Source organism: Streptomyces sp. NBC_00122, from assembly GCF_045160845.1.
Classification (GTDB): domain Bacteria; phylum Actinomycetota; class Actinomycetes; order Streptomycetales; family Streptomycetaceae; genus Streptomyces.
On record NZ_CP108191.1, the window covers coordinates 4243874 to 4356616 of the forward strand.

Below are 112743 nucleotides of genomic sequence, written 5' to 3' on the forward strand. Positions count from 1 at the left end.
CACCAAGGTCACCGTCACCGCGGGCAAGGCGGAGGGCGACGGCCACGCCATCGTCGGCATCCGGGCCGGGACCGACCACACCTTCCCGTTCACGATCGACATCAAGCTCGCCGACGTCGGCGGCCCCAGCGCGGGGCTGATGTTCTCCCTCGGCATCGTCGACAAGCTCACACCGGAGGACCTGACCGGCGGCAAGTTCGTCGCGGGCACCGGCACCATCGACGACGCGGGCAAGGTCGGGCCCATCGGCGGCATCCAGATGAAGACCATCGGCGCCCGCCAGGCCGGCGCCGAGTACTTCCTGACCCCGGCCGAGAACTGCGCCGCCGCGGCCGCCCACGTGCCCGACGGGCTGACCCTGGTGAAGGTCTCCACCATCGGCGACGCCACACAGGCGCTGCAGAAGATCAGCAAGGGGGACACGGCCGGGCTGCCGCAGTGCGGCGCCAAGCCCTGACCGGCCCCCGGGCCCCGACCACGCGTGCTACGAGAAGGTCGCGGCCAGCGCCTCGGCCAGCCCCGGCACCAGGTTCCCGCCGGTGAGGACCTCGGTCGAGGAATCCTTCTCGCGCAGCCGTACGGCCGACTCGCGCGAGCCGTCGCGCAGCACGGCCACCGTCAGCCGGACCTCCTGCCGCTCCGGGTGACCGGCGACCCACTTCGCCAGCTGCTTGTCGCTCAGCCCCTCCGGTACGGAGGCCTCCGCAGACGGCGGCAGCATCAGCCGCTCCACCGTCAGCGCGCAGCCGACGACGGCCGTCGGCCACGCGATGGTGCCCAGGAACTTGTCGAGCGGGGTCCCGGCCGGGACCTCGTCCTGCTCGATCGGGGTGAGGGAGGACTTGCCGGCGTCGTCCTGGTCGAGGCCCAGCTGGGAGGCCAGGCGCGGCTCCTGCTTCTTGAGCCGGGCGGTGTCGACGAGCGCGAACAGCCGGGCGGGCTTGTCCCAGCCGAGGCCGGCCGCGTACTCGTCGATTTCGAGGCAGGCGCGGGTCAGGGGGCTCGCCGCCATGGGCGTGCCGGGGGAGGGGGAAACGTTGGACATGGACAACATCCTGCCTCCTTTCCACCGGATACCGGGAACTGACCAAGGCCACGGAAAGTTGCATGAGTAGGGCTCTAGGATCGGGTGCCCGTTCATTACCAGACTCAGCGACTTTCGAGGTGCGCACCTTGGCTTTCCAGATGCCGGACCGCGGCGGAGGCCCTTCGGGGCCACGGATGAGAGTCGGCCGCCCCTCCCGGCGAGCCCGGACTCTTCTCATGACCTTGGGCGTGCTGGCCGTCCTGGCCATGCTCTTCATCATGTTCGCGGGCTTCTGGACGGACTGGCTCTGGTTCCGCTCGGTGAAGTACTCCACGGTCTTCACCACCACCCTGTGGACCAAGATCGGCCTCTTCGCCGTCTTCAGCCTGCTGATGGCGGGTGCCGTCGGGTTCAACATCTGGCTGGCGCACCGGCTGCGTCCGCCGCTCAGTGCGATGTCGATGGAGCAGCAGAGCCTCGACCGCTACCGGATGAGCATCGCCCCGTACAAGAAGTGGCTGCTCCTGGGCATCGCCGTGATCGTCGGCCTCATCGCGGGCGCGTCGGCGGCGGGCCAGTGGAAGACCTGGCTGATGTACGTCAACGGGGTGCCCTTCGGGCAGAAGGACCCCGAGTTCCACCTCGACGTATCGTTCTACACCTTCGACCTGCCCTGGTACCGCTTCCTGCTCGGCTTCGGCTTCGCCGCGGTCGTGCTGTCGGTGATCGCCGCAGCCGTCGTCCACTACCTGTACGGCGGACTGCGCGTGACGAGCCCGGGCGCCCGGGCCACCGCCGCGGCGACCGGCCACCTGTCGGTGCTGCTCGGCCTCTTCGTCACGCTGAAGGCGGTCGCGTACTGGCTCGACCGGTACGGCCTCGCCGTGAAGTCCAGTGACTTCAAGGCCGCCGACAACTGGACCGGCCTGCGCTACGTCGACGCGAACGCGTACCTCCCGGCGAAGACGATCCTCGTCGCCATCGCCGCGATCTGCGCCGTGCTGTTCTTCGCGACGCTGTGGCGCCGCACCTGGCAGCTGCCGGTCATCGGCTTCGGCCTGATGGTGCTCTCGGCGATCCTGATCGGCGGCCTGTATCCGGCGATCGTGCAGAAGTTCCAGGTCCAGCCGAACGAGCAGGCCAAGGAATCCCCGTACGTCGAGAAGAACATCAAGGCGACGCGCGACGCCTACGGGATCGCGGCCTCCGAGGTCAAGGACTACCCGGGCGTTCCGCAGACGCAGGACCGGACCAAGCTGCGCAAGGCGGCCGACACGACCGCCAGCGTCCGCCTCCTCGACCCGAACATCGTCTCGCCGGCCTTCCAGCAGCTCCAGCAGGTCAAGGGCTACTACGCCTTCCCGTCCACGCTCGCCGTGGACCGGTACAGCGGCCAGGACACGGTCATCGGGCTGCGCGAGCTGAACATCGGCGGCATCCCGAAGAACAACTGGATCAACGACCACTTCAAGTACACGCACGGCTACGGAGTGGTCGCGGCCAAGGGCACCACGGTCGGTGACCAGGGCGCGCCCGACTTCACCCAGTCCGACCTGCCCTCCAAGGGGATGTTCGGCACGGACTTCGAGCAGCGCGTCTACTACGGCGAGCAGACGAAGCAGTACTCGATCGTCGGCGGACCGCAGAAGGAGCTCGACTACTCGGACGACCTCAAGGGCGAGAAGGAGACCAGCTACAAGGGCGACTCCGGCGTCAACCTCGACAACCCGATAAACCGGGCGGCGTACGCGCTCACCTTCAGCGAGCCGCAGATCCTGTACTCAGGGGCCATCGGCGACGGCTCGCGGATCCTGTACCACCGCACGCCCAAGGAGCGCGTCGAGGCCGTCGCACCGTGGCTGACCATCGACGGCGCCCCGTACCCGGCGGTCGTGGACGGCCGGATCAAGTGGATCGTCGACGCCTACACAACGACCAACGGCTACCCGTACGCCTCCCGCACCACGCTGGGCCAGAGCACCGCGGACTCGCTGACCAACAGCCAGCGCGCGGTGGTGGCCCAGGAGAACCAGGTCAACTACATCCGCAACTCGGTGAAGGCCACGGTCGACGCGTACGACGGCACGGTCAGCCTGTACCAGTGGGACACCCAGGACCCGGTCCTGAAGACCTGGATGAAGGCGTTCCCGGGCACGGTGAAGCCCAAGAGCGAGATCTCCAAGCCGCTCATGGACCACCTGCGCTACCCGCAGGACCTGTTCAAGGTCCAGCGCGAGCTGCTGACCCGCTACCACGTCACCGACCCGCAGACCTTCCTCAGCGGCAGTGAGGCCTGGGCCGTCCCGGACGACCCGACGACCAAGGCCGGTACGGCGGTCCCGCCGTACTACCTGTCGATGAAGCTGCCGGGCCAGACGGAGAAGGAGCAGGTCTTCTCGCTCACGACGACGTTCACGCCGAACGAGCGGGACAACCTGAGCGCCTTCATGGCGGTCAACGCCGATCCGGGCACCCCGGACTACGGCAAGATCAGCGTCCTGAAGCTGCCGACGAGCAAGCCGGTCGACGGCCCCAAGCAGGTCCAGAGCAAGTTCCAGTCCGAACCGAAGATCGCCGAGTCGATCCGCCTGCTGCGCGGTGGCGACTCGGAAGTCGAGTACGGAAACCTGCTCACGGTCCCGCTCGACGGCGGCATGCTCTACGTGGAGCCGGTGTACGTGCGCAGTTCGGGCCTGAAGTACCCGCTGCTGCGCAAGGTGCTCGTGACCTACGGCGGCCAGACCGCCTTCGAGGACACCCTGGAGAAGGCGTTGAACGTGGTGTTCGGGGCCGAGGCTCCGACCACGCCCGTGCCGCCGGCCCAGCCGCCGGGCGAGGGCACCACGACGCCTCCGGCCGCCACGGACCCGACGGTGAAGGCGGCGCTCGCCGACGCGTCGAGGGCCATCGAGGACGCCGAGAAGGCCCGGCAGGCCGGCGACTGGGCGGCCTTCGGCAAGGCGCAGGACGAGATCAAGGCGGCGCTGAAGCGGGCGATCGACGCGGAGGCGAAGGTGACCCCGCCCACGGCTCCACCGGGCGGCTAGCCATATATCGGTAATGGCTCTGTCCCGCGTCGTGATACTGTGGTTTCACCGACGCGGGGTGGAGCAGCTCGGTAGCTCGCTGGGCTCATAACCCAGAGGTCGCAGGTTCAAATCCTGTCCCCGCTACTGAAGATGAAGGCCCGGATCCATGGGATCCGGGCCTTTGTCGTGCCCGGGGCGGACACGCGGTAGCCAACAAGGGTGAGTTGGGGCGGGAGCGTGTTTGACTTGACTCTCTATGGGCATGTCGACAAAACGCTGTAGTGACCTCACTGGCTGCGACATACCAGGTGTACGCGGGTAGCAGGTGATGCGACGATGGGATTTATGGGGGACAGGTCAACTCTGCTGGAGACAGGGCGGTTTGTGAGGGCGGAGGCCGAGCCGGGTACGGGAGCCGGTGAGTCGGCTCCCGTTGTCAACGCGCAGACCGCGCTGACCGATGCGGATTTCGCGGAGGAAGTGTTCGCCGAGACCGACGCGGCGAGCGACGCCGAGCTGGAAGCCCGGCACCGGGTGGCCGCCGACAAGGGCGACCCGGGTGCCATGAGCGTGCTCGGTGCGCTGCTGCTGCGCCGCGGCGACCTCGACGGCGCCGAGCCGTACCTGCGCGGCGCCACCGGGGAAGGGGACCGCGCCGCCGCGAACAACCTGGGTGTCCTGCTGCACCAGCGGGGCTACCCCGAGGACGCGGCCGGCTGGTGGCGGGTCGCCGCCGTGGCCGGATCCGCGCCGGCCGCGCACGCCCTGGGCCGCCACTTCCGCGAGCGCGGGGACGAGCCCGCCGCCGAGTACTGGCTTCGCCAGGCGGCGGAATCCGGCCACGCCCTGGGCGCGTACGGGCTGGCCGACCTGCTGGAGCACCGGGGCGACAAGGGCGTCGAGCGGTGGTTCCGCGCCGCCGCGGAACAGGGGCACCGCGAAGCCGCGTACCGGCTGGCGCGGCACCTGAGGAAGGGCGACCCCGCCGAGGCCGAGCAGTGGTACCGGCAGGCCGCCGCGCGTGGACACCGGCGTGCCGCGCTGCACCTGGGCGCGCTGCTGGAGGCACGCGGCGAGCTCAAGGAGGCCGGGCGCTGGTACCTGACCTCCGCCAAGCAGGGCGAGGCCAGGGCGGCCTGCGCGCTCGGATTCCTGCTGCGCGACGCGGGGGACGAGGAAAGCGCGTCCACCTGGTGGCACCGGGCGGCCCAGGACGGCGACGGCAACGCCGCGAACGCCCTGGGCGCGCTGCACGCGGCGCGGGGTGAGACCCAGACCGCGGAGCGCTGGTACCGGACCGCCATGGACGCGGGCGATCAAAACGGGGCGTACAACCTTGCTCTGCTGTGCGTCGCACAGGACCGGACCGCGCAGGCCGAGCAGTGGTACCGGCGTGCCGCGTACGCCGGACACCGCGAGGCGGCCAACGCGCTCGCCATCCTGCTGCTGCAGGGCGGGGACGCGGAGGGCGCCGAGCCGTGGTTCTCCAAGGCCGCCGAGGCGGGCAGCGTCGACGCCGCCTTCAACCTCGGGATCCTGTTCGCCAGCCGCGACGAGGATCGTACGGCGCTGAAGTGGTACGAGCGGGCCGCGTCGGCGGGACACACCGACGCCGCGCTCCAGGTCGGCATCGCGCTGGTCCGGGACGGGGAGGAGCGAGCCGCCGAGCGGCACCTGCGGTGCGCGGCGGGCGGCGGCAGCGCGGAGGCGGCCTTCCGGCTGGCCTCGCTGCTGGAGTCGCTGGCTCCGCCGCCGGAGCCCGTGGCGCTGGGCGAGTCGGCGGGCGGCGCCCCGCGGACCGAGAGCGAGGAGTGGTACGAGCGCGCCGCCGAGCTGGGGCACCGCCGGGCCCAGGTGCGGGTCGGCATGCTGGCCGCCGCCCGGGGTGACCTGGCGGTCGCCGCGCGCTGGTACCGGGAGGCGGCCGAGGCAGGCTCCCGGAACGGGGCGTTCAACCTGGGGTTGCTGCTGGCCCGCGAGGGGAGCGAGCCGGAGGCCGCCCTGTGGTGGACCCGCGCCGCGGTGGCGGGCCACGGCCGCGCCGCGCTGCGGCTGGGGCTGCTGGCGGCGCGGCACGGCGACCTGGCGGAGGGGCAGAAGTGGTGCGTTCGAGCCATGGAGCTGGGGCCGGAGGAGGTTTCGCAGCGCGCGGCGCGGCTGCGCGAGGCCCTGGCCGAGGAGCTCTCGGCCTGACCGCTGGTGGCCGGCCAGGAACTGTCCTCAACGGATTTGCATCTGCTGTGCAGCCTCACGTAGAGTCGTGTTTACCGACGCGGGGTGGAGCAGCTCGGTAGCTCGCTGGGCTCATAACCCAGAGGTCGCAGGTTCAAATCCTGTCCCCGCTACTGAAGGCTGAAGGCCCGGATCCTCTGGATCCGGGCCTTCAGTCGTTTCGGGTGATCGAGATGGGCAGTCGAGAAGAAAAAGGGGCCGGGAGCATTCAGCTCCCGGCCCCTTTGCGATGGTCCGCTGCGGTGCCCGGCTACGCGCCGGCGCAGTTCGGGCACACCCCGCGGTACGTCACCTCGACCGCCGACACGACGAAGCCGAAGCGCTCCGTGTCCGGCAGGTCGGCCAGCGGGTTGCCCGCCGGGTGGACGTCGCGGATCGCGCCGCATTGGGCGCAGACCAGGTGCTGGTGCGGCCGGTGGGCGTTCGGGTCGTACCGCTTGGCGCGGCGGTCCGTGGAGACTTCCAGGACTTCACCCAGGGACACGAGCTCACCCAGCGTGTTGTAGACCGTCGCCCGGGAGATCTCCGGCAGCTTGGCCACGGCGCGCGCGTGTACTTCGTCGGCCGTCAGGTGAACGTGGTCACCGTCGAGCACCTCGGCCACGACGCGCCGCTGTGCGGTCATGCGCCATCCGCGTCCGCGAAGTCGTTCCAGCAGGTCACTCATAGGCACCAGCCTAACAGCGAGGGGACTGGGTGTAACTCCCGAACCAGTGCGGACTTGGATGCTTACTTGACTTAGACAAAGTCCATTGTAGGGTCGAGTGCGGCACAGGCCGAGGACAGGACATGCAGGAATGACGCAGGAGGCGCACGTGACGCAGGGACCGCTCACCACGGAGGCCGGGGCTCCGGTCGCCGACAACCAGAACAGCGAGACCGCCGGCGTCGGCGGCCCCGTCCTGGTCCAGGACCAGCTGCTGCTGGAAAAGCTGGCGCACTTCAACCGCGAGCGCATCCCGGAGCGCGTGGTGCACGCCCGCGGCGCCGGTGCGTACGGAACCTTCACGGTGACCCGTGACGTCTCGCAGTGGACCCGCGCCGCGTTCCTGTCCGAGGTCGGCAAGGAGACCGAGACCTTCCTGCGGTTCTCCACCGTGGCGGGCAACCTCGGCAGCGCCGACGCCGTGCGCGACCCCCGCGGCTGGGCGCTGAAGTTCTACACCGAAGAGGGCAACTACGACCTCGTCGGCAACAACACCCCGGTGTTCTTCATCAAGGACGCCATCAAGTTCCCCGACTTCATCCACACCCAGAAGCGCGACCCGTACACGGGCTCGCAGGAGGCGGACAACGTCTGGGACTTCTGGGGTCTGTCGCCCGAGTCGACCCACCAGGTGACCTGGCTGTTCGGTGACCGCGGCATACCGGCGTCCTACCGCCACATGAACGGCTACGGCTCGCACACGTTCCAGTGGAACAACGAGGCCGGTGAGGTCTTCTGGGTCAAGTACCACTTCAAGACCGACCAGGGCATCGAGAACCTCACCCAGGCCGAGGCCAACAAGCTCGCCGGTGAGGACCCCGACTCGCACCAGCGCGACCTGCGCGAGGCCATCGAGCGCGGTGACTTCCCGACCTGGACCGTGCAGGTCCAGATCATGCCGGCGGCCGAGGCGGCCGGGTACCGCTTCAACCCGTTCGACCTCACCAAGGTGTGGCCGCACGAGGACTACCCGCCGATCGAGATCGGCAAGCTGGAGCTCAACCGCAACCCGGAGAACGTCTTCGCCGAGGTCGAGCAGAGCATCTTCAGCCCGGCTCATTTCGTACCCGGCATCGGTCCGTCCCCGGACAAGATGCTCCAGGGTCGTCTCTTCGGCTACGGCGACGCGCACCGCTACCGCGTCGGCATCAACGCCGACCACCTGCCGGTGAACCGTCCGCACGCCACCGAGGCGCGCACCAACTCCCGTGACGGCTACCTGTACGACGGCCGCCACAAGGGCGCGAAGAACTACGAGCCGAACTCCTTCGGCGGCCCGCACCAGACGGACCGCCCGCTGTGGCAGCCCATCGACGTGACCGGCGGCACGGGCAACCACGCCGCCGCCGTGCACAGCGAGGACAACGACTTCGTCCAGGCGGGCAACCTCTACCGCCTGTACTCCGAGGACGAGAAGTCCCGTCTGATCGAGAACCTGGCCGGCTTCATCGCCAAGGTCTCCCGTGACGACATCGCCGAGCGCGCGATCAACAACTTCCGCCAGGCGGACGGCGACTTCGGCAAGCGGCTGGAAGCCGCGGTCCAGGCCCTCCGCGGCTGATCCGGATCGCTTGCCGTAGCAGGACGGCGGGCCGGAACCCCACGGGGTTCCGGCCCGCCGTCGTTCTATGCGGGAACCGTCCGCCGCGCCGGGACCCAGCAGCGGATGACGTCGCGTACGGAGACGATGCCCACCGGGCCGCCGTTCTCCAGCACGATCAGATGCCGGAAACCGCCGTGGGCCATCGCCTCGGCGGCTTCCTGCACAGTGGCGTCGGGGGTGCAGAACACGACGTTGTTGGTGGTGTGCGCGCCCACGCACTCGCGGTCGGGATCGTGGCCCGCGCCGATGGAGTTGAGGATGTCGCGCTCGGTCAGGATGCCGATTCCGCTGTGCTCGGGGTCGAGTACGACGGCCGCGCCGACGCGCCGGCCGGACATCAGGCAGGCTGCCTGACGCAGGGTGTGTGCGGGTCCGAGGGTGAGGATCACGGTGCTCATTGCGTCACGGACGAGCATGAAGAGAGCCACCTCCTGGTGAGTCCCGCCGCTTGGGTGGGGTGCGGCAGGCAATCCAAGAGAATGGATTCACAAGCGCACAAGCGGGCGGATTCTCAGATTCCCACGGACACGCAGGGTCAACAAGAGGGCACGCTCAGGCGCGTGGGCGCAAGAGCTCCAGCATCTCCTCGTGGAGGAGCCCGTTCGAGGCCGCCGCGTTCCCGCCGTGCACCCCGTCCGCCCCGTCCAGGCTCGTGAAACGGCCGCCCGCCTCCTGGACCACGACCGCGATCGCGGCCATGTCCCACAGGTTCAGCTCCGGCTCGGCGCACAGGTCCAGCGAGCCCTCCGCGACCATCATGTACGGCCAGAAGTCGCCGTAGCCGCGGGTACGCCAGCACGCGCGGGTCAGGTCCAGGAATCCGGGGAGGCGGCCCTGCTCCTCCCAGCCGCTCAGCGAGGAGTACGCGAACGAGGCGTCGGCCAGCGTGCCCACCTTCGACACGCCGATCGCGCTGGTCGCGCCGAGCGCGCCGCCCGCGAAGGCGCCCCCGCCCTGCGCGGCCCACCAGCGCCGGCCCAGCGCCGGCGCCGACACCACGCCGACCACCGGGCGGAAGACCCCGTCGGCGCCCTCGGCCATCAGGGAGATCAGGGTCGCCCAGACGGGCACCCCGCGCACGTAGTTCTTCGTGCCGTCGATCGGGTCCACGACCCAGCGGCGCGGGCCGCTGCCCTTGAGGCCGTACTCCTCGCCCAGGATCGCGTCGCCCGGCCGCGCGGCCGCGACGCCCGCGCGGATGATCTCCTCGGCGGCCTTGTCCGCCTCACTCACCGGGGTCATGTCCGGCTTCGTCTCGACCTTCAGGTCGAGGGCACGGAACCGCTCCATCGTGGCGACGTCCGCCGCGTCGGCGAGTTCGAGGGCAAGGCGCAGGTCATCGTCATACTCGGACATGGCCGAACAGTATCGCGGGCGGTGGCGCGGCCGGGACGCGCCCTTGACAGGATCTGTCGCCCCGTCAACTCTGGCCGTGAAGCCAAACGGGGGAGGCGCATGTGCCGGCAGCCCGGGAAACCCTGCTGGAGGCGGCGGGAGCGGCGCTCGCGGCGCGCCCCTGGCCGGCCGTGCGGATGGTGGACGTGGCGGCGGCCGCCGGGGTGTCCCGGCAGACCCTCTACAACGAGTTCGGCGGCAAGAACGGCCTCGGCCGCGCCCTGGTCCGGCGCGAGTGCGCGCGGTACCTCGAGGGCGTGGAGCGGGCCCTGACCGTCCCGGGCCGGACCGTCGAGCGGCTGGCCGCGGTCGCGGAGTGGACCGTACGGGCGGCCCGCGCCTACCCCCTCGTACGGGCCCTGCTGACGGGGTTCTGGGACCCGGACCTGCCCGCCGCGGGCCGGGCGCCCGGGCCCGGTGAGCTCGCCCGGACCGTGCGCGACCGGGCGGCAGCCGTGCTGATGCCCGCGGCGGACGCCGAGCGGTGCGAGCTCGCCGTACGGCTCGCCCTCTCCTACGTGGTCGCGCCGGGGGAGGAGCCGGGAGCGGGTGAGCTGCTCCGGCTGCTCAGTGCGCAGAACCGGAGAGCTGGAGCCCGATGACCCCGAGGATCACCAGCGTGATCGAGACGAGCTTGAGGGTGGAGACCAGGTCGCCGAGGAAGACCATGCCGTAGATCGCCGTCCCCGCGGCGCCGATGCCCGTCCACACCGCGTACGCCGGGCCCACGTCCAGTTTCTTCAGCGCCAGCGTCAGCAGACCGAAGCTGCCGAGGGCGAAGCACGCGAAGGCGATGGTCGGCCACAGCCGCGTGAAGCCGTGGGACAGCTTGAGACAGACAGCGAAGCCGGTCTCCAGGATTCCCGCGACCACGACGAGCAGCCACGCCATGTCGAATGCCTCCCCGCGTCACGTGCCCTCGCGCCACTCGGTGCGATTATGCATTTATCCAGACACGATCTTCGGCAAACCCCGGCGCCCCGCCGGACCCTTCTGCCCCGCCGCCCCCGCCGGACGGTCAGTCGCCCTCGCGGCGCTCCCGCGTCTCCAGCAGCCGCCGCAGCGAATACAGCCGCGCAGGGTCCGCGTGACCGTCCTCCACCCACTGGTCGAGCGCGCAGTCCTGCTCGTCGTGGCTGCACGCGCGGGGGCACTCCTCGGTGCCGGGCACCAAGTCCGGGAACGCCAGGATCACCCGGGACGGATCCACGTGGTGCAGGCCGAAGGAGCGCACGCCGGGGGTGTCGATGACCCAGCCCTCCATCCCGGGCAGCGGCAGCGCCAGTGCCGAGGTGGTGGTGTGGCGGCCGCGCCCGGTGACCGCGTTGACCACGCCGGTCGCCCGCTTGCGGTCCGGCGCCACCAGCGAGTTGACCAGGGTGGTCTTGCCCACGCCCGAGTGCCCCACGAACGCGGTGATCCGGCCCTCCAGGCGCTCGCGCACCTTGTCGGCCGCGTCGCCCGTCGCGAGGTCCTCGCGGTTGGTCACCACGTAGTTGACGCCGAGCGTCGAGTAGATCTCCAGGATCTTGTCGGCGGACGTCAGATCGGACTTGGTCAGCACCAGGAGCGGCTCCAGGCCGGCGTCGTACGCCGCCACCAGGCAGCGGTCGATCATCCGGGGCCGCGGCTCCGGGTCGGCCAGGGCCGTGACGATGGCCAGTTGGTCGGCGTTTGCGACGACCACGCGTTCGTACGGGTCGTCGTCGTCGGCCGTGCGCCGCAGGACGGACTTGCGCTCCTCGATCCGGACGATCCGGGCGAGGGTGTCCTTCTTGCCGGACAGGTCACCGACGATCCAGACCCGGTCGCCGACCACCGCCGCCTTGCGGCCCAGTTCCCTGGACTTCATCGCGTGGACCGTGCGGTCCCCGACCAGGCAGGTCAGCCGACCGCGGTCGACGGTGAGGACGAAGCCCTCGGAGGCGTCCTCGTGCTTGGGCCGGATGTTGGTCCGGGGCCGGTTGCCCTTGGGGTTGGGCCGCTGGCGGATGTCGTCCTCGTCGGTGTGCTTGCCGTACCTGCGCATGACGGGCCCTACGCTCCCGCACCCGCCGCGCGGGCGCCGGAGTCCCCGGCGTCTCCCGCGAGCATGTCCGTCCACATCTGCGGGAAGTCCGGCAGGGTCTTCGCGGTCGTCGCCACGTTCTCGATCAGTACCCCCTCCACCGCCAGGCCGATCACCGCGCCCGCGGTGGCCATCCGGTGGTCGTCGTACGTGTGGAAGGTGCCGCCGTGCAGCGGGCGCGGCCGGATGTGCAGGCCGTCCGCGGTCTCCGTGACGTCGCCGCCGAGCGCGTTGATCTCCTTGGTCAGCGCGGCCAGCCGGTCCGTCTCGTGCAGCCGCAGGTGCGCGACCCCGCGCAGGACGGACTCCGAGTCGGCCAGGGCCGCCACCGCGGCGATGCCCGGGGTGAGCTCGCCGACCTCGCCCAGGTCCACGTCGATGCCGTGGATCTTGCCGGTGCCGGTGAACACCAGGCCCGCGTCGGTCAGTTCGCAGGAGCCGCCCATCTCCGTGAAGATCCGGCGCAGCGCGTCACCGGGCTGCGTGGTGCGGCGCGGCCAGTCCGGGATGGTCACCGTGCCGCCGGTGATCAGGGCCGCGGCCATGAAGGGCTGCGCGTTGGACAGGTCCGGCTCCACGACCATGTCGCGGCCCAGCAGCGCGCCGGGGGCCACCCGCCACACGTTCTTCTCGCCGCCCGCCTCGGGGGTGTCGACCTGGGCGCCCGCCGCGCGCAGCATCTCCACGGTCATCCGGATGTGCGGCATCGACGGCAGGGTCGTGCCCACGTGCCGGACCTCGACGCCCTGGTTGAAGCGCGGGGCGGAGAGCAGCAGCGCGGAGACGAACTGCGAGGAGTTGCTGGCGTCGATCTCGACCGTGCCGCCCTCCAGTGCCCCGCCGCCCTGGACGGTCATGGGCAGCGCGCCCCGGCCGTCGTCGTCGATGCGGGCGCCCAGCGCGCGCAGGGCGCTGATGACCTGGCCGAGCGGGCGCTCGTAGGAGCGCGGGTCGCCGTCGAAGCGGATGTCGCCGTCGGCGAGGGTGGCGACGGGGGGAAGGAAGCGCATGACCGTGCCCGCGTTGCCGACGTCCACGGTCGTCGGGCCGTGCAGGGCCGCCGGGATGATCCGCCAGGCCTCTCCGCCGACCGTGCCGCTGGAGGATCCGGCGGAGCTGGAGGAGACGGTCTCCTCGATGCCGACGCCCATCGCGCGCAGGGCGTCCGACATCAGCTGGGAGTCGCGCGAGCGCAGCGGGCGGCGCACCCAGCCCGGCTCGGCGGCGAGCGCGGCGAGCACGAGGGCCCGGTTGGTGACCGACTTGGACCCCGGCACGGTGACGGTGGCGTGGACGGCCGCGTCGGCGGTCGGGGCGGGCCAGAGGGCGGGGACAGCGGGGGTCTCGGTCATGGCCACCACTTTAGTGGCTTCCTCCGGCACCAGATCTTGATCGCTGCGCCGTCTCAGAGGCCGAGAAGCCAACGGCCGCCGCCCACCAGCGAGCACAGGGCGACAACATGGAAGAGGAGCAGCCACACCACCGGGTGCACGTGTGTGAGCCGTCCGAGCTGGTCGGCGTCGGAATCCGGCGCCCCGCCGTGCCGCCGCTTGGCGCCGAGCTCGAAGACCGGCCGGACGCCGCCGAGCAGCAGGAACCACACCACCGCGTACGCGAAGACGGCCTGCACGTCGGCCGGGGCCTGCCAGGACACCAGCACGAAGGCGCCGCCGGTCAGTACGACCGTCAGGACCCCGTACGCGTTCCGGATCATCACCAGCATCGCCAGCAGCAGGGCGGTGGCCACCCACAGCAGCAGCGTGATCCGGTGCGCGGACAGCAGTGCCGCCCCGCCGAGCCCCAGCAGCGAGGGGGCGGTGTACCCGGCGGCGGCGGTCAGGATCATCCCGAGGCCGGTCGGGCTGCCCACGCTGAGCGTGACCCCGCTGGTGTCGGAGTGCAGCCGTATCCCTTCGAGCCGGCGCCTGGTCAGCAGCGCCATCAGGCCGTGCCCGCCCTCGTGCGCGATGGTCACGGCGTTGCGCGAGACCCGCCACAGCGGGCGGGGGCCGACGGCGGCCAGCGCGGCCAGGCCCGTCACGATCACCAGCCACAGATCGGGCGGGGTCTGTATGCCCGTGAGCCGGTCCCACAGGCCGGCCGTCGTGGTGCTGTCCATGAGGTGGCGGACTCCTTGCGGTAGTGGTCGGGGGGGACCTCCCAGCGTTAGCTGGGGGAGAGACATGGCAGTGTGGCAGGCATGTGCGGAAGGTATGCAGCGAGCCGTGGGCCCGAGGACCTGGTGGAGGTCTTCGGCATCGAGAAGTGGGAGCCGGAGGAGACACTGGCACCCGACTGGAACGTGGCGCCGACGAAAGAGGTCCGCGTCGTCCTCGACCGTCCCGTGAAAGACGCTCCGACCCAGCGTCCGGTTCGCCAGCTGCGCGTCCTGAAGTGGGGGCTCGTTCCCTCCTGGGCCAAGAATCCCGACGGCGCCGCCCGGATGATCAATGCCCGCTCCGAGACCCTCGCCGAGAAGCCGTCCTTCCGCCGGCCCTTCGCCCAGCGCCGCTGCATCATCCCCGCCGACGGCTACTACGAGTGGGTCACCGCCCACGACGAGCGGCAGCTGGAGGTGGAGGGGAAGAAGAAGCGGGCCCGCAAGCAGCCCTACTTCGTGCTCCCCGCCGACGGCTCCGTCTTCGCCATGGCCGGGATCTACGAGTTCTGGCGCGACCGGACGCTGCCCGACGAGCACCCGCTCGCGTGGCGGGTCACCTGCTCGGTGATCACCACCGAGGCCGAGACCGGGCCGCTGGGCGTGGCTCCCGCCGAGGGGCCGCGCTCCCTGTCAGACATCCACCCGCGGATGCCGCTCATGCTGACCCCCGACCGCTGGGACGCCTGGCTGGACCCCGCGAACACCGACACCGAGGGCTCGCTGCGGCGCCTGCTGGAGCCGCCGCCGGGCGGCCTGATGCGGGCCTATCCGGTAGCGACCGCGGTGAGCAACGTCCGGAACAACGGTCCGGAGCTCCTGGAGGAGCTCGCCGCGCCGGAAGAGGCCACCCTCTTCTAGAAGGCTGATGAAAATGTTGGGTTCTGGCCCCGCCGCGGGAGCGGCGGGGCAGACTCGTTTTCGTGGTTCAAGGGGAGTGGGTCGGGGAGACGGTCGGGCCGGATGTGTGGGCTACGTGCCGGGAGTTAATCCCGGTCGGGAGCGTGTTCGCGTTCCTGGCCGAGCACCGTGGGCAGCTATTTCCCGCGGTGATGTTCGAGGACATGTATCCGTCGGCGAACGGCCGTCCGTCAATGCCTCCGCAGGTTCTGGCCGCGGCGATCACTTTGCAGGCCCTGCATGGGATGTCGGACTTCGAGACGGTCCAGGAATTACGCTGTGACCTGCGGTGGAAGGCCGCGTGTGGGCTCGGCTTGCACGATATGGCGTTCGATCCTTCGCTGCTGGCCTACTTCCGCCGCCGCCTGGCCCGCTCGGCCCGCCCGAACCGGGTCTTCGAGGCGGTGCGCGAGGTCGTGAAGGCCACCGGCGTGCTGAAGGGAAAGCACCGGCGGGCACTGGACTCCACCGTCCTCGACGATGCGGTGGCCACCCAGGACACCGTCACCCAGCTGATTTCCGCCGTGCGGGCAGTGATCCGTGAGGTCCCCGGCGCCGGACCTGTCGCGGCCGTGCAGTGCACCGCCCACGACTACGGCGACCCGGGCAAACCGAGGATCGCCTGGAACGACCAGCAGGCCAGGGCGGATCTGGTGGACGCCCTCGTTGGTGACGCGCTGCGGCTGCTGGGCCACCTGCCCGAACAAGAACTCGGCGAGAAGGCCGCGAACGCGGCCGGCCTGCTGGCCCTGGTCGCAGGCCAGGACGTCGAACCGGCCCAGGAGTCCGACGGCCGTGACGGACGCTGGCGCATCACCCGGGGGACCGCACCCGACCGCGTGGTGTCCACGATTGATCCCGAGGCCCGGCACATCCACAAGAACCGAACCCGCCATCAGGAGGGCTTCCGTGCGCATGCCGTGTTCGAGCCCGAGGCGGGACTGTTCACCGAGGTCGCTCTCACCGCCGGCAGCGGAGCCGACAACCACGAGGCCGCCGTCGCCCCAGACCTCCTCGCCGACGAGGACCAGGAACTGACCGTCCTCGGCGACACGGCCTACGGCACCGGCGACCTCCGCCAGAGCCTCGAAGCCGACGGCCACACCCTGGTGATCAAGCCGCCGCCACTGCGGCAGGCAGTCCCCGGCGGATTCAGCACGGACGATTTCCAGGCCGATACCCAGGCCGGGACCGTCACCTGCCCGGCCGGCCACACCAAGCCCCTCGGCCGCCCCCTCGCAGGAGGCAACCGCCAGGCCCAGTTCAAGAAGCTCTGCCTCGATTGCCCTTTGCGCGACCGCTGCACCAGGTCCAAGACCGGACGCGTCTTCAGTGTCCATCCCCAGTACGACCTCCTCAAAGCCGCCCGGGACCAGGCCGCCACCAGCCAGGAATGGCAGGACGAATACCGCCGCTGGCGACCACCCGTCGAACGCGCCATCGCCTGGCTCGTCGCCAGAGGCAACCGCCGCGTCCCCTACCGCGGCGTCCTCAAGAACAACACCTGGCTCCACAATCGGGCAGCCGCCCTAAACCTCCGCCGCCTCATCAACCTCGGACTCACCCACACCGGCACCACCTGGGCCCTCACCCCCGCCACCACATAGACCCAGGGGCCACCCGGCCTACGGCCGGACAGCCCCACAACAAGATCTTCATCAGCCTTCTAGACCCTGTCGTCAACCCGTCCGCGTGCAGGATGGATCCATGACCGGATCCATGACCACGCGTACCGAGAGCGTCGACACCCCGGCGGGCGAGGCCCGCATCACCTGGCACACCGCCCGCAAGGCCCGGCTCGTCCTCGCACTGGGGCACGGCGCCGGCGGCGGGGTCGAGGCCCGCGACCTCCAGGCGCTGGCCGCCGCCCTGCCCGCCCGGGGGATCACCGTGGCCTTGGTCGAACAGCCCTGGCGGGTCGCCGGGAAGAAGGTCGCCGCCGCTCCCAAGGTGCTCGACGAGGGATGGCGCGCTCTGTGGCCGGCACTGGCCGGGCCCGGCCTGCCCGTGGTCGCGGGCGGCCGCAGCGCCGGGGCCCGGGTGGCCTGCCGGACCGCGGCGGCACTGGGCGCGGCCGGGGTGCTGGCGCTGGCGTTCCCGCTGCACCCGCCGGGCCGGCCGGAGAAGTCCCGGGCCGAGGAGCTGCTCGGCGCCGGGCTGCCCACCCTGGTGGTCCAGGGCGGCCGGGATTCCTTCGGGCGTCCGCAGGAGTTCCCGGAGTCGGCCGCGGGGGTCCCGTACACGCTGGTGGAGGTCGCGTACGCGGACCACGGCTTCGCCGTGCCGAAGAAGGCGGAGACCACCCAGGAGGAGGCCCTCGTCGTGATCACGGAGGCGGTGGCCGAGTGGCTCGCGGCCCTGGAGGCCTGACCGCGACCTGACATATTCCGGGGTGATCCGGATCACTGTGGCCCTCCGTCGGCCGCACGGAGCCGTACGGAGGCCGAAAACCGGGCCACGTGCGGGGAATTTGCCGCCCGCGCCTTCTGTTGTCCCGGATGTCGGTACGCACGGGATTTCGTCGGAGGAGAGGGAGCGCATGACCCAGGTCATCAGCCAGAACCGTCCGCAGGCCGCTGACCTGGACTGGACGGTGCTTCCTGCGCCGAAGCGCGGCTCGCTTCGGGCGGCGGAGGCCCGGGAAGGTCGACTATTCTCCGATTCGAGCGGGTCCGCTTTCGGAGCCGCCACGCAGTCGGAGGAGGTGGGTCCTGTCGCTGGGACCGACGAAGGCCACGCGGAGGAGACGACCCTGGAGCGCAACGCGCGCTTCGAGCGGGACGCCCTCGGCTACCTCGACCAGATGTACTCGGCCGCGCTGCGCATGACGCGCAACCCGGCCGACGCCGAGGACCTGGTCCAGGAGACGTACGCCAAGGCATACGCGTCCTTCCACCAGTTCCGCGAAGGCACCAACCTGAAGGCGTGGCTCTACCGCATTCTGACCAACACGTTCATCAACTCCTACCGCAAGAAGCAGCGCGAGCCCCAGCGCAGCGCCGCGGAGGAGATCGAGGACTGGCAGCTGGCACGCGCCGAGTCGCACATGTCGACGGGCCTGCGTTCCGCCGAGTCGCAGGCGCTCGACCACTTGCCCGATTCGGACGTGAAGGAAGCGCTCCAGGCCATTCCCGAGGAGTTCCGCATCGCGGTCTACCTTGCCGACGTAGAGGGCTTTGCGTACAAGGAGATCGCCGACATCATGGGTACACCCATCGGTACGGTCATGTCGCGACTGCACCGTGGCCGCCGTCAACTCCGTGGAATGCTGGAGGACTATGCCCGTGAGCGCGGGATGGTCCCCGCGGGCGCGGGAGAGTCGAACGACAGGAAAGGCTCGGGCTCATGAGTTGCGGAGAGCCGCACGAGACGGAGTGCTCTGAGGTCCTGGACCACCTTTACGAGTTCCTCGACCATGAGATGCCCGACAGTGACTGCACGAAGTTCGAGACACACTTCGGCGAGTGCAACCCCTGTCTGGAGAAGTACGGCCTTGAACAGGCCGTGAAGAAGCTGGTCAAGCGCTGCTGCGGATCGGACGACGTGCCGACCGACCTGCGGTCGAAGGTGATGGGCCGGATCGAGCTGATCCGGTCGGGGCAAGCCGTGCCGGACCACGACGTCACTGCCGACGTCCCCTCCGACATCGGGGCCGGCGTCACCTCCGACGTCACGGCGGATGCCACCGCGGACAATCCGGCCGCCGGCTGACGCGACGGTCGAGGGCGTGAACAACCGCCCCCGGAGAGGTACTTCGTTCACCCGAAGGTGCTAATCCAGGGGCGTCCGTATGGCGCAATACGAAAATGTGGCCCCCTTCGCCCGGGGCCCCACTTATTCTCCCCATTCGGTACCGGTCCGATTCGGTACCCGGCTTGAACGGCCCAGGGGAGGAGAACGCCATGCGGGTACTTCCTCCGGGAGCGCGCGGATACATCCTGTGCGCCGTCCTCGCGGCAGCCGCGTGCGTCGCCCCGGCCCTCGCCGGTTCCGATGCGCCCCGGGAGTCCGTGGCGCTGCTCGCCGTGCTCTACCTCGGCTGCGAGCTCGTGAAGAGCCGGCCGCTGCCGGGCGGCCGGGTTCCCGAGGGCATCGGCTCCTTCTTCCCCGTGGTGCTGGCCGCCGTCTTCCTGCTGCCGCCCGCCGCCGCCGCGCTCGTGGCGCTGCCCGGCGCCCTCGCGGGGACCGTGGTCCAACGGCCCGCCTGGGTGCGCCGGGTGTGGCACGGCGCGCAGCAGTCGATAGCCGCCTGGGCCGCCGGGCAGACGTACCAACTGCTGCGCGGCCCGGCGGCGCTGGGCTCCTCCGGGGGCTCCGGGCCGCCCGGTGCCGCGGACCCGCCCGTCTGGGTGGCCGACTTCCCGTACGTGATGCTCCCCGCGGCGGCCGCGGCCGTCGTCTTCTGCCTGGTGCTCACCGCCCTCGACGGAGGCGTCCTGGCCACCGCGGAACGCCGGCCCGCCGCCACCGCCTGGCGCGGACTGCTCACCCGGTCGCTCGCCCCGCACTGCGTGCACGGCCTGGCCGGGCTGATGATGGCCGTCATGTGGCGCAGCCCGTACGGTGTCCCGGCCGCGCTGCTCGTCCTCCTGCCGATGTACATCTCCTGCTGGGTCTTCGCCCAGTACCACCGCGAACGCGCCGCCCACCAGGCCACCATCCGCGCGCTCGTCCAGGCCGTCGACATCAAGGACCGCTACACGCGCGGCCACAGCGAACGGGTCGGCCAGGCCTCCGCGATGATCGCCCGCGAGCTGGGCATGGCCGAGGACCGCCTGGAGGTCGTCCGCATCGCCGGGATCCTGCACGACGTCGGCAAGCTCGGCGTCCCGACGCGGCTGCTGCGCAAGGACGGGCCGCTCACCCCGGAAGAGCGCCGCGTCATCGAACTGCACCCCGAGTACGGGCACGAGATGGTGCGCGGGATCGGCTTCCTCGGGGAGGCCCGGTCCGCGATCCTGCACCACCACGAGCGGGTCGACGGCTCCGGCTACCCGTACGGGCTGACCGGCGACCAGATCCCGGTACTGGCCCGGGTGGTGGCCGTGGCCGACGCCTTCGACGCGATGACCTCCACCCGCTCCTACAGCCGGGCCCGGCCCGTGGAGGCCGCCCTGGCGGAACTGGCGCGGTGCGCGGGGGCGCAGTTCGACCCGGCGATGGTGGGGGCCCTGACCGGGGCCGTCGGACGGCACGGCTGGCATCCGGTGGTCACCTCCGACGACGACCTCCAGGTGATCGGCGGCGGCTCGCCCACCGGGGGCGGGCCCGGGGCGCCGACCCTGCCCGCCCTGCCCGGCCAGGGCGCCGGCCCGGCCGTGGCCACCCCCGTGTCCCCCGCGCCACCGGGGGCCGGCACGTGAGGCCGGCCGCCGTCTGGACCGTGCGGGGCGCGGCCGCAGCGCTCACCGCCGTCGGGCTCGGGCACACCCTGTGGAACGGGCTCGCCGAACCCGGCACCGCCCTGGCCTTCGGGATCCTGATCACCATCGGCGAGCTCGCCCGCCGGGAGCGCCGCGAACCCACCGACCGCCGGCCCGCGCCGCTCGGCTCCGCCGGAGCCCTCGCCTACGCCCTGCTCGGCCAGCTCGCCGGGCGGCCCACCCACCACGGGGTGCTGCAGATCGTCGCGGTCGTCGTAGCGGCCGCCCTCGCCGGGGCCGTCCCGCACGTCGCCCGGGGCCGCGGCCCCGCCGTGGACCACGTCGCCCGCCGGGTCCTCACCGTCGCCTTCGCCGCCGTCTGTTTCCAGCCTCTCTACAACTCGGGCCGCCTGGAGGAGCGGGTGGGCCAGGGCCCGTACCTCGTCCTCTTCCTGCTCCTCCTCCTCGGCCTCACCGCCCTGTGCGACGCGGTGCTCGCCGCCGCCCTCGCCGCGGCCCGGACCGGCTGGCCGTACGGGCCCCTGCTCCGCGACGAGCTGCGCGCCCAGCTCGGCATCGGCTCGGCGATCTGCGCCACGGGCGTCGTGATGGCCCTCGGCGTGGCCGGCGCGGGGCTGTGGGCCCTGCCCGTGTTCAGCGTGCCGTTGCTGCTGACCCAGATGTCCTTCCACCGGATCACCGCGATCCGCACCACCTACCGCCAGACCATCACCTCCCTGGCCCGGGCCACGGAGATCGCCGGCTACACCCCGCCCGGCCACTCCCGCCGGGTCGCCTCCCTGAGCTGCGCCGTCGGCCGGGAGCTGGGGCTGTCGGAGCGGGAGCTCACAGTGCTGGAGTACGCCGCGCTGATGCACGACATCGGGCAGCTCTCCCTCGTCGACCCGGTCCCGGACGGGGCGACCGCGCAGCTGCCCGCCGCCGAAGCCCGGCGGATCGCCGAGCTGGGCGGGGAGGTGGCCCGCCAGACCGGGGTGCCGGCCGAGGTCGCCGTGGTGGTGGAGCGGCAGGCGGATCCCTACCGGGAGCAGCCCGTCGCCGCCCGCATCGTGCGGGCGGTGAACGCGTACGACGACCTGGCCGGCGGGAACCGTCACCCGGGCGGCTCACTGGCCGCTCTGGAGCAGCTCCGCCTGGGCACCGGGCACGAGTACCAGCCGGAGGTCGTGGAGGGCTTGGCGAGGGTTCTGGCCAGGGGTGGACGTGACAGAGTTGTTCCTGTCCAACCTGGGTAACCCATGGGTAATGAGCGGCCGTCCGAGTGGGCATGGTTGGATGCCTGTAAGAGGGACCGTGAGAGTGTCCGCAAGGTTGCACTGTAGGACCGGCAGGCGGGAATCGTGAGGATCTTCGGGAAGGTACGGCATCGGCCCTCCGCCTCGTGGCGGCAGGCCACCGACCGCGCGTTCACGCTGATCGGCGACGGGCGGTACGAGGACGCGGGGGCGCTCCTGACCAGAGCCGCGGACCTGGAGCCCTGGCTGTCCGAGTCCTGGTTCAACCTGGCTCTGCTGCACAAGTTCCGGCACGACTGGGAGCAGGCGCGGTCCGCCGGGCTGCGCGCCGTGGCCCTGCTGGACCGGGAGACCGGCGCCCCGGACTGGTGGAACGTGGGGATCGCCGCGACCGCCCTGCAGGACTGGCCGCTGGCCAGGCGGGCCTGGCAGGCGTACGGGCTCAAGGTGCCCGGCGACCCGCACGGCGCCGGAGCGGGCAACGGGAAGCACGGCGGTGAGCCGGTCGGCATGGAGCTCGGCAGCGCAGCCGTTCGGCTGTCGCCCGAGGGCGAGGCCGAGGTGGTCTGGGGCCGCCGGCTGGACCCGGCCCGCATCGAGGTCCTGTCGATCCCGCTGCCCTCCTCGGGGCGCCGCTGGGGCGAGGTGGTGCTCCACGACGGGGTCCCGCACGGCGAGCGGGTCACCGCGGCCGGACCCTCCTACCCGGTCTTCGACGAGATCGAGCTGTGGGCGCCGTCGCCGGTGCCGACCTGGGTGGTGCTGCTGGAGGCGGCCGGCGAGACGGACCGCGACGCGCTGGAGCAGCTGGCCGCGGACGCGGGCTTCGCCGCCGAGGACTGGTCCTCGTCGGTGCGGCTGCTGTGCCGGACCTGTTCGGAGAGCGAGATGCCGAGCGACGAGGGGGACGGGGAGCACCTGGACCCGCACGACCACAGCGAGCCGGGGCACCCCGGACCGCTGGGTCACCGCACGGCCGGTTCCGGATCTCTGTGGGTGCCCGAGCGGGAGTGCGGCATCGCGGCTCCGGCCGGCCTGGTGCGCGGACTGCTCGACGGCTGGGTCGCCGACAGCCCGGACAGCCGGGAGTGGCGGGATCTCGAAGAAGTCTGCTGAGCCGGGCCGTAGGCTGTACGGGCACATCGGTGACTTACGGAAGGCGTACGGCGGATATGGCGCAGCAGGAGAACGAGGTTGTCGAGGCCGAGGCGGCCGGTACCGAGGTGAACGACGGGTACGTCGTGGACACCGAGGACTGTGCGGAGCGCGAGCTCGCCCACCGCGAGCGCGGCACCGCCCGCCCGATCACGGTGGTCGGCAACCCGGTCCTGCACCGCGAGTGCAAGGACGTCACCGAGTTCGGCGACGAGCTGGCGCAGCTGATCGACGACATGTTCGCCAGCCAGAAGGCCGCAGAGGGTGTGGGCCTGGCCGCGAACCAGATCGGCGTGGACGCCAAGGTCTTCGTGTACGACTGCCCGGACGACGACGGCGTGCGGCACACCGGTGTCGTGGTCAACCCGAAGCTCGTGGAGCTGCCGGCCGGCGCGCGGGTGCTGGACGACTCCAACGAGGGCTGCCTGTCGGTCCCGACGGCGTACGCCTCGCTGGCCCGCCCGGACTACGCCGAGGTCGAGGGCCACGACGCGCAGGGCAACCCGATCAAGGTGCGCGGCACCGGCTACTTCGCGCGCTGCCTGCAGCACGAGACCGACCACCTGTACGGGTACCTGTACATCGACCGGCTCTCGAAGCGGGACCGCAAGGACGCCCTGCGGCAGATGGAAGAGGGCACCCCGCGTTACGAGACCGTCCCGAACGACTGATCTCCCGCGGCGTACGCACGCGCACCTGCGGCAGGACCCCGATCCGGAACCGGATCGGGGTCCTGCCGCAGGTGCGCACGGCTCTGGACTAGCGCGGGGCAGAACCCCAGCCGCTGTCGCCGGGAACGGGGTTCGACGCGGCGTCGGCCGGAGCCGCGCCCCAGCCGCTGTCGACTGGTGCGAAACCCCAGCCGCTGTCCGCGGAAGCGGTCGCGGCCGCGCCGCCGACGAGCAGAACGGCGAACGCGGCGGCGGCGAGGATACGGGCGGTACGGGTCATAGCAGGCCCCCCTGGGCAGTGGTGAGCGGCGCGAGGCCGGACGCTGTACGGGTGCGGCCAGGTCAGGCCTCATCACGGTACGATACCGCTTGACTACGCAGGGACTTGGTTTGGGCCAAAGGTTCCCTGTTTCTCGGCCAGAGCGTACCGGTCAGGCCGCGGCCTGCGGCCCCCGGAAGGTGCGCCTGAAGGCGTTCGGCGTGGTGCCGAGCGTCCGCAGGAAGTGGTGGCGCAGGGCGGCCGCGTTGCCGAAGCCGCACCGGCCCGCGATCGCGTCGACGGTCTCGTCGGTGGACTCCAGCAACTCCTGGGCCAGCAGGACCCGCTGGCGGAGCACCCACTGGTACGGGGTGGTGCCGGTCTCCTGGAGGAAGCGGCGGGCGAAGGTGCGCGGCGACATGTGCGCGCGCTCCGCGAGCTGCTCGACGGTGATCTCGCCGTCCAGGTGGCGGGCCATCCACCCGATCACCTCGCCCAACGTGTCGCAGGCCGTGCGGGGGAGCGGGCGCCGGATGAACTGCGCCTGCCCGCCGTCCCGGTGCGGCGGTACGACCATCCGCCGCGCGATGGTGTTGGCCACCTCGGCGCCCTGCTCCTGCCGTACCACGTGCAGGCAGGCGTCGATGCCCGAGGCGGTGCCCGCCGAGGTGATCACCTGGCCCTCGTCCACGTACAGCACGTCGGGGTCGACCAGGGCTCGCGGGTAGCGGCGCGTCAGGGTCGGGGCGTGCATCCAGTGGGTGGTGCAGCGGCGGCCGTCGAGCAGGCCGGCCGCGCCCAGCATGAAGGCCCCGTTGCACACGCTCAGCACCCGTGCCCCCCGGTCCACGGCCCGGCGCAGGGCCGCCAGCAGCGGCTCGGGGTACTCGCGGGTCGCGGCCCGGCGGTCGGCCGGCACGCAGATCAGGTCCGCGCTCTCCAGTCGCTCCAGGCCGTACGGGACGACGATCTCGAAATGCCCGTCGCCGGTCGGGGAGCGCCGCTCCTGCGCCGCACATACGGCGAAGTCGTAGACCGGCAGTCCCATGTCGCTGCGGTCGATTCCGAAGACCTCGCAGAAGATCCCCAGCTCGAACGGGGCGACACCGTCGACGAGAGCCACGGCCACATTGGTCAGCATGGCCCCAGTGTGGCAGTAATTCGTTCTTTGATGACAGTCCTGCCACTCGTCGATCATGGCCGAACAGGCGGACAGTGGAGGTATGAGCACTTTCGTGAACTACCTCGCCGTTCTGGTCATCGCCGCCGTCCTGCTCGGGCCCAGCCTGTACGGGGCGCGCGGCGACCGGCGGATCGACCGGCAGCTGCGGGCCGCCGCGACCCGGCTGGTGTGGCTGCCCCGCCAGCGAGCGGGCGGTCTGCCGCCCACCCCGCGCCGGCGCGGCATCCGGTTCGTCACCTGGCGTCGGGGACGCATGGCCCACTGAGCCCCGGCCCCCGAACGCGAGGAGCCGGAACGCGGTCGTCCTTCGCGTTCCGGCTCCGTGCGCACATGCGCGGACGGGCTAGAAGTCCTCGTCCAGGTCGACCGTGCCCTCGACCGCGACCTGGTAGGCCGACGGACGGCGCTCGAAGAAGTTCGTCAGCTCCTGGACGCCCTGCAGCTCCATGAAGGAGAACGGGTTCTGCGAGCCGTACACCGGCGGGAAGCCGAGGCGGACCAGTCGCTGGTCCGCGACGCACTCCAGGTACTCGCGCATCGACTCGGTGTTCATGCCCGGCAGGCCGTCGCCGCACAGGTCGCGGCCGAACTGCAGCTCCGCCTCCACGGCCTCCTTCAGCATGTCGGTGACCTGCTGCTGGAGCGCGTCGTCGAAGAGCTCCGGCTCCTCCTTGCGGACCGTGTCCACGACCTCGAACGCGAAGTTCATGTGCATGGTCTCGTCGCGGAACACCCAGTTGGTGCCGGTGGCCAGGCCGTGCAGCAGACCGCGCGAGCGGAACCAGTAGACGTACGCGAAGGCGCCGTAGAAGAACAGGCCCTCGATGCACGCGGCGAAGCAGATCAGGTTCAGCAGGAAGCGGCGCCGGTCGGAAGCCGTCTCCAGCCGGTCGATCTTCTCGACCGAGTCCATCCACTTGAAGCAGAACTGCGCCTTCTCACGGATCGACGGGATCTCCTCGACCGCGTCGAAGGCGGCCGAGCGGTCGTCCGGGTCGGGCAGGTAGGTGTCGAGCAGCGTCAGGTAGAACTGGACGTGCACGGCCTCCTCGAACAGCTGGCGCGACAGGTACAGGCGCGCCTCCGGGGAGTTGATGTGCTTGTAGAGCGTCAGCACCAGGTTGTTGGAGACGATCGAGTCGCCCGTCGCGAAGAACGCGACCAGCCGGCCGATCATGTGCTGCTCGGAGGGCGTCAGCTTCGCCAGGTCGGCGACGTCCGAGTGGAGGTCGACCTCCTCGACGGTCCAGGTGTTCTTGATCGCGTCCCGGTAGCGCTCGTAGAAGTCCGGGTAGCGCATGGGGCGGAGCGTGAGCTCGAAGCCCGGGTCCAGGAGGTTCTTGTTGTCGGTGGAGCTCATTACTGGCAGGCCTCGCAGGACTCGGGGTTCTCAAGGGAGCAGGCCAGGGCATCGGCGTCGACGGCCTGCGGGAGCGGGGTGGCGGCGGCCGGGACGGCGGAGCCGGACGCGGCGCGGGCGATCTTCGTCGCCGGGCGGGAGCGCAGGTAGTACGTGGTCTTCAGCCCCTGCTTCCAGGCGTACGCGTACATCGAGCTGAGCTTGCCGATGGTGGGCGTCTCCAGGAACAGGTTCAGCGACTGCGACTGGTCGAGGAACGGCGTACGGGCCGCCGCCATGTCGATCAGACCGCGCTGCGGGATCTCCCACGCCGTGCGGTACAGCTCGCGCACCTCGGCCGGGATCCAGCCGAAGCCCTGCACCGAGCCGCTGGACTCGCGCAGCGCCTCGCGGGTCTGGGCGTCCCACACGCCGAGCTGCTTCAGCTCGTCCACCAGGTACGCGTTGACCTGGAGGAACTCGCCGCTCAGCGTCTCGCGCTTGAAGAGGTTGGAGACCTGCGGCTCGATGCACTCGTACACACCCGCGATCGAGGCGATCGTCGCCGTCGGGGCGATGGCCAGGAGCAGCGAGTTGCGCATGCCGCTCTCGGCGACACGGGCGCGCAGCGCGTCCCAGCGCTCCGGCCAGTTCAGCTCGACGTCGTAGTGGTCCGGGTGCAGGACGCCGCGGGCGGTGCGGGTCTTGTCCCAGGCGGGCAGCGGGCCGCTGCGCTCGGCGAGGTCGCAGGAGGCCTCGTACGCGGCCAGCATGATCCGCTCGGAGAGCTTGGTGGACAGGGCCTTCGCCTCGGGGGAGTCGAAGGGCATCCGCAGCTTGAAGAAGACGTCCTGGAGGCCCATCGCACCCAGACCGACCGGGCGCCAGCGGGCGTTGGAGCGGCCGGCCTGCTCGGTCGGGTAGAAGTTGATGTCCACCACGCGGTCGAGGAAGGTCACGGCGGTGCGGACGGTCTCGTCCAGCCGCTCCCAGTCGATGTCGGGACCGTTCGCCGTGTCGATGACGAACGCGCCCATGTTGACCGAGCCGAGGTTGCAGACGGCCGTCTCGCCGTCGTTGGTGACCTCGATGATCTCGGTGCACAGGTTCGAGGAGTGGACGACCGAGCCCGGCTCGGCGGTCTGGTTCGCCGTGCGGTTGGAGGCGTCCTTGAAGGTCATCCAGCCCTGGCCGGTCTGCGCGAGGGTGCGCATCATCCGGCCGTACAGGTCGCGGGCGGGCATGGTCTTGCGGGCCAGGCCCGACTCCTCGGCCTTGCGGTAGGCGGCGTCGAACTCGTCGCCCCACAGGTCCACCAGCTCGGGTACGTCGGCCGGGGAGAACAGCGACCAGTCGGCGTCGGCGTTCACGCGGCGCATGAACTCGTCCGGCACCCAGTGGGCGAGGTTCAGGTTGTGCGTACGGCGCTGGTCCTCACCGGTGTTGTCGCGGAGCTCCAGGAACTCCTCGATGTCCGCGTGCCAGGTCTCCAGGTAGACGGCGGCGGCGCCCTTGCGCCGGCCGCCCTGGTTCACGGCGGCGACGGAGGCGTCGAGGGTCTTCAGGAACGGCACGATGCCGTTGGAGTGGCCGTTGGTGCCGCGGATCAGCGAACCGCGGGCGCGGATGCGGGAGTACGACAGACCGATGCCGCCGGCGTGCTTGGAGAGGCGGGCGACCTGGTGGTAGCGGTCGTAGATCGAGTCGAGCTCGTCCAGCGGGGAGTCCAGCAGGTAGCAGGAGGACATCTGCGGGTGCCGGGTGCCGGAGTTGAAGAGCGTGGGGGAGGAGGGCAGGTAGTCGAGGCGGCTCATCAGCCGGTACAGCGAGGCCACTTCCTCGACGGCGCGCATGCTCTCGTCCTCCGCGAGGCCGCAGGCCACGCGCAGCATGAAGAACTGCGGGGTCTCCACGACCTGGCGGGTGATCGGGTGGCGCAGCAGGTAGCGGCTGTGCAGGGTGCGCAGGCCGAAGAAGCCGAAGCGGTCGTCGGCGCCCTCGATGAGGGCGTGCTCCACCAGCGCGTCCAGGCGGCTCGCGTGGATGCGTACGAAATCGGCCGTGCGGTCGGCGATGAGCCCCTCGCGGTGCCCGACCGCGACCGACTCGGAGAAGGAGGTGGCTCCCTGGCCGGCGGCCTCGTCACGGACGGCGAGCGTCAGCAGCCGTGCGGCGAGGCGGGAGTAGGCCGGGTCCTCGGAGATGAGCCCCGCGGCGGCCTCGGTGGCCAGGGCGCGCAGTTCGGCGTCGTCGGCGGCGGAGCTGCGGCCGCGCAGCGCGGCGGCGGCGACCCGGCCGGGGTCGGTGTCGGGGAGGTCCGCCGTCAGTTCGGTGAGGGTACGCAGCAGCGTGGCCCCCGGGCCCTCGGTGTTGTCGCCAGAAGTGGACTCGGCGCGCGGTGCGGAAGGCGCGATGGTCACGGCGGGAGCTCTCCCTCGCTCGGCCCGGACATCGGCGGGGCGGGGCGCGAGCGGGCGCATGCGGGCGTGGCGGAACGCGTAGACCGCATGGCGTCCACCGGCCCAACCGCGAGGCCCGGACGTATCGGCACCCGGTTCGGTCGAGCCGGGCGCGCTGTCGGCAGGTCCTCGGACTTGGCTATGCACCGATCGGTGCACTTCATACCGTTGCGGGACAGTTCCGGATTCGCACCGGATTCCCCTGCGGCGACAGCAGGCATGAGCATACATGTGGGGGCGGCCGGATGCGGCAGCCCCTACATGTTGTGTCGGCGTGGCTACAGCTTCAACCGATAAGTGTGCAACTTCAGGTCGTCGATGGGTGACCAGTCCCGCTCGGGAGTGCGTACGAAGCCCAGTCGCGCGTAGATCCGGTGGGCGCCGGCCATGGAGTGCTGGGTGGAGAGCACCAGCGCCGTCACGCCCTCGATGGCCCGGGCCCGTTCGACGCACGCCCGCACCAGGGCCTCGCCGGCACCCTGGCCGCGAGCGTCGTGGGCCACGGCGAGCATCCGGAACTCGGCCTCGTCCGGGCCGGCGATGTCGGCGAGCGGGCTGCCGGGCGGGGCGAAGGTCACTCCGCCCAGGACCCGTCCGTCCCGTTCGGCGACGAGGACCTCGGCCTCGGCGGCCCGGCCGGCCACGTCGCGCAGCACGTGCAGGTACTCGTCGTCCTCGCCGAAGTCCAGGTGTCCGTCGGCGAGGTAGGCCCGGGCGGTGATCTCGCCCAGTTCCGCGTGGTCGGCGGGCCGCACCGGCCTGATCGTGATGTCCATGCAATCGAGTCTGCCGGAGGCATGGCGAAGAGACCCACCCTTTTACGGCGGGGCCCTTCGGCTGCCCCTCAGCAGCAGCGGAAGCCCTCGCGGGGGTCCGCCTCGCGCGCGTCCGTGCGGGCCCGCTCGAACTGCCGGCGGGTCAGGACCCGCGCGTCCGGGTCGTGGGAGCGGGCGTGGGCCACGTACCGGTCGTACGCCGCCTCCCCCGAGAACTCCCGTACGTAGAACCGGGCCCGCGCCAGCACGCCGCGCAGGCTCGTACGGCCGCTCGTGGAGCCGCTCATGAGGACAGGGGCTCCTTGGCCCGGCCGCCGCCCGAGTCCAGGCCGGCCAGGGCCAGCTCCGCCCTCTCCTCGGCGGTCGGGATCAGCCCGGCCGGAGCGATGATCTTCGACTCGGTCCACGGGACCTCGGCGAGCTTCACGGACTCCGGGCTGCTGACGGCCTTGAAGCAGGTCCGGGCCGCGTCCGCCAGCACGATGATGATGAGGATCGCGAACAGGGCCGACAGGGCGCCGTCCACCGTGGCGTTGGTGACCACGGTGTGCATGTCGTCCATGTTCTTGGCGGGCGGCAGGACCTTGCCCGCGTCGATCCCGGCCTGGTACTTGTCGCGCTGCGCGAAGAAGCCGACCTTCACGTCGTCGGAGAAGATCTTCTGGTAGCTCGCGGTGAGCGTGACCGCCACGTCCCACGCCAGCGGAACACCCGTCACCCAGGCCCACTTCAGCCGGCCGGACTTGACCAGCAGGGTGGTGCAGACGGCCAGGGCGACCGCCGCGAGCAGCTGGTTCGCGATCCCGAACAGCGGGAAGAGCTGGTTGATGCCGCCCAGCGGGTCCTTGATGCCGACCCAGAGGAAGTAGCCCCAGCCGAGGACGACGATGGCGCTCGCCAGCCAGACGCCCGGCTTCCAGCTGACGTCCTTGAAGGGCTTGTGCACGTTGCCGAGGGTGTCCTGGAGCATGAACCGGCCGACGCGGGTGCCCGCGTCGAGCGTGGTCAGGATGAACAGCGCCTCGAACATGATGGCGAAGTGGTACCAGAAGGCCTTCATCCCGGCGCCGCCGAGGACGGCCGAGAAGATCTCCGACATTCCGAGTGCGAAGGTCGGCGCGCCGCCCGTACGGGAGAGCAGGGTGGCCTCCTCCACGTCCTTCGCGGCCTGGGCGAGTGCGTCCGGGGAGATGGCGAAGCCGAAGTTGGTCACCGCCGTCGAGGCGGTCTCGACCGTGGTGCCGATGACTCCGGCGGGGGAGTTCACGGCGAAGAACAGACCGGGCTCGATGATGCAGGCCGCGATGATCGCCATGACCGCGACGAACGACTCGGTGAGCATCGCGCCGTAGCCGATGACCCGGACCTGGGTCTCCTTCTGGATCATCTTCGGCGTGGTGCCCGAGGCGACCAGCGAGTGGAAGCCGGACAGGGCCCCGCACGCGATGGTGATGAAGACGAAGGGGAACATCGAGCCGGCGAAGACGGGGCCGTCGCCGCGGGCCGCGAAGTCGGTGACCGCGGGCATCTTCAGGGTCGGCATCGCGATCACCACGCCCACGGCGAGCAGCGCGATCGTGCCGATCTTCATGAAGGTGGACAGGTAGTCGCGGGGCGCGAGGAGCATCCACACCGGCAGCACCGACGCGACGAAGCCGTACACCACCATCCAGATGACCAGCGTCTCCTTCTCCAGCGTGAAGGTGGAGGCGAAGGAGGACTCGGCGACCCAGCCGCCCGCGACGATGGCGAGCAGCAGCAGCGCGACGCCGATGACGGAGATCTCGGTGACCCGGCCCGGGCGCAGCACGCGCAGGTAGAAGCCCATGAAGAGGGCGATGGGGATGGTCATGCCGATGGAGAAGACGCCCCACGGGGAGTGCGCCAGCGCGTTGACGATGACGAGTGCGAGCACCGCCAGCAGGATGATCATGATGGCGAACACGGCGACGAGGGCGGCGGCACCGCCCACGGGGCCGATCTCGTCCCGGGCCATCTGGCCGAGCGAGCGCCCGTCGCGCCGGGTGGAGAAGAACAGCGTGACCATGTCCTGGACGGCGCCCGCGAAGATGACGCCCGCGACGATCCAGATGGTGCCCGGCAGATAGCCCATCTGGGCGGCGAGCACGGGGCCGACGAGCGGGCCGGCGCCGGCGACGGCCGCGAAGTGGTGGCCGAAGAGCACCCGCCGGTCGGTGGGGTGGAAGTCGACACCGTTGTCGAGGCGTTCGGCGGGGGTGGCCCGCGTCTTGTCCACCTTCAGCACGCGGTGCGCGATGAACCGGGAGTAGAAGCGGTAGCCGATCGCGTACGAGCCCAGGGCGGCGGCGAGCAGCCAGGCGGCCGAGATCTCCTCGCCGCGCGAGAGCGCGAGCACGGCCCAGCCGAGGGCGCCGATGAGGCCGACGAGTACCCACACGGCGATGGACTTCGGTGAAGGCGAGCCCGGAGCGCCGCCCGGACTCGCCGCGGCCCGTTCTGTACCAGTAGCTTGCGGTTCCGCCATGGCTCTCGTCCCCTCGTCGATCACTGCCCAAGCGCAGGGAATCTACGGGGGATTGCCCGGAGAACGTAAGACCCCGTCCGTATTCCGGTATGTGGGACCGAGTGCTAGACGGCGGGTCGCTTGAGCCTGGCCACGAACTTGTAGCGGTCGCCCCGGTACACCGACCGCACCCATTCGACCGGCTCGCCGTCCGCGTCCAGGGAGTGACGGGAGAGCATCAGCATCGGCAGTCCGACGTCGGTGCCGAGCAGGCCCGCCTCGCGCGGGGTGGCCAGCGAGGTCTCGATCGTCTCCTCGGCCTCCGCGAGGTGGACGTCGTACACCTCGGCGAGAGCGGTGTAGAGGGAGGTGTACTTGGCGAGCGAGCGGCGCAGGGCGGGGAACCGCTTGGCCGACAGGTGGGTGGTCTCGATGGCCATCGGCTCACCGCTGGCCAGCCGCAGGCGCTCGATGCGCAGGACTCGTCCGCCGGTGTTGATCTTGAGCAGTCCGGCGAGGGTGTCGTCGGCGGTCACGTAGCCGATGTCGAGGAGCTGGGAGGTCGGTTCCAGTCCCTGGGCGCGCATGTCCTCCGTGTACGAGGTCAGTTGGAGGGCCTGCGAGACCTTGGGCTTGGCGACGAAGGTCCCCTTGCCCTGGATCCGTTCCAGCCGTCCCTCGACGACGAGCTCCTGGAGGGCCTGGCGGACGGTGGTCCGCGAGGTGTCGAACTCGGCCGCGAGCGTGCGCTCCGGCGGCACCGGCGTGCCGGGTGGCAGCGTTTCGGTCATGTCGAGCAAGTGCCGCTTGAGTCGGTAGTACTTGGGTACGCGCGCCGTGCGGGTGGCCGCCCCGCCTTCCGGCTCCGTGGTCGCCCCTTCGGTGGCCATCGCCGCCCGCCTTCCCGACTCCAGTTTCGCTGCCGTCACCGGCTCCTCCGATATGTGCGGTCACATCGTGACACGTGTGGGGGGACAGGCCTTCTCTCTCCCCAGGTGTCGGTCCGATAACGGACCGAGCACCCGCTCATTAGACCCTTGACACCCCTAAAGGTCTAGGCCAAGCTCCAGCTACTGGTCTACACCAATATGGATCAGATCCCGGCCCCACGGGCAGTACTTGGTACGTATGTCACCGCGGCGGGCGAGGGAAGTTGCAGGCAGCATCCCTGAGGAGGGTGGCGTGAAGCGCAAGCTCATCGCGGCGGTCAGTGTCGCGGGCATGATGGCCGGAGTCGCGGCGTGCGGCAACGGCGGCGACGACAAGGGCACGACCGACGCGGGTGGCGCCAAGGAGATCACCGTCTGGGTGATGGACGGCTCCGCGCCGAAGGCCTGGATCGACGAGGTCAACAAGGAGTTCTCGGCCAAGCACCCCGGTGTCACGGTAAAGGTCGAAGAGCAGCAGTGGAAGGGCATCCAGGAGAAGGTCACCACGGCCCTCTCCGAGAACACCCCGCCGGACGTCCTCGAACTCGGCAACACCCAGACCGCCGGCTACGCGGTCACCGGCGGCCTCGCCGACCTGACCAAGGACAAGGCCAAGCTCGGCGCCGACGCCTGGCAGAAGAGCATGCTCGCCTCGGCCGAGTACGAGGGCAAGCTCTACTCCGCTCCGTGGTACGCGGCCAACCGCGTCGTCGTGTACGACAAGAAGGCCTTCGCGAAGGCGGGCGTCACCCCGCCGACCACCCGTGACGAGTGGGTCGCCGGCCTCGAGAAGCTGAAGGCCGCGGACCCGTCCACGCAGCCGATCTACCTCCCCGGACAGAGCTGGTACGTCCTCGCGGGCTTCATCTGGGACGAGGGCGGCGACCTCGCCGTCAAGGACGGCGGCAAGTGGAAGGGCGGTCTCGGCACCCCCCAGGCCGCCTCCGCGATGGAGTTCTACAAGAAGCTCCAGGCATACTCCACCGCCCCCAAGGACAAGGACGAGGCCACCCCGCAGCAGTCCACCGACATCGTTCCCAAAGGCGGCGTCGCCTCCTGGATCGGTCTCGGCTGGGAGGCAGGCGGCGCGGAGAAGGCCCTGAAGGACGCGGGCAAGGAGGCCGACTTCGGCTACTTCCCGATCCCGGGCAAGACCGCCGACAAGACCGGCACCGTCTTCCTCGGCGGCTCGAACCTCGCCGTCGCCGAGCGCTCCAAGAACAAGGAGCTCGCCAAGGAGTGGCTGGCCCTCGCCGCAGGCAAGGACCAGATGGCGAAGTACGCCGCCGAGACCAAGGGCGCGCTGCTCCCCAACCAGGCCGGCGCGAACTTCGCCCCCGCCGCGGGCTCCTTCGCCGAGGCCATGGGCAAGGCCGGCGTCAACGGCAAGATCACCCCGGTCACCCCGGGCTGGGCGAACGTCGAGACCGAGCCGAACCCCGTCAAGGAGTTCATGACCAAGGTCCTGAAGGGTGAGGACGCCGCCAAGGCGGGCGCGGACGCGGACAAGGAAATCGCGAGCCGCATCAACAAGTAGTCCCGCCCCGCAGTACCGGCACGACCCGCACTACCCAGCAGTGTGAACGCACCGGGGGGTGCGGCAGGCGCCCAGCCGCCTGCCGTGCCCCCGGTCGCGCATTTGACTCCACAGTCAACCGCGAGGAAGCCAGACATGACCGTGCACTCCCAGGGAGCGATGACCAGCGCTCCACAGGACGCACCACTGAAGTCCGCCGGGCGGCCCGAGGGGCCCGCCACCACGACCGGCCCCGGTCATACGTCTCCTCGCGGGGGCAGAAAGCCGCTCCCCTCGGGGTGGCTGCCCTACCTGCTGGTCGGGCCCGCCGTGCTCGCCCTCGCGACGCTCCTGCTGTACCCGCTGATCAAGAACGTGATCCTGTCCGTCCAGGACATCAACAAGATCGAGTTCATCCAGCGGAAGTACCCCTTCGCGGGACCGGACAACTACACCGAACTCCTCGGTGACGCGAACTTCTGGACCGTCGTCGTACGCAGCTTCGCCTTCACCCTGGCCAACGTCGTGCTGATCATGACGCTCGGCAGCCTCATCGGCATCCTGCTGAACAAGCTCGGCACGAAGATGCGCCTGGTCCTGTCGATGGCGCTGGTGATGGCCTGGGCCATGCCGATCGTCGCCTCGGTACAGGTCTTCAAGTGGCTGTTCGACGAGCAGTTCGGCGTCATGAACTGGGTCATGCGCACCGCCGGCTTCGCCGGCTACGAACAGCACAACTGGATGGAGACGGGCCTCTCCACCCTCGTGATCGTCACGATCCTGGTCGTCTGGGGATCCATCCCTTTCGTCGCCCTCAACATGTACGCCGGCCTCACCACGGTCGGCGCCGAGCTGTACGAGGCCGCCCGGATGGACGGGGCCAACGGCTGGCAGACCTTCTGGAAGATCGTCTTCCCGAACCTCAAGCCCTTCTTCCTCGTCACCACGTTCCTTGAGGTGATCTGGGTCTTCAAGGCCTTCACCCAGGTCTACGCGATGAACAAGGGCGGCCCCGACCGCGCCTCCGAGATCCTGCCGGTCTTCGCCTACGTCGAGGGCCAGAGCCAGGCCCACTACGGCCTCGCCGCCGCGATCTCCGTCCTGACGATCCTGATCCTCGTGATCGTCATGTCCTTCTACTTCCGCCTGATCCTGAAGCAGGAGGAGGAGCAGTGAGCACGACCACCGCCCCGAAGGCCGCCGCCCCCGAACCCGAGCAGAAGCTCCGCACGCGCCGGCCGGTCCGCCCCGGAGCCGTCGCCAAGAACCTCGGCGCGCTCCTGCTGGCCCTCGTCTTCGTCTTCCCCGTGTACTGGATGTTCTCCTCGGCGCTCAAGCCGTCCAGCGAGATCCTCACCAAGGACCCGGTCTTCGTCTTCACCCCGACGCTGGACAACTTCACCAAGGCCACCGGGGTCGCCAACTTCTGGACGTACGTCACCAACAGCGTCCTGGTCACCGTCGGAGCCGTCCTGCTGGCCCTGCTCGTCGCCCTCGCCGCGAGCTTCGCCATCGCCCGCATGAAGTTCAAGGGCCGCAAGGGCCTCGTCCTCGCCGTGATGATGGCCCAGATGGCCCCCTGGGAGGTCATGGTCATCGCGATGTACATGATCGCCCGCGACGCCGAGGTCCTGAACAGCCTCCCGCTGCTCACCGCGATCTACTTCGTGATGGTCCTCCCCTTCACCATCTGGACCCTCCGCGGCTTCATCGCCGCCGTCCCGGTGACGCTGGAGGAAGCCGCCCAGATCGACGGCTGCACCCGCGGCCAGGCCTTCCGCAAGGTGATCTTCCCCCTGCTGGCCCCCGGCCTGATGTCCACCTCGCTGTTCGGCTTCATCACCGCCTGGAACGAGTTCGCGATGGTCCTGATCCTGAACAAGGACAAGACCGCGCAGACCCTGCCGCTGTGGCTGACCGAGTTCCAGAGCGCGTTCGGCAACGACTGGGGCGCCACCATGGCCGCTTCCTCGCTGTTCGCGGTCCCGGTCCTGCTGATCTTCATCTTCCTCCAGCGCAAGGCCGTCGGCGGCATGACCGCCGGGGCCGTGAAGGGATAACGGCCCCATGACTGTCCTTGCGCACCGCCCCACCGCGTCCGATGCGAACGACGCCGTGACCAGGGACGCTCTCGCGGTCCTCCAGCCCGGCTTCGAAGGCACCACCGCCCCCGCCTGGCTGCTGCGCCAGGTCGGCGAAGGCCTCACCGCCGTCGGCCTGTTCGGCCGCAACATCACCTCGCCCGAGCAGCTCGCCGCGCTGACCGCGCAGCTGCGTACCGAGCGTGACGACGTCCTGGTCGCCATCGACGAGGAGGGCGGCGACGTCACCCGCCTGGAGGTCCGGGGCGGCTCGTCCTTCCCCGGCAACCTGGCCCTCGGCGCCGTCGACGACACCGCCCTGACCCGCGACGTCGCCCTCGAACTGGGCCGGCGCCTCGCCGAGTGCGGGGTCAACCTCAACTGGGCCCCGTCCGCGGACGTCAACTCCAACCCGGACAACCCGGTGATCGGCGTACGGTCCTTCGGCGCCGACACCGACCTGACGGCCCGGCACACGGCCGCGTACGTGGAAGGCCTCCAGGCCGCCGGCGTCGCCGCGTGCACCAAGCACTTCCCGGGCCACGGCGACACCAACGTCGACTCGCACCACGCGCTGCCGCGCATCGACGTGGACCTGGACACCCTCCAGGCCCGCGAGCTCGTCCCCTTCAGGGCGGCCATCGAGGCCGGCACCAAGGCCGTGATGAGCGCGCACATCCTGGTGCCCGCCCTCGACCCGACCCGACCGGCCACCCTCAGCCCGCAGATCCTGACCGGGCTGCTGCGCAAGGAACTCGGCTACGAGGGCCTGATCGTCACCGACGGCATGGAGATGAACGCCATCGCCGGGACGTACGGGATCGAGCGCGGCTCGGTCCTGGCCATCGCGGCCGGCGCCGACGCGATCTGCGTCGGCGGCGGACTCGCCGACGAGGCGACCGTGCTCCGGCTGCGTGACGCGCTGGTCGCGGCCGTCCGCGAGGGCGCGCTCCCCGAGGAGCGGCTCGCCGAGGCGGCCGCCCGGGTCCGCGCGCTGGCCGCGTGGACCCGCCGGGCCGTGCCGGATGCGCGGCCGGAGGAGGGGAGCCGCGCATCCGGCATCGGCCTGACGGCCGCCCGCCGGGCACTGATGATCACCGGCCCGGTCACCCCGCTGTCCGCCCCGTACGTAGCCACGCTCGCGCCCGTCGCGAACATCGCGGTGGGGGACGAGACCCCGTGGGGGGTGGCCGCGGAACTGGGCTCGCTGCTCCCGGGCACGGAGGCGGGCGTCTACCCGGAGGGCGCCTCGGCCGGGGACATCCTGGCGGCGGCGGGGGACCGTACCGTCGTCGCGGTGGTCCGTGACGCGCACCGGCACCCGTGGATGACGCGGGCCCTGGACGCGCTGGTCGCGGCGCGTCCGGACACGGTGGTGGTCGAGATGGGCCTCCCGCGGGCGCAGCCGCGCGGTGCCCTGCACATCGCGACGCACGGCGCCTCGCGCGTCTGCGGCCGCGCCGCCGCCGAGGTCATCGCGGGGGCGTGAACCCGCACTGAGCCGGAGCCGGGCACCCGTCACAGGGGTGGTGCCCGGCTTCGTCGCGTACCGCGCCCGGCACCGGAACGTACGGAGGGCCGGACCGCCCCTCAGGGGGAGTCCGGCCCTCCGGCGGCGGCGGGTACGGCTACAGGCCCTGCCAGGCGGGCTTTTCCGCGTACGTGTGCCGGAAGTAGTCGGCCAGCTTCAGCTTCGACGCGGCGGCCTCGTCCGCGACGACGGTCGCGTGCGGGTGCAGCTGCAGCGCGGAGGCCGGGACCAGCGCCGACAGCGGACCCTCCACGGTCTGCGCGACGGCCTCGGCCTTGCCCTCGCCCGTGGCCAGCAGGACCAGGTGGCGGGCGTCGAGGATGGTGCCGATGCCCTGGGTGATGACGTGGTGCGGCACCTGGTCGATGTCGTTGTCGAAGAAGCGCGCGTTGTCCACGCGGGTCTGCTCCGTCAGTGTCTTGATCCGGGTGCGGGAGGCCAGCGAGGAGCAGGGCTCGTTGAAGCCGATGTGGCCGTCCGTGCCGATGCCCAGCAGCTGGAGGTCGACGCCGCCCGCCGCGGCCAGGGCCTGGTCGTAGGCCGCGCACGCGGCGACGATGTCCGCCGCCGAGCCGTCGGGGCCCATGAAGGAGGCCTCGGACAGGCCGAGCGGCTCGACCACCTCGCGCAGTACGACGGCGCGGTAGGACTCCGGGTGCCCGGCCGGCAGGCCCACGTACTCGTCGAGTTGGCATATCCGTGCCTTGGAGGCGTCGACCCGCCCCGCCCTGACCTTGGCGGCGAGGGCTTCGTAGACGGGCAGCGGGGTAGAGCCGGTCGCCACGCCGAGCAGGGCATCGGGCTTGCGGCGGACCAGGGCGGCCATGGCCTCCGCGATGAGCTCGCCGCCAGCCTTGGCGTCCGGGACGATGACAACTTCCACGCGGGGCCTGCCGATCTGGAGTGGTGGTGGTATAGACCAATCTAGCAGAGGTGGCCGCCTGTGGCGGGGGTCCCGCCCACATCCATCGTGGTCCGGATCCCGGCGCCCGGCCTCCCGGGTACCGGGATCCGCCGCCGGCGCCGGCTAAGCGTCGCTTAGATCACGCTTAGACCAGCGAGAGCTGGAGGCCGCCCGTGGCGTCCAGGTGCTGGCCCGTCACCCAGCGGGAGTCCGGCGAGGCCAGGAAGGCCACCACGTCCGCGACCTCCTCCGCCGTGCCGACCCGGTGGAACACCGAGCGCGAGGCCAGGTGGGCCCGGGTCCCGGGGTCCGCGAGCAGCTCCGCGTTCAGGTCGGTCGCGGTGATGCCGGGCGCCACCGAGTTCACCGTGATCCCGCGCGGGGCCAGCTCGGCGGCCAGCGACCGGGTCAGCGCGTTCGCCGCGCCCTTCGCCATGACCGTGGCCAGGATCGCGGGCAGGGCGATGTCCGGGGTGCCGGTCACGTTCACGATCCTGCCCCCGTCCCGCAGCCGGGCCAGTCCGTGCTGGATCACGAAGAACGGCGCCTTGGCGTTGAGCGCGTGGGCCCGGTCGTACGTCTCCTCGTCCGTGTCCGAGATTCCGGCGAAGGTCGCGGCGCCCGCGTTGTTCACCAGGATGTCCACGCCGTCGGTGTGCATCGGGTGGGCCTCGTACGCCGCCCACAGGGCCCGGGCGTCGCCCGGGACCCCGAGCTCGGCCCCGATGGCGAAGGCCCGTCCCCCGGCCGCCCCGATCGTGGCCACGGTCTCCTTCGCCGCGGCCTCGCTCCGCCCGTAGTGCACGGCGACCAGCGCCCCGTCGCGCGCCAGCCGCTCCGCCACGGCCCGGCCGATACCCCGGCTGCCGCCCGTGACCAGCGCCGTCTTCCCCTTGAGCACGCCCATGACGCGCCCCCCTTCAGCATTTGCTAGTGGTCGCTACAGAAAGGAACGTATCAGATTCCATAGCGCCCGCTATAGAATCCGGGCATGGTGACCGGACAGCGTGGCAGACCCCGCTCCTTCGACCGCGACGCCGCCCTGGACAAGGCCATGCTCGCCTTCTGGGAGCGCGGCTACGAGGCGACCTCCATCGCCGACCTGACCGCCTCGCTGGGCATCGGCGCGCCCAGCCTGTACGCGGCCTTCGGGGACAAGCGCAAGCTCTTCGACGAGGTCGTCATGGTGTACGGGGGCCGCTACGCGGACTTCGCGGGCGTGGCGCTGGCCGAGGAGCCCACCGCCCGGGCGGCCGTCGGCCGCATCCTGCGCGAGGCTGCCGAGATCTACACCGACCCGGCCCACCCGCCGGGCTGCCTGGTGATCAGCGCGGCGGTCAACACCGCCTCGGACGAGGTGGCCGAGGCCCTGCGCGAGCGACGCAACGCCAGCCTGGAGCTTTTCGAGAGCCGGATCCGGGCCGACATGGCGACCGGCGTGCTGCCCGCCGACACGGACGCGCGGGCGCTGGCCCGGTACGCCGGTGCCGTGCTTCAGGGGATGTCCCAGCAGTCGCGCGACGGGGCGAGCCGGGAGGAGCTGGAGGCGGTCGCGGAGCGGGCCCTGTTGGCCTGGCCCGCGTAGACCGGGGACCGCGCCGGACCGGAGCCGCGTGGCCCCGTCCCCCGAATAGGCCTGGGAAATGAAAAAGGCCCCGGAAATTCCTCTGGGCCACGGTGCCTGACGGGACCCTCAGCCCGCCCGGCACCGTAGCCCGGAGTACTTACGGCCGGCGGGTGTGCGGTTCCCGCGGCCGGTGGGAGGTGCCGGCGCAGTCAGGGCAGAGTGCGCGGCTTACCTCGATCCGTCCTCCTGTGCGGGGAGGGCGGAAGCTTCAGGCAATTGTGGACTAGACCATTCTCTTCTGTCCATCCAATGGCGGGCCCTGGAATCCCGTCACTTCATCCAACAGTACGCGGCCTTCGGGCCTTCTGGATACTCCTGAGTATTCCCGTGGGGAAAGTCATGCCGCGTACCCGGGGTACGCTCGCCACGTGCCCTCCATGAACGACCTCGTACGCCAGCACACCGCTCTCAGTGAAACCGAACTGGAGTGGCTCCACCTGCTGGTCTCGGAGTGGCAGCTGCTCTCCGACCTCTCCTTCGCGGACCTCGTGCTGTGGGTGCCCACCCTCGACGGCACCCGGTACGTCTCGGTCGCTCAGATGCGCCCGAACACCGGTCCCACGTCGTACCAGGACGACATGGTCGGCCACCTGGTTCCGCGAGGCCGCCGCCCGCTGCTCGACGCCGCGCTCGACGAGGGCCGGATCGTGCGCGAGGGCGACCCGGAGTGGCGCGAGGAGGTGCCGGTGCGCGTCGAGTCGATCCCCGTGCGCCGCGAGGGCCGGGTCCTGGGCGTGATCGCCCGGAACACCAACCTGCTCACTGTGCGTACACCGAGCCGGCTGGAGCTCACCTACCTCCAGTCCGCCTCCGACCTCGCTCAGATGATCGCGGCGGGCTCCTTCCCGTACCCCGGCCAGCAGGTCGACATGGACGCCTCCCCGCGCGTCGGGGACGGCCTCATCCGGCTCGACGCCGAGGGCGTGGTCACCTACGCGTCCCCGAACGCGCTCTCCGCCTACCACCGGCTCGGCCTCGCCTCCGACCTCGTCGGCCAGCACCTGGGCAACACCACCGCCGAACTCGCCCCCTCCCGCGGCCCGGTGGACGAGGCCCTGGTCAAACTCGCCAGCGGCTGGGCCCCCCGGGAGACCGAGGTCGAGGGCAACAGCGGGGTCATCCAGCTGCGCGCCATCCCGCTCAAGCCGAAGGGGATCCGGATCGGCTCCCTGGTGCTCTGCCGTGACGTCACCGAGCTGCGCCGTCGCGAACGCGAACTGATCACCAAGGACGCCACCATCCGGGAGATCCACCACCGGGTGAAAAACAACCTCCAGACCGTGGCCGCGCTGCTCAGGCTCCAGGCCAGGCGGATGGATTCGGAGACCGGCCGCGAGGCGCTCAACGAGGCCGTGCGCCGCGTCGGTTCGATCGCGATCGTGCACGAGACGCTGTCTCAGAACCTTGACGAGCGGGTCGAGTTCGACGAGATCGCCGACCGGGTCATCGCGATGGTCTCGGAGATCTCGCCGGGCAAGGTCGCCTGCCGGCGTGCCGGCCGGTTCGGGATCCTGGACGCCGAGGTCGCCACCCCGCTGTCGATGGTGCTGACCGAGATCCTGCAGAACGCCCTGGAGCACGCCTTCGCACAGGGGGAGCGGGGCACCGTGGAGGTCTCCGCGATCCGCTCCGGCACCGGCCGCAAGGACGGCCGGCTGCTGATCACCGTCCTCGACGACGGCCGCGGTCTGCCCGAGGGCTTCGACCCCCAGCGGGCCGGCAACCTCGGGCTGCAGATCGTACGGACCCTCGTGGAGGGCGAGCTCGGCGGCACCTTCGACATGCTCCGGGCGGAGCCGCGCGGCACCAAGGTCGTACTCGACATCCCGTCCAGCCCGCAGAAGTAGCGGCGAAGTCGTCACTCGGTGTGACGACTTCGATTCGGGCGCTGCCCGGACAGCACTGAGCCCCGGACCGAAGGGTTCTCGGTCCGGGGCTCAAGAGCACGTTGCTGAGCGCCTATACGGTTCTACGCGCTGCGCGTCGAGGCTCGAAAGTCGTTGTCAGGCGCTGGCGTTGCGCGCCCGGTTGCGAGCGGCGCGGCGCTTCATCGCGCGGCGCTCGTCCTCGCTGAGACCGCCCCACACGCCGGAGTCCTGACCGGACTCGAGCGCCCACTGCAGGCACTGCTCCATGACGGGGCAGCGGCGGCAGACGGCCTTGGCTTCCTCGATCTGCAGCAGCGCAGGACCGGTGTTGCCGATGGGGAAGAACAGCTCGGGGTCTTCCTCACGACAAACGGCGTTGTGACGCCAGTCCATGGCTGCTACCTCTCTTGTGTGACATGCACGTTGCTTGTGAATGTGAACGCTTTCACGAATCCCCCCGTGAGGGAAGGGCCGACGCCCAGTCGCCTGGTGCGGTCCGAAGATGCGTGGTGGGGTTCTGGCGGTCTGTGTGGGTGCCGGTTCTGCGGGCTGTCCCGATCGCCATGTAGAGATTCGCAAACCTCGGACGGGGATACAACCCCTTCCGGAAAGTTTTTTTTGATTCGTCGGTGTCTACTAGGTCACAGCCCTACATCCTGGGGGTGGACCAGCGTGTAAACGTTCGAGTGAAAGGACTTTGGGTCCTTCCACTCACACAATCACACGCAGTGCCCGGCGTACGCCTGTGAACCGAACGCTGGTGCGCAGACCGAGGTGGTCTCCGTCCATCTGGAACGGAAGCGGCACCTTCGAATGCAAGGTGAAGTCCGTCAGATCGTGCAGAGACACCGCATGCTTGCCGTGCGGGCCCCGCTCAGGAGTCGAGGTCAGGAGCTGTGTCGCGTAGCGCGCGACCGCCGGAGTTGACAAACGATTGAGGGCCAATACGTCAAGTGCGGTATCGAACGACGCCTCCGGGGAGGCGTAAAGCGGACGATTGCCCAGATACGTCCACGGCGAGGTGTTGCAGACTATCGACAGCACCAGGTCCGTCACCGGATCCGCGCCGGGGCGCTCCAGCGTGACCGTCCCGTGCCGGCGGTTCGGTTCCTCCAGGAACTGCCGCATCAGCTGTCGTACATACAGGGCGTGCGTCGAACGCTTGCCGCGCTCGCGCTGCTGTTCGACCCGCCCCACCACGCCCGCGTCGAAACCGAAGCCCGCGCAGAAGGTGAACCAGCGGGCCGGGACGGACTCGTCCTCCGTGCCCGGGGCGCCGGCCGCCAGGCCCAGCCCCACCGTCCGCTCCCGCTGCTCGCGCAGTGCGTCGAGCAGGGCGCCGGTCGCCTCGACCGCGTCGTTGGGCAGGCCGAGGGCGCGGGCGAACACATTGGTGGAGCCGCCGGGCACCACCGCCAGCCGGGGCCGCCGCTCCGGATCGGGCCCGTCGTGCAGCAGTCCGTTGACCACCTCGTTGACCGTGCCGTCGCCGCCCAGGGCCACGACGAGGTCGAGCCCCTCGTGCGCGGCCTTGCGTGCCAGGTCACGGGCGTGGCCGCGGTACTCGGTGGTCACCGCCTCCAGCTTCATCTCGCTGGCCAGGGCGTGGGTCAGGACGTCACGCGTGCGCGCGCTGGTGGTCGTCGCTGCTGGGTTGGCCACGAGAAGTGCACGCATGAGCGCCAGACTACCCACCCCTTCGGACGCGGACCCTACTGCCCGTCCCCTCCGGCCTGCGGGGCCCGCGGCTACCCTGCTGGGGTGAGCAAGAACCAGCCCCCGAAAGCCGCCGTCCCCGCCGCCACCCCCGCCGCCGGGCCCGCCGTCCTGCCCGGCCGGCTGACCGCCGCCGCTGTGCTGACGGCCCTGGAGGGTCTGGCGCTGGCAGGCCTGGGTGTCTACATGCTGTTCGTGGGCATCGCCGGCGACCCCGACTCCCCGCAGCAGGCCGAGACGGGAGGCATCACGCTGCTCGCGCTCGCCGCGCTGCCGCTGGTCGCGGCCCGCGGGCTGCGCCTGGGCCGCCGCTGGAGCCGCGGCCCGGCCCTGATCACCCAGCTGATGGCGCTGCCGGTGGCCTGGACCCTGTACTCCACGGGCGGCGCGATGATCGCCGCCGCCGTGGTCCTGGCCGCGACCGCGGTGGCCGTCGTGGCCCTGCTGGTGAACCCGACGGCGACCGTGGCCCTCGGAATCGGGCCTCGCGAAGAGACCCGATAACCGCTGCCGCTGTTACTCCCCGGCTCCTCGCCTACTCCTCGACGAGGAGTTTCTCGCGGAGCTGGGCCAGGGTGCGGGCCAGCAGGCGCGAGACGTGCATCTGGGAGATGCCGACCTCCTGGGCGATCTGCGACTGGGTCATGTTGCCGAAGAACCGCAGCAGCAGGATCCGCTTCTCCCGCGGAGGCAGCCCCTCCAGCAGCGGCTTGAGGGATTCGCGGTACTCGACGCCCTCCAGGGCTTCGTCCTCCGCGCCCAGGGTGTCCGCGACCGCCGGCGACTCGTCGTCGGTGTCCGGGACGTCCAGCGAAAGCGTGCTGTAGGCATTGGCTGATTCCAGCCCCTCCAGCACCTCCTCCTCGGAGATCCCGAGCCGTTCCGCCAGCTCGTGCACCGTGGGGGAGCGGCCGTGCTGCTGGGACAGCTCGGCCGTGGCCGTCGTCAGCGAGAGCCGCAGCTCCTGCAGGCGCCGGGGTACGCGTACCGCCCAGCCCTTGTCACGGAAGTGGCGCTTGATCTCGCCGACCACCGTGGGCGTGGCGTACGTGGAGAACTCGACCCCGCGGTCCGGGTCGAACCGGTCCACCGACTTGATCAGGCCGATCGTCGCGACCTGCGTCAGGTCGTCGAGCGGTTCGCCGCGGTTGCGGAAGCGCCGCGCCAGGTGCTCGACCAGCGGCAGGTGCATCCGTACGAGCCGGTTGCGCAGCTCCGCCTTCTCCGCCGAGCCGTCGGGCAGCGCCCGCAGCTCGATGAACAGGGCCCGCGCGCCACTGCGGTCGCGCGGATCCGGCAGCGCCTGCGCCACCGGGAAGATCGGAGCCGCCAGGGGCTCCGCCGGTGCCACCGGAACCGCCGGGGTCTGGGGTGGCTGTGGTTGGTCGTGCTGGTTCTCGCTCATAGGGCCCGCCCGTCGCTCCGCCGAGTCCAAAAAGCCGTCTTCCGCATCCGCGTCAGCCGGGTGCGGCCGGGCGTGCTGCTGCTCCGGGATGCCGCCGTCGACCTCGTGCCGTACCCGGGGCCGATCCCCGCCCCGCACCGGGATCTCCCCGCCGCTCACGCCGGGCCTGGTCCCGCGCCGCGCTGTTTGTAGAGACTGATGCTCACCGTCCGGTCCTCCTCGACCGTCGACTCGACCTTGCCGGCCAGGGCCGACAGTACGGTCCAGGCGAACGTGTCGCGCTCCGGCGCACGTCCGTCCGTGGTCGGCGCCGAGACGGTCACCTCCAGCGAATCGTCCACCAGCCGGAAGACGCAGCTGAGGACGGAGCCCGGCACGGCCTGCTGGAGCAGGATCGCGCAGGCTTCGTCCACCGCGATGCGGAGGTCCTCGATCTCGTCGAGAGTGAAGTCCAAACGTGCCGCGAGGCCGGCCGTGGCCGTCCGCAGCACCGACAGGTAGGCACCCGCAGCGGGCAGCCGGACTTCCACGAAGTCCTGGGTCCCGGGCTCGCCTGCGATCTGGGACACCCTCACCTCCAAGGTGGTACGAGCTGTGTTCGCCGGTGACGCTATCGCGATCCGGGCAATCGTGTCGCGGCACCCCTCGTGGCGCCCGCTGGGGGCACCCCTTCCCACGGCCAGTGACTGATGGTAAGCCCATGGGTACGCACAGTGGCTAGGGGTCTGCGGGCCCAAATCTGGGGAACCGGCGGAGGGTTGACCTACCCCGCTTCAGACGATCGAACCGTCGACAAAACACCACCGCCACATCTCGCCCGGTTCGAAGCTCCGCATCACCGGATGGCCGGTCTGCTCGTGGTGCGCGGTGGCGTGCCGGTGGGGCGAGGAGTCGCAGCAGGCCACGCGTCCGCACTCCAGGCACATCCGCAGCTGCACGGGGTGGCTGCCGATCGCCAGACATTCGGGGCAGGTCAGGTCAGACGGGGCGGGCTCGGGGCGCGGCAGTTCGGCAACGTGGGTGCACTCGCTCATGATTGCCAGCGTACGGCCAGGGTGCGGGTGCGCGATGGCTCCGACGGACGGGGAGGGGATCTTCGATGGAGGTATTGCAGCTGGTGGCGCTGGTCGCGGGGAGCGCGGCCGTCGCGGGCGTGGCCCGCCGGACCCCGGTGCCGGCGCCGCTGCTGCTGGTGGCCGCCGGGCTCGTCGCCGCGTACCTGCCGGGGGTGCCCCCGTACACCCTCGACCCGCACATCGTCCTGCCGCTGCTGCTCCCGCCGCTCCTGCACACGGCCGCCGTCGACAGCTCGTACCTGGACCTGCGGTCGAACATCCGGCCCATCGCGCTGCTGTCGGTGGGCTACGTGCTCTTCGCGACGATCGCCGTCGGGTACACGGCGTACCTCCTGGTGCCGGGCCTGTCGCTGCCGGTCGCGCTGGTGCTGGGCGCGGTGATCGCGCCGCCGGACGCGGTCGCGGCGACCGCGATCGCCCGCAAGCTCGGGCTGCCGAACCGGATCACCACGATCCTGCAGGGCGAGTCCCTGGTGAACGACGCCACGGCCATCACCGCGTACAAGGTGGCCCTGGCGGCGGCTGTCGGGGTGAGCGCCGGCTGGGCGGGCGGGATCGCGGAGTTCCTGCTGGCGTCCGTGGGCGGGATCGGCGTGGGCCTGCTGCTGATGGTCCCGATCCACCAGCTGCGCAAGCGGCTGAAGGAGCCGCTGCTCCAGAACACCCTTTCGCTGCTGATCCCCTTCGTGGCGTACGCGGCGGCCGAGCGTGTGCACGCCTCCGGGGTGCTCGCCGTGGTCGTGGTGGCGCTGTACATCGGGCACCGCAACTGGCAGGTCGACTTCGCCACCCGGCTGCAGGAGGAGGCGGTGTGGAAGGTGATCGCCTTCGTGCTGGAGTCGGTGGTCTTCGCGCTGATCGGACTGCAGCTGCCGGTGGTCCTCAAGGGGCTCGGGGAGTACGAGGGCCTGCACGCGGCCTGGTACGCGGTCGTGGTGTTCGTCGCGGTGGTGGTGGCCCGGTTCCTGTGGGTGTTCCCGGCGACCTTCGTGCCGCGGTGGGTGTCGGAGCGGATCCGGGAGCGGGAGCCGGAGACCAACTGGAAGGCCCCGGTGATCGTGGGCTGGGCCGGGATGCGGGGCGTGGTCTCGCTGGCCATCGCCTTCTCCGTGCCGATGCCGGTGCCGCACCGGAACCTGATCCTGTTCCTCACCTTCACGACGGTCATCGGGACGCTGGTGGTGCAGGGGCTGACGCTGCCGCCGCTGATCAGGCTGCTGAGGCTGCCGCCGCGCGATGCGCAGGCCGAGACGCTGGCGGAGGCGCAGGCGCAGAGCGAAGCCTCGCGGGCGGCGGAGGAACGGCTCGCGGAGCTGCTGGAGGAACCGGAGAACAGCACGCTGCCGCCGCCGCTGGCGGACCGGCTGCGGACGGTGCTGGAGCGCCGGCGCAACGCGGTGTGGGAGCGGCTGGGCGAGGTCAACCCGGTGACGGGGGAGTCGGCGGACGACATCTACCGGCGCCTCGCGCGGGAGATGATCGAGGCGGAGCGGGAGGTCTTCGTCGCGCTGCGGGACCGGCGGCGGATCGACGACGAGATGCTGCGGGCGCTGCTGCGCCGCCTGGACCTGGAGGAAGCGGCGGCGTACCGGGAGGAGGCGGGCTGATCCCGTCCCCCGCACGGGGGACGGGATGGGACCGGGGGCCGACGCGCCGGGCCGCGCCGGACCCGAGGCTCGACCCATGACACCGAACTCTCCGAACTCTTCGGCCGCGTGCGGATTCTGGGCCGCCGGTACGAGCACCCTCGCGCTCGGCGCCGGCCTGCTGGGGGCGGGTCCGCCGCCGCTCGCCTGGGGGCTGGCCGGGGCGGCCGCCGTGGCCGGGGCGGGGCTGGCCGTGCGGCGGCGGGCGGTGCTGTGGGCGGCCTGCGGGCTGTCCGCGGCTGCGGGGTTCGGCCTGCTGATGGACGTGGTGGGACTGCTGTTCGCGCAGGGGGTCGACGACGGGGCGGCGGCGGTACTGCACGCGCTCGGCCTGCTGGGCGCGGTGCTGCTCGCGGGCGCCGCACGACCCCGTGGGACCGGGCCCGTGGTGGCGCCGCAGCCCTCCGCGGCCTCCCGCCGGGCGCACCTCGCCGCGTGCGCGGGAGCGCTGGCCTTCGTTCCGTACGTGGCGATGAAGCTGACGTGGGCGCTGGGCGGCACCTTCGCGGGGATCAGCGGCGCGGAGATGCTGGCGGCCTCCGAGCGCAACGGGGCGTCCGGACTCTGGCTCACCCTGGAGCGCTGGGGGCTGGACGGCACGGTGCTGCTGGCCGCGCTCGGGGTCTTCCTGCTCTTCGGCCTGGTCGGGTCGTGGGGGCAGGTCTTCCCGCGGTGGACCCTCGCGCTGCGCGGCCGCCGGGTGCCGCGCTGGCTGCCGCTCGGGCCCGCCCTGATCGGCGTGGGCACGCTGGTGCCCTACGGCCTGTTCGGCGTCGGCTATCTGACGCTGGCTTCGGCCGGGGTGGTGAGCGTCCGTGCCGGTGACTTCCACTCCCCGGCGGACGCGGTGCTGGTCGGCTGGATCGGCTTCTCGGCCTTCGCCGGATACGGGCTGGCCCTGCTGGTGGCGACGCGGTCGTACTGGCTGCGCACGCGCTCGGTCACGGCCGGCCCGTGACCACGGCGGCCAGGGTGGTGCCGCGCGGGAAGGTGCCGGAGGCGGTGAGCTCGGCCAGGGCCCAGAGGAGTTTGGCCACGTAGATCCGCTCGACCGGGAGGCCGTGGCGGGCCTCGAAGTCGGCGGCGAAGGCGTCCAGCGCGGCCGGGACGCGGGCGTAGCCGCCGTGGTGGAAGCCCTCGGCCAGGGCCCAGCCGCCGGCCGGGCCGCCGAAGGCCTGGTGCTGGAGGGAACGTATCTCCGCGTCCAGGAACCCGCCCGCCAGGACCGGCACGCCGAGCGCCTGCTGGCCGGGGTCGAGCCCTGCGGCCAGGCCCGCCAGTGTGCCGCCCGTCCCGCAGGCCACCGCGACCACGTCGGCCCGCCCGCGCAGCTCCCGGCCCAGCTCGGCGCAGCCCGCGAGGGCGAGGACGTTGCTGCCGCCTTCCGGGACGACGTACGCCTCCTGCGCACCGGCCCCGTCCAGCAGGCGGGCCAGCGTCCGCGGCTCGGCCTTGAGGCGGTAGTCGGCCCGGGACACGAAGTGCAGCCGCATGCCGTCCGCCGCGCACCGGACGAGGGAGTCGTTGAGCGGCCGCCCGGCCAGCTCGTCGCCGCGCACGACGCCGACCGTCCGCAGCCCGAGCAGCCGCCCGGCGGCAGCCGTGGCCCGCAGGTGGTTGGAGTAGGCCCCGCCGAAGGTGGCCAGCGTGTCGTGCCCGGCGGCCACGGCGGCCCGCAGGTTCGGCGCGAGCTTGCGCCACTTGTTCCCGGGAAGCTCCGGGTGCACCAGGTCGTCCCGCTTGAGCAGCAGCCGCACGCCGTGCGCGGCGAACCGGTCGTCGCGGACCTCTTGCAAGGGGGACGGCGGGCGCGGCTGCAGGAGCACGTCAAGGTTCGCGGGGCGGTTCACCCACCCATTGTGGGCCGCTCCTGCCCGTGCCATCGCACGTCAGAGCCCCGCCCACACCATTCGGGTGGTGTGAACGGGGCCGGAGCCGGCGCGCTGGACTGTCCCGATCGCCGTCGCCCGGCGGGCCGGGGCCTATGCCTCGCGGGTGACGCGCGCGTGATCCGTGAACACCCGCCTGAACAGGTCGTGCCCCGTCCGCCCGGCGTGGCGCAGCGCCCAGTCCTGCGCGTCCGCCTGCTCGTGTGGGCGCTGCCCGGCGGAGGGATGGACCTGGGCGACTCGCTGCCCGGCACGGCCGTCAGTGAGGTCAAGGAGGAGACCGGGCTCGACGTGGAGATCACGGGACTGGTCGGCACGTACACGGACCCCCGGCACATCATCGAGTACACCGACGGCGAGGTCAGGCGGCAGCTCAACGTCTGCTTCACGGCCAGTATCACGGGCGGAATACTGTCGCTCTCCGACGAGAGCACGGAACTGCGGTTCGTGGCAACGGCAGACCTCGACGGGCTGCCCATGCACCACACCCAACGACTGCGCCTCCAACACTTCTTGGAGCACCGTCCCGCGCCGTACCTCGGCTAACCACGCGCTGCCGGCCGGGCGCAGCCGTCGTAGCCGCGCTCCGCCGCCTCGCGCGGGGCTGGGGAGGCGGAGCGCGGGCCGGGCTACTTGAGGCGTTCGGCCACGCGTTCGCGCAGGGACTTCATCGTGAAGCCCTTGGGGTCGATCTTGCCCGGCTGCCATTCGAGGTGGCCGATCACCGAGGGGGCCGTCCAGCCGTGGACCCGGCAGACGGCCGCCGCCGCGCGGGTGATCGCGTCGAGCTGGACCGCCGGCCAGGGGTCCTTGCCGTCGCCGAGGTTCTCGCACTCGAAGCCGTAGAAGTGGCGGTTGCCGTCGGTGGTCGCCTCGTTGTCGGGCGGGAGCCGCTTCTCCGCGATCACCGCCGCCAGGACGTCGGGGTCCCCGGCGCCCGCGTGGTTGGCGCGGCCGTAGCCGACCAGGTGGACGCGGCCGTCCTTGGCGATCACGCCGTGGCAGAGCGGGCCCGGCAGGGCGGAGTAGCCGTCGCGGCAGAGCTGGACGGTGTACGGGGTGCCGTGCGTGACGGTGTGGTGGATCATCACCCCGTGCACCGGCCCCCAGGGGCCCTTGTGGTTGCGGTTGTGGGTGCGCCAGGCGCCGACCTCGACGACGGTCAGACCCTCGTGCCGCAATGCGCTGATGAATCGGTCCGCGGACATGGGTGCGGCCATGGCCGCCTCCTTTACGGTGCGTGACGGACACGTTATGTGTGTGTCTCGTTACACTCCGGTTTAGCGGAGGCGGCTCTTCCGGGGCTAGGGCGTTATCCGGCCAGCTGTCAGGCGGATGCCAGCCACAGGTCCGGGCCGAACACCTCGTAGTGGATGTCGGAGGCGGGCACGCCCCTGGCGATCAGCTGCTCGCGCACGGACCGCATGAAGGGGAGCGGCCCGCACAGGTAGGCCTGGGTGCCGGGGGCGACCGGGACCGCCGAGAGGTCGATCAGGCCCTCGCCGTCGCCCGGCTCCGCCGCTTCCTCGTACCAGAACCGGGCCGAGGCGTCGGCCAGCTTGTGCGTCAGGGCCCGGTGGTCGGCCCGCAGCGGGTGGTCGGCCGGGGAGCGGTCGGCGTGCAGGACGGTCACCGGGGCGGCGTGCCCGGTGTCGGCCAGGTGCTCCAGCATCGAGAGCATCGGGGTGCAGCCGATGCCGGCCGAGGCGAGCAGCACCGGGGCGGCGGAGTCCCGCAGGACCAGGTCGCCGTAGGGCGCCGAGACCCTCACGATGTCGCCGACGTGGACCCGGGCGTGCAGGTGGTTGGAGACCTCGCCGTCCGGTCCGGCCGCGGCCGGACCGTGGACCCGCTTGACCGTGATCGCGCGGACCGGGGAGCCGGGGGCGGTGGAGAGGCTGTACTGGCGGATCTGCCGGGCGCCGTCCGGGAGTTCGACCTGGACCGAGACGTACTGGCCGGGCAGGTACGCCGGAGCCGGGGCGCCGTCGGCCGGGGCGATGCGGAAGGTGGTGCAGTCGGCGGTCTCCTCCGTCCGGCCGGTGACCGTCCACTCGCGCCACACGTCTCCGGCGACGACCCGCTGCTCGGCGTACAGGCGCTCCTCGATGGCGATGAGGGCGCCCGCCATCAGCCAGTAGACCTCGTCCCAGGCGGCCGCGACCTCGGGGGTGACGGCCTCGCCGAGGATCTCGGCGATCGCCTCGAAGAGGTGCCGGTGGACGACCTGGTACTGCTCGCGGGTGACGCCGAGGGAGGCGTGCTTGTGGGCTATGCGGCCCAGCATCACGTCGGGGCGGGTGTCCGGCCGGGCGACGAGGTGGGTGGCGAAGGCGGCGATGGATCCGGCGAGGGCCTGCTTCTGGAGGCCGGCGTTCTGGTTGCCCCGGTTGAAGAGGTCGCGCAGGAGTTCCGGGTGGGCCGCGAACAGCTTCGTGTAGAAGAGCTCCGTGATGTCGCCGATCGCAGCACCCACGGCGGGCAGGGTGGCTCGTACGGTCGCGGTGGACTTCTCGGACAGCATCAGGTCTCCTCGTTAATTGGCATTTAACATGCGTATTATTGGGCAGGGTCGGCCGCCCGTTGAAGGGCGGACTTCTGTTCGAACTTTCCGTCCGGGTCAGGCTAGGCGGGCCCGGGACGGGTGCGTATCGGCCATTCGGCCCGGGCGTCAGGGCCCTTCGGCCCTCCTCGGTGCGCCGCCCGAGATGCCCAGCAGCAGTGGACCCGTCGGGGCCGCCACCAGGTCGTTCACCGTCAGCGGGTCCAGGGTGGCGAAGAAGGCCTCCTGGGCCCGGCGCAGCGCGCCGCGCAGCACGCAGGCGCTGCGCAGCGGGCAGGGCGTGGTGCCGTCGCAGTCCACGACGTCGCCCGCGCCCTCCAGTTCGCGCACCACCCCGCCGACCGAGGCGGCGCGACCGGCGGGGGTCAGGGTGAGCCCGCCGCCGCGGCCGCGGCGCGCCTCGACCAAGCCGAGGTGCTGCAGCCTGGCGACCACCTTGGCGGTGTGGGTGTACGGGACCTCCATGGTCGCCGCCACCTCGCGGGTGGTCGGGAGGTCCGTCTCCAGGACCGCCAGGCGCATCAGGACGCGCAGGGCGACGTCGGTGAATCGGGTCAGGCGCATGCGCCCACCCTAGAAAACTTGCATCCTGCCTGCAAATTAAACCGGCGCGCGATCGCGTGCGTGGCTGAAAGCGGTGGGTCCAGGGGGGCTCGCGGGGAACAGGTCGACCCGAGAGGGTGCCCCGTCCCCGGAGGGAGTAGTCCCACCCTTTTGTGTAATGGGCCCACCAGGTTCCGTGCCGGAAGGCTGCACCCTGCAGATCCATGGAGTGATCGAAAGGGAAATACATGTCGGTCCAGGCAGGTTCCGAGTCCGAGGCCCAGGCTCCGCAGCGCAGTCTCGGGACATCGGCCGCGCGGAACTTGGCAACCACGACCAAGTCCGCGCCGCAGATGCAGGAGATCACCTCGCGGTGGCTGCTGAAGACGCTGCCGTGGGTCTCGGTGCAGGGCGGCACGTACCGCGTCAACCGCCGGCTGAGCTACACGGTCGGCGACGGACGCGTGGAGTTCATCAAGACCGGGACCCGGGTCCAGGTGATCCCGGCCGAGCTCGGTGAGCTCCGCCTGCTGCGCGACTACGAGGACCTCGACGTCCTCGGCGAACTCGCCCAGCGCTTCCGGCAGATCGACTTCGAGCCCGGCCAGGAGCTGACCTCCTTCGGCAGCCCCTGCGACCAGGTGTTCCTGCTCGCCCACGGCCGCATCGACCAGATCGGCCCGGGCCCCTACGGCGAGGACGCCGTCCTCGGGACTGTCGCCGACGGCGCCCACTTCGGCGAGTACTCCCTCGTCGACGAGGCGGCGATCTGGGAGTACACCGCCCGCGCCGCCACCTCCGGCACCGCGCTCGTCCTGTCCCGGCAGGACTTCCAGCTGCTCGCCGATCGCGTCGACTCGCTGCGCGAGCACGTGGGGAACGTGACGACGCAGCCCGCCCGGCACGCCAACACGTACGGCGAGGCCGCGATCGAGCTCTCCGCCGGCCACCAGGGCGAGGCCGTGCTCCCCGGCACCTTCGTGGACTACGAGGCCCGCCCGCGCGAGTACGAACTCTCCATTGCACAAACGGTCCTGCGGGTGCACACGCGCGTCGCCGACCTCTACAACCAGCCGATGAACCAGACCGAGCAGCAGTTGCGGCTCACGGTCGAGGCGCTGCGCGAGCGCCAGGAGCACGAGATGCTCAACAACCGCGACTTCGGCCTCCTCCACAACGCCGACTACGACCAGCGCATCCAGCCGCACGACGGCGCGCCCAGCCCCGACGACATGGACCAGCTGCTCAGCATGCGGCGCGGCTCCAAGTTCTTCCTCGCCCACCCCAAGGCCATCGCCGCCTTCGGCCGCGAGTGCAACAAGCGCGGGCTGTACCCGGAGTCGGTGGACATCGGCGGCACCCGGGTGCCGGCCTGGCGCGGGGTGCCGATGTTCCCGAGCAACAAGATCCCGATCAGCGACGCCCGCACCACGTCGATCCTGTGCATGCGTACCGGCGAGGACGAGCAGGGCGTGATCGGCCTGCACCAGCCCGGCATCCCGGACGAGATCGAGCCGAGCCTGTCGGTCCGCTTCATGGGGATCAGCGAGCAGGCGATCATCTCCTACCTGGTCACCGCCTACTTCTCCGCCGCGGTGCTGGTGCCGGACGCGCTCGGCGTACTGGAGAACGTCGAGATCGGCCGCTGGCGCTGAGCGCGGTGGACGCCGCCCTGGCGACCGGTGAGGGCCAGGAGGCCGCGGCCCTGCTGGAGCGGACAAGAGAAACGGTCAACCCGGAACTGCGCCGGACCGTCGAGAGTCTGCCCGGTTCGATGCGGCGCGTCGCGATGTACCACTTCGGCTGGGAACACGCGGACGGCACCCCGGCGACGGGCAACACCGGGAAGGCCATCCGGCCCGCCCTGGTGCTGGCCGCGGCCCAGGCCCTGCGGGGGCCGGGCGGACCCGTGGACGGCATCGTCCGGGCGGCGGTCGCCGTGGAGCTGGCGCACAACTTCACGCTGCTGCACGACGACGTCATCGACAAGGACGCCCGGCGCCGCGGCCGGGCCACCGCCTGGACCGTCTTCGGGATACCGGACGCGATCATCACCGGCGACGCCATGATGGCGCTCGCGCAGCGGCTGCTCGCGGAGGACCCGCACCCGGCCGCGGCGGCGGCCGCGGCCCGGCTCGCGGCCTGCGTCATCGAGCTGTGCGCGGGCCAGCAGGCGGACTGCGCCTTCGAGCAGCGCCCGTACGTCTCGCTCGACGAGTGCCTGACCATGGCGACGGCCAAGACCGGGGCCCTGCTGGGCTGCGCCTGTGCGCTGGGTGCGCTGTACGCGGGCGCCGGGCCGGACGAGGCCGACGCGATGGACGCCTTCGGGCGGGAGGCCGGCCTGGCCTTCCAGCTGATCGACGACCTGATCGGCATCTGGGGCGATCCGGGGCACACCGGCAAGCCCGCCGGGGCCGATCTGCTCGCCCGCAAGAAGTCCCTGCCGGTCGTGGCCGCCCTCACCTCGGGCACCGCGGCGGGGGAGGAGCTGGCGGTCCTGTACGGGGGTCCCATGACCGGGGACGACGTGCACAGGGCGGCCGACGCGGTGGACCGGGCCGGCGGGCGGGACTGGGCGCAGGCCCATGCCGCGGACCGGATGGGCCGGGCCGTGCAGCAGCTGTCCCGGGCCGTACCGGACCTCGGGGCGGCGGGCGGGCTGCTGGCGCTCGCGGAGTTCGTGACGCGCCGTACGCGGTGATCGCGCAGGGGCACGGGAGAGGCCTGTTCCGGCACCGGATGGTGCCGGAACGGGCCTTACCGCGTTTCCGCCCCAACTCTAGGATCGCTCACGGTTGTTGACACGTGAGTGAAGGGTGTGACCAGTGGCGCTGGAGATACGCCAGGCGGATCAGTCGGACCGGGACGCGGTGGCGCGCCTCCTCGACGAGGCCTTCCGCACCGACCCGGTGAGCAGCTGGGTCTTCCCGGACCCGGACCACCGGGCCGCGGTTCACGGCAAGTTCCTCGGCGTCTTCGTGGACGTGGCGCTGGCCGAGGGGCGGATCGACTACGCCGTGGACGGTTCGGCCGCCGCGCTGTGGCTTCGGATCCCGGCGGGCGAGCCGGAGGGCGAGGACGAGGTCCCGGCGAAGATGCGGGCGGTGGCCGACCCGGACAACGAGCGCTGCGAGCTGGTGGGCCGCCTCACGGGCGCGGTGCACCCGACGGCCGAGGAGCACGAGTACCTGCTGATGATCGCGGTCACCCCGGACCGGCAGGGGGAAGGGCTGGGCGGCGAACTGATCCGCCCGGTGCTGGAGCGCTGCGACCGGGAGGGTGTGCCGGCGTACCTGGAGGCGAGCAGCGAGCGCAGCGGCCGGCTCTACGAACGGCTCGGATTCGCGCACACGGGGTCGCCGGTGCAGCTGCCCGACGGACCGCTGATGTGGCCGATGTGGCGCAAGCCGGACGGGGTCGCGCATCCCGTTGCGTAACCACTTCACCTGAAGTACTTTATGCGACGTGCCTCCGAAGCGGTGGCGCCCCCAGCTACCGCTGGGAGGTGCCCCCAGTCGAACGGAAGAGAATCGCTTGCGCAAGCTCACGTACTTCATCGCCACGTCGGTCGACGGGTTCATCGGGGCCCCGGACGGTGACGGCGATTTCTTCTACAGCCGCCTCGACCCGGAGTTCATCGAATTCCTCAGGGCCGAGTACCCGGAGACGATCGCCGCCCAGGGGCGCGCCCAGCTCGGGATCGAGGACGCCGAGCCGAAGCGCTTCGACGCGGTGCTCATGGGGCGGGGGACCTACGAGCCGGGCGTCAAGGCCGGCGTCACCAGCCCGTACGGCCACCTGCCCGAGCAGTACGTCGTCTCGCGCTCCCTCACCACCCCGCCGGACCCGCAGGTCCGGCTGATCAGCGGGGACGTGGCGGCCCGGGTCCGTGAGCTCAAGGCCCAGGAGGGGCTCGGGATCTGGCTGTGCGGCGGGGCGGACCTGGCCGCCCAGCTGATCGACGAGATCGACGAGTTCGTCGTCAAGACGTACCCGTTCTTCGTGGGCACCGGGATGCCGATGTCGCGGGCGGGCTTCGGCGTGCGCCCCCTGGAGCTCACCGGGGTCAAGGCCCTCGGCGGCGGCCAGGTCGTCACCTCGTACAGCGTCACGCGCTGACCCGCCGAACGCGCGAAACCGGCCTACCGTGGAGGTATGGCCGGTGAACAGCGGGAACAGCACGAGCACGGGACGGTCGCTCCGCAGGCCGGGCACGAGCAGCAGGTGTGCCCGGCCTGCGGGAGCCCCGTGGACACGGTGCTCAGGCGACGCAAGTCCCTGGGGATCTTCATCCCGGAATGGGTCCGGGGTCCCTGTCGGAACCCGGAGTGTCCGGAGTGCGTTCCCCCTGGGGGTTGACCCGGTTGAACCCGGTCAGCCCTTCGTCCCCATCCCGGAGGCAACGAGGCCGTTGGCCCAGAGCTGGTTGACGCGCGCCCGCTCGGTGCTGTTCGGGGTCGCGTTCTGGCACGAGGTGCCCGGGCCGCCACCCGACATCAGCTCGCTGCACGGGCCCGAGTAGTGGTCCGGCAGGCCCAGGACGTGACCCGTCTCGTGGGCGGTCACCCGGGTGGAGTTGTACTGCTGGTTCTGCCGGTAGTCGAGGAAGATGTACCCCCGGCCGTGCCCGTCCGTGCTCGCGTACGAACCGCGCGAGTCGTTGCCCTCGCGGTACGAGAAGTTCCCGCCGGAGGACACCTCCTGCAGCTTGACGTTGCTCACCGAGCTGTTCCAGATCTGCGTGGAGCGGGCTATCTGGCTGCGGAAGCTCGGCGCGTTGCGGGTGTTGTAGGTGACGGTCACGGCCAGGGCGGCCGGGTTCGCGGCGCGCTGCTCGGCGACCGAGCGCTGCACTGCCTCGAAGAAGGCCTGGTTGGCGGCCTGGTTCTCCTGCGAGTTCGTGTACGCCGCGTAGCTCGCGGGAGTGCCGGCGGGGGCGGTGGCGGCGGTGGCGGTGGGGGCGACGCCGAGGGCGGCGGCCAGGCCGAGGCCGATGGTGGTGGCCAGAACGGCCTTACGGGAGTGGCGCATGTGGGGGAGCTCCTACTCGTCCGGTGCGGTGGGGGGTGGTCGTTCGTGACCGGAGTCTGCGGGAGCGGAAGTGCCCGGCGGATGATGTCACTCTGCGATAGCACGGGCCTATCGGGAAGATTTCGACAGATCAACTAGTATGAGAATGGCGGGATTCGGGGGGCTATCGGTGGCTGGTGCGGCCCACGGGCCGCGGCCTACTCTCGGGGCATGGAGCTTGAGGTCAGGCACCTGCGCGCGCTGTGCGCCATCGCCGACGCCGGAAGCCTGCACAAGGCCGCCCGGCAGCTCGGCGTGAGCCAGCCCTCCCTGACGACGCAGCTGCGCCGCATCGAACGCGCCCTGGACGGCGAGCTGTTCCTGCGGGAACGGACCGGCTGCCGGCCCACGCCTTTCGGCCGCACCGTGCTGGGCCGGGCCCGTCCGCTGCTCGCCGAGATGGCCGCGCTGGTGGCGGAGGCCCGGGCGCTGGCCCGCGGGCCGCGGCTGCGGATCGGCTCCACGGCCAGCCGTGCGCTGCCGGGCTGGCTCCGGCGGATCCACCGGCGGATGCCCGACACCGAGACCTCGCTGGTGGTGGACGTGTCCGCCAACGCGCTGCTGCGGATGGTGGATTCAGGCCAGCTGGACGTGGCCTTCGTGCACGAGGTGGAGGGCAGCCCGCTGCGGGTGCCGGCCGGACTGCAGCTGCACGTGCTGATGGAACGGGAGCCGCAGTTCGTGTCGATGTCCCGGGACCATCCGGCCGCCCGGCAGTCGGTGGTGTCCTTACGGGACCTGGCCGCGGACCGCTGGATGGTGGACCCGTCGGTCGACGGCGAATGGGACGGGCTGCGACGGGTCTTCGCGGGGGCCGGGCTGGACCCGCCGGTGCTGCACGCGGACTACCACACGGCGACCTCGCTGATCGTCTCCGGCGAGGCGGTGGCCCCCTGTCAGCCGACCTCCGGCCCGCGCGAGGACATGGCGATCCGGCCGCTGTCGGGTGACCCGCTCGCCGTACGGCTGCTCCTGGCGACCCGGCCCGGCGCGCACGCGGAGGTCTACGAGGACCTCCGCGCCGCGTACCGCGAGGCGGCCATGCGGACGCCGCCGTACCGGGCGTGGCTGCGCCACCACGCGAGCCCGTTGCTCGAAGCGGCGTAACGCGGGCGCCGGATCGGGTCAGTGCGGCGTGCGGACCCGGTCGTACGCCAGGGACAGCGCACCCTGGGCCACCAGGACCGCGCCCGCCGCGGCCCACCCCGGGCTGCGCCGGTGCGCCGCCCACACCAGCAGCGGTGCGCCCGCCGCGACCTGGGCCGCGCCCAGCAGCCGGGCCTTCGGGCCGCGCACCCACGGGCCCAGCGGGCCCTCCTCCACCACGTCGAGCTCCGCCCGCACCGCGTCGCGCCATCCGGACCACTCCACCGTCTCGGCGCCGGGCGCGACGCGCGCCGCCTCCCGGAGCCGGTCGGCCCCTTCGCCGGGGCCGAGCCCCGGGGGCAGCGCCAGCCCCGCGCGGGCCAGCAGGGCGATCAGGCCGAGGAGGCGGGCCGTACCGTCCGCGGCCGGGTCGGGCCGGGTGAGCCGCTCCAGTTCCTCCAGGTCGAGTACGGGGTCCAGGCCGAGCCGCGCGGACAGGTTCCGCATGGCGTCCGGCTCGCCCGACGGTCGGCCGCGCTCGTCCCACTCGTAGACGGCGGTGCGCCGGAAGCCGCTCGACAGGGCGAAGCCGGTCCGGCCGTCCTCCCACCACACGCTCAGCACGGGCCAGTTGACGCCGACCGCGACCGCCGCACCCCAGCCGGACAGCACCTCCGGCACGGTCTCCTCGCCGCCCAGCCACGGCTGGACGTCGGGCACGAGCACGCTCCACCCGCCCGCCGGGGCGAGCAGCAGGCGGACGCGGAGCAGGTGCGCGGCGGGACGGGCCGCGAGGGGTTCGGCCCGGCAGAGCAGCAGTCCGCCGGTAGTGGTCCGGGAGATGGGCATGCCCACACGCTAAGGCAAACCATCCCATATCGGAGATTTCAGCAGCACGCTTGACTTCACTCGACCGCGATATATCGTGTTACTCAGAAGACGCGATATGTTGCGTGCGTCGAGACCCGTCCGTCAGCGCACGAGGAGGATCAGCCCCATGGCAGAGCAGACGTCGCAGTCGACGTGGCACATCGCCGACCCGCAGAAGCTCGCCTTCGAGCAGCCGGTGACCGAGCTCCGCGTCCGGCTCGTGAGCGGCACGGTCAACGTGGTCGCCGCCGAGGACGGCCCGGCCCGCCTGGAGGTGACCGAGGTGGATGGGCCGCCCCTGTATGTGGTGCAGGACGGCGGCACCCTCACCGTCTCCTACGAGGACCTGCCCTGGAACGGATTCCAGGGCTTCAAGGAGTGGTGGGAGGCCAAGCCGTGGAAGGCCTGGTCCGGTTCCGCCTCCGGCCGCAAGGTGTGGGAGCGCAGCGCCGCCCTCACCCTGACCGTCCCCGCCGCCACCCAGGTGCAGCTGGCCACGGTCCACGCCACCGCCTTCGTCTCCGGGATCTCCGGGGGCACCGACGTCAACGGCGTCTCCGGCGACGCCACGCTGGTCGGGCTGTCGGGCCGGGTCAAGGCGCACACGGTCTCCGGCAGTGTCGAGGCCCAGTCCGTCACCGGCGACCTCGGCTTCCACTCGGTGTCCGGCGGCCTGACGGTGGTCGACGGCGCGGGCGTGAGCCTGCGGGCCGACTCGGTCAGCGGGGACATGCTCATCGACCTCGACCTCGACCCGTCGGCCCCGCGGCCGGTGGACATCGCGCTGAACTCCGTCTCCGGCCAGGTGGCCATCCGGCTGCCGCACCCCGCCGACGCCCGCGTGGAGGCCAACACCACCACCGGCGGCGTCTCCAACGCCTTCGAGGACCTGCGGGTCTCCGGCCAGCTGGGCTCCAAGCGGATCACCGGAACCCTCGGCTCCGGCACCGGTACCCTGCGCGCCACCACGGTCTCGGGCGGGATCGCGCTGCTGCGCCGCCCGCAGGCCGAAGCCGAAGCCCCCCTGCTCGACAAGAAGGTGCTCTGACATGCCGCCCGTCTTCGCCCACGGCCGCCTCCGCCTCTACCTCCTCAAGCTGCTGGACGAGGCGCCGCGCCACGGGTACGAGGTGATCCGCCTGCTGGAGGAGCGCTTCCAGGGCCTGTACGCGCCGTCCGCGGGCACGGTGTACCCGCGCCTGGCCAAGCTGGAGGCCGAGGGCCTGGTCACGTACGCGACCGAGGGCGGGCGCAAGGTGTACTCGATCACCGAGGCGGGCCGGGCCGAACTGGCCGACCGCAGCGGTGAACTCGCCGACCTGGAGCTGGAGATCCGCGACTCGGTCACCGAACTGGCCGCCGAGATCCGCGACGACGTCCGGGGCGCGGCGGGTGATCTGCGGCGCGAGATGCGGGCGGCGGCCTCCGCGTCGGCGACCCGGGTCGAGGACGAGTCCTGGAAGGCGGCCAAGGAGGAGCTGCGCAAGGCGCGTCAGGAGTGGAAGGAGCAGGCGAGGCGGGCGAAGGACGAGAGCCGCCGGGCCCGCGAGGAGGCCCAGCAGGCCCGCCGTCAGGCCAAGGAGGCCCAGGAGCGGGCGCGTGAGGAGGTCCAGCGCATAGCGGGCCAGCTCCAGGAGCAGTTCGCCAAGTCGGGTGGTGTGCTGGGCAGTCTGGCCGAAGCCTGGCTCGGCGGCTCCACGCCGGCCGGACCCGCCGCGCCCGGTACGCCCCTGGTGGTCGACACGGACTGGGCCGAGGATCTGACGCCCTCGGGCGACGCGGCCCGCGACCTGGACCGGCTTCTGGACCGCTTCCGTGACGATGTCCGCGACGCGGCGCGCGACCACGGTGTGTCCGCGGCCCAGCTGGCCGAGGCGCGCAACGATCTCGCCGCCGCTGCCGCCCGGCTGACGCAGACCCTGCGGGCCAGGCCTTAGGGCGGCGGGTCCGGTTGCGGCCCGGAAGGTGGCGGACCGTCCGGGCCGTCGGCCTGGGGTGCTCAGGGATCGTTCTCGTCGACGGTCTGCTCATCAAGACCTCGGCGTCAGGGGCGTCGGTCAGGTGCCCGTGGAGCTGCCGTCAGGCGGCCAGGCCCGTCTCGGCCGTCCCGTAGGTGACTCCGTGGTCCGTCAGGACCTCGGAGACCGTGCCGGGGCGGGAGAGCAGGGCCAACAGCAGGTGCAGGGCGGCGATGTGACGGTCCCCCCGCCCCAGGGCGATGCGCAGGGACTGTTCCAGGACCTTCTTCGAGCCCTGGGTGAAGGGGACGTGGCGGTTGTCCGGCTCCGGGCGGCCGAGGGCCGAGCGGAGCGAGGCCCCCAGCGTCCGCCGCCGGGGAGCCGCCGAGGACAGGGCGCCCTCGCCATGGGTCTCCTCGACCCGGGAGACGATCTGCGAGAGGTCGATGCCGAGCCCGGCCAGCGCCTCCTCGTCGGCCTTGGACATCCCGCCGCGCCGGCGGGCCGCGGCGAGGTCCGCGGCCACTGCCTCGCGGTCCACGCCCAGGGGATCCAGAGCCCCTTGGGCGAGCAGGGCGAGCAGCAGGTGCTCCTCGCCGACGGTGGCGGACCCGGCGCGCCGGGCCTCGGCGACCGCGCCCGTCACGGTCTCGCGGGCCTCGGTCGTAAAGCGTTCGAACATCAAAGCCTCCCGTACTTCTTGTGCACGGCCTGTCGGCTGACGCCCAGCTCGGCCGCGATCTCCTGCCAGGACCACCCCTGCGTGCGGGCACTGCGTACCTGTACGGCCTCCAGCTGCTCCAGCAGTCTGCGGAGGGCGGCCACGGCACGCAGGCCCACACGCGGGTCGCGGTCACCGGCCCGCTCGGCGAGATCGGTAGCTTCCGTCATGCGTGTCAATGTAGGTTGACGCAGGGAGGAATGTCAACCATCGTTGACGCCTACGGGTTGAGCACGATCTTCCCGAAGAGGTCGCCCGACGCGAGCTTCTCGAAGCCCTCGCGCGCCCGCTCCAGCGGCAGCACCTCGTCGATGACCGGTCGGACCCCGGTGGTCGCGCAGAACGACAGCAGGTCCTCCAGCTCGTCCTTCGAGCCCATCGTCGAGCCGACCACCTTCAGCTCCAGGAAGAAGATCCGGGTCAGCTCGGCGTGCGCCGGGCGGTCGCCGCTCGTGGCGCCGGAGATGACCAGCGTGCCGCCCGGGCGCAGGGACTTCACCGAGTGCGACCAGGTGGCCGCGCCCACCGTCTCGATCACCGCGTCCACCCGCTGCGGCAGCCGCGCGCCCGGCTCGTACGCCTCCACGGCGCCCAGCTCCACGGCCCGCTTGCGCTTGGCCTCGTCCCGGCTGGTGGCGAAGACGCGCAGGCCGGCCGCCTTGCCGAGGACGATGGCCGCGGTCGCGACCCCGCCGCCGGCGCCTTGTACGAGGACGGAGTCGCCGGGGCGGACCCCGGCGTTGGTGAACAGCATCCGGTACGCCGTCAGCCAGGCCGTCGGCAGGCAGGCGGCTTCCTCGAACGAGAGCTCGGCGGGCTTGCGCAGGACGTTCCAGGCGGGGACGGTCACCTGCTCGGCGAAGGTCCCCTGGTAGCGCTCGGTCAGGATCGAGCGGGGCTCGTCCGGGCCGACCCCGTGGCCGCTCTGGCCGATCACGGAGTGCAGGACGACCTCGTTGCCGTCCTGGTCGATCCCGGCGGCGTCGCAGCCGAGGATCATCGGGAGTCTTTCCTGGCCGAGGCCGACCCCGCGCAGCGACCACAGGTCGTGGTGGTTGAGGGAGGCGGCCTTGACGTTCACGGTCACCCAGCCGGGCCGGACCTCGGGGGCCGGGCGCTCGCCCAGCTCAAGGCCGTTCAGGGGGTGGTCACGGTCGATTCGGGCGGCGTAGGCAGCGAACATGCCGCGACGCTACCGCTCGGTAGCGCAGGGTTCCAGCCTTCCCGGGACCCCGGCGGTGAGGCCTTCGTCGCACCGGGCCGAGGGGGCGTCACAAGGAAGGGCCCGGCCGGATCACTCCGGCCGGGCCCCTGCCCGTACAGCTCGGCGCTGCGGTCAGACCAGACGGGCCACGCCGTCGGCCTTGGCCGCGGCGGCGACGGCCGACGCGACGGCCTCGGCCACGCGCTCGTCGAACGGCGACGGGATCACGTAGTCGGCGGAGAGCTCGTCACCCACGACACCGGCGATGGCGTCGGCGGCGGCGATCTTCATGCCCTCGGTGATCCGGGTGGCGCGCACCTTGAGGGCGCCCGCGAAGATGCCCGGGAACGCCAGCACGTTGTTGATCTGGTTCGGGAAGTCCGAACGGCCCGTGGCCACGACCGCCGCGTACTTGTGCGCGACGTCCGGGTGGACCTCCGGGTTCGGGTTGGCCATGGCGAAGACGAACGCGTCCTTCGCCATCGAGGCCACCGCCTCCTCGGGGACCGTACCGCCGGAGACGCCGATGAAGACGTCGGCCCCCGCGAGGGCCTGCTCCAGCGAGCCGGTCTGGCCCGTCCGGTTGGTCAGGCCCGCGATCTCCGCCTTGACGTCCGTCAGGTCGGAGCGGTCGGCGGACACGACGCCCTTGCGGTCCGTCACGCAGACGTCGCCGATGCCCGCGTCGACCAGGATCTTGGCGATGGCGATGCCCGCGGCGCCCGCGCCGGAGATCACGGCGCGCAGGTCGCCGAGCGTGCGCCCGGTGAGCTTCGCGGCGTTGCGCAGCGCGGCCAGCGTCACGATGGCCGTGCCGTGCTGGTCGTCGTGGAAGATCGGGATGTCCAGCGCCTCCTGCAGGCGGCGCTCGATCTCGAAGCAGCGGGGTGCGGAGATGTCCTCCAGGTTCACCCCGCCGAAGGACGGCGCGAGACGGATGACCGTCTCGATGATCTCGTCCGTGTCCTTGGTCGCGAGCGCGATCGGGACCGCGTCCACGCCGCCGAACTGCTTGAACAGAATCGCCTTGCCCTCCATCACGGGGAGGGAGGCCTCGGGACCGATGTCACCGAGTCCGAGCACGGCCGTGCCGTCGGTGACGACGGCGACCACGTTGGACTTCCAGGTGTACTCGTTCACCAGCTCCGGCTGCTCGGCGATGGCGGTGCACACCTTCGCCACGCCGGGGGTGTACGCGAGGGAAAGGTCGTCCTTGTCGTTGACCGGCACCGTGGCCTGGATGGCCATCTTGCCGCCCCGGTGCAGCGCGAACACCGCGTCCGGGTTGTTGTCCGTCACGCTGTCACTGCGAGGGTTGAAGATCTCCGCTGCCACTGTGTGTGACCCCTTAAGTCCTTTGAATCGTTGAGGGTGGCCACTCCTGGTTAAGGGGTGGGCGGGCACCGCGTCCGTACTCCGCATCGACGGTTGGCCCGTCTCCGCGAAGGGGAGGTTCGTACGCGCGGGCGCGCCGCACGCGCGCCCTGAGCCCCGGATGAGGGGTGTAAGGATCTGTTCTACCGGATGAACGCTCACCCAGACGAGTCGATTCCTGCTCGACCATAGGCTGCATGTCCTGGTTTTGGCTAAAAGTCCAAACGTCTGTGTCCAATGGGCGAGACGCGCCGTAAATAGTGAGCCCGAAGTGCCTGGTCGCAGCGTTTTCTGTGGCTCCGAGGGGCTTCGCCCGCAGTCCTGTTGGGTAGCCCGGGGTGTCCGTTATCTGATTTTGACCTCACGAGCACCCTGAATGCGCCAGTCCGAATGGCAAGATGCCGTAATCACACAAGGTCGCGACACTCGATGGTGCGTGCTCGACCTTTTTTCGGTGCTTTTCCACCAGCCGGAGGAACCAGCTCATGACCGCAAGCATCACCCGTCGTACGACCGCCGCCCGGTCCCGGATCGCCGCGGTCGGCGCGATCGCGGTTGCCGGCGCCCTGGTCCTCACCGGTTGTGGCGACCAGACCGACAAGGCCTCCACGGCCCCGTCGGGCCAGGCGAACAGCAGCGCGCCGCTCTTCTCGAAGCTTCCGAAGAAGATCCAGGACGCGGGTGTCATCAAGGTCGGTACGGACGCGACCTACGCGCCGATGGAGTTCACCGAGGGCGGCAAGATCGTCGGTGTCGACCCCGACGTGGCGGCGGCCCTGGCCAAGCAGCTCGGTGTCCAGTTCAAGTTCGAGTCCGGGACCTTCGACACCCTGATCGGCAGCATGCAGACGGGCCGCAGCGACCTGGTCATGTCCTCGCTCACCGACACCAAGGCCCGTCAGGAGGGCCTGGACGACAAGGGCGCCAAGACCGGTGCCGGTGTCGACTTCGTCGACTACTTCTCCGCCTCGACCGGCATCCTGGTCAAGAAGGGCAACCCGGAGGGCATCAAGACCCTCGACGACCTGTGCGGCAAGAAGGTCGCCGTCCAGCGCGGCACGACGTACGAGCAGTCCGCCAAGGACCAGTCCGAGAAGTGCAAGGCGGCCGGCAAGGGCGAGGTCGCCATCGAGTCCTTCCCGACCGACGCCGAGGCCCAGACCCGTGTGAAGGCCGGCGGCGCCGTCGCCGACCTGAACGACTCCCCGGTCGCCGCGTACATCGCGCAGACCGCGGGCGGCGGCAACGACTTCGAGGCCGTTGCCAACCCGACCGACGCCGGCCTCTTCGGCATCGCAGTGGACAAGAAGAACACCGAGCTGCGCGACGCGCTCAAGGAAGCCCTCGACGCGGTCATCAAGGACGGCACGTACAAGGCCGCCCTGGACAAGTGGAACGCGGGCTCCGGCGCCGTGACCGAGGCCAAGACCAACGCAGGCTCCTGACCTCCGCGCAGACCGCAGCACACTGAAGGGCAGTCACTGTGACTGACAAGCTCGACAAGGTCCCGGACCCGGCGGACACCCCGCCGGCCGGTACCGCCCACCCCGAGGCGATCCGCGCCATCCCGGTCCGCCACTACGGCCGCTGGATCAGCGGCGTGGTCGTCATCGGCCTGGTCGTGGCCCTGGCGTTCGCCTTCTCGCAGGGCAACGTGCGCTGGGCCACCGTGCCGGAGAAGCTGTTCGACCCGACCATCCTCCGCGGTGTGGTCAACACGGTCTGGATCAGCATCACGTCCATGGCCCTGGGCCTGGTGCTCGGCGTCCTCTTCGCCGTCATGCGCCTCTCGAAGAACCCGGTGACCAGCACCATCGCCTGGTTCTACATCTGGCTGTTCCGCGGCACCCCGGTGTACGTGCAGCTCCTCATCTGGTTCAACCTCGCCCTGATCTTCCCGATCCTGAACCTCGGGTTCTACAAGGACGAGATGACCCAGGTCATGACGCCGTTCCTGGCCGCCCTGCTGGGCCTCGGCCTCAACGAGGGCGCGTACATGGCGGAGATCGTCCGCGCCGGCATCCAGTCGGTCGACGAGGGCCAGACCGAGGCCTCGCACGCACTCGGCATGACCCGCATGCAGACCATGCGCCGGGTCGTGCTGCCGCAGGCCATGCGCGTGATCGTGCCGCCGTCGGGCAACGAGTTCATCAACATGCTCAAGACCTCGTCGCTCGTCGTGGCCGTGCAGTACTTCGACCTGCTGCGCGCGGCCCAGGACATCGCGTCCACCTCGTTCGCGGTGATGGAGATGTTCTTCGTCGCGTCGATCTGGTACCTCGCCCTGACCAGCGTGTTCAGCGTCGGCCAGTACTACCTGGAGCGCCGCTACGCCCGTGGTGCGCTCCGCTCCCTGCCGCCCACGCCGTTCCAGAAGGTCAAGGCGAAACTGTCCAGCTTCTCGAACCGCAAGGCGGTGGCCTGATGACGACTGCCATGGTGAAGGCCGAGGGCGTCCACAAGTCCTACGGTGCGGCGCACATCCTCAAGGGCATCGACCTGGAGGTCGCCCCGCGTGAGGTCTTCTGTCTGGTCGGCCCGTCCGGCTCCGGCAAGTCGACCTTCCTGCGGTGCATCAACCACCTGGAGCAGGTCAACGCCGGACGGCTGTACGTCGACGGGGAGCTCGTCGGATACCGCCAGAAGGGCGACAAGCTCTACGAGCTGAAGGACAGCGAGGTCGCGGCCCAGCGCCGGGACATCGGCATGGTCTTCCAGCGCTTCAACCTCTTCCCGCACATGACGGCCATAGAGAACGTCATGGAAGCCCCGGTCATGGTCAAGGGCGAGTCCAAGGCGGTGGCGCGCGAGCGTGCCGTACGCCTCCTGGACCGCGTCGGCCTCGGCGACAAGGGCGGGAACTACCCCACCCAGCTCTCCGGCGGCCAGCAGCAGCGCGTGGCGATCGCCCGCGCGCTCGCCATGGAGCCGAAGCTGATGCTCTTCGACGAGCCCACCTCGGCGCTCGACCCGGAGCTGGTGGGTGACGTCCTCGACGTCATGCGGGACCTGGCCGAGTCGGGCATGACCATGATCGTGGTCACGCATGAGATGGGCTTCGCCCGCGAGGTCGGCGACAACCTCGTCTTCATGGACGGCGGCGTGGTCGTCGAGTCGGGTCACCCCCGCGAGGTGCTGGGCAACCCCCAGCACGACCGGACGAAGGCGTTCCTGTCCAAGGTGCTGTAGTCGCACCCGCGGACAGGTGAGGGGCGGTACGGGTTTCCCGTACCGCCCCTCACGCATGTGCGTGTCGGTCCCTACTTGAGACCTAGGACCAGCGCGTCCGAGGGGGAGCGCCAGACCGTACGGGCCTCGGCGAACCCGGCGTCCAGGAGGGTGCCGGCGTGCCAGGCCTCGGTGGGGGTGTCGCCGTCGGCGTGCTCCCCGTAGATCTCGAAGCGCCGCTTCACCGGCTCGGCCAGCGCCGGGTCCGCGGCCGCCAGGGCCCACCACTCGCGCCAGTCCACGGCCCCGGCCGCCTTGGCCCGGTCCATGCCGGCGTGCCGGTGGGCGCGCTCGGCGGCGCCGATGCGGGGGGTGGCCGGGTCGGGCATGTGGTCGGCGTTCATGAACACCCCGCCCGGCCTGACCAGGGGTGCCAGCTGCCCGTACAGGACGGCGAGCTCCTTGCTCGGCAGCCAGTGCAGGGCCGTGGCCGTCAGGACCGCGTCGTACGTGGCGCGGGGCAGGGCCGCGCGCCAGTCGGGGTCCTTGAGGTCGGCGGTCACGAAGGTGACCCGCCGGTCCCCGGCGAAGTAGCCCTCGGCGATGGTCAGCAGCGCCGGGTCGAGGTCGACGCCCGTACTGGTGGCCTCCGGGAACCTCTTGAGGACGCGGTCCGTGATACTTCCCGTACCGCACGCGAGGTCCAGGACCCGGGGGGCGGGGCCGACCAGGGCCTCGACCATGTCGAGCATCACCCGGAACCGCTCCTCGCGGTCGGGCATGTACCACTCCTGCTGCCGGTCCCAGCTGTCCTGCCATGCCTGCCACGCCCGCCGACCGGTGCCGGTTTCCGCCGTATCCGCCATCACGAACCCCTCCATGCGTAATACCCTCGAAGACGTCTCAGCCGTTACCGGAGACACTAATCCGCAGCCGTAAGGACTACAAGTGGAACTGGCCCATTACTCGGACTTCGCCGTGAGCCTGGTCAACACCGAGGAGCCGGCCCGCAACAAGGACTCGTTGACCTCGGTGGACGCCGTCCGCGCCCTCTTCGGCGCAAGCCTGCAGATGGCCCGCCGGGTCACCGACACCGACGTCACCCGCTTCCGCAACGTCCGCGGCCGGCTGCGCGCCGTCTTCGAGGCCGCCGACAGCGGGGACCACGTCCTCGCGGTCGACCTGCTGAACTCGCTGCTCATGGAGTTCCCCGTCAGCCCCCAGGTCTCCGGCCACGAGACGATCGGCGAGGACGGCCGCCCCGACTGGCACATCCACCTCGCCGAGCACCCCTCGAACGCCTCCGCGGGATACGCCGCCATGGCGGCGATGGGCCTGGCCTTCCACGTCACCGAGCACGGCCCCGACCGCCTCGGCCTGTGCCAGGCAGCGCCCTGCCGCAACGCCTACCTCGACACCTCCACCAACCGCTCCCGGCGCTACTGCTCCGACCGCTGCGCCACCCGGGCCAACGTGGCCGCCTACCGTGCCCGCAAGCGGCTGGAGGCCGAGGAGTCCGCCCGCAGCGGACGCACCGCCGAGACCGCCCAGGAGAGCCGGGCCCTGAGCGAGCGCTGATCCTCCCCGCGCGGCCGGATGCGCAGGACCGCCGTCGCCAGCACCAGTTCGTCGGGCACCGGCCCGTAGACGGTGCTGTCGCCGGTCTCGTTGTACGGGTTGTCGCCGAGCACCCACCAGCAGCCGCCCGGCCGCCGCTCCACCGCCCGCTTGATGACCAGCAGGTCCTGCTGGAACGGGTGGCGCAGCACCACCACGTCACCCGGACGGACCGCCGCTCCGTACCGGACCAGCACCTGGTCCCCGTGGACCAGCGTCGGCACCATCGACGGCCCGCTCACGTCGACCAGTCCGAAGCGCCCCCGCGGGTGCCCGCTCTCCACCATTCCCGACCTCCTCGTCACCCCCGCATGCTGCCGTAAGGCCCCGTACATTCGCGCACCGGTCCGCCCACGACGCTGGACTTTTGTCCTAAGCCCATGGGGGCGACCGCGAAAACGGCATTCCGAGCGAGTAATCTCCCCCTTGAGAAGACGATCACGAGGAGGACAAACTCCATGCTTTCCCGCCTCTTCGCCCCCAAGGCGAAGGTCTCCGCCCACTGCGATCTTCCGTGCGGCGTGTACGACCCTGCCCAGGCCCGCATCGAGGCCGAGTCCGTCAAGGCCGTGCAGGAGAAGTACCAGGCCAACGACGACGCCGACTTCCGCGCGCGCGCCATCACCATCAAGGAGCAGCGCGCCGAGCTCGCCAAGCACCACGTCTCGGTGCTGTGGAGCGACTACTTCAAGCCGCCGCACTTCGAGAAGTACCCGCAGCTGCACACGCTGGTCAACGACACCCTGAAGGCCCTCTCGGCCGCCAAGGCGTCGAACGACCCGGCCACCGGCGCGAAGGCCCTTGAGCTCATCGCCGAGATCGACCGCATCTTCTGGGAGACCAAGGCCGCCTGATCCGGCGCCTTGTGCACCTGGTGCACCCTGACGAGAACGGCCCGACTGCAGCGCGCAGCCGGGCCGTTCTCGTGTCCAGGTCAGTCCTCCGTGTCGTCGTCCTCGTCGTCCAGGCGGGCCAGCCAGGTGGCCAGGCGTTCCACCGGGACCTCGAAGTCGGGATTCAGGTCGACGAACGTACGAAGCTGCTCGGCGAGCCACTCGAAGGTGACCTCCTCCTCGCCGCGCCGCTTCTCCAGCTCCTCGATGCCGCGATCGGTGAAGTACAAGTCGGGCTCCGTGCCGTGATGTGGATGTGCAGGGGGGTGTTTCCCGCCAGGATAATCCGCTCTGCGGTGAGACCTCCCGCCTGCTGCGCCTGCGGCGCTAGCCTGGATGTCTCACGAGCAGGGGGCGCGAATGACGGAAGGGCGCACGGCCCGCTCCGCGCGCGCCTTCGAGCTTCTGGAGCCCCTCGTACAGGCCGCGACCGTACGCGTCCACGCCCCGGCGGGCGGGTATGGATCCCCTGTGACCGGCCCCACCTGGGGGAGCGGCTTCTTCATCGCCCCCGGCTGGGTCCTGACGTGCGCGCACGTCGTCGGCGAAGGGGGTGCTGCGGTGCGTCTGACGGGGCGCGAGGTCGGCATCACCTTCTCCTCCGGGGGCAACGGTTCCACCGGGACCGTCACCGGGCGGGTGGAGTGCGTACTGCCCGAGCGGCTGGAGGAGCGGCGCCCCGGCCCGCGGACCATGTGGGACCTGCCCGACCTGGCGCTGATCCGGGTCCTGGCCCCCGTCTCGCACGCCTGCGTCTGGCTGACCGACCGCTCCCGGCCGCGCTTCGAGGAGGTCGCGTACTTCGGCTGCACCGAGGACCTCGGCACGCCCGAGATCACGGGCCGCACCACCCGGCTCCGCGGCACCGCGGGCAACGGCGCGGCCATCCGGCTCGGCGACGACGACGAGATCGAACCCGGCATGTCCGGGGGCCCCGTGGTGGACCTGGCCCGCGGCGAGGTCGTCGGCGTGGTCAAGGCCCGCCGGCACACCGGGGCCGGCGGACTCGCCGTCTCGGTCGCGCAGCTGCGCACGCTGCCGATGCCCGCACGCGGCCAGACGGGGCTCTACCGGCGGGTCATGCAGGCCCACGACCTGCACCACTACGACCAGCACCTCAGCGACCTCAACAGTCGGCGGACCTGGACGGACGTGCACGACGAACTCCCGGCCGAGGACGGGGACCCGTACGCCGGGCGCGGCCGCCTCACCCCCGGCGAGCGCACCACCCTGTGCGGGCTGCTGGCCGAACTGCCCCCGCCGGGCTCCTCCGAGGTCGTACAGGCCCTGGTGGAGGCGGCGCGCGGGGAGGAGCCGGACCCGCACCCGCTCGCCCCGCTGAGCTGGCGCGACGGGCTGGGGCTGCTGCACGACCCGCCGGGCGGGGCAGGGGAGGCGGCGGCCATGCTGCGGTACGCGACGGACGTGAGCGTGGCCGACTACCGCGAGCCGCCCACACCGGGCGCCGACGAGGAACTGTGGGACTGGGTACGGGCCACCGCCGAGCGGCTGTGGCGGCCGCTGCGCAGGGAGCTCGGCGAGCGCCACGAACGGGGCCTGGCCGAGCGCGAGCTGCGCCGGCGGGCCTCGGCCGGGCGTGCCGTACGGGGTCCCGCCCGCCCGGCCGGCGGGCTGCCGACCGGGGCCTCGGCCCTGCTGCAGCTGTGGGCGCACGGCTGGGAGGACGTCTACGACTGGAAGGTCTCGGTGCTGGCGGGCCCGGCCCACCCCGGGCGGGTGCGGGCGGTGGATTCGGGCGTACGGGCCACCCTGCGGGAGCTGCCCGAGGTGTTACGGGCCCCGCTCGCCGAGGCCTTCCGGGCCTCCGACACCCACGAGGCGGCGGCCGTGCTCGAAGTGGCCGTCGAACCGGAGCTGTTCGGGGTGCCCGTGGACGCATGGGTGCTGGTGGGCGGCGTACCGCTGGGGGGGCAGCGGCCGGTGGTGTTCCGCTACCCGGAGGGAAGCGGCGCGCCCGCCGCGGCCGCCCGGTGGGCCCGGGTGCAGGCGGGGCCGCTGCTCGACGAACGGGCCGACTGCGTACGGGGGCGTGCGCGCAGCCCCGCGCCGGGCTGGCTGGCCGCGCTCCCGGACAACACCGTGCCGGTGCACTGCCGGGCGGCGGCGCTGGAGCCCACGCTCGGGGCGCTGCACGCGGTGCGGGACGCCGGGTACGGGATGGCGGTGGGCCGCCGGCCCCCGGCGGATCCGGGGGTGTCGTGCGCCCCCTTCCACCGCGGGCTGCGGGAGGAACTGGCCGAAGCGGGCCGGGCGGAGGTGCTGCCGCTGCGGTTGCAGGCGCTGCGGGGGCGGGCGTACGGGGCCGACCCGGACGCCTACTGGGCGGCGGGGGCGACGCTCGTATGGGACGACCCCGCGCGCGCCCTGCCCGAGGACGAGCCGCTCCAGGGGGACCTGTGACCGGCAGGAGGGAGCAGCACCCATGAACGACGAATGGCTCATATACCGAGGTGTCGGCGAACCCCACGACGGGATCGAGGCCCTGCCCGATCCGCCTCCGTGGCGGGACTTCGACGGCGGGCCCGTGGACGAGGAGGGCGCGGCGGCCGGGGCCGGCACGGCCGACGGCAACATCGCCCGGCGGCTCGGCGCGCACCGGCAGGCCGCCGAGCTGCACCGGCCCGAGCCCGAGGAGCTGGAGGCCATCAACGCCGCGCTGTACCTGCGGCGGCCGCTGCTGGTCACGGGCTTTCCCGGAACGGGCAAGTCCACCCTCGCGCACGCCGTGGCCCACGAGTTGAAGCTGGGCCGGGTGCTGCGCTGGCCGGTGGTGTCGCGGACCGTGCTCCAGGACGGCCTGTACCGGTACGACGCCCTCGCCCGGCTCCAGGACGTGCAGATCGCCGCGAGCGGCGGAGCCGTGGGCGGGGGGCAGGGCGGGGCGCCCGGTGCCGGCCGGCCTCCGGGCATCGGGAAGTACATCCGGCTCGGGCCGCTGGGCACCGCCCTGCTGCCCGCCGAGCGGCCCCGGGTGCTGCTCATCGACGAGCTCGACAAGAGCGACATCGACCTGCCCAACGACCTGCTGAACGTCCTGGAGGAAGGGGAGTTCGCCCTTCCGGAGCTGGAGCGGGTCGCCGACACCGAGCCCGAGGTGCAGGTGCTCACCGACGACGGGGCGAAGGTGACCGTCCGGGGCGGCCGGGTGCGCTGCCGGGCCTTCCCCTTCATCATCCTGACCAGCAACGGGGAACGGGACTTCCCCGCCGCCCTGCTGCGGCGCTGCATCCAGCTCAAGCTCGGGCAGCCCGGTGAGAAGCGGCTCGCGACCATGGTCCGCGCCCACCTCGGGGAAGAGGCCGCCCAGCTCGGGGCCGACCTGATCCGGGAGTTCCTCAGCCGCTCGCAGTCCGAGCTGGTCGCCGCCGACCAGCTGCTCAACGCCGTCTACCTGACCCACTACGCCGCCCCGCCCACCCGGGAGGACCTCGCGGACCTGCTCATCCAGCGACTCGACCGCCCGAGGTGACGGGCCGTGCCGCCACGCGACGAACCTCCGCCCGCCGGACCTCCGCCCGCGGGAAGCCCCCCGGCCGGACCGTCCGGCATCCGCGAACTGGCCGTGCTGCTGCGCCGCGCCGGGCTCGATCCGTCCGCCGAGGAGCTCGCCGACGCGCTGTGGCTGGCCGGTCGGATCAGCGGGCCCGGGCGGCCCGCACCGGGTGCGGAGGCGTCCGCACCAGAACCGGAGGATGAGGATCCGGTCAGTCCGCCCGTGGATCCCGGGCGCGCGGAGCCGGAAGCCGGTGATCCGGTCAGGCTCTATCCGCCCGGGACGCGCCGCGGCGGCGAGACCGAGGCGGAGCTCGCGGGGGAGGTGCCAGGGGAGCGCGGGGTGCCCGTACGGGTCCCCAGGGCGGCCGCGCTGCCACGCATCCTGGAGATACAGCGCGCCCTGCGCGCCCTCCAGCGGCACCGCCCGCCCGCCCCGCCCACCCGGATGGTCCTCGACGAGCCGGCCACCGCCGAGGCCAGCGCCCGGGCCCTCGGGCTGGTCATCCCGGTGCTCCGGCCCGACAGCAGGCGCGAGGCGACCGCACGGCTGGTGATGGACGCGTCGCCGTCGATGGCGGTGTGGCAGGACATGTTCGAGGAACTGCGTTCCGTGTGCGAGCGGCTGGGTGCCTTCCGGGACGTCCAGGTGCACTACCTGCACCGGCTCGCCGACGGTACGGCCGCGCTCGGGCGCGGCCCCGTGCCCGGCCCCGGGCTGCGCTCCGGGGAACAGCTGCGCGACCCCACCGGGCGGGCCCTGACCATGATGGTCTCCGACTGCGCCGGACCGCTGTGGCGCGAGGGCGCGGCGCAGCGGCTGCTGCACCGGTGGGCCGAGTGCACCCCGTGCGTGGTCGTGCAGCCGCTGCCGCAGCGGCTGTGGGGCCGCAGCTGGCTGCCGACCGAGCGGGGCACGCTCTCCCGCGTCGAGGGCAGCGGCGGGAAGCTGAAATTCCGGTCGGACCGGCCGCCGCTGCCCGGACGGCTCGTGGGCGGGCTGACCGTGCCCGTGCTGCCCCCGGGCGCGACAGCCCTCGGAGCCTGGGCCCGGCTCGTCGCCGGGCTGGGCACCGGCCCGGTTCCGGCGGAGGTGGGCCGGGTGCTGGCCGCCCACCCGGCGGCGCCCCCGCCGCCGCCGCGTGCCGTACGGCCGCCGCGCGAGCTGGTGGCGCGGTTCAGGTCCTCGGCCGCGCCCCGGGCCGTACAGCTGGCCGTCTACCTGTCGGCGGCCCCGCTGACGCTGCCCGTCATGCGGCTGGTGCAGCGCACGATGCTGCCCGACTCCGAGCCCTCGGACCTGGCCGAGGTGCTGCTGAGCGGGCTGCTGCGGCGCAGCGCGGAGGCGCCGGGGCAGTGGTACGAGTTCGCGCCCGGCGTGCAGGACGTACTGCTGGGGCCGCTGGGGCGGGACGAGGCCGCCCTCGTGCTCAAGCACTGCTCGGAGTACGTACAGGCCCACTTCGGGCGGGGCGTACGGAACTTCCCCGCCCTCGCGGTCTCGCAGCTCACCGGAGCACCGTCCGCCGAGGCCGGACCCGCGCCGGAGGACGCCGCGGAGCGCACGCCCGCCGGGCGGCTCCCGCAGGCCTTCGCCCAGGTCTCGGCCAAGGTGGTACGGCGCTACCTGCCCGGGGTGCCGGAGGACGGGGACCCGCCGGTCCGCGAGCCCGCCGCGCCCCCGGCGCCCGGCCGGGCCGGCGCGGTGCGCGCGGCGCGCGACCGGCTCGCGGACGGGGACGCGCGCGCCCTGTACGAAGCCGTGGCGGTACTGCGCCGCGCCGTGACGGCCCCGCCCGGGCCCGGCGATCCGCCGGAGGAGGCGGAGACCGAACTGGCGGGCGCGCTGCTGCGGCTGTGGGCGGCCCAGCGGGACCCGGAACTCCTCGCCGAGGCCGAGCGGGCCCTGACCGGCCTGCGCACCGCGCCGGCCCGGTTCGCGCGGGGCCGGGTGCTGTACGAGCGGGCGCGGGCGGCCGCCCGTACGGCCTCGTCGGTCGACGCGGAGCTGCTGGCCGCCGCCGACCGGGAGTTCGCGGCGGCCGGCGCCTCGGCCGACCCCGCACTGCGGCGGGACTGCGCGGTGCGCCGCGCCGAGACCCTGATCCGGCTGAGCGCCCTGCGGGACGACCCGGGCGCGCTGCGCGAGGCGCGGGCCGCCCTGGAGCCGCTGGCCGGGCCCACGCCCGGCGGAGCCGTGGACGCGCCGCCGCATCCCGGACTCCAACAGGCCCTGGGCCGCGTCCTGCTGGCCCTGCTGCCCCACACCCCGGACCCGGCCGAGCGCACGGCCCTGGCCGAGCAGGCCGCGGCGCGGCTGGCCGCGACCGCCCTGACCACGGACGGCACGGCCGGTCGAGAAGGGCGCGCACGGGTGCGGGTGGAGCTGGCCGGCGCCCTGCGGTACCTGCCCGGGCGGCTGGAGGAGGCGGCCGGTGAGCTGGACGCGGCCCTCGCGGAGGCCGGCGGCGACGCCGAGCTGCGGGTGGCGGCCCTGGTGTGCCTGGCGCGGGTGCACCGGGCGCGCCACGAGCGGGACGCCGACCCGGCGGCCCTGGAGGACGCCGCCGAGGCGTACGGCCGCGCCCGGCGGCTGATCCCCCGGGACGCGGAGGCCTTCGCCGAGCTGCTGCCCGAATGGGGCGACGTCCTGCTGGAGCGGGCCCGCGCCGCCGACGGGCGGCGCTTCACCGGGGCCGCCGTACGCGTGCTGCGCGAGAGCCGGGCGGCGGTGCCGCAGTCCGACCCCGGGGCGGCGCACCGGCTGCTGAGACTGGCCGCGGGGCTCCGGCTGCGGCACGCCTACGAAGGGGACCCGGTGGACCTGCGGGAGGCGGAGTACCTGCTGGAACTCGCCGTCCGGCAGAGCCGCAGCCCCCTGGAGAGGGCCCGCGCCTGGCGGGACCACGGGGACGTGCAGCAGGAGATCCACGGCCACACCCGGGCCGTGGACCGCCTGGACCGGGCGGCGGACTCCTACCGGCGGGCCTGGCGGGCCGCCCTGGAGGCCGACCACGAGGAGCGCCGGGCCGCGGGCACCGCCGTGTCGCTGGCCGCCCGCGTGCAGGAGCTGCGCGGGGAGGTACTGGAGCGCCTCGCCCGGCCCCGGGCGGCCCTGGACGCGTACCGCTCCGCGCTGGAGCTGTGGATGCGGATCGGCACAGGTGCGGAAGGGGCGGCCGAGGCGGGGGCCGAAGGGCGGTCCGAGGCGCTCGCCGCGCGGATCAGCGCCCTGGAGGCGGCCCTCTGAGCCGCCCTGCGCCCCCGGTCCGCCCGTTTCCGGGCGCCGGGGGGAGGGGAAAAGGCAGTGGACCATCGAACGTGCGACGCAAGAGGGGGACGGGCGGCCCATGGTGACGAAGGATCAGGATGTGGCAGTGGTGGTCCAGCGGTGCTCCGGGGGGCTGCCGGATCTCTCAGGCCTGGATCTGGCGGCGCTGCGCGGGATCGACCATCCCGTGCTCGCCCAGGTGATCGAGGGCATGGTCGAGCGGGTGACCAATCCGGCCGAGATCCTCAACGCCTTCGACTCGGGCGTCGCCTGACCGGACGCGGTGGCGGGCCGCACGCCACTTGACCGCTTTCCGCCGTTAGCCGAGGCCGTCCGAAGGGCAGGGATGGACCGTCGCTGGGGTACCTCCCAGCAGCCACCGGGGGAGGGAGGCGCGGGCGATGAGGCACACCGGCACGAGCGACGCCGCGCTGCCCGCACAGGACTCGGCGCCGCCCGCACAGAACGCCGCGCCGCCCGCACAGGACGCCGCGCCGCCCGGACGCAACGCCGCGCAGGAGGCCCACGCCCGCCACGCGCCCTGGCCCCACACCCGGCTCGACGTGCCCGCCCTGCGGACCGCCGGCCACCGGCCCCATCCGATACGGCAGTTCGTGCTCAAGACGCGCAGCCGCTGCAACCTCGCCTGCACCTACTGCTACGTCTACGAACTGGCGGACCAGAGCTGGCGCGGCCAGCCCGCCGTCATGGCCCCGGCCACCGCCCGCCGCGCCGCCGAGCGGATAGCCGAGCACGCCGCCGCCCACGACCTGCCCCGCGTCGACCTTGTGCTGCACGGCGGCGAACCGCTGCTCACCGCGCCCGCCCAGCTGGCCGGGCCCGTCGAGGCCGTACGGGCCGCCGTGGCCGCGGCCGCCCCGCGCACCCGGGTCACCGCCGCCGTCCAGACCAACGGCACCCTCCTCACCCGCGGCCGGATCGCCGCGCTGGCCGCCGCCGGGATACGCGTCGGCGTCAGCCTCGACGGAGGCCTCCCCGCGCACAACGCCCGGCGCGTCGACCACACCGGGCGCCCCGGGTTCGGCGCCGCCGCCCGCGGCCTGCGGTTACTGGCACGGCATCCGGACAGCTACGCCGGGGTGCTGTGCGTCATCGACCTCGACCAGGACCCGGTGGAGACGTACGAGTCCCTGCTCGCCTTCGCCCCGCCCAGCCTCGGGCTGCTGCTGCCGCTCGCCAACTGGAGCTCCCCGCCGGCCGGCCACCGGCCCGGTGCGACCCCGTACGCCGACTGGCTCCTCGCCGTCTTCGAACGCTGGTGGCACGACGGTGTACGACGCACCCGGATCCGGATCTTCGAGGAGATCATCGCGCTGCTGCTCGGCCTGCCCGCCGCCACCGAGACCCTCGGGCTCGCGCCCGCCGCCACCGCCGTCATCGAGACCGACGGCTCCATCGAACAGGCCGATTCGCTGAAGTCCGCCTACGAGGGCGCCGCCGCAACCGGGGCGACCCTCGCCACCCACAGCTTCGACCAGATCCTCGACCACCCCGGATTCGCCGCCCGCCAGCTCGGGCGGGACGCGCTCGCCGCCGGGTGCCGCGCCTGCGAGCTGGTGGACGTGTGCGGCGGCGGCCACTACCCGCACCGCTACCGCGCCGGCGAGGGATTCCGGCAGCCTTCCGTGTACTGCGCGGACCTCCAGGTCCTGATCCGGCACATCGCCGCGGCCCTCCAGCGGGCCGCGTCCACGGCCACCGCGGCCCACCCCCCGGCGGTCGCCTCATGACCTCCGCCCTCGCCGCCTTCTCCGTCTCCTCCCGCACCCTGCGCGCCCTCGCCTCCACCGAGCCCTCCACCGACGGGACCCGCCTGGTCCGCGACGTCCGCCGCTCCAAGCGCCTGGTCCTGCTGCGCGGGGTCCTCGACGCCGCCCCCGGCGGCCGGTCCGGGGAGACCGCCGCTCACTGGGCCCTGCTGGAGGAGGCCGAACGCCACGCCCCCGCCGCCGTGCGCGACGTCCTGCACTACCCGGCCACGGGGGTGTGGGCCGAGGAGACCCTGCGCCGCCTGCACGCCCCGGACGGCCCCCCGCCGGACCTCGGCCACCTCGGGGCCCTCGCCGTCGCCGCCGCCCTGCGCGCCGGGATCTCCTTCACCCACACCCTGCGCCCCCAGCACGGCCGCCTCGTCCTGCCCACGCTCGGACTCCTGCGCCCGGACCGCCCGGGCCCGCTCGCCCTCACCGAACGCACCTGGGACCCCGAGGACCCCGTCACCCTCCCCCTGCACACGCTCCCCGGCGGCCGGACCGCCCTCGACGACCTCGACCCCTACCGGGCATCCGGCCCCGCGCAGCAGGCCCCCGTACGCCCCGCCCGCCGGCTCACCTCCAAGGGACACCGGCGCTGGGACACCCAGTGGTCCGGCGCGCTCACCCTGCTCCAGCGGTACGACACCGCCCGCGCCGAGGAGACCGTGCAGCTGCTGCGCTCCGTCGTACCGCTCGCCGGAGGTTCCCGCTCCAGCGGCGCGACCCTGCCCGCGGCCGCCGGCTCCGTACTGGCCCGCGCACAGGCTCCGCCCGCGCTGGCCGCCACCCTCGTGCACGAGGTCCAGCACGGCAAGCTCACCGCCCTCGCCGACGTCCTGACCCTGCACACCGCCGACCGCGTCCCCCGCTACTGGGCCCCCTGGCGCGCCGACCCCCGCCCGCTGGAGGGACTCCTCCACGGCGCCTACGCCCACCTGGCCCTGGCCGGGTACTGGCAGCGCGCCGCCCTCTACGGGGCACGCGGCGCCTGGGCCCAGCACGCCCGGATCCGCGCCCAGGTCGCCGCCGTCCTGCCCGTACTGCACGCGGACGACCGACTGACCTCCGCGGGACGGGAGTTCACCGAAGCGATGAGGTCCGCCGAACGGGCCATGGACGAACTCCCGCCCCCCGGGGACCAGCACGCCACCGCCCGCCGGGCCGTCGACCGCGAGCGCCGCGCCTGGTGCGCGGAACACCCCGAACTCGCGCCGTTCGCACAAGGCTGACGGACCGTCCGCTGAGGTACCTTTTCAATCCCGTCCACTGCCCGGATCTCAGGGAGACGGCCGCATGACCGGTAGTCGGCAGGAACAGACCATTTCAGCCGCTGGGCCGCAGCGGTTCGTCATCAGCTTCGCCGGGTTCAACCGGCCCTGGGCCGTGTGGATCGCCCACCGGCTGGAGGAGCACGGCCACCGCGTCGCCCTCCAGCGCTGGGACCCGCAGAACAGGCCCGGCCTCGCCCAGGCCCTCGACGACCTCGCCCGCTCCGGCAGCCGGGTCCTCCTCGTCCTCAGCGAACGCTACTTCTCGGCCGGGACCCACACCGACGAGGAGTGGAACACCGCCCTGCGCGCGGTGACCGACCGCCACCGCGACCGGTTCGCGGCGGTCTGCCTCACCGACTCCCCGCTGCCCAGCGCCGTGGCCGTCCTGGAGAAGACCGACCTGTGGGGCCTGGACGCGTACGAGGCGGAGTACCGCGTGCTGCGCCGCCTGGAGCTGCCCACCGACCGGATCGGCACCGAGAGCGGCCGACGCGGCCCCCGCTTCCCCAACGACCCGCCCGAGATCTGGGGCCGGGTCCCGCGCCGGAACCCGCGCTTCACCGGCCGCAACGACGTCATCGGCACCCTGCGCGCGGCGCTCGCCGAAGCCCCGGCCGGCGCCTCCACCGTCACCCTGCTCGGGCTCTCCGGCGTCGGCAAGACCCAGGTCGCCACCGAGTACGCCTACCGCTTCGCCTCCGAGTACGACGTGGTGTGGTGGGTCCCCGCCGAGGACCGGCCCACCCTGCGCGAACGCCTCGCCGACCTGGCCCCCGCCCTCGGCCTGCCGCGCGGCGCCGGCAGCTACGGCGAGCAGATCCGCGCCGTCCTGGAAGCACTGCGGCGCGGATCCCCTTACAGCCGCTGGCTGATCGTCTTCGACGGCTGCGACAACCCCGACGACCTCACCGACCTGCTGCCCTCCGGCGCGGGCGACGTCATCATCACCTCCCGCAACCGCGAGTGGGCCTCCCGGCACACCAACCTCGTCGAAGTACCGCTCTACGCCCGCCCCGAGTCCATCACCTTCATCCGGCGCCGTGCGCTGCGGCTCACCGCCGTGGAGGCCGACCAGCTCGCCGAGGCCCTGGAGGACTACCCGCTCGCCCTCGACCAGACCGCCGGCTGGCTCGCCGACTCCCCGCTGACCGTCGGCGACTACCTGGCGCTGCTCCAGCGCCGGATGGACTCCCGCGAGGCCGTCACCGTCTCCGACGACTACCCGCTGCCCTTCCCCACGGCCCTGGCCATACTGCTCAACAACGTCCGGGAGAACTTCCCCGACGCCCTCGCCCTGCTGCGGCTGTTCGTCTTCTTCGCACCCGGGCCGGTGCCGCTGCGGCTGCTGCGCGAATTCCCCGCCGACGAGGTGCCCGAGGAACTCGCCGGGCTGATCAACGACCAGATCCGGTGGAACGCGGCCCTCAACAAGCTCGTCCAGTTCTCCGTGGTCCGCCTGGAGTACTCCGACCTGCCCGTGGAGGAGGGCGGCGGCGGGCTGGAGACCGTACAGCTGCACCGCATGGTCCACGGCATCGTCCGGGACAACCTCTCCGAGGACGAGGCCGAACCGCTCTCCCGCGCCGTCCGCCAGGTCCTCGCCGCCGCCGACCCCGGCCGGCCGTCCGACTCCCGGCTGTGGCCCCGCTACGCCGAGCTCATCCCGCACCTGGCCACCGCCGGGGTGCTGACCAGCAGCAACCCGCGCATCCAGACCTTCCTGCTGCACTGCCTGCGCTACCTGATCCTCGCCGGGGAGTACCGCACCTGCCTGCGGCTCTCCGAGGAGACCGACCACGCCTGGCGCGCCATGCTCGGCGAGGACCACCCCAAGGTCCGCGAGCTCAGCTACCAGTACGGCGGAGCGCTGCGCAACCTCGGCCTCTTCCGCCGCGCCGAGACCCTCACCAAGGCCGTCGCCGACCGGCTCACCGGCGAACGCGGCGACCGCGACCTGGAGACCCTGCGCGCCAGCAGCGCGTACGGCGGAGTCCTGCTGTGCATCGCCAAGTTCGAGCCGGCCCGCAAGATCTTCGAGCACTGCCTGGCCATGTACCGCGAGCTGCTCGGCGAGGACGACTCGACGACGCTCGGCGCCCAGAACAACCTGGCCGCCACCTACCGGCTGCTGGGCCGCTACCAGGACGCCTACGACCTCGACCTGGACACCCTGCGCCGCCGCGAGCGGGTGCTGCGGGCCCAGCACATCTCCACCCTCTCCTCCGGCATCGCCTGCGCCATGGGGCTGCGGATGATGGGCCGCTACCGGGAGGCGCAGACCCGGCAGGAGCAGGGGCTCAAGCTCAACACCCAGGTGCTGGGGCTGGGCCACCCGCAGACCCTGCGCGCCGAGCACAACCTCGGGCTGTGCCTGCGGCGTTCCGGGGACATCCCCGGTGCGGGCATGCGGCTGCGGGCCGTGTGGGAACGGGCCACGCGGGTCTTCGGCATCGACTACCCGTGGACGCTGATGGTGGCCTCCGACTACGCCACCTACCTCAGGGAGTACGGGGACATCGGCGAGGCCCGCCGGATCTCCGAGGACGTGGTCCGCGGCTACCAGTCCCAGCTGGGCCTCGCCCACCCGTACAGCATCGGCACGGTCGGCAACCTCGGCCTGGTGCTGCGGGCCCAGGGCGAGCGGGCCGAAGCCCTCTCGCTCGCCGAACAGGCGCTGGTCGGCATGCGGGGCGCACTGGGCGACCGGCACCCCTGGACGCTGGGCTGCGCCCTGAACGCCACCGGACACCGCAACATCACCGGGCGCCTGGAAGACGCGCTGGACCTGAGCCGCGAGACGCTGCGCACCGCCGAGCAGGTGCTGGGCCCGGACCACCCCATGACGCTGAGCGCGCAGATCGCGCTGGCCGCGGACCTGCGGTCGGTACGGGAGGACGCGGAGGCCGGCAAGCACGAGGAGGCCGGCATCAAGGGCCTCATCCGGACACTGGGCCCGCAACACGTCCACACGGTCTCGGCCCGCCAGCAGGCCCGCCCGTACTGGGACTTCGAGCCCCAGCCGTAGAGCCGGAAGGCCCGGCTCCCCGTGAGGGGGCCGGGCCTTCCACTGCTGGGCCGCGCGGCGACTAGGCCTCGAAGACCTCGTTCAGCAGGAGCTGCTGCTCCGCCTGGTGGCGCTTCGCCGAGCCGACGGCGGGCGACGAGCCGTGCGGGCGCGAGATGCGCCGCAGGCGCTCGCCCGCCGGGACGTCCGCGCCGACCGCCAGGTCGAGGTGGTCGATCAGGTTCAGCGCGATGAACGGCCACGCACCCTGGTTCGCCGGCTCCTCCTGGGCCCAGATGTACTTCGCCGCGTTCGGGAACTTGGCGATCTCCGCCTGGAGCTCAGCGCCCGCCAGCGGGTACAGCCGCTCGATGCGGATGATCGCGGTGTCCGTGATGCCGCGCTTCTGCCGCTCGGCCTCCAGGTCGTAGTAGACCTTGCCCGCGCAGAAGACGACCTTGCGGACCGCGTTCGGCTCCACCGTCGCGTCGCCGATGACCGGACGGAACGAACCGGTGGTGAACTCCTCCGCCTTCGACGCCGCCGCCTTCAGACGCAGCATCGACTTCGGGGTGAAGACGATGAGCGGCTTGTGGTGCGGGTTGTGGACCTGCCAGCGCAGCAGGTGGAAGTAGTTCGACGGCAGGGTCGGCATCGCGACCGTCATGTTGTCCTGCGCGCACATCTGCAGGAAGCGCTCGGGGCGCGCGGACGAGTGGTCCGGGCCCTGGCCCTCGTAGCCGTGCGGCAGGAGCAGCGTGACGCCGGAAGTCTGGCCCCACTTCTGCTCGGCCGAGGAGATGAACTCGTCGACGACGGTCTGCGCGCCGTTGACGAAGTCACCGAACTGGGCCTCCCAGAGGACCAGCGCGTCCGGGCGGGCCAGCGAGTAGCCGTACTCGAAGCCCATGGCCGCGTACTCGGAGAGCAGCGAGTCGTAGACGTTGTAACGGGCCTGCTCGTCCGACAGGTACTGCAGCGGGGTGTAGTCCTCGCCGGTCTCCCGGTCGATGAGGACCGCGTGGCGCTGGCCGAACGTGCCGCGGCGGGAGTCCTGGCCGGACAGCCGGACCGGGGTGCCCTCCATCAGCAGCGAGCCGAAGGCCAGGGTCTCGCCCATGCCCCAGTCGATGGTGCCCTCGTCGATCATCGCCGCACGGCGCTGCAGCTGCGGCAGCAGACGCGGGTGGACGGTGACGTGTTCGGGGATGTTGACCTGGGACTCGGCGATCCGCTTGACGACGTCCTGGGAGATCGCGGTGTTCACGGTGACCGGGAACTGCTGCGCGACCTGGGCCGGCGGCACCGGGGCGCCGACGGCGGGCTGCGCGGCGGCCTCGCGGACCTCCGCGAAGACCTTCTCCAGCTGGCCCTGGAAGTCCTGGAGCGCCTGCTCGGCCTCTTCCAGCGTGATGTCGCCGCGACCGATGAGGGACTCGGTGTACAGCTTGCGCACCGAGCGCTTCTTGTCGATCAGGTCGTACATCAGCGGCTGCGTGAACGCCGGGTTGTCGGACTCGTTGTGGCCGCGGCGGCGGTAGCAGATGAGGTCGATGACCACGTCCTTGTTGAACGCCTGACGGAACTCGAAGGCGAGCCGCGCGACGCGGACCACTGCCTCCGGGTCGTCGCCGTTCACGTGGAAGATCGGCGCCTCGATCATGCGGGCCACGTCGGTCGCGTACATGGACGAACGCGAGGACTCCGGTGCGGCGGTGAAGCCGACCTGGTTGTTGATGACCACGTGCACGGTGCCGCCGGTGCGGTAGCCGCGCAGCTGCGACATGTTCAGCGTCTCGGCGACCACACCCTGGCCCGCGAAGGCCGCGTCGCCGTGCAGGGCCAGCGGGAGGACCGTGAAGTCCGTGCCGCCCTTGTTGATGACGTCCTGCTTGGCGCGGGCGACACCCTCCAGGACCGGGTCGACGGCCTCCAGGTGGGAGGGGTTGGCGACGAGCGAGACCTTGATCTGCTCGCCGTCCAGGCCCGTGAAGGTGCCCTCGGCGCCCAGGTGGTACTTGACGTCGCCGGAGCCGTGCATGGACTTCGGGTCGAGGTTGCCCTCGAACTCGCGGAAGATCTGCGCGTACGACTTGCCGACGATGTTCGCGAGCACGTTCAGGCGGCCGCGGTGGGCCATGCCGATGACGACCTCTTCGAGGCGGGCCTCGGCGGCCGAGTCGATGACGGCGTCGAGCAGCGGGATGACGGACTCGCCGCCCTCCAGGGAGAAGCGCTTCTGGCCGACGTACTTCGTCTGCAGGAAGGTCTCGAAGGCCTCCGCCGCGTTCAGGCGGCGCAGGATGCGCAGCTGCTCCTCGCGCTCCGGCTTGGTGTGCGGACGCTCGATGCGGTCCTGGATCCAGCGGCGCTGCTTGGGGTCCTGGATGTGCATGAACTCGACGCCGGTGGTGCGGCAGTACGAGTCGCGCAGCACGCCGAGGATGTCGCGGAGCTTCATCATCGACTTGCCGGAGAAGCCGCCGACCGCGAACTCGCGCTCCAGGTCCCACAGGGTGAGGCCGTGCTCGGTGATGTCGAGGTCGGGGTGCTTGCGCTGCTTGTACTCCAGCGGGTCGGTGTCGGCCATGACATGGCCGCGGACCCGGTAGGAGTGGATCAGCTCGAAGACGCGGGCGGCCTTCGTGACGTCGTCGTCGTGGCTGGCGTCGATGTCGCGGTTCCAGCGGACCGGCTCGTACGGGATGCGCAGCGCCTCGAAGACGTCGTCGTAGAAGCCGCTCTCGCCGAGCAGCAGGTTCGCGACGATGCGCAGGAACTCGCCGGAGGCCGCGCCCTGGATGACCCGGTGGTCGTAGGTCGAGGTCAGGGTCATGACCTTGGAGATGCCCAGCTTGTTCAGGGTGTCCTGCGAGGTGCCCTGGAACTCGGCGGGGTAGTCCATGGAGCCGACGCCCATGATGACCGACTGTCCGGGCATCAGGCGGGGCACGGAGTGCACGGTGCCCAGGCCGCCGGGGTTGGTCAGCGAGACGGTGACGCCGGTGAAGTCATCCATCGTCAGCTTGCCGACACGGGCGCGGCGGACGATGTCCTCGTAGGCCTGCCAGAACTCGAAGAAGTTGAGGGTCTCGGCCTTCTTGATGCCGGCGACGACCAGCTGGCGGTCGCCGTTCGGCTTCACCAGGTCGATCGCGAGACCGAAGTTGATGTGCTCCGGCTTGACCAGGGTCGGCTTGCCGTCCTTCTCCGCGAAGGAGTGGTTCATGGCCGGCATGGCCTTGATCGCCTGCACCATCGCGTAGCCGATGAGGTGGGTGAAGGAGATCTTCCCGCCCCGGGCGCGCTTGAGGTGGTTGTTGATGACGATGCGGTTGTCGAACAGCAGCTTCACCGGGACGGCGCGGACGGACGTGGCCGTCGGCACGTCCAGCGAGGCGTTCATGTTCTTCGCGACGGCGGCAGCCGGGCCGCGGAGCGTCACCAGCTCGGGGCCCGCGGGGGCCTCGGTGGCGGGCGCGGCCTTCTGAGCGGCTACGGCGGAGGAGGCGGGCGCGGCCGGTGCGGCGGCCGGGGCCTGGGAGGTGACAGTCACAGCAGGGGCACCAGAGGGGGTGGCAGGAGCAGGGGCAGGAGCTGACACAGGCGTGGGCGCGGCGGAGGGCGCGGTGGCAGCCGCTCCAGTGGAGCGGGTGCTCGCACCGGCGCTCGCCGCCCCCGTGGCGGCGGCGTCGGCGGCCTGGGGGGCTGCGGTGACGGTGGTGGCGGCCTGTGCGGAGGCGCCGTCCGTCGTCGCAGTGGTCTTCTTCGGCTCTTCGGACTTCACCGGAGCGGCAGCCCCCGGCTTGTAGTCGGCGAAGAAGTCCCACCAGGCCCGGTCGACCGAGTTCGGGTCCTGGAGGTACTGCTGATAGATCTCGTCGACGAGCCACTCATTGGCGCCGAAGCCTGAGGCGGGGTTCTTCCCGCCCCCTGCTGCTTCGGTCGTGGTGCTCGAGTTACTGGGGGACTGTGGCGACACGGCGGCAACCGCCCTCTTCCGCTTCACAAGGTATGGACAGCGGGAATAAAGGCTACGCCTCCTGGACCGCGAGATGCAGACCGGGCGGGACTTCCGTCGCGTAGGTCACATCGAACGGCGGGTTTCATCGCCTGGAATGGCGGGAAACACGTGTGGTTCGGGTAGGGGGCACCGAGGTTGCGGCCTCATGGCTTCGCACCCCTGACGGACCCCGGGTACGTGTGGCCGAGATCATGTCCTTCCCACTCGAACCCTACGTCAACACAGCGCCTACGAGCTGCCCGGAAGCGTGACGAGGATGCGGCAGCCCCGTGACGATTCGGCCACTCTGATCCGCCCCCCGTGCAGCTCCACGGCCCAGCGGGCGATCGCCAGGCCCAGCCCCGTACCGCCGTCGCCGCCGCGCGCGCTGCCCCGGTTGAACCGCTCGAAGACCCGGTGCCGCTCCGCCTCCGGGATGCCGGGACCTTCGTCCCGCACCTCCAGCGCCAGGCTGCCGGGCGTGTCGCCGGCCCGCGCGCGGACCGTGACCCGGCCGTGCGGGGGGCTGTGCTTGACCGCGTTGTCGATCAGGTTCGCCACCACCTGGTGCAGCCGCTCGGCGTCCGCGTACGCCGTCAGCTCGGGCGGGAACACGTCCAGGTGCAGGTGCACGTCGTTGCGGGTGTGCCCGCCGGAGCCGCTGGACAGCCCCGGCCGGCCCGCGGCCGCCAGCGCCGACTCCTTCAGCACCCCCGACAGGTACGGCCACACCTCGAACCGGCGGGCGCGCAGCGGGACCACGCCGTTGTCCACCCGGGACAGGTCCAGCAGCGTCTCCACGAGCCGGCCGAGGCGCTCGGTCTGCTTCAGCATCGTGCGCATGGTCTCCGGATCGGCGGCCGAGACCCCGTCCACCACGTTCTCCAGCACCGCGCGCAGCGCCGCGATCGGCGTGCGCAGTTCGTGCGAGACGTTGGCGACCAGCAGCTTGCGGTGCCGGTCCACCGCCTCCAGGTCGTCCGCCATCAGGTTGATCGTGGAGGCCAGGTCGCCCAGCTCGTCCCGGCGTCCCGCGCCGCGCACCCGGCGGGTGAAGTCGCCGTGGGAGATCGCCCGGGCCACCGTCGTCATGTCGTCCAGCGGCGACGTCAGGCTGTGCGCCACGAACTGGGTGATCAGCATCGAGGCGATCACCGAGAAGACCGTGATGAACCGCAGCTCGGTGTCGGTGCGCAGGGCCACCAGCAGCAGGCCCGTCGTGATGAAGACCGAGACCACCACGAGGGTGCCCAGCTTGGTCTTGATCGAGAACGGCGAGAAGGGCCGCAGGGCCCCGGCGGAGCGCTGCCCGGGTGTGCTGTTCACGCCTGCGCCGGGGTCTCCAGGGCGTACCCGACGCCGTGGACCGTGCGGATCCGCTCCGCGCCGATCTTGCGGCGCAGGGCCTTGATGTGGCTGTCGACCGTACGGGTCCCGGACGCGTCGGCCCAGTCCCACACCTCGGCCAGCAGCTGCTCCCGCGAGAGCACCGCCCGCGGGGTGCCGGCCAGGCACACCAGCAGGTCGAACTCGGTCGGCGTCAGGTGCACGTCCTCGGCTTGCACGCGGACCCGGCGCTGCGCGTGGTCGATCTCCAGGTCGCCCAGGCGCAGCGTGGCCCCGCGCGGGGCGTGCGCGGCCAGAGTGGCCCGTTCCACGCGCCGCAGCAGTACGTGGACGCGCGCGGCCAGCTCGCGCATCGAGAACGGCTTCGTCATGTAGTCGTCGGCGCCGACCCCGAGCCCGACCAGCAGGTCGGTCTCGTCGTCCCGGGCGGTGAGCATCAGCACCGGGACCGGCCGCTGGGCCTGGACCCGGCGGCAGACCTCCAGGCCGTCGAAGCCCGGCAGCATGATGTCGAGGACCAGCAGCTCGGGCAGCCAGCTCTCGGCCGCGGCGACGGCGGCCGGGCCGTCCGCGGCCGTCTGCACCTGGAAGCCCTCGGCCCGCAGGCGGGCCGCGATCGCCTCGGCGATGGTGTGGTCGTCCTCGACGACGAGTACGCGCCGCTGGGCGCCGGGGGTCGCCGAGGCGCCGTTGTGGGTGGTGTGTGTCTGTTCCATGTCCCGGTCCCGCCCCATGAAGATCTGCGTGGTGGGGTGCAGCGTAGAGGAGGCACCGGCCTGCGGCTATGCGGGGTTCGGACAGGGCATTTGTGCTGATCATCCTGGTAGAGGGCGGGATGTACCGGGCGCCGGACCCCCCGCGGGACCGGCTCCCGGCGGGCGGGGCGAGGACCCCGCGCAGCTGTCTGCGTGCCCTGCGACGACAGCCCGTCCCGCGACGGCCTTGTCCACGTTGCGCAGGTACGGCTCCGGTTTCGCGGAGAGTTTCGCGGAGAGCGGAAGGAATCCCTCCGGATTTGTCAGGACCGTCGGTGAGTGACGCCGCGCCGCGGCCCCCGGAGCCGTGGAACCGGCCCGGCCCACCACTCGGCCGCCGTGTCCGGATCCACGTACGGGTCCTCGAACAGGCCGGGCCCGGACCGGCAGCCGTGGGAGATCCCGGCCGCGGGGACGGGCCCGCCTGCTACTGGGTGAACGGGGGGAGCGCGGCCAGGACCTTGCCCAGGGCCGGGGCCAGGCTGCCCTCGGCGCCCGCCACCTCGAAACCGCCGTGCACGAACTCGTAGGAGAACCCGTCGTAGATCGTGGGGCCGCCCGTCGCGATCCGCGGCAGCCCGGCGAAGTCCGCCTCGCGCAGCGCGGTGCGCAGCGCGGCCAGCTCGGCTTCCGACAGCTTTCCGGTGCCCTCCGGCTTCGCCCCGCCGTCCAGCCGGGTCCACGACCCGTCGTCCTTGACGACGAGCGAGTGCGTCTGGCCCGCGAAGCCGCCGGTGCGGGTGACCCGTACCAGGGTCTGGTCCGCGGAGGGCGGCTTGCCGGCCGTCGGGCTCGCGGCGCCGCTCGGCGCCGGGGCCCGGGACGGTGACGTCGGGGGCGCGTCGTCGCCGCTCCCGGATCCGGACGCCCCGCAGCCCGCCAGGACCACCGCGCACAGCACCGCTCCTGCCACCGCCCGGTACGCTCGCACACCCACCTCCGCAGGTACTTCCCCCGAACCCCGAGTATGGAGTCCCCACGCCCGTCGCGACAGTTCCCGGAGGCAGCCATCACCCGCATCGCCCCCTGGTCCTGGCGCGTCCTGCCCCCGCTGCTCGCCGTCCTCCTCGGCCTCTGGGGCCTGGAGCGGCGCGGCAGCATGTGGCGCGACGAGTCGGTCACCTGGCAGGTGGCCCACCGCCCGCTCGGCGGGATCCGGGAGCTGCTGGGCCAGGTGGACGCCGTGCACGGCCTGTACTACCTGCTCATGCACGGTGTGCTCCTGGTCTGGGACGGCGGCCTGTGGGCCCTGCGGCTGCCCTCCGTCGCCGCCACCGCCCTCGCGGCCGCCGGGGTGGCCGCGATCGCCCACCGGCTCTCGGGGGAGCGGGCCGCGTTGATCGCCGGGCTCACCTACGCCGTGCTGCCGCCCGTGCAGATGTACGCCCAGGAGGGCCGCTCGTACGCCCTGGTCGCCGCCGCCGTGGTGTGGGCGACGTACCTGATGCTGCGCGAGCGGTGGACGGCGTACGCGGCGGTGCTGCTGCTCGGCTGCTGGCTGCACGAGTTCGCGGTACTGGCCCTGCTCGCGCACGCCTTCAGCGCCTGGCGCTCGCGCGGCTGGCGCGTCGCCGCCGGGACCGTCGTGGCCCTGCTCCTGCCACTGGCCCTGGTGAGCGCCCGGCAGGCGCAGCAGCAGCTCGGCTGGCTCGGCCGGCCGGGCTGGCAGGACTGGGCGGCGTACGGGGTCCTCGCGGCGGCCGCCCTGCTGCTCGCGCGGGGCGCACCGGGAGAGCTCGTACGCGTGGCCCTGCCGCTGGCCCTGCTGCCGCCCGGCCTGCTGCTGGCGGTCTCCCTCCTCGACCCCTGGTACGTCGACCGGTACGTGCTCTACGCGCTGGCCGGGCCGGCCCTGCTGGCGGGCGCCCGGCTGGCGTCGGCCCGCGGCTGGTGGCCGTGGCTCGCGGCCGCCGCCCTCCTGGTGCCCTTCGCCTTCTGGTCGGCGTGGCTGCGCACGCCCGAGAGCCGCAAGGACGACGTCCTCGCGGTGGCCGCCGCCGTCCGGGAGCAGGCCCGGCCGGGGGACGCGGTGGCCTTCCTGCCGTCGCGGCGGCGCGAATGGCTGCTGTCCTCGCCGGACGTCTACGCGCAGCTGCGCGACGTGGCCCTGGACCGCACCCCGGCGGCTTCGCGCAGCCTGCAGGGCACCGAGCTGCCGTCGCTCGCCATCCGGGAGGCGCTGATCGGATCCCCCCGGGTGATCGCCCTGCTGGACCCGGCCGGCCAGCCGCTGGACCCGTACCCGCGGGAGGCCGTGAAGCGGCAGACGCTGGCCGCCTGGTTCGACCTGTGCTCGGTCACCGCGGTACGCGGAGCCCGGGTCGCCGTGTACGCCCGCCCCGGAGGCTGCGGCGGACCCTGAGCCCGCCCGGGCGCGTTCTCGCGACGGGCCGGTTGCGAGGATGGGGCGACCCGGTTCGCACAGGAGGCGCTGCATGCCCACGTCCCAGAACTCCCCGTCCCGAGAGGCCGTTTCAGAGATCCCCGGACCGCTGGTCGGCGCGGGCTGGCTCGCGGAGCGGCTGACCGTGCCCGGGCTGGTGCTCTTCGACGCCTCCGTCGGCGCCCATCGCGGCGCCGCCCACCGGATTCCGGGCGCCCGCCCCTTCGACCTCGACGGGGACCTGTCCGACCACGACGCCCCCGCTCCGCACACCATGCCCGGCGCCGCGCGGTTCAGCGAGGCGATGCGGGCCCTCGGCGTCGACGACACCTCCACCGTGGTCGTCTACGACGGCGCCGGCATCTACTCCAGCGCCCGCGCCTGGTGGATGCTGCGCGCGATGGGCTTCGACCGGGCCGCCGTACTCGACGGGGGACTGCCCGCCTGGAAGGCCGCCGGCCTGCCCGTGGAGGCCTCCGGCCCGGAATACGACGGCCCGCGCGGCTCCTTCACCGCACGCCCCCGCCCCGGACTGCTGGCCGACAGCGCCACCGTGGCCGCGGCCCTGGCCGACCCGGCCGCGGCCGTCCTGGACGCCCGCACCCGTGAGCGCTTCGCCGGCACCGCTCCCGAACCCCGCCCGGGCCTGCGCGGCGGCCACATGCCGGGCGCGTTCAACCTGCCCTTCGCCGAACTCCAGCGCCCCGACGGCCTGATGCGGCCGGCGGAGGAACTCCGCGCGGCCATCGGCGCGCTGACCGGCGACCGGGAGCGCCTCTACTTCAGCTGCGGATCGGGAGTGACGGCCTGCGTCCTGGCCCTCGGCGCCACCCTCGCCGGCTACCGGGACCTGGCCGTGTACGACGGCTCGTGGAGCGAATGGGGCATGCCCTCGGACCGGCGGCCGGTGGTCACGGGCCCCGGGCCGGCGGCCGGGGACGCGGGCCGCAGCGGGGGATAACCCCACCACAGGACCGGGGACCCGCCCCATCGGCCGCGGGCGCTTTCCGCCCGAGACTCGTGACCATGATCTCTCACGCCGTGTCACGTCGCCCCGCCCGCACCGCCGTCGTCGCCCTCGGGGCCGGGCTCCTGCTGGCGGGCTGCTCCCTCGGGGACGGCCCGCAGAAGAAGGCGACGGCCGACGCCACGGTCACCGAGGCCGTCACGGCGGTGGAGGTCACGGGCGCCCGGGCCGGCTCGATCGAGGTCACCGCCGGAAACGGGGCCGGAGTCACGGTCCGCCGGACCGTCCACTACCGCGGGGACACCGCCCCGACGCCCGGACAGCGGGTCACCGCGGGCGTGCTCACCTTCTCCAGCGGCTGCGACGCCACCTGTTTCATCGACTACCGCCTGGAGGTCCCGGCCTCCGCCACGGTCAGGCTGGAGAGCAGCAGCGGCCGCATCACGGTCACGGGCGTGGCGGCGGCCGAGCTGACGGCCGACTCCGGTGAGGTCCGGGCCGACCGCGTCACGGGCCCGCTGAAGGCCACCACCTCCTCGGGCGGGATCACCGCCACCGGCCTGTCCGGCCCGAGCGCGGACGTCCACTCGGAATCGGGTGACGCCCGCCTGCACTTCGCGGTGGCCCCGTCCTCGGTCCGCGCCGAAACCACCTCGGGCGACGTCATCCTGAAGGTCCCCCCGGCCCCCTACCAGCTCGCGGTCACCACCACCTCCGGCACCCGCGACGTCACTGTCCCCGCGGACCCCTCGGCTCCCTCCCGCCTCGCGGCGAAGACCACCTCGGGCAACGTCCGCGTCTCCACACCGGCCGGCTGACCCCTCAGCCGTTCGCCCCGGGCGAACGGCTGTTGGGGAACAACGGGCGGCGCACATGCATTGAGTCGGCATAGCTCAACTTCACTGCCGGAGGGAAGATCATGGCTTCGACGTCCGTAACGCTCACTCTGCCCGTGCTGCCGCTCGACGACGAGGTCGTGCTGCCTGGGATGGTCGTTCCGCTGGACCTGTCCGACGCCGAGGTGCGCGGGGCCGTGGAGGCGGCCCAGGCCGCGGCGGGCAGCGGCGGGAAGCCCCGAGTGCTGCTCGTGCCGCGGATCGACGGGAAGTACGCGGGCACGGGTGTGCTCGGGACCGTCGAGCAGGTGGGGAGGCTCTCCGACGGGGATCCCGGCGCGCTCATCCGCGGCCGCGGCCGCGTCCGCATCGGCGCCGGTACGACCGGACCCGGGGCCGCACTGTGGGTCGAGGGCGAGACCGTCACCGAGCACGTGCCGGACCCGTTGCCGGGTGCGGTCGCCGAGCTCGTCAAGGAGTACAAGGCGCTCGCCACCAGCTGGCTCAAGAAGCGCGGGGCCTGGCAGGTCGTCGACCGGGTCCAGCAGATCGAAGGGGTGTCGGCGCTCGCCGACAACTCCGGGTACTCGCCGTTCCTGACGGTCGAGCAGAAGGTCGAACTGCTGGAGACCGCCGACCCCGTCGCGCGGCTCAAGCTGGCCGTCAAGGCACTCAGCGACCACCTCGCCGAACAGGACGTCGCCGAATCCATCGCCAAGGACGTACAGGACGGCGTCGACAAGCAGCAGCGCGAGTTCCTGCTGCGCCGGCAGCTGGAGGCCGTCCGCAAGGAGCTGCGCGAGCTGAACGGGGAGAAGGAGGGCGAGGAGTCCGACGACTACCGCAGCCGCGTCGAGGCCGCGGACCTCCCCGAGAAGGTCCGCGAGGCCGCGCTCAAGGAGGTCGACAAGCTGGAGCGGGCCAGCGACCAGAGCCCGGAGGGCTCCTGGATCCGCACCTGGCTGGACACCGTCCTGGAGCTGCCCTGGAACGAGCGCACCGAGGACCGGTACGACATCCAGGGCGCGCGCGCCGTCCTCGACGCCGAACACGCCGGGCTGAGCGACGTGAAGGACCGCATCACCGAGTACCTCGCCGTGCGCAAGCGGCGCACCGAGCGCGGCATGGGCGTCATCGGCGGCCGCCGCGGCGGAGCCGTCCTCGCGCTCGTCGGACCGCCCGGAGTCGGCAAGACCTCGCTCGGCGAGTCCGTCGCCCACGCCATGGGCCGCAAGTTCGTCCGGGTCGCGCTCGGCGGCGTACGCGACGAGGCCGAGGTACGAGGACACCGCCGGACCTACGTCGGCGCCCTGCCCGGCCGCATCGTCCGGGCCATCAAGGAGGCCGGGTCGATGAACCCGGTCGTCCTGCTCGACGAGATCGACAAGGTCGGCTCCGACTTCCGCGGGGACCCGGCCGCCGCCCTCCTGGAGGTCCTGGACCCGGCCCAGAACCACACCTTCCGGGACCACTACCTGGAGGTGGAGCTCGACCTCAGCGACGTGGTGTTCCTGGCCACCGCCAACGTCCTGGAGGCCATCCCGGAGGCCCTGGCCGACCGCATGGAGCTGGTCCGCCTCGACGGGTACACCGAGGACGAGAAGGTCGTCATCGCCCGCGACCACCTGCTGCCCCGCCAGCTGGAGCGCGCCGGCCTCGGCGCCGACGAGGTGGTCCTGCAGGAGGAGGCGTTCAGGAAGCTCGCCGGCGAGTACACCCGCGAAGCGGGCGTACGGACCCTGGAGCGGTCCATCGCACGGCTGCTCCGCAAGGTGGCCTCGCAGCACGAACTGGGCGAGCGCGAGCTGCCCTTCAGTATCGGCGCCGACGACCTGCGCGCCCTGATCGGACGCCCGCACCACGTGCCGGAGTCCGCCCAGGACCCGGCGGAGCGGCGTACCGCGGTCCCCGGCGTGGCCACCGGCCTCGCCGTGACCGGCGCGGGCGGCGACGTGCTGTTCGTGGAGGCCTCGCTGGCCGACCCCGAGACGGGCGCGGCCGGTCTGACCCTCACCGGCCAGCTCGGTGACGTCATGAAGGAGTCCGCGCAGATCGCGCTCAGCTTCCTGCGCTCGCACGGCGCCGAACTGGAACTCCCGGTGGCAGACCTGAAGGACCGGGGCGTGCACATCCACTTCCCGGCGGGCGCGGTGCCCAAGGACGGGCCGAGCGCGGGCATCACCATGACGACGGCGCTCGCCTCGCTGCTCTCCGGGCGCCAGGTGCGCACGGACGTGGCCATGACCGGCGAGGTCTCGCTGACCGGGCGGGTCCTGCCGATCGGCGGGGTCAAGCAGAAGCTGCTGGCCGCGCACCGGGCCGGGCTGACCACCGTCATCATCCCCAAGCGCAACGAGGCCGACCTGGACGACGTCCCGGCCGAGGTGCTGGAGGGGCTGGAAGTACACCCGGTGACGGATGTGCGCCAGGTCCTGGAGCTCGCCCTGGCCGGGACCCGGGCCCGGACGGAAGTGCCCTACACCACCGCCGCGTAGGGGCGGGAAGCGGCGCCCGGGTCCCCTCCCCCAGACTCCGTCCGGGGGGACCCCCAGGCGGGGCCCCGGGCCGTCGGCGTGTCCGCTGCGAAATACTGGCGGCCCAACACACCACAGAGGGAGCCGGACGTGCACGGGAGCGAAGACCAGGAGTTCCTTGCCTTGGAGCGGGAGCTGTCCGTCTTCCTCCGGCGCGCCCGCGCCTCCTCCGGCGAGATGGCCCGCGAGCTCCACCCCGAGCTCGAACCCGCCGCGTACGGACTCCTCACCCGCCTGGAGGCGGCCGGCCGGCAGCGGGCCACCGAGCTCGCCGCGTACTTCGGCGTCGGCAAGGCCACCATGAGCCGCCAGTTGCGGGCCCTGGAGGTGCTGGGCCTGGTCGCCCGCGAGCCGGACCCCGCCGACGGCCGGGCCTTCCTGGTCGGCCTCACCGAGGAGGGCCGCGAGCGGTTCCTGCGGGTACGGGACGCGCGGCGCGAGCAGTACATGCGCAAGCTCGCCGACTGGGACCGCGGCGAGGTGGCGGAACTGGCCCGGCTGCTCAACCAGCTGAACGCGGGCGAGGAGTAGGCCCCGAGCAGTCCCGGGGCCGCTCCGGGCAAGCGCCGCGGCAGCCGCGGCGCAGCCCTACAGCTCCGCGTAGACCACCGACGCGTCGTCGTGCCGCTTGCCCCGGCCCGACGGGCGCGCCGGGTCGGACTCGATGGCGCGGACCCGGCCGATCAGCCCCTGCGCGCCTTCCTTCCGCAGCACCGCCAGGCACTGCGACCAGTCGCCCTCCTCGAACGTGTCCGTCCACCGGCTCGCCCCGTCCGTGAGCGCGGCCACCGCCCGGACCCGCCCGCGCGGGGTGCGCCCCGTCACCGCCCGGGCCGCCACCGCCGGATCGGCGGCCGCCGTGAAGAAGCCGCCCTCCGCGTTCCGCAGCGTGTCCGCCGCCTCCGCCGACCGCAGCATGTGCGGCGGGACCCGGTCCAGCCGGTCGTCGAGCACGGCCGTGACCTCTCCGCCCGGAGCCTGCAGGAGCAGTACGGAGTCCGAGAGCACGAGGTGCTCCACGTACGCCTCGTCCCAGCGGACGACGACCACCGTCGCCTGCGGCGTGCGGACGTGAGAAAGGTCACAGGTGTCCCGGTGTGCCTCGGCCGTGGAGCGGACGGCCTCCGCCAGGATCCGGTCCAGCGGCATGTCCCGCCGCGATCCGGACAGTTCGGTCAATCGGCCGCCGAGCCGGGTCGCGAACCACGGCACTCCGTGCACGCATCCGTCGTCGCCGCGCGGCGGGGTGACCCCGTCCAGGACGACCACGACGCCGCCGCCCGAGGCGGGGATCGCGGCCGACACCCAGTCCTCATTGGGGCGTTCCTCGTTACCGGGGGCCGAAGCGAGGTCGATGCGCATGCCATCATTCTGCCGGGCGCGGGGGTCCGGTGCGCGGGTAGGTACGTACCAATGCGGGCGGGGCGGGCGAGAGCGGCCCCGCACGCCCGGCGGGAGCCCCGCCGAGGCCCCGCGGCGTGTGGGCGGGCATACTGCCAAAGCCCGCGTGGATCTTTCAACCGTCCGTCCATGGACGCGCCCTGACATCCGGTGTCCGAGTTGGTCGCCAACTCATCCGTGATGTTCACTCGTTCGAGTGGCCGGGTGGGCGATGTGCGGCTCTCTTCCCATCGCACTGCAAAGGTCTGAGGCGGTACGGGGGAGCGGGGCGCGTTTACTTGTTGACCGGCCGTTACCTCGGCCACACGAGTAGACGAGCAAGAGCACACGTACAGGATTGCGAGCACCGGTGCAGAAGAAGCGGTCTCGGAAGAACGGCACCGCCACCGACGGCCCGGCCCCCGCAGGACGCCGCGTCCGCGTGCGCCGCAGGCTGGTCGTAGGCGTGGCCGTCGCCGGTCTCACCGTCCTCGCGGCAGGCAGCCCAGCCGTCGTCTCCGCCACGAGGGAACTGAACGACTCCCAGCGCCTGGTCACCCTCGCGGAGCAGACCCGGCAGACCCTCACCCTCGCCCACCTCCTCGGGGACGAGCGCGACGCCGTCGTCGAGTACGCCGCCAAGGGCCGCCCCGGCGGGGCCAAGGGCCCCGTCCAGGAACGCGCCGCCCGCACCGACCGGCAGCTCGCCGAGGTCCAGGCCGACGCCGACGAGCCGACCGCCCTGGCCCTCGCCCGCGTCCAGGCCGTCCGCGCCGAGGCCGTCGACGGCAAGGGCAGCGCCCTCGCCGCCCACCAGGCCTACGCCGGAGTCATCGCGGAACTCCTCGCCCCCGGCGACCGGCTCGCCGAACTGACCCCGCCGCGCGCCGTGGCCGCCCTCGCCACCACCCGCCCGATGGCCCCGCTGGGCCAGGCGGTCGACCAGGCCTCGGCCACCCGTGGACTGCTGCTCGCCGCACTGGCCGTCCCCCGCGGCGAGCAGCTCCCCAACTCCGCCGTGGCCGACGAACTCAGCACCGCCGCCCAGCGCTCGCGCGTACGGGAACAGGCCGCGCTGGACGACTTCGCGCGGGCCGCGCGGCCCGACGTACGCCAGACCCTCGCCGCCACCGTCACCGGACCCGAGGTCAAGGCGGCCGACGACCACCTCAAGCGGCTGACCGAGCGGCCCACGCTCTCGGCCGCCGACCGCAAGGCCGACGGGGCCGCCGTCGGCTCCGCGCTCACCGCCCGCATAGACCGCATGCGGTCCGTCGAATCCACCCTCGCGGGACAGCGGGCCTCCGCGCTCGCCGCCCTGCGCGACGACGACGTGACCCGGCTCGAGACCATCATCGCGGTGATGGGCCTGCTGTTCCTGATCGCCGTGGGCGTCTCGACCGCCGTGGCCCGCTCGCTGACCCGGCCGCTGTCCGTCCTGCGCCGTGGCGCGGAGCGGCTGGCGACGCCGGAGGGCTCCGTGGAGCCGGTCCGGTTCACGGGCCGCAACGACGAGTTCGCCGAGGTCGTACGCCACCTGAACGCGGTCCGGGACCAGACCGTCTCCCTGCACACCCGCATCGCGGGGCTCGACGCAGACCGGCGCCGCATCATCGGCCGCAACGAGGCGCTCGCCTCGGGCCGCGAGGTGCTGGAGGAGGAGCTGACGGCGCTGCGCGCAGGGCTCGAAGAGCACCGCCGCATCATGTCGACGACCTCCGTCTCGCTGTCGCTGCGGACCCTGGGCCTGGTGGAGCGCCAGCTCGCGGTCATCGAGGAACTGGAGTCCAAGGAACAGGACCCGGACCGGCTGGCGACCCTCTTCAAGCTCGACCACCTGGCCACCGTGATGCGCCGCCACAACGAGAACCTGCTGGTCCTCGCCGGTCAGGAGCACGGCCACGGCCAGGGACTGCCGGTACCGCTGGTCGACGTCATGCGGGCCGCCGTCAGCGAGATCGAGCGCTACGAGCGCGTCGACCTCGCCGCGCTGCCCTCGCACACCCAGGTCGCCGGGCACGCGGCCGACGACATTTCGCACGTCCTGGCCGAGCTGCTGGAGAACGCGACGACCTTCTCGCCGCCGGACGCCAAGGTGAAGGTGTCCGGGTGGCTGCTGGACTCCGGTGACGTGGTGCTGTCCGTCGTCGACGCGGGCATCGGGGTCACCGAGGACCGGCTGGAAGCACTGAACTCCCGGCTGGCCACGCCCGAGGCCTACGACGAGGAGCCGGAGGCGGAACACGGCCTGGGCCTCGGCCTGTACGTGGCCGGACGCCTCGCGGCGCGCCACGGGGTCACCGCGGAGCTGCGCGCCCCGCGGGACGGCGGCACCGAGGCCCTGGTGGTCGTCCCGGCCGCGCTGCTGCCCGCGACCCCGCCGGCCTCCCCGGTGCACACCCTGGCCACGCAGGGCGGGCCCGCGCTGCACCTGCCCGGCGTGATCGCCGAGGCGAACGAGAACACGCTTCACAGCCGCCTGCGCGGCGAGGCGGCGTCCGCTGCCGGAGAGCCGGAGCCCGGCCTGGAGCCGGAGCCGGAATCGGAGCTCGACCCGGAGCCGGAGCCCGGGCCGGACGGGGCCGGTCTGCCGGACGAGGCCCCGGCCGCCGAGGCGGAGCCCGTCGCCGCTGCTGTCGCCGCCGAGCCGGAGTCCGCGCCCGAGGCCGACGCCGCCGCTCCGGTGGACGGCCCGCTGCCGCCCGCCGAGCAGATCTTCACCGTCCCGGCCCCGGCGGCGGACCCGGAGCCGAACCCGGCCGCGGAGGTCCCGGCCGGGCCCGGTCCCGAGGAGCGGCTGCTCGCGCGGGTCGTCCCCGACGCGGACGCGGCCGCCTCCGGGGCGGCGGACCCCGAGCCGGGGATCCCGGCCGCGGCGCACGATGCCGGGCAGGGTGCCGACGTACGGGAATCCGACCCCGAGCCGGATCCGCACAGCCATGCCACCGCCGCCGAGGAGGACTGGCTCCCCCGCCAGGGCAGCCACCCCGCCGACCCCGCCGAGGCGGAGCCCGTCACCGACAAGGGCCTGCCGAAGCGGACCCCGCGGTCCGTCCCCGTCCCTCGCGTCAGTGACGACGGACCGTCCGAGCCGCCGCGCCGGGTCGACGCCGACGAACTGCGCCGCCGCCTCGGCGGGTTCTACCAGGGCGCCCAGGACGGGCGCCGCGTGGCCGCGGCCGAGATCGCGCGGGACACGGGGCGCGAGCACACGCAGGACCCGGAACAGGAACAGGAACAGGAACAGGGCCACACCGACCAGGGGGACACCGCACAGGAGGCACGCACATGACCGCGCCCAGTACGTACGGACTGAGCACCCAGGCCCGCAACCTGCAATGGCTGCTGACCGACCTGGTCAAGGAGGTACCCGGCGTCACCTCCGTCGCCGTCGTCTCCTCGGACGGGCTCCTGCTCCTGTCCTCGGACCCCGTGACGGACGGCGCCGCCACCGCCCCGCAGGCCAGGAGCAAGGGGCCGCGGGGCGCCTCCGCCGACCTGGCCACCATCATCTCCGGCCTGGGCAGCCTCACCACCGGTGCGGCCGCCCTGATGGACGGCGGCTCCGTCAAACAGACCATGGTGGCGATGGAGCACGGCTCCGTCTTCGTCATGGCCATCAGCGACGGCTCGCTGCTGGGCGTGCACGCCGCCCCCGACTGCGACATGAGCGTCGTCGCCTACCACATGGCCTTGTTCGTGGGCCGCGCCGGCCACGTCCTGACCCCCGAAGTCCGCAGTGAGCTGCGCCAGTCGATGGAGAAGACCCCGTGAGGAGCCAGGCCTCCGACCGGCTGCCGATACGCGGCGCCGATCGCCGACCCGCCCGCGTACGCCCGTACTCCCTCACGGGAGGACGTACCCGGTTCACAGAGGTCCTGCTGGTGGAGACCTTCGTCGCCGCCCTGGACACCAAGGTGTCCGAGCCGCAGAAGCCCGACCGCGTGCCCGAGCTGCCCGCCATCGTCGAGGTGTGCCGCCGCATGCGCACGATCGCCGAGATCGCCGCGCTGCTGAAGCTGCCGCTCGGTGTGGTCCGCGTCCTGGTCAGCGACCTCGCCGACCAGGGCAGGATCCGCGTCTACGGGACGGGCCACGGCACGGGCCGGCCCGAACGCGCGCTGCTCGAAAGGGTGCTCAGTGGTCTTCGCCGTCTCTGAAACGCCCGTGGCGGACGTGTCGGGCGTGGCGGACGACGAGGCCGTCCAGCCCTGGCAGTACGACCGTTCCCGTGCGCCCGTCGCCGTCAAGGTGCTCGTCGCGGGCGGCTTCGGCGTCGGCAAGACCACCTTCGTCTCCTCCCTCTCCGAGATCACCCCGCTGCGCACCGAGGCGGTGATGACCCAGGCCAGCGTCCCGACCGACGACCTGTCCGCGACCCCGGACAAGAACACCACCACCGTCGCGATGGACTTCGGCCGCGTCACCCTCGACGACGACCTCGTCCTCTACGTGTACGGGACCCCGGGCCAGGAGCGGTTCTGGTTCATGTGGGACGACCTGGTGCGCGGGGCCATCGGCGGCATCGTGCTGGCCGACACCCGCCGGCTGCGCGACTGCTTCCCCGCGCTCGACTACTTCGAGAGCTGCGGGCTGCCCTACGCCGTCGCCGTCAACCACTTCGAGGGCACCGAGTCGTACGAGCCCGAGGACGTGCGCGAGGCGCTCACCATCCCGCCGGACGTGCCCGTCGTGATCATGGACGCGCGGAGCCGCCGCACGGTCGTCGAATCCCTGCTGACCCTGGTGGACCACGCCCTCGCCGGCACTCCCGAAGAGAGAACGTGACAGATGCGCAGGATACTTGTCGTCGGAGCCGGCCAGTCCGGTCTCCAGCTCGCCCTCGGACTCCAGTCGAAGGGGTACGAGGTCACCCTCATGTCCAACCGGACGGCGGACGAGATCCGCACCGGGCGGGTCATGTCCACGCAGGTCATGTTCGACACGGCCCTGCAGCACGAGCGCGACCTCCAGCTCAACTTCTGGGAGCAGCAGGCCCCGAAGATCGAGGGCCTCGGCGTCTCCGTCGCCGCCCCCGACTCCGGCCGCGCCATCGACTGGCTGGGCCACCTCAAGGGGTACGCGCAGTCCGTCGACCAGCGCGTGAAGATGGCCGGCTGGCTCGACACCTTCGTGCAGCGCGGCGGCCAGCTGGTCATCCACGGCGCGTCCGTCGCCGACCTCGACTACTTCTCCCGCACGTACGACCTGGTGCTGGTGGCCGCCGGCAAGGGCGAGCTGGTGTCGATGTTCGGCCGGGACGCGGCCCGCTCCCCGTACGACGCCCCGCAGCGCGCCCTCGCCGTCAGCTACGTGCACGGGCTCGGCCCGCGGCCGGAGCACCCGCAGACCGAGGCCGTCCGGTGCAACCTGGTCCCGGGCGTCGGCGAGCTGTTCGTCATGCCGACCCTCACCACCTCGGGGCGGGCGGACATCCTGTTCTGGGAAGGCATCCCGGGCGGTCCGCTGGACGCCTTCAATGGCGTCACGGACCCGGCGGCGCACCTGGCGCTCACGCTGGAACTGATGGAGAAGTTCACGCCGTGGGAGCACGCGCGTGCCACGGAGGTGGAGCTGACGGACGCGGGCGCCACGCTCGCCGGCCGCTACGCGCCGGTGGTCCGCGGGCCCATCGGGCGCCTGCCGGGCGGCGGGCTGGTGCTGGGCGTCGCGGACGTGGTCGTCGCCAACGACCCGATCACCGGCCAGGGCTCGAACTCCGCCGCCAAGTGCGCGGCCTCGTACCTCTCGTCGATCCTGATGCACGGGGAGAACCCGTTCGACGAGGCGTGGATGAAGGCGACCTTCGACAAGTACTGGTTCACCACGGGCAAGCCGGTGACCCAGTGGACGAACGCGATGCTCGGCGTCCCGCCGGAGCACGTGCTGAACCTGATCGGCGCGGCCGGGGAGCTCCAGCCGGTGGCGAATCGATTCGCCAATGGCTTCGACAATCCGGCCGACTTCGACACGTACTTCTTCGACCCCGAGGACACGGCGGACTACCTGGCGGAGGTCGCTTCGTCCACCGCCTCCGCCGCGGCCTCCGTCGGCGCCTCCTCTTCCGAATAACCGGTGTCGTCCCCCGCCGTCGCGCCCTCGGGGAGCGACGGCGGGGTGAATTCCGCGAGCGGCGTCCCGTCGGGGTCGGGCCGTACGGCCCCGAGCAGTGGGTTGGCGGCGATCGGCGAGACCTTGACCTTCGCGCCCGGCCGCGGCGCCTGGATGACCTTCCCGTCGCCCACGTACAAGCCCACGTGGGTGGCCTTGGGGAAGTACACGACCAGATCCCCGGGCCGCAGCTGGTCCAGCGGCACCTTCGGCAGCCGGGCCCACTGCTCCTGGCTGGTACGGGGGATGGCGCGGCCCGCGTGCGCCCAGGCCTGCGAGGTCAGCCCGGAGCAGTCGAAGGACGCCGGACCCTCGGCGCCCCACACGTACGGTTTACCGATCTGCGCGGCCGCGTAGGTGAGGGCCGCGCCGCCGGCGGCCGTGGGGGTACCGGAGCGGGTGGGGAGCCGGCCGGAGGCCACCAGCTCCCGCTGCGCGGTGGCGGTGTCACGGGCCTCGCGTGCGCCGAGCTGTGCGAGCTGCTCGGCGGTCAGGGAGGCGAGCACCCGCTCGACCTCCTTGAGCTGCACCGCGACCTCGTCCTTCCGCTGCCTGCGCTGCGCGGCCAGCGCCCGCTGGGAGTCCAGCGCCTTGCGCGCCTGGGCGGCGAGGGCGTCGGCCGCCCGCTCGCCGCGCGTGAGCCGCTTCAGTACGGCGGCCTGCCGCGCGCCCTCGCGGGCGACGAGGCGGCGCTGGTCCAAGGCGGCCTGCGGGTTCCCGGCCAACAGCATCCGGGCGTACGGGGAGAGGCCGCGGCTGCCTTGGTACTGCTCCCGGGCGAGCCGCCCGAGCAGGGCCTTCTCGGAACCGAGGGCGCTGCGGGCCTTGCCGGACTCGGCAGTGAGCCGCCGCTCCTCCTCCTGGCGTGAGGTGAGGGCGGCGTCGGTGGCGTTGTACGCCTCGGCGGCCTCCTCGGTCTTCTGGTAGAGCCCCTGCAGACGGGTGAGGAGCACCCCGACGTTCTCACCGGGCAGCGGTTCGGCACGGACGGCGGGCAGGGGCCCGGCCGTGAGGAGCACCGCGGCGATACAGACGGCACGAAGCAGCCGATGGGACAATGTGATCACCTCCGAGGCCGCCGATGCTGCCACGCCCGGTATGACGAATCCCCGAGCGGCATCGGCGGGCCTCGGGCACTCACCCGGTTGGCGGGGGGCGGGGCGGGGGCGGGCGTCCCGCCCCTCCCGAAGCCACCGACCAACCCCACCCCACCCCGCAACCCCACCCCCCTGTAACAACCCCGTTGCCGGAACTGTGGGGTCCGCCATAGGCGGTGTGGTCCCGGCCTGGTGGACTCGGCGGATGGCGCTCCTGCTTCTGCTGCTCATTCCGGCCGGGCTGGTCGCGGCCTTCGGGCTCTTCGGCTACGGCCTCGTCACCCTCGGCCGGACCGGGCGGCGGCGTACCGGCCGTCCGGTGTGGAAGCGGGGCCTCGCCGCCCTCCTGGCCGGTGTCGCCGCCGCCTTCTACACGTGGGGCCTGCTGTACGTCGCCGGCGCGGTGGTGGACGCGGAAGACGGCGGCACCGATTCCTCGCCGCTCCGGCCCTGTCGGACGCCGGGCCAGTGGGAGCGGGCGCTGACGGTCGTCGACTACACCGTGGACTACGTGCCCCTCCGCTTCGTCTGCGAGACGACGGGCGGCGGGCGGTACGCCGCCGAGTCCGTGCCCGGCTACATCAACCCGGCCGCGCTCGGCTTCGCGCTGGCCGCCGCCGTGTGCGCCGGCGCCGCGGCCCTCGAATCGGAGCGCCGTGTCCGGGAGGACCCGGCCGTGTGATGCGGAGCCCCTGTGCCGTCAGCCGCGCAGGAGACGGCTCTTGGCCGTCGCGAACTCCTCCGGGGTCAGCAGGCCTTCCCGGGCCAGGTCGGCCAGTTGCCGTAGCTCCGCCACCAGGCCCGCCGGGGGAGTGGCTCCACCCGGAGGCATACCCACCGGGGAGCCGGCCTCCGGCTCCCACTCCGGCTCCGCCCGCTCCGCCTCCCACGCCTCCGGTTCCGGCTCCGCCTCCACCGGCTCCACCGCCCCCGCCGGTGTCCAGCGCACCCCGTGCCGTGGCTCGTCCGCCCTCACCGTGCCCTCCGTCGCGCCCACCGCGCGCGCCAGCAGGCCCCGTAGCAGCGGGCGGCCCGGCGGGCGGTCCGCGGACCGCACCGTCACTCCCACCGGCCTGATGAACATCAGGCCACGCCCATCCGGGGATCGGCCGGGATCCGGTCCACCGGGATGCGGACCGAACCCACGATCCGGCCGCCCGCCGCCCGTACGGCGATCGCCGCGTCCTCGGCCCACACGTGTTCGACCACCAGCAGCAGCGCGCAGCTCCCGCGCTCCAGCAGCCCCGCCGACTCCTGTACGTCCTCCGGCCCGATCAGCCGTGCCACGTCCCGGCCCGTCAGCAGGCCCCGTAGCTCAACGAACTCGTCGAACTCGGCGGCCAGGACCTCCCCCGCCGCCGTCCTCGTGACCACGAGCCCGTCGATCAGCCGGACCACCCCGGTCTTGCGCAGGCCCATCACGGCCTCGACCGCCGGCACCCGAAGCTGCTCCTCCGGGAAGGCGAGCACGATGAATTCCACAGGTCCCATAAGGCTCGGCTCCGCTTCCGACCGTTTGTGACGACTCCTCGGCACACTATGGCATAACCGGACATAACATCCGCCGCTTGCTACGTTTCGCGTATGACCGCTCTGACGGCAGAGGTGGCGGAGCCCGCCCCGCCCCCGCCCCCCGACGCCCGCGCCCCCAAGCGCCGCGGCGTCGAGCTGACGCTCCTCGCCGGCGCCGTCCTGATCTCCGTCCTCGGCCACCTCTACGTCGGCCTCGCCACCACCGGCCACATCCCGCGCCCCGCCGCGCACTACGCCGGCGGCCTCGCCGCGGCCGCCCTGCTCGCGCACGTCGCCGTACGCCTGCGCGCCCCGTACGCCGACCCCCTCGTGCTGCCGATCGCCGTACTGCTCAACGGACTCGGCCTCGTCCTGATCCAGCGCCTCGACGCGACCACCCCCGCCCACCTCACCGCCGACGACCAACTCCTCTGGTCAGCCCTCGGGATGGGGCTCTTCGTACTCGTCGTCGCGGCGCTGCGCGACCACCGCACGCTCCAGCGGTACGCGTACCTCTCCGTCACCGCCGCCCTCGGGCTGATGCTCGTCCCCGTCTTCTTCCCGGCGGTCAACGGCGCCCACATCTGGATCCGTTTCGCCGGACTCTCCTTCCAGCCGGGGGAGTTCGCCAAGATCCTGCTCGCCGTCTTCTTCGCCTCCTACCTCGCCGCGAACCGCACCGCCCTCGCCCTCACCGGCCGCCGCCTCTTCTGGAAGCTGCGCCTGCTCCCCGGCCGCGTCCTCGGCCCGATCCTCACGATCTGGCTGCTCAGCGTCGGCGTGCTGGTCCTGGAGCGCGACCTCGGGACCTCGCTGCTGTTCTTCGGACTGTTCGTGATCATGCTGTTCACCGCCACCGGCCGGATCGGCTGGATCGCGATCGGGCTGCTGCTCGCCGCCCTCGGCGCGTACGCCGTCGGGACCTTCGAACCGCACGTGAACAGTCGCGTGGACGACTGGCTGAACCCCTTCGCTTCCATCGAGCGCGGCGAGGGCCCCGGCCAGCTCGCCCAGTCCCTCTTCGCCTTCGCCGCCGGCGGCCTGCTCGGCGCCGGGCTCGGCCACGGCCAGTCCTTCCTCATCGGCTTCGCCGCCAAGTCCGACTTCATCCTCGCCACCGCCGGCGAGGAGCTCGGCCTCGTCGGCCTCGCCGCGATCCTGCTCCTCTACGGGCTCCTCGTCGCCCGCGGCTTCCGGGCCGGGCTCGCGCTGCGCGACCCCTTCGGCCGGCTGCTCGCCACCGGTCTCGCCTCGATCGTCGCGCTCCAGGTGTTCGTCATCGCGGGCGGAGTCACCGGCCTCATCCCGCTGACCGGCATGGCCATGCCCTTCCTCGCCCAGGGCGGCTCCTCCGTCGTCACCAACTGGATCATCGTCGCCCTCCTCGTCCGGCTCAGCGACAGCGCGCGCAGACCGCGCCCCGCGCAGCGGGCCGCGGGCCCGGACAGCGCCCGCCCGGAGGCCGCCGCGTGATCCGCTACATCCGCTGGTGCGCGTACTTCTGCGCCCTCCTGCTCGTCGCCCTGCTGGTCAACATCGGGCGCGTGCAGGTCTGGGAGGCCGCCGCCTACGGGGCGAATCCGGCCAACAAGCGCCCCGCCATCGAGCGCTACGCGCAGCCGCGCGGGAACATCCTGGTCGACGGGCGCCCCGTCACCGGCTCCCGCGACAGCGGCCAACTGCTGCGCTACGAGCGGACGTACGCGAACGGCCCGCTGTACGCGCCCGTCACCGGCTTCTCCTCGCAGACGTACGGGACCAGCTTCGTCGAGCGCGCCGAGGACGCGATCCTCTCGGGCACCGACCCCGGGCTCTCCGCCTTCCCGCTCTGGTACGACCTCGCCCGCGGCCGCCCGGCCGGCGGGAACGCGGCCACCACCATCCGGGCGGGCGTGCAGCGGGCCGCGTACGCCGGGCTCGCGGGCAAGCGCGGCGCGGTGGCCGCCGTGGAGCCGGCCACCGGGAAGATCCTCGCCCTGGTCAGCAGCCCTTCGTACGATCCGTCCGTGCTCTCCGGTACGGGTGCGCGGGTCAAGCAGGCCTGGGCCCGGCTGAACGCGGACCCGGCCCGGCCGATGCTCAACCGGGCGCTGCGCGAGACCTACCCGCCCGGCTCCACCTTCAAGATCGTGACGGCGGCGGCCGCCCTCGACGCGGGCGTGGTCGCCGATGCGGACGCGCCGACGCAGACCCCGGACCCGTACCCGCTGCCCGGTACCAGCACCCTGCTGCCGAACGCGGCCACGGGCTGCCAGGACGCCTCGATGGCGGAGGCGGTGCAGTGGTCCTGCAACACGGTGATGGCGAAGATCGGGGTGCGGGTCGGGCTGCGCCGGATGGTGGCGGCGGCGGAGCGGTTCGGGTTCAACGGCGGCGGGCTGCGGGTGCCTTCGTGGGTGTCCCGGTCGAACTTCGACACCGACATGAGCCAGGACCAGCTGGCCCTGTCCTCGATCGGGCAGTTCAACACGAGGGCGACGCCGCTGCAGATGGCGATGGTGGCGGCGGCGGTCGCGGGGGGCGGGGAGCTGAAGTCCCCGTACCTGGTGGAGCGGACGACGCAGGACGACGGGTCGCCGGTGCGGCGCGGCGACCAGCGCAGCCTGGGCCGGGCCATGAATCCGGCCACCGCGCTGCGGCTGCAGGGGCTGATGGTGAAGGTGGTGGAGAACGGGACGGGGAAGAACGCGGCGATCCCGGGCGCGGTGGTCGGCGGCAAGACCGGCACCGCGCAGCACGGCGTGGGCAACGCGGGGACCCCCTACGCGTGGTTCATCTCCTGGGCCAAGGCAGACGGGGCGCCGATGCCGGGGGTCGCGGTGGCGGTGGTGGTCGAGGACGCGGCGGCGGACCGCGGAGACATCAGCGGGAACCTGGCCGCCGCGCCGATCGCGCGGGCGGTGATGGAGGCGGCGCTGTCCGCACGGTGAAGCGGGGCGGACCTGGGGGGGAAGCGGCGGACGGGGCTAGGCGGCCCCGTCGGCTATGGCGGCCTCGACCTCCGCCACCCGCTCCGATTCCTCGGCCGCGAACCGCACGCGGTCGAGGGCCTCGGCGATCTCCTCGTCCTCGCGCATCAGCAGGTCCAGATTCGAGTCGCCCATCTCGAAGACGCCCATCTCCAGGTACGCCTTCTGCAGCCGCTCGCCCCACAGTCCGATGTCCTTCACGCAGGGCACGATCCGGCTGAACAGCAGCTTGCGGAAGAGCGCCAGGAACTCCGACTGCTCGCTGAACTGCTCCGCCTCCTTCTTCGGGATGCCGAAGTTCTCCAGCACCTCCACCCCGCGCAGCCGGTCCCGCATCAGGTAGCAGCCCTCGATCACGAACTCCTCGCGCTCGCGCCGTTCGGCGTCGGTGAGCTGCTTGTAGTAATCGCGCAGCGCCATCCGCCCGAAGGCCACGTGCCGGGCCTCGTCCTGCATCACGTACGCCAGGATCTGCTTCGGCAGCGGCTTGTCGGTCGTGTCGCGGATCATCCCGAAGGCGGCCAGCGCCAGCCCCTCGATGAGCACCTGCATGCCCAGGTACGGCATGTCCCAGCGGGAGTCGCGCAGGGTGTCGCCCAGCAGCGCCTGGAGGCTGTTGTTGATCGGGTACAGCATCCCGACCTTCTCGTGCAGGAAGCGCCCGAAGACCTCGGCGTGCCGGGCCTCGTCCATGGTCTGCGTGGCGGAGTAGAACTTCGCGTCGAGGTCCGGCACCGACTCCACGATGCGCGCCGCGCACACCATCGCGCCCTGTTCACCGTGCAGGAACTGGCTGAACTGCCAGGAGGCGTAGTGCCGGCGCAGCTCGCCCTTGTCCTTCTCGGTGAGCTTGGCCCAGTGCCGCGTCCCGTACAGCGTCAGTGCCTCGTCCGGGGCGCCCAGCGGGTCGTACGGGTCCACCTCGATGTCCCAGGAGATGCGCTTGGCGCCGTCCCACTGCTTGTCCTTGCCCTTCTGGTAGAGCGCGAGGAGCCGCTCGCGGCCCTCGTCGTACTCCCAGCTGAAGCGGGCCGAGCCGGTGGCGGGGATCTGCCAGACGCCCTCGCCCGGGTCCTTGGTGTAGAGCTCGTGCGTCGACACTGACGCCTCCTCGTCTCACGTACTTCCGCACAGGACTGGACAGTTGGCAGCGTCACACGTTGGTAGACGCGCGGTCAACAAGTCGTGCGCGAGGGATTGACGACCTTGCTGACAGGCAGTCTCATAAGCAATGACCGCCGGTAACCCAACGAGCGAGGTATCCGAAGCCATGACGACCGTGACCGACCGAACCGCGCTGAGGGACGCACTCGGCCTGCTCAAGGACCGCGAGCAGATCGCCGAACGGCTGCTCGAATCCTCTGCCAGGCACTCCTTCGACCCGGACAAGGAACTCGACTGGGACGCCCCGATGGTCGAGGGCAAGTACTACTGGCCGCCGGAGCTGCTGTCCCTCTACGACACCCCGCTCTGGAAGAAGATGGGCGAGGAGCAGCGCATCGACCTCTCCCGCCACGAGGCGGCGGCACTCGGCTCGCTCGGCATCTGGTTCGAGATCATCCTCATGCAGCTCCTCGTCCGCCACATCTACGACAAGTCCCTGACCAGCAGCCACGTGCGCTACGCGCTCACCGAGATCGCCGACGAGTGCCGCCACTCGATGATGTTCGCCCGCATGATCGAGAAGGCCGGCGCTCCGGCGTACCCCGTCTCCCGCGTCAACCACAACCTCGCCCGCATCCTCAAGACGGTCTCCACCACCCCCGGCTCCTTCGCCTGCACCCTCCTCGGCGAGGAGATCCTCGACTGGATGCAGCGCCTGACCTTCCCGGACGAGCGCGTCCAGCCCCTCGTCCGCGGCGTGACCCGCATCCACGTCATCGAGGAGGCCCGGCACGTCCGGTACGCCCGCGAGGAACTGCGCCGCCAGATGCTGACGGCCCCGCGCTGGGAACAGGAACTCACCCGGATCAGCTGCGGCGAGGCGGCCCGCGTCTTCTCCCTCGCCTTCGTCAACCCGGCCGTCTACGAGAACATCGGCCTGGACCGCCGCGAAGCCGTCGCCCAGGTCAAGGCGAGCGGCCACCGCCGCGAGGTCATGCAGACCGGCGCCAAGCGGCTCACCGATTTCCTGGAAGACATCGGCATCCTGCGCGGACCCGGCCGCCGGCTGTGGAAGAGCTCGGGCCTCCTGGCGTAGGAAGGTCGTCTACGCTGCGGGCATGACCGTACGCGCCTACCGCAGACTGAGCGTCGAGGAGCGGCGAGCCCAACTCCTCGACGCCGCCCTGTCGTTGTTCGCGCACCGGGCGCCGGAGGACGTCTCGCTCGACGACGTCGCCGAGGCCGCCGGGGTCTCGCGCCCCCTCGTCTACCGGTACTTCCCGGGCGGCAAGCAGCAGCTCTACGAGGCCGCCCTGCGCTCTGCGGCGGACGTCCTCGAACTGTGCTTCGCCGAACCCCAGGAAGGCCCCCTGACCCAGCGGCTCACCCGGGCCCTCGACCGGTACCTGGCCTTCGTCGACGAACACGACGCCGGCTTCTCGGCCCTCCTCCAGGGCGGCAGCGTCGTGGAGACCTCGCGCACCACCGCGACGGTCGACGGCATCCGGCGCGCGGCGGCCGAACAGATCCTCTTCCACCTGTCCGTGCCCGCCCCCGGGCCGCGCCTGCGCATGATGGTCCGCACGTGG

At 72.1% G+C, this 112743-nt stretch carries 104 protein-coding genes, 2 tRNA genes and 1 riboswitch (2 of these 107 only partly in view); of the genes, 61 read left to right on the forward strand and 45 right to left on the reverse strand.

All coding sequences use genetic code 11. The annotated features are described in order from the left end of the window. A protein-coding gene (locus OG737_RS20300) for a PDZ domain-containing protein (protein WP_328927539.1) crosses the window boundary here: on the forward strand, positions 1 to 457 show its final stretch. The gene continues 635 nt to the left of window position 1, outside the view; only the last 457 of its 1092 coding nucleotides appear in the window; its start codon lies off the left edge, out of view; its stop codon occupies positions 455 to 457. A gap of 27 nt (positions 458 to 484) precedes the next feature. Here the strand turns inward: OG737_RS20300 and OG737_RS20305 are convergent, their stop codons facing one another. Then, on the reverse strand, positions 485 to 1054 hold the full coding sequence (locus tag OG737_RS20305) for a PPA1309 family protein (RefSeq protein ID WP_328927540.1): 570 nt from the start codon (positions 1052 to 1054) through the stop codon (positions 485 to 487). A 131-nt stretch (positions 1055 to 1185) separates the two neighbouring features. On the opposite strand from OG737_RS20305, the gene OG737_RS20310 reads away from it, so the two are divergent. The 4 genes from OG737_RS20310 to OG737_RS20325 all read left to right on the forward strand — a co-directional run bounded on the left by OG737_RS20310 (position 1186) and on the right by OG737_RS20325 (position 6401). After that, positions 1186 to 4074, forward strand: a complete 2889-nt coding sequence (locus tag OG737_RS20310) for a UPF0182 family protein (protein ID WP_328930411.1) — start codon at positions 1186 to 1188, stop codon at positions 4072 to 4074. 52 nt (positions 4075 to 4126) lie between these two features. Then, a tRNA-Met gene (locus tag OG737_RS20315) sits at positions 4127 to 4200 on the forward strand. A gap of 192 nt (positions 4201 to 4392) precedes the next feature. Further along, entirely contained in the window at positions 4393 to 6249 is a 1857-nt protein-coding gene (locus OG737_RS20320; protein WP_328927541.1) for a tetratricopeptide repeat protein, read from the forward strand. Between the two features lie 78 nt (positions 6250 to 6327). Then, positions 6328 to 6401: transfer RNA gene (locus OG737_RS20325), tRNA-Met, on the forward strand. Positions 6402 to 6538: 137 nt separating this feature from the next. On the opposite strand, the gene OG737_RS20330 is transcribed toward OG737_RS20325, so the two are convergent. After that, a complete protein-coding gene (locus OG737_RS20330) occupies positions 6539 to 6955 on the reverse strand; it encodes a Fur family transcriptional regulator (RefSeq protein WP_328927542.1) in 417 nt (138 codons plus the stop codon). Between the two features lie 130 nt (positions 6956 to 7085). Here OG737_RS20330 and OG737_RS20335 point away from each other — a divergent pair, with 130 nt between their 5' ends. After that, the gene (locus OG737_RS20335) at positions 7086 to 8555 is read left to right on the forward strand and encodes a catalase (RefSeq protein WP_405921842.1); all 1470 of its coding nucleotides are present in this window, start codon (positions 7086 to 7088) and stop codon (positions 8553 to 8555) included. A gap of 65 nt (positions 8556 to 8620) precedes the next feature. On the opposite strand, the gene OG737_RS20340 is transcribed toward OG737_RS20335, so the two are convergent. Next, positions 8621 to 9013, reverse strand: a complete 393-nt coding sequence (locus OG737_RS20340) for a CBS domain-containing protein (protein ID WP_328927544.1) — start codon at positions 9011 to 9013, stop codon at positions 8621 to 8623. 136 nt (positions 9014 to 9149) lie between these two features. Next, positions 9150 to 9953, reverse strand: a complete 804-nt coding sequence (gene hisN / locus OG737_RS20345; protein ID WP_328927545.1) for a histidinol-phosphatase — start codon at positions 9951 to 9953, stop codon at positions 9150 to 9152. A gap of 101 nt (positions 9954 to 10054) precedes the next feature. On the opposite strand from hisN, the gene OG737_RS20350 reads away from it, so the two are divergent. After that, positions 10055 to 10594, forward strand: a complete 540-nt coding sequence (locus OG737_RS20350; protein ID WP_405921843.1) for a TetR/AcrR family transcriptional regulator — start codon at positions 10055 to 10057, stop codon at positions 10592 to 10594. Here OG737_RS20350 and OG737_RS20355 read toward each other — a convergent pair. The 4 genes from OG737_RS20355 to OG737_RS20370 form a co-directional block, all read right to left on the reverse strand. Then, the gene (locus tag OG737_RS20355) at positions 10560 to 10883 is read right to left on the reverse strand and encodes a multidrug efflux SMR transporter (protein ID WP_007266432.1); all 324 of its coding nucleotides are present in this window, start codon (positions 10881 to 10883) and stop codon (positions 10560 to 10562) included. The genes OG737_RS20350 and OG737_RS20355 overlap by 35 nt on opposite strands. A gap of 127 nt (positions 10884 to 11010) precedes the next feature. After that, complete coding sequence (gene rsgA / locus OG737_RS20360) at positions 11011 to 12021, reverse strand: ribosome small subunit-dependent GTPase A (RefSeq protein WP_328927547.1); 1011 nt, start codon at positions 12019 to 12021, stop codon at positions 11011 to 11013. An 8-nt stretch (positions 12022 to 12029) separates the two neighbouring features. Then, positions 12030 to 13412, reverse strand: coding sequence for a 3-phosphoshikimate 1-carboxyvinyltransferase (gene aroA, locus OG737_RS20365; protein WP_328927548.1), 1383 nt, complete (start codon positions 13410 to 13412; stop codon positions 12030 to 12032). A 53-nt stretch (positions 13413 to 13465) separates the two neighbouring features. Then, positions 13466 to 14179: a M50 family metallopeptidase gene (locus tag OG737_RS20370; RefSeq protein ID WP_328927549.1), complete on the reverse strand. Its 714-nt coding sequence runs from the start codon at positions 14177 to 14179 to the stop codon at positions 13466 to 13468. 81 nt (positions 14180 to 14260) lie between these two features. Here OG737_RS20370 and OG737_RS20375 point away from each other — a divergent pair, with 81 nt between their 5' ends. The 9 genes from OG737_RS20375 (at position 14261) to def (ending at position 23563) form a co-directional block, all read left to right on the forward strand. Then, positions 14261 to 15079, forward strand: a complete 819-nt coding sequence (locus tag OG737_RS20375) for an SOS response-associated peptidase (protein ID WP_405921844.1) — start codon at positions 14261 to 14263, stop codon at positions 15077 to 15079. Between the two features lie 104 nt (positions 15080 to 15183). Then, a complete protein-coding gene (locus OG737_RS20380) occupies positions 15184 to 16725 on the forward strand; it encodes an IS1182 family transposase (RefSeq protein WP_405681290.1) in 1542 nt (513 codons plus the stop codon). A gap of 100 nt (positions 16726 to 16825) precedes the next feature. Beyond that, positions 16826 to 17488: an alpha/beta family hydrolase gene (locus OG737_RS20385; RefSeq protein ID WP_328927551.1), complete on the forward strand. Its 663-nt coding sequence runs from the start codon at positions 16826 to 16828 to the stop codon at positions 17486 to 17488. 334 nt (positions 17489 to 17822) lie between these two features. Then, positions 17823 to 18467: a sigma-70 family RNA polymerase sigma factor gene (locus OG737_RS20390; RefSeq protein ID WP_328930412.1), complete on the forward strand. Its 645-nt coding sequence runs from the start codon at positions 17823 to 17825 to the stop codon at positions 18465 to 18467. Further along, positions 18464 to 18829, forward strand: a complete 366-nt coding sequence (rsrA, locus tag OG737_RS20395; protein WP_328927552.1) for a mycothiol system anti-sigma-R factor — start codon at positions 18464 to 18466, stop codon at positions 18827 to 18829. Before OG737_RS20390 ends, rsrA begins: the two co-directional genes overlap by 4 nt. A 191-nt stretch (positions 18830 to 19020) precedes the next feature. Continuing rightward, complete coding sequence (locus OG737_RS20400; RefSeq protein WP_328927553.1) at positions 19021 to 20481, forward strand: HD-GYP domain-containing protein; 1461 nt, start codon at positions 19021 to 19023, stop codon at positions 20479 to 20481. Further along, positions 20478 to 21737, forward strand: coding sequence for an HD-GYP domain-containing protein (locus OG737_RS20405; protein WP_405921845.1), 1260 nt, complete (start codon positions 20478 to 20480; stop codon positions 21735 to 21737). The genes OG737_RS20400 and OG737_RS20405 overlap by 4 nt, the downstream gene beginning before the upstream one ends. A gap of 105 nt (positions 21738 to 21842) precedes the next feature. Beyond that, on the forward strand, positions 21843 to 22853 hold the full coding sequence (locus OG737_RS20410; protein ID WP_328927555.1) for a hypothetical protein: 1011 nt from the start codon (positions 21843 to 21845) through the stop codon (positions 22851 to 22853). 56 nt (positions 22854 to 22909) lie between these two features. After that, positions 22910 to 23563 (forward strand): peptide deformylase, encoded by a 654-nt coding sequence (gene def / locus OG737_RS20415; protein WP_328927556.1) that lies wholly within the window; start codon positions 22910 to 22912, stop codon positions 23561 to 23563. An 88-nt stretch (positions 23564 to 23651) separates the two neighbouring features. Here def and OG737_RS20420 read toward each other — a convergent pair whose 3' ends face one another. Further along, on the reverse strand, positions 23652 to 23843 hold the full coding sequence (locus OG737_RS20420; RefSeq protein ID WP_328927557.1) for a hypothetical protein: 192 nt from the start codon (positions 23841 to 23843) through the stop codon (positions 23652 to 23654). Between the two features lie 151 nt (positions 23844 to 23994). Then, positions 23995 to 24963 (reverse strand): helix-turn-helix domain-containing protein, encoded by a 969-nt coding sequence (locus OG737_RS20425; protein ID WP_405921846.1) that lies wholly within the window; start codon positions 24961 to 24963, stop codon positions 23995 to 23997. An 82-nt stretch (positions 24964 to 25045) separates the two neighbouring features. On the opposite strand from OG737_RS20425, the gene OG737_RS20430 reads away from it, so the two are divergent. Further along, a complete protein-coding gene (locus OG737_RS20430) occupies positions 25046 to 25270 on the forward strand; it encodes a hypothetical protein (RefSeq protein ID WP_328927559.1) in 225 nt (74 codons plus the stop codon). A 78-nt stretch (positions 25271 to 25348) separates the two neighbouring features. On the opposite strand, the gene OG737_RS20435 is transcribed toward OG737_RS20430, so the two are convergent. The 6 genes from OG737_RS20435 to OG737_RS20460 all read right to left on the reverse strand — a co-directional run bounded on the left by OG737_RS20435 (position 25349) and on the right by OG737_RS20460 (position 32954). Continuing rightward, complete coding sequence (locus OG737_RS20435) at positions 25349 to 26365, reverse strand: ribonucleotide-diphosphate reductase subunit beta (protein ID WP_328927560.1); 1017 nt, start codon at positions 26363 to 26365, stop codon at positions 25349 to 25351. Next, on the reverse strand, positions 26365 to 28764 hold the full coding sequence (locus tag OG737_RS20440) for a ribonucleoside-diphosphate reductase subunit alpha (RefSeq protein ID WP_328927561.1): 2400 nt from the start codon (positions 28762 to 28764) through the stop codon (positions 26365 to 26367). Before OG737_RS20440 ends, OG737_RS20435 begins: the two co-directional genes overlap by 1 nt. 141 nt (positions 28765 to 28905) lie before the next feature. Next, a riboswitch (cobalamin riboswitch) is annotated at positions 28906 to 29037 on the reverse strand. Positions 29038 to 29081: 44 nt separating this feature from the next. Then, complete coding sequence (locus OG737_RS20445; protein WP_328927562.1) at positions 29082 to 29579, reverse strand: GNAT family N-acetyltransferase; 498 nt, start codon at positions 29577 to 29579, stop codon at positions 29082 to 29084. A gap of 68 nt (positions 29580 to 29647) precedes the next feature. Continuing rightward, a complete protein-coding gene (locus OG737_RS20450) occupies positions 29648 to 29866 on the reverse strand; it encodes a YbdD/YjiX family protein (RefSeq protein WP_328927563.1) in 219 nt (72 codons plus the stop codon). Continuing rightward, positions 29863 to 32085: a carbon starvation CstA family protein gene (locus tag OG737_RS20455; RefSeq protein WP_405678597.1), complete on the reverse strand. Its 2223-nt coding sequence runs from the start codon at positions 32083 to 32085 to the stop codon at positions 29863 to 29865. Before OG737_RS20455 ends, OG737_RS20450 begins: the two co-directional genes overlap by 4 nt. 104 nt (positions 32086 to 32189) lie before the next feature. Next, positions 32190 to 32954 (reverse strand): GntR family transcriptional regulator, encoded by a 765-nt coding sequence (locus OG737_RS20460; protein WP_328930413.1) that lies wholly within the window; start codon positions 32952 to 32954, stop codon positions 32190 to 32192. Positions 32955 to 33246: 292 nt separating this feature from the next. Between OG737_RS20460 and OG737_RS20465 the strand changes: the two genes are divergently transcribed. The 4 genes from OG737_RS20465 to OG737_RS20480 all read left to right on the forward strand — a co-directional run bounded on the left by OG737_RS20465 (position 33247) and on the right by OG737_RS20480 (position 38079). Continuing rightward, positions 33247 to 34530 carry an extracellular solute-binding protein gene (locus OG737_RS20465; protein ID WP_328927565.1) on the forward strand — a complete coding sequence of 428 codons (1284 nt, stop codon included), beginning with the start codon at positions 33247 to 33249 and terminating at the stop codon, positions 34528 to 34530. Positions 34531 to 34665: 135 nt separating this feature from the next. Continuing rightward, positions 34666 to 35685, forward strand: a complete 1020-nt coding sequence (locus OG737_RS20470; RefSeq protein WP_405678594.1) for a carbohydrate ABC transporter permease — start codon at positions 34666 to 34668, stop codon at positions 35683 to 35685. Beyond that, entirely contained in the window at positions 35682 to 36569 is an 888-nt protein-coding gene (locus OG737_RS20475; RefSeq protein ID WP_405678592.1) for a carbohydrate ABC transporter permease, read from the forward strand. The genes OG737_RS20470 and OG737_RS20475 overlap by 4 nt, the downstream gene beginning before the upstream one ends. 7 nt (positions 36570 to 36576) lie before the next feature. After that, positions 36577 to 38079, forward strand: a complete 1503-nt coding sequence (locus OG737_RS20480) for a glycoside hydrolase family 3 protein (RefSeq protein WP_328927567.1) — start codon at positions 36577 to 36579, stop codon at positions 38077 to 38079. 139 nt (positions 38080 to 38218) lie between these two features. Here OG737_RS20480 and nagB read toward each other — a convergent pair whose 3' ends face one another. Next, positions 38219 to 39004 carry a glucosamine-6-phosphate deaminase gene (gene nagB / locus OG737_RS20485; protein WP_328927568.1) on the reverse strand — a complete coding sequence of 262 codons (786 nt, stop codon included), beginning with the start codon at positions 39002 to 39004 and terminating at the stop codon, positions 38219 to 38221. A gap of 166 nt (positions 39005 to 39170) precedes the next feature. Next, complete coding sequence (locus OG737_RS20490) at positions 39171 to 39932, reverse strand: SDR family oxidoreductase (RefSeq protein ID WP_328927569.1); 762 nt, start codon at positions 39930 to 39932, stop codon at positions 39171 to 39173. Between the two features lie 84 nt (positions 39933 to 40016). Here OG737_RS20490 and OG737_RS20495 point away from each other — a divergent pair, with 84 nt between their 5' ends. Both OG737_RS20495 and OG737_RS20500 read left to right on the forward strand, forming a co-directional pair. Next, positions 40017 to 40610 carry a TetR/AcrR family transcriptional regulator gene (locus tag OG737_RS20495; RefSeq protein ID WP_328927570.1) on the forward strand — a complete coding sequence of 198 codons (594 nt, stop codon included), beginning with the start codon at positions 40017 to 40019 and terminating at the stop codon, positions 40608 to 40610. Positions 40611 to 41029: 419 nt separating this feature from the next. Further along, entirely contained in the window at positions 41030 to 42499 is a 1470-nt protein-coding gene (locus OG737_RS20500) for a PAS domain-containing sensor histidine kinase (RefSeq protein WP_328930415.1), read from the forward strand. 156 nt (positions 42500 to 42655) lie between these two features. Here OG737_RS20500 and OG737_RS20505 read toward each other — a convergent pair whose 3' ends face one another. Together OG737_RS20505 and OG737_RS20510 are read right to left on the reverse strand one after the other, a co-directional pair. Beyond that, on the reverse strand, positions 42656 to 42913 hold the full coding sequence (locus OG737_RS20505; RefSeq protein ID WP_003953983.1) for a WhiB family transcriptional regulator: 258 nt from the start codon (positions 42911 to 42913) through the stop codon (positions 42656 to 42658). A gap of 318 nt (positions 42914 to 43231) precedes the next feature. Then, positions 43232 to 44197 (reverse strand): diacylglycerol/lipid kinase family protein, encoded by a 966-nt coding sequence (locus tag OG737_RS20510; RefSeq protein WP_405678589.1) that lies wholly within the window; start codon positions 44195 to 44197, stop codon positions 43232 to 43234. 84 nt (positions 44198 to 44281) lie between these two features. Between OG737_RS20510 and OG737_RS20515 the strand changes: the two genes are divergently transcribed. Beyond that, positions 44282 to 44740 (forward strand): hypothetical protein, encoded by a 459-nt coding sequence (locus OG737_RS20515; protein WP_405678587.1) that lies wholly within the window; start codon positions 44282 to 44284, stop codon positions 44738 to 44740. Between the two features lie 31 nt (positions 44741 to 44771). Here the strand turns inward: OG737_RS20515 and OG737_RS20520 are convergent, their stop codons facing one another. The 3 genes from OG737_RS20520 to OG737_RS20530 all read right to left on the reverse strand — a co-directional run bounded on the left by OG737_RS20520 (position 44772) and on the right by OG737_RS20530 (position 46675). After that, on the reverse strand, positions 44772 to 45785 hold the full coding sequence (locus OG737_RS20520; protein WP_405681362.1) for an RNA polymerase sigma factor SigF: 1014 nt from the start codon (positions 45783 to 45785) through the stop codon (positions 44772 to 44774). Positions 45786 to 45796: 11 nt separating this feature from the next. Continuing rightward, entirely contained in the window at positions 45797 to 46210 is a 414-nt protein-coding gene (locus tag OG737_RS20525; protein ID WP_030153599.1) for an anti-sigma regulatory factor, read from the reverse strand. Between the two features lie 204 nt (positions 46211 to 46414). Then, positions 46415 to 46675, reverse strand: a complete 261-nt coding sequence (locus OG737_RS20530; RefSeq protein WP_328927574.1) for a UBP-type zinc finger domain-containing protein — start codon at positions 46673 to 46675, stop codon at positions 46415 to 46417. Between the two features lie 65 nt (positions 46676 to 46740). Here OG737_RS20530 and OG737_RS20535 point away from each other — a divergent pair, with 65 nt between their 5' ends. Further along, complete coding sequence (locus tag OG737_RS20535; protein ID WP_328927575.1) at positions 46741 to 48324, forward strand: Na+/H+ antiporter; 1584 nt, start codon at positions 46741 to 46743, stop codon at positions 48322 to 48324. Between the two features lie 76 nt (positions 48325 to 48400). After that, positions 48401 to 49321, forward strand: coding sequence for a hypothetical protein (locus OG737_RS20540; RefSeq protein ID WP_328927576.1), 921 nt, complete (start codon positions 48401 to 48403; stop codon positions 49319 to 49321). On the opposite strand, the gene OG737_RS20545 is transcribed toward OG737_RS20540, so the two are convergent. Continuing rightward, positions 49305 to 50213, reverse strand: a complete 909-nt coding sequence (locus OG737_RS20545) for a pyridoxal-phosphate dependent enzyme (RefSeq protein WP_328927577.1) — start codon at positions 50211 to 50213, stop codon at positions 49305 to 49307. The genes OG737_RS20540 and OG737_RS20545 overlap by 17 nt on opposite strands. Before the next feature lie 186 nt (positions 50214 to 50399). Between OG737_RS20545 and OG737_RS20550 the strand changes: the two genes are divergently transcribed. After that, positions 50400 to 50798, forward strand: a complete 399-nt coding sequence (locus OG737_RS20550) for an NUDIX hydrolase (protein WP_405922437.1) — start codon at positions 50400 to 50402, stop codon at positions 50796 to 50798. Positions 50799 to 50881: 83 nt separating this feature from the next. On the opposite strand, the gene OG737_RS20555 is transcribed toward OG737_RS20550, so the two are convergent. The 3 genes from OG737_RS20555 to OG737_RS20565 all read right to left on the reverse strand — a co-directional run bounded on the left by OG737_RS20555 (position 50882) and on the right by OG737_RS20565 (position 53379). Then, positions 50882 to 51472, reverse strand: a complete 591-nt coding sequence (locus OG737_RS20555) for an N-acetylmuramoyl-L-alanine amidase (RefSeq protein WP_328927578.1) — start codon at positions 51470 to 51472, stop codon at positions 50882 to 50884. A 107-nt stretch (positions 51473 to 51579) separates the two neighbouring features. Continuing rightward, the gene (locus OG737_RS20560) at positions 51580 to 52776 is read right to left on the reverse strand and encodes a globin domain-containing protein (RefSeq protein WP_405678581.1); all 1197 of its coding nucleotides are present in this window, start codon (positions 52774 to 52776) and stop codon (positions 51580 to 51582) included. A gap of 147 nt (positions 52777 to 52923) precedes the next feature. Continuing rightward, entirely contained in the window at positions 52924 to 53379 is a 456-nt protein-coding gene (locus OG737_RS20565; RefSeq protein WP_328927580.1) for an Rrf2 family transcriptional regulator, read from the reverse strand. Between the two features lie 227 nt (positions 53380 to 53606). Here OG737_RS20565 and OG737_RS20570 point away from each other — a divergent pair, with 227 nt between their 5' ends. The 4 genes from OG737_RS20570 (at position 53607) to OG737_RS20585 (ending at position 57480) form a co-directional block, all read left to right on the forward strand. After that, positions 53607 to 55013 (forward strand): family 2B encapsulin nanocompartment shell protein, encoded by a 1407-nt coding sequence (locus tag OG737_RS20570; RefSeq protein ID WP_328927581.1) that lies wholly within the window; start codon positions 53607 to 53609, stop codon positions 55011 to 55013. Continuing rightward, positions 55010 to 56062 carry a family 2 encapsulin nanocompartment cargo protein polyprenyl transferase gene (locus OG737_RS20575; RefSeq protein WP_405681359.1) on the forward strand — a complete coding sequence of 351 codons (1053 nt, stop codon included), beginning with the start codon at positions 55010 to 55012 and terminating at the stop codon, positions 56060 to 56062. The genes OG737_RS20570 and OG737_RS20575 overlap by 4 nt, the downstream gene beginning before the upstream one ends. Before the next feature lie 124 nt (positions 56063 to 56186). Further along, entirely contained in the window at positions 56187 to 56798 is a 612-nt protein-coding gene (locus OG737_RS20580) for a GNAT family N-acetyltransferase (RefSeq protein WP_405678578.1), read from the forward strand. 97 nt (positions 56799 to 56895) lie between these two features. Continuing rightward, on the forward strand, positions 56896 to 57480 hold the full coding sequence (locus tag OG737_RS20585) for a dihydrofolate reductase family protein (protein ID WP_405678576.1): 585 nt from the start codon (positions 56896 to 56898) through the stop codon (positions 57478 to 57480). A gap of 255 nt (positions 57481 to 57735) precedes the next feature. Here OG737_RS20585 and snpA read toward each other — a convergent pair whose 3' ends face one another. Beyond that, positions 57736 to 58392, reverse strand: coding sequence for a snapalysin (snpA, locus tag OG737_RS20590; protein ID WP_328927584.1), 657 nt, complete (start codon positions 58390 to 58392; stop codon positions 57736 to 57738). 210 nt (positions 58393 to 58602) lie between these two features. On the opposite strand from snpA, the gene OG737_RS20595 reads away from it, so the two are divergent. Beyond that, positions 58603 to 59538, forward strand: coding sequence for a LysR family transcriptional regulator (locus OG737_RS20595; RefSeq protein WP_328927585.1), 936 nt, complete (start codon positions 58603 to 58605; stop codon positions 59536 to 59538). Between the two features lie 18 nt (positions 59539 to 59556). Here the strand turns inward: OG737_RS20595 and OG737_RS20600 are convergent, their stop codons facing one another. Continuing rightward, positions 59557 to 60360 (reverse strand): hypothetical protein, encoded by an 804-nt coding sequence (locus OG737_RS20600; protein WP_328930417.1) that lies wholly within the window; start codon positions 60358 to 60360, stop codon positions 59557 to 59559. Between the two features lie 154 nt (positions 60361 to 60514). Here OG737_RS20600 and OG737_RS20605 point away from each other — a divergent pair, with 154 nt between their 5' ends. Continuing rightward, a complete protein-coding gene (locus OG737_RS20605) occupies positions 60515 to 61435 on the forward strand; it encodes a DUF4097 family beta strand repeat-containing protein (RefSeq protein ID WP_328927586.1) in 921 nt (306 codons plus the stop codon). A 1-nt stretch (position 61436) separates the two neighbouring features. Beyond that, the gene (locus tag OG737_RS20610; RefSeq protein ID WP_405678573.1) at positions 61437 to 62324 is read left to right on the forward strand and encodes a helix-turn-helix transcriptional regulator; all 888 of its coding nucleotides are present in this window, start codon (positions 61437 to 61439) and stop codon (positions 62322 to 62324) included. A 142-nt stretch (positions 62325 to 62466) separates the two neighbouring features. Here OG737_RS20610 and OG737_RS20615 read toward each other — a convergent pair whose 3' ends face one another. The 4 genes from OG737_RS20615 to OG737_RS20630 form a co-directional block, all read right to left on the reverse strand. Further along, a complete protein-coding gene (locus OG737_RS20615; protein ID WP_405678571.1) occupies positions 62467 to 63027 on the reverse strand; it encodes a Clp protease N-terminal domain-containing protein in 561 nt (186 codons plus the stop codon). Continuing rightward, positions 63027 to 63236, reverse strand: coding sequence for a helix-turn-helix domain-containing protein (locus tag OG737_RS20620; RefSeq protein WP_328927590.1), 210 nt, complete (start codon positions 63234 to 63236; stop codon positions 63027 to 63029). Before OG737_RS20620 ends, OG737_RS20615 begins: the two co-directional genes overlap by 1 nt. Positions 63237 to 63286: 50 nt before the next feature. Next, a complete protein-coding gene (locus OG737_RS20625) occupies positions 63287 to 64249 on the reverse strand; it encodes a zinc-binding dehydrogenase (protein ID WP_328927591.1) in 963 nt (320 codons plus the stop codon). 153 nt (positions 64250 to 64402) lie between these two features. After that, positions 64403 to 65605: an NADP-dependent malic enzyme gene (locus OG737_RS20630; protein WP_328927592.1), complete on the reverse strand. Its 1203-nt coding sequence runs from the start codon at positions 65603 to 65605 to the stop codon at positions 64403 to 64405. Between the two features lie 524 nt (positions 65606 to 66129). On the opposite strand from OG737_RS20630, the gene OG737_RS20635 reads away from it, so the two are divergent. The 3 genes from OG737_RS20635 to OG737_RS20645 are packed head-to-tail and all read left to right on the forward strand — an operon-like array spanning position 66130 to position 68833. Further along, positions 66130 to 67089 (forward strand): ABC transporter substrate-binding protein, encoded by a 960-nt coding sequence (locus tag OG737_RS20635; protein WP_328927593.1) that lies wholly within the window; start codon positions 66130 to 66132, stop codon positions 67087 to 67089. Positions 67090 to 67127: 38 nt separating this feature from the next. Beyond that, entirely contained in the window at positions 67128 to 68069 is a 942-nt protein-coding gene (locus OG737_RS20640) for an amino acid ABC transporter permease (RefSeq protein WP_405678568.1), read from the forward strand. After that, positions 68069 to 68833: an amino acid ABC transporter ATP-binding protein gene (locus OG737_RS20645; RefSeq protein WP_328927594.1), complete on the forward strand. Its 765-nt coding sequence runs from the start codon at positions 68069 to 68071 to the stop codon at positions 68831 to 68833. Before OG737_RS20640 ends, OG737_RS20645 begins: the two co-directional genes overlap by 1 nt. Before the next feature lie 71 nt (positions 68834 to 68904). Here OG737_RS20645 and OG737_RS20650 read toward each other — a convergent pair whose 3' ends face one another. Beyond that, a complete protein-coding gene (locus OG737_RS20650) occupies positions 68905 to 69678 on the reverse strand; it encodes a class I SAM-dependent methyltransferase (RefSeq protein ID WP_405921847.1) in 774 nt (257 codons plus the stop codon). 82 nt (positions 69679 to 69760) lie between these two features. On the opposite strand from OG737_RS20650, the gene OG737_RS20655 reads away from it, so the two are divergent. After that, on the forward strand, positions 69761 to 70390 hold the full coding sequence (locus tag OG737_RS20655; RefSeq protein WP_328927596.1) for a CGNR zinc finger domain-containing protein: 630 nt from the start codon (positions 69761 to 69763) through the stop codon (positions 70388 to 70390). Here the strand turns inward: OG737_RS20655 and sodX are convergent. Then, entirely contained in the window at positions 70294 to 70716 is a 423-nt protein-coding gene (sodX, locus tag OG737_RS20660) for a nickel-type superoxide dismutase maturation protease (protein ID WP_328927597.1), read from the reverse strand. The genes OG737_RS20655 and sodX overlap by 97 nt on opposite strands. Before the next feature lie 171 nt (positions 70717 to 70887). On the opposite strand from sodX, the gene sodN reads away from it, so the two are divergent. After that, positions 70888 to 71283: a superoxide dismutase, Ni gene (gene sodN, locus OG737_RS20665; protein ID WP_030709803.1), complete on the forward strand. Its 396-nt coding sequence runs from the start codon at positions 70888 to 70890 to the stop codon at positions 71281 to 71283. An 80-nt stretch (positions 71284 to 71363) separates the two neighbouring features. Here sodN and OG737_RS20670 read toward each other — a convergent pair whose 3' ends face one another. Beyond that, positions 71364 to 71552 carry a DUF6104 family protein gene (locus OG737_RS20670; RefSeq protein WP_328927598.1) on the reverse strand — a complete coding sequence of 63 codons (189 nt, stop codon included), beginning with the start codon at positions 71550 to 71552 and terminating at the stop codon, positions 71364 to 71366. Between the two features lie 130 nt (positions 71553 to 71682). On the opposite strand from OG737_RS20670, the gene OG737_RS20675 reads away from it, so the two are divergent. The 7 genes from OG737_RS20675 to fxsT all read left to right on the forward strand — a co-directional run bounded on the left by OG737_RS20675 (position 71683) and on the right by fxsT (position 84177). After that, positions 71683 to 73743 (forward strand): trypsin-like peptidase domain-containing protein, encoded by a 2061-nt coding sequence (locus tag OG737_RS20675; RefSeq protein WP_405921848.1) that lies wholly within the window; start codon positions 71683 to 71685, stop codon positions 73741 to 73743. Positions 73744 to 73765: 22 nt separating this feature from the next. Then, the gene (locus OG737_RS20680) at positions 73766 to 74812 is read left to right on the forward strand and encodes an AAA family ATPase (RefSeq protein ID WP_405678562.1); all 1047 of its coding nucleotides are present in this window, start codon (positions 73766 to 73768) and stop codon (positions 74810 to 74812) included. A 6-nt stretch (positions 74813 to 74818) separates the two neighbouring features. Continuing rightward, positions 74819 to 78085, forward strand: coding sequence for an SAV_2336 N-terminal domain-related protein (locus OG737_RS20685; protein WP_405678560.1), 3267 nt, complete (start codon positions 74819 to 74821; stop codon positions 78083 to 78085). Between the two features lie 121 nt (positions 78086 to 78206). Next, positions 78207 to 78380 (forward strand): FxSxx-COOH cyclophane-containing RiPP peptide, encoded by a 174-nt coding sequence (fxsA, locus tag OG737_RS20690; protein ID WP_328927602.1) that lies wholly within the window; start codon positions 78207 to 78209, stop codon positions 78378 to 78380. Positions 78381 to 78507: 127 nt separating this feature from the next. Continuing rightward, positions 78508 to 79857, forward strand: coding sequence for an FxsB family cyclophane-forming radical SAM/SPASM peptide maturase (locus OG737_RS20695; protein WP_405678558.1), 1350 nt, complete (start codon positions 78508 to 78510; stop codon positions 79855 to 79857). Further along, the gene (locus OG737_RS20700) at positions 79854 to 81110 is read left to right on the forward strand and encodes an HEXXH motif domain-containing protein (protein WP_405678556.1); all 1257 of its coding nucleotides are present in this window, start codon (positions 79854 to 79856) and stop codon (positions 81108 to 81110) included. Before OG737_RS20695 ends, OG737_RS20700 begins: the two co-directional genes overlap by 4 nt. Before the next feature lie 64 nt (positions 81111 to 81174). After that, positions 81175 to 84177, forward strand: coding sequence for an FxSxx-COOH system tetratricopeptide repeat protein (gene fxsT / locus OG737_RS20705; protein WP_328927605.1), 3003 nt, complete (start codon positions 81175 to 81177; stop codon positions 84175 to 84177). A 61-nt stretch (positions 84178 to 84238) separates the two neighbouring features. On the opposite strand, the gene OG737_RS20710 is transcribed toward fxsT, so the two are convergent. The 4 genes from OG737_RS20710 to OG737_RS20725 form a co-directional block, all read right to left on the reverse strand. Next, a complete protein-coding gene (locus OG737_RS20710) occupies positions 84239 to 88138 on the reverse strand; it encodes a multifunctional oxoglutarate decarboxylase/oxoglutarate dehydrogenase thiamine pyrophosphate-binding subunit/dihydrolipoyllysine-residue succinyltransferase subunit (RefSeq protein ID WP_328927606.1) in 3900 nt (1299 codons plus the stop codon). Between the two features lie 270 nt (positions 88139 to 88408). Next, the gene (locus OG737_RS20715; RefSeq protein ID WP_328927607.1) at positions 88409 to 89485 is read right to left on the reverse strand and encodes a HAMP domain-containing sensor histidine kinase; all 1077 of its coding nucleotides are present in this window, start codon (positions 89483 to 89485) and stop codon (positions 88409 to 88411) included. Then, positions 89482 to 90222 (reverse strand): response regulator transcription factor, encoded by a 741-nt coding sequence (locus OG737_RS20720; RefSeq protein ID WP_328927608.1) that lies wholly within the window; start codon positions 90220 to 90222, stop codon positions 89482 to 89484. The genes OG737_RS20715 and OG737_RS20720 overlap by 4 nt, the downstream gene beginning before the upstream one ends. A gap of 466 nt (positions 90223 to 90688) precedes the next feature. Beyond that, positions 90689 to 91192 carry a hypothetical protein gene (locus tag OG737_RS20725; RefSeq protein WP_328927609.1) on the reverse strand — a complete coding sequence of 168 codons (504 nt, stop codon included), beginning with the start codon at positions 91190 to 91192 and terminating at the stop codon, positions 90689 to 90691. A gap of 36 nt (positions 91193 to 91228) precedes the next feature. Here OG737_RS20725 and OG737_RS20730 point away from each other — a divergent pair, with 36 nt between their 5' ends. The 5 genes from OG737_RS20730 (at position 91229) to OG737_RS20750 (ending at position 97512) form a co-directional block, all read left to right on the forward strand. Beyond that, positions 91229 to 92623 (forward strand): glycosyltransferase family 39 protein, encoded by a 1395-nt coding sequence (locus tag OG737_RS20730; protein ID WP_328927610.1) that lies wholly within the window; start codon positions 91229 to 91231, stop codon positions 92621 to 92623. A gap of 73 nt (positions 92624 to 92696) precedes the next feature. Then, positions 92697 to 93605, forward strand: coding sequence for a sulfurtransferase (locus tag OG737_RS20735; RefSeq protein WP_328927611.1), 909 nt, complete (start codon positions 92697 to 92699; stop codon positions 93603 to 93605). Between the two features lie 65 nt (positions 93606 to 93670). Further along, a complete protein-coding gene (locus tag OG737_RS20740) occupies positions 93671 to 94429 on the forward strand; it encodes a DUF4097 family beta strand repeat-containing protein (protein WP_328927612.1) in 759 nt (252 codons plus the stop codon). Positions 94430 to 94530: 101 nt separating this feature from the next. Beyond that, on the forward strand, positions 94531 to 96942 hold the full coding sequence (gene lon / locus OG737_RS20745) for an endopeptidase La (protein ID WP_328927613.1): 2412 nt from the start codon (positions 94531 to 94533) through the stop codon (positions 96940 to 96942). 129 nt (positions 96943 to 97071) lie between these two features. Further along, positions 97072 to 97512 (forward strand): MarR family transcriptional regulator, encoded by a 441-nt coding sequence (locus tag OG737_RS20750; RefSeq protein WP_328927614.1) that lies wholly within the window; start codon positions 97072 to 97074, stop codon positions 97510 to 97512. Positions 97513 to 97569: 57 nt separating this feature from the next. Here the strand turns inward: OG737_RS20750 and OG737_RS20755 are convergent, their stop codons facing one another. Next, positions 97570 to 98343: a protein phosphatase 2C domain-containing protein gene (locus tag OG737_RS20755; protein WP_328927615.1), complete on the reverse strand. Its 774-nt coding sequence runs from the start codon at positions 98341 to 98343 to the stop codon at positions 97570 to 97572. Positions 98344 to 98731: 388 nt separating this feature from the next. Here OG737_RS20755 and OG737_RS20760 point away from each other — a divergent pair, with 388 nt between their 5' ends. Genes OG737_RS20760 through OG737_RS20780 form a run of 5 tightly spaced genes read left to right on the forward strand, consistent with a single transcriptional unit; the run spans position 98732 to position 104433 of the window. Continuing rightward, on the forward strand, positions 98732 to 101653 hold the full coding sequence (locus OG737_RS20760) for a nitrate- and nitrite sensing domain-containing protein (protein WP_328927616.1): 2922 nt from the start codon (positions 98732 to 98734) through the stop codon (positions 101651 to 101653). After that, positions 101650 to 102135 (forward strand): roadblock/LC7 domain-containing protein, encoded by a 486-nt coding sequence (locus OG737_RS20765; protein WP_328927617.1) that lies wholly within the window; start codon positions 101650 to 101652, stop codon positions 102133 to 102135. Before OG737_RS20760 ends, OG737_RS20765 begins: the two co-directional genes overlap by 4 nt. Continuing rightward, positions 102132 to 102521 carry a DUF742 domain-containing protein gene (locus tag OG737_RS20770; RefSeq protein WP_328927618.1) on the forward strand — a complete coding sequence of 130 codons (390 nt, stop codon included), beginning with the start codon at positions 102132 to 102134 and terminating at the stop codon, positions 102519 to 102521. Before OG737_RS20765 ends, OG737_RS20770 begins: the two co-directional genes overlap by 4 nt. 7 nt (positions 102522 to 102528) lie before the next feature. Beyond that, positions 102529 to 103149, forward strand: coding sequence for an ATP/GTP-binding protein (locus OG737_RS20775; protein ID WP_328927619.1), 621 nt, complete (start codon positions 102529 to 102531; stop codon positions 103147 to 103149). 3 nt (positions 103150 to 103152) lie between these two features. Then, on the forward strand, positions 103153 to 104433 hold the full coding sequence (locus OG737_RS20780; RefSeq protein WP_405921849.1) for a styrene monooxygenase/indole monooxygenase family protein: 1281 nt from the start codon (positions 103153 to 103155) through the stop codon (positions 104431 to 104433). Here the strand turns inward: OG737_RS20780 and OG737_RS20785 are convergent. Next, positions 104364 to 105530 carry an NlpC/P60 family protein gene (locus OG737_RS20785; protein WP_328927621.1) on the reverse strand — a complete coding sequence of 389 codons (1167 nt, stop codon included), beginning with the start codon at positions 105528 to 105530 and terminating at the stop codon, positions 104364 to 104366. The genes OG737_RS20780 and OG737_RS20785 overlap by 70 nt on opposite strands. A gap of 244 nt (positions 105531 to 105774) precedes the next feature. On the opposite strand from OG737_RS20785, the gene OG737_RS20790 reads away from it, so the two are divergent. Then, the gene (locus OG737_RS20790; protein ID WP_328927622.1) at positions 105775 to 106251 is read left to right on the forward strand and encodes a hypothetical protein; all 477 of its coding nucleotides are present in this window, start codon (positions 105775 to 105777) and stop codon (positions 106249 to 106251) included. An 18-nt stretch (positions 106252 to 106269) separates the two neighbouring features. Here the strand turns inward: OG737_RS20790 and OG737_RS20795 are convergent, their stop codons facing one another. After that, positions 106270 to 106626, reverse strand: coding sequence for an SHOCT domain-containing protein (locus OG737_RS20795; RefSeq protein WP_328927623.1), 357 nt, complete (start codon positions 106624 to 106626; stop codon positions 106270 to 106272). Between the two features lie 26 nt (positions 106627 to 106652). Further along, complete coding sequence (locus OG737_RS20800) at positions 106653 to 107060, reverse strand: DUF6325 family protein (protein ID WP_328927624.1); 408 nt, start codon at positions 107058 to 107060, stop codon at positions 106653 to 106655. Positions 107061 to 107153: 93 nt separating this feature from the next. Between OG737_RS20800 and OG737_RS20805 the strand changes: the two genes are divergently transcribed. Both OG737_RS20805 and OG737_RS20810 read left to right on the forward strand, forming a co-directional pair. Then, the gene (locus tag OG737_RS20805) at positions 107154 to 108554 is read left to right on the forward strand and encodes an FtsW/RodA/SpoVE family cell cycle protein (protein WP_405921850.1); all 1401 of its coding nucleotides are present in this window, start codon (positions 107154 to 107156) and stop codon (positions 108552 to 108554) included. After that, complete coding sequence (locus tag OG737_RS20810) at positions 108551 to 110011, forward strand: penicillin-binding transpeptidase domain-containing protein (protein ID WP_328927626.1); 1461 nt, start codon at positions 108551 to 108553, stop codon at positions 110009 to 110011. Before OG737_RS20805 ends, OG737_RS20810 begins: the two co-directional genes overlap by 4 nt. Before the next feature lie 36 nt (positions 110012 to 110047). Here the strand turns inward: OG737_RS20810 and OG737_RS20815 are convergent, their stop codons facing one another. Beyond that, positions 110048 to 111151 carry a ferritin-like domain-containing protein gene (locus OG737_RS20815; protein ID WP_328927627.1) on the reverse strand — a complete coding sequence of 368 codons (1104 nt, stop codon included), beginning with the start codon at positions 111149 to 111151 and terminating at the stop codon, positions 110048 to 110050. Positions 111152 to 111320: 169 nt separating this feature from the next. On the opposite strand from OG737_RS20815, the gene OG737_RS20820 reads away from it, so the two are divergent. Together OG737_RS20820 and OG737_RS20825 are read left to right on the forward strand one after the other, a co-directional pair. Continuing rightward, positions 111321 to 112250: a diiron oxygenase gene (locus OG737_RS20820; RefSeq protein ID WP_328927628.1), complete on the forward strand. Its 930-nt coding sequence runs from the start codon at positions 111321 to 111323 to the stop codon at positions 112248 to 112250. A gap of 22 nt (positions 112251 to 112272) precedes the next feature. After that, positions 112273 to 112743, forward strand: the 5' portion of a protein-coding gene (locus OG737_RS20825; protein ID WP_328927629.1) for a helix-turn-helix domain-containing protein. 243 nt of this gene lie beyond the right edge of the window; only the first 471 of its 714 coding nucleotides appear in the window; its start codon is at positions 112273 to 112275; its stop codon lies beyond the right edge, outside the window.

Excerpts from the sequence above, each read along its gene's own strand:
- OG737_RS20305 (WP_328927540.1), bottom strand. The coding sequence starts at position 1,054 with ATGTTGTCCATGTCCAACGTTTCCCCCTCCCCCGGCACGCCCATGGCG.
- OG737_RS20310 (WP_328930411.1), top strand. The coding sequence starts at position 1,186 with ATGCCGGACCGCGGCGGAGGCCCTTCGGGGCCACGGATGAGAGTCGGC.
- OG737_RS20320 (WP_328927541.1), top strand. The coding sequence starts at position 4,393 with ATGGGATTTATGGGGGACAGGTCAACTCTGCTGGAGACAGGGCGGTTT.
- OG737_RS20330 (WP_328927542.1), bottom strand. The coding sequence starts at position 6,955 with ATGAGTGACCTGCTGGAACGACTTCGCGGACGCGGATGGCGCATGACC.
- OG737_RS20335 (WP_405921842.1), top strand. The coding sequence starts at position 7,086 with ATGACGCAGGAGGCGCACGTGACGCAGGGACCGCTCACCACGGAGGCC.
- OG737_RS20340 (WP_328927544.1), bottom strand. The coding sequence starts at position 9,013 with ATGCTCGTCCGTGACGCAATGAGCACCGTGATCCTCACCCTCGGACCC.
- hisN (WP_328927545.1), bottom strand. The coding sequence starts at position 9,953 with ATGTCCGAGTATGACGATGACCTGCGCCTTGCCCTCGAACTCGCCGAC.
- OG737_RS20355 (WP_007266432.1), bottom strand. The coding sequence starts at position 10,883 with ATGGCGTGGCTGCTCGTCGTGGTCGCGGGAATCCTGGAGACCGGCTTC.
- rsgA (WP_328927547.1), bottom strand. The coding sequence starts at position 12,021 with ATGCGCAGGTACGGCAAGCACACCGACGAGGACGACATCCGCCAGCGG.
- aroA (WP_328927548.1), bottom strand. The coding sequence starts at position 13,412 with ATGACCGAGACCCCCGCTGTCCCCGCCCTCTGGCCCGCCCCGACCGCC.
- OG737_RS20370 (WP_328927549.1), bottom strand. The coding sequence starts at position 14,179 with ATGGACAGCACCACGACGGCCGGCCTGTGGGACCGGCTCACGGGCATA.
- OG737_RS20375 (WP_405921844.1), top strand. The coding sequence starts at position 14,261 with ATGTGCGGAAGGTATGCAGCGAGCCGTGGGCCCGAGGACCTGGTGGAG.
- OG737_RS20385 (WP_328927551.1), top strand. The coding sequence starts at position 16,826 with ATGACCGGATCCATGACCACGCGTACCGAGAGCGTCGACACCCCGGCG.
- rsrA (WP_328927552.1), top strand. The coding sequence starts at position 18,464 with ATGAGTTGCGGAGAGCCGCACGAGACGGAGTGCTCTGAGGTCCTGGAC.
- OG737_RS20400 (WP_328927553.1), top strand. The coding sequence starts at position 19,021 with ATGCGGGTACTTCCTCCGGGAGCGCGCGGATACATCCTGTGCGCCGTC.
- def (WP_328927556.1), top strand. The coding sequence starts at position 22,910 with ATGGCGCAGCAGGAGAACGAGGTTGTCGAGGCCGAGGCGGCCGGTACC.
- OG737_RS20420 (WP_328927557.1), bottom strand. The coding sequence starts at position 23,843 with ATGACCCGTACCGCCCGTATCCTCGCCGCCGCCGCGTTCGCCGTTCTG.
- OG737_RS20425 (WP_405921846.1), bottom strand. The coding sequence starts at position 24,963 with ATGCTGACCAATGTGGCCGTGGCTCTCGTCGACGGTGTCGCCCCGTTC.
- OG737_RS20430 (WP_328927559.1), top strand. The coding sequence starts at position 25,046 with ATGAGCACTTTCGTGAACTACCTCGCCGTTCTGGTCATCGCCGCCGTC.
- OG737_RS20435 (WP_328927560.1), bottom strand. The coding sequence starts at position 26,365 with ATGAGCTCCACCGACAACAAGAACCTCCTGGACCCGGGCTTCGAGCTC.
- OG737_RS20445 (WP_328927562.1), bottom strand. The coding sequence starts at position 29,579 with ATGGACATCACGATCAGGCCGGTGCGGCCCGCCGACCACGCGGAACTG.
- OG737_RS20450 (WP_328927563.1), bottom strand. The coding sequence starts at position 29,866 with ATGAGCGGCTCCACGAGCGGCCGTACGAGCCTGCGCGGCGTGCTGGCG.
- OG737_RS20455 (WP_405678597.1), bottom strand. The coding sequence starts at position 32,085 with ATGGCGGAACCGCAAGCTACTGGTACAGAACGGGCCGCGGCGAGTCCG.
- OG737_RS20460 (WP_328930413.1), bottom strand. The coding sequence starts at position 32,954 with ATGGCCACCGAAGGGGCGACCACGGAGCCGGAAGGCGGGGCGGCCACC.
- OG737_RS20470 (WP_405678594.1), top strand. The coding sequence starts at position 34,666 with ATGACCGTGCACTCCCAGGGAGCGATGACCAGCGCTCCACAGGACGCA.
- OG737_RS20480 (WP_328927567.1), top strand. The coding sequence starts at position 36,577 with ATGACTGTCCTTGCGCACCGCCCCACCGCGTCCGATGCGAACGACGCC.
- OG737_RS20490 (WP_328927569.1), bottom strand. The coding sequence starts at position 39,932 with ATGGGCGTGCTCAAGGGGAAGACGGCGCTGGTCACGGGCGGCAGCCGG.
- OG737_RS20495 (WP_328927570.1), top strand. The coding sequence starts at position 40,017 with ATGGTGACCGGACAGCGTGGCAGACCCCGCTCCTTCGACCGCGACGCC.
- OG737_RS20500 (WP_328930415.1), top strand. The coding sequence starts at position 41,030 with ATGAACGACCTCGTACGCCAGCACACCGCTCTCAGTGAAACCGAACTG.
- OG737_RS20505 (WP_003953983.1), bottom strand. The coding sequence starts at position 42,913 with ATGGACTGGCGTCACAACGCCGTTTGTCGTGAGGAAGACCCCGAGCTG.
- OG737_RS20510 (WP_405678589.1), bottom strand. The coding sequence starts at position 44,197 with ATGCGTGCACTTCTCGTGGCCAACCCAGCAGCGACGACCACCAGCGCG.
- OG737_RS20530 (WP_328927574.1), bottom strand. The coding sequence starts at position 46,675 with ATGAGCGAGTGCACCCACGTTGCCGAACTGCCGCGCCCCGAGCCCGCC.
- OG737_RS20535 (WP_328927575.1), top strand. The coding sequence starts at position 46,741 with ATGGAGGTATTGCAGCTGGTGGCGCTGGTCGCGGGGAGCGCGGCCGTC.
- OG737_RS20540 (WP_328927576.1), top strand. The coding sequence starts at position 48,401 with ATGACACCGAACTCTCCGAACTCTTCGGCCGCGTGCGGATTCTGGGCC.
- OG737_RS20555 (WP_328927578.1), bottom strand. The coding sequence starts at position 51,472 with ATGGCCGCACCCATGTCCGCGGACCGATTCATCAGCGCATTGCGGCAC.
- OG737_RS20560 (WP_405678581.1), bottom strand. The coding sequence starts at position 52,776 with ATGCTGTCCGAGAAGTCCACCGCGACCGTACGAGCCACCCTGCCCGCC.
- OG737_RS20565 (WP_328927580.1), bottom strand. The coding sequence starts at position 53,379 with ATGCGCCTGACCCGATTCACCGACGTCGCCCTGCGCGTCCTGATGCGC.
- OG737_RS20570 (WP_328927581.1), top strand. The coding sequence starts at position 53,607 with ATGTCGGTCCAGGCAGGTTCCGAGTCCGAGGCCCAGGCTCCGCAGCGC.
- snpA (WP_328927584.1), bottom strand. The coding sequence starts at position 58,392 with ATGCGCCACTCCCGTAAGGCCGTTCTGGCCACCACCATCGGCCTCGGC.
- OG737_RS20595 (WP_328927585.1), top strand. The coding sequence starts at position 58,603 with ATGGAGCTTGAGGTCAGGCACCTGCGCGCGCTGTGCGCCATCGCCGAC.
- OG737_RS20605 (WP_328927586.1), top strand. The coding sequence starts at position 60,515 with ATGGCAGAGCAGACGTCGCAGTCGACGTGGCACATCGCCGACCCGCAG.
- OG737_RS20610 (WP_405678573.1), top strand. The coding sequence starts at position 61,437 with ATGCCGCCCGTCTTCGCCCACGGCCGCCTCCGCCTCTACCTCCTCAAG.
- OG737_RS20615 (WP_405678571.1), bottom strand. The coding sequence starts at position 63,027 with ATGTTCGAACGCTTTACGACCGAGGCCCGCGAGACCGTGACGGGCGCG.
- OG737_RS20620 (WP_328927590.1), bottom strand. The coding sequence starts at position 63,236 with ATGACGGAAGCTACCGATCTCGCCGAGCGGGCCGGTGACCGCGACCCG.
- OG737_RS20625 (WP_328927591.1), bottom strand. The coding sequence starts at position 64,249 with ATGTTCGCTGCCTACGCCGCCCGAATCGACCGTGACCACCCCCTGAAC.
- OG737_RS20635 (WP_328927593.1), top strand. The coding sequence starts at position 66,130 with ATGACCGCAAGCATCACCCGTCGTACGACCGCCGCCCGGTCCCGGATC.
- OG737_RS20645 (WP_328927594.1), top strand. The coding sequence starts at position 68,069 with ATGACGACTGCCATGGTGAAGGCCGAGGGCGTCCACAAGTCCTACGGT.
- OG737_RS20650 (WP_405921847.1), bottom strand. The coding sequence starts at position 69,678 with ATGGCGGATACGGCGGAAACCGGCACCGGTCGGCGGGCGTGGCAGGCA.
- sodX (WP_328927597.1), bottom strand. The coding sequence starts at position 70,716 with ATGGTGGAGAGCGGGCACCCGCGGGGGCGCTTCGGACTGGTCGACGTG.
- sodN (WP_030709803.1), top strand. The coding sequence starts at position 70,888 with ATGCTTTCCCGCCTCTTCGCCCCCAAGGCGAAGGTCTCCGCCCACTGC.
- OG737_RS20675 (WP_405921848.1), top strand. The coding sequence starts at position 71,683 with ATGACGGAAGGGCGCACGGCCCGCTCCGCGCGCGCCTTCGAGCTTCTG.
- OG737_RS20680 (WP_405678562.1), top strand. The coding sequence starts at position 73,766 with ATGAACGACGAATGGCTCATATACCGAGGTGTCGGCGAACCCCACGAC.
- OG737_RS20695 (WP_405678558.1), top strand. The coding sequence starts at position 78,508 with ATGAGGCACACCGGCACGAGCGACGCCGCGCTGCCCGCACAGGACTCG.
- OG737_RS20700 (WP_405678556.1), top strand. The coding sequence starts at position 79,854 with ATGACCTCCGCCCTCGCCGCCTTCTCCGTCTCCTCCCGCACCCTGCGC.
- fxsT (WP_328927605.1), top strand. The coding sequence starts at position 81,175 with ATGACCGGTAGTCGGCAGGAACAGACCATTTCAGCCGCTGGGCCGCAG.
- OG737_RS20720 (WP_328927608.1), bottom strand. The coding sequence starts at position 90,222 with ATGGAACAGACACACACCACCCACAACGGCGCCTCGGCGACCCCCGGC.
- OG737_RS20730 (WP_328927610.1), top strand. The coding sequence starts at position 91,229 with ATGGAGTCCCCACGCCCGTCGCGACAGTTCCCGGAGGCAGCCATCACC.
- OG737_RS20735 (WP_328927611.1), top strand. The coding sequence starts at position 92,697 with ATGCCCACGTCCCAGAACTCCCCGTCCCGAGAGGCCGTTTCAGAGATC.
- OG737_RS20740 (WP_328927612.1), top strand. The coding sequence starts at position 93,671 with ATGATCTCTCACGCCGTGTCACGTCGCCCCGCCCGCACCGCCGTCGTC.
- lon (WP_328927613.1), top strand. The coding sequence starts at position 94,531 with ATGGCTTCGACGTCCGTAACGCTCACTCTGCCCGTGCTGCCGCTCGAC.
- OG737_RS20755 (WP_328927615.1), bottom strand. The coding sequence starts at position 98,343 with ATGCGCATCGACCTCGCTTCGGCCCCCGGTAACGAGGAACGCCCCAAT.
- OG737_RS20765 (WP_328927617.1), top strand. The coding sequence starts at position 101,650 with ATGACCGCGCCCAGTACGTACGGACTGAGCACCCAGGCCCGCAACCTG.
- OG737_RS20780 (WP_405921849.1), top strand. The coding sequence starts at position 103,153 with ATGCGCAGGATACTTGTCGTCGGAGCCGGCCAGTCCGGTCTCCAGCTC.
- OG737_RS20790 (WP_328927622.1), top strand. The coding sequence starts at position 105,775 with ATGGCGCTCCTGCTTCTGCTGCTCATTCCGGCCGGGCTGGTCGCGGCC.
- OG737_RS20800 (WP_328927624.1), bottom strand. The coding sequence starts at position 107,060 with ATGGGACCTGTGGAATTCATCGTGCTCGCCTTCCCGGAGGAGCAGCTT.
- OG737_RS20805 (WP_405921850.1), top strand. The coding sequence starts at position 107,154 with ATGACCGCTCTGACGGCAGAGGTGGCGGAGCCCGCCCCGCCCCCGCCC.
- OG737_RS20820 (WP_328927628.1), top strand. The coding sequence starts at position 111,321 with ATGACGACCGTGACCGACCGAACCGCGCTGAGGGACGCACTCGGCCTG.